The 81,378-nt window shown below is 70.0% G+C and carries 67 protein-coding genes, 1 pseudogene and 1 riboswitch; of the genes and pseudogenes, 36 read left to right on the forward strand and 32 right to left on the reverse strand.

What is annotated here, in order from left to right:
- Positions 1-371 (forward strand): annotated as a pseudogene (locus LX81_RS22545) (hypothetical protein); the annotation flags it as partial.
- 10 nt (positions 372-381) lie between these two features.
- Here the strand turns inward: LX81_RS22545 and LX81_RS15905 are convergent.
- Entirely contained in the window at positions 382-1,152 is a 771-nt protein-coding gene (locus LX81_RS15905) for a WecB/TagA/CpsF family glycosyltransferase (protein ID WP_234822645.1), read from the reverse strand.
- A gap of 105 nt (positions 1,153-1,257) precedes the next feature.
- Here LX81_RS15905 and LX81_RS15910 point away from each other — a divergent pair, with 105 nt between their 5' ends.
- The 4 genes from LX81_RS15910 to LX81_RS15925 are packed head-to-tail and all read left to right on the forward strand — an operon-like array spanning position 1,258 to position 5,994.
- Positions 1,258-2,430: a Gfo/Idh/MocA family protein gene (locus tag LX81_RS15910; protein ID WP_111538311.1), complete on the forward strand. Its 1,173-nt coding sequence runs from the start codon at positions 1,258-1,260 to the stop codon at positions 2,428-2,430.
- Positions 2,427-3,422 (forward strand): NAD-dependent epimerase/dehydratase family protein, encoded by a 996-nt coding sequence (locus LX81_RS15915; protein ID WP_111538369.1) that lies wholly within the window; start codon positions 2,427-2,429, stop codon positions 3,420-3,422. The genes LX81_RS15910 and LX81_RS15915 overlap by 4 nt, the downstream gene beginning before the upstream one ends.
- Complete coding sequence (locus LX81_RS15920) at positions 3,419-4,684, forward strand: glycosyltransferase family 4 protein (RefSeq protein ID WP_111538312.1); 1,266 nt, start codon at positions 3,419-3,421, stop codon at positions 4,682-4,684. Before LX81_RS15915 ends, LX81_RS15920 begins: the two co-directional genes overlap by 4 nt.
- Positions 4,681-5,994: a glycosyltransferase family 4 protein gene (locus LX81_RS15925; protein ID WP_111538313.1), complete on the forward strand. Its 1,314-nt coding sequence runs from the start codon at positions 4,681-4,683 to the stop codon at positions 5,992-5,994. The genes LX81_RS15920 and LX81_RS15925 overlap by 4 nt, the downstream gene beginning before the upstream one ends.
- 4 nt (positions 5,995-5,998) lie before the next feature.
- Here the strand turns inward: LX81_RS15925 and LX81_RS15930 are convergent, their stop codons facing one another.
- Positions 5,999-6,994 (reverse strand): glycosyltransferase family 2 protein, encoded by a 996-nt coding sequence (locus LX81_RS15930; RefSeq protein ID WP_111538314.1) that lies wholly within the window; start codon positions 6,992-6,994, stop codon positions 5,999-6,001.
- Positions 6,995-7,306: 312 nt separating this feature from the next.
- Here LX81_RS15930 and LX81_RS15935 point away from each other — a divergent pair, with 312 nt between their 5' ends.
- Genes LX81_RS15935 through LX81_RS15945 form a run of 3 tightly spaced genes read left to right on the forward strand, consistent with a single transcriptional unit; the run spans position 7,307 to position 10,193 of the window.
- Positions 7,307-8,299 carry a glycosyltransferase family 2 protein gene (locus LX81_RS15935; protein WP_234822646.1) on the forward strand — a complete coding sequence of 331 codons (993 nt, stop codon included), beginning with the start codon at positions 7,307-7,309 and terminating at the stop codon, positions 8,297-8,299.
- Complete coding sequence (locus LX81_RS15940; protein WP_111538315.1) at positions 8,296-9,156, forward strand: sulfotransferase family protein; 861 nt, start codon at positions 8,296-8,298, stop codon at positions 9,154-9,156. The genes LX81_RS15935 and LX81_RS15940 overlap by 4 nt, the downstream gene beginning before the upstream one ends.
- The gene (locus tag LX81_RS15945; protein WP_111538316.1) at positions 9,153-10,193 is read left to right on the forward strand and encodes a glycosyltransferase; all 1,041 of its coding nucleotides are present in this window, start codon (positions 9,153-9,155) and stop codon (positions 10,191-10,193) included. The genes LX81_RS15940 and LX81_RS15945 overlap by 4 nt, the downstream gene beginning before the upstream one ends.
- A 19-nt stretch (positions 10,194-10,212) precedes the next feature.
- Here the strand turns inward: LX81_RS15945 and LX81_RS15950 are convergent, their stop codons facing one another.
- Positions 10,213-11,691, reverse strand: a complete 1,479-nt coding sequence (locus tag LX81_RS15950) for an O-antigen ligase family protein (RefSeq protein WP_111538317.1) — start codon at positions 11,689-11,691, stop codon at positions 10,213-10,215.
- Positions 11,692-11,907: 216 nt separating this feature from the next.
- Here LX81_RS15950 and LX81_RS15955 point away from each other — a divergent pair, with 216 nt between their 5' ends.
- The 8 genes from LX81_RS15955 (at position 11,908) to LX81_RS15990 (ending at position 19,285) form a co-directional block, all read left to right on the forward strand.
- On the forward strand, positions 11,908-13,275 hold the full coding sequence (locus LX81_RS15955; RefSeq protein ID WP_170133978.1) for an oligosaccharide flippase family protein: 1,368 nt from the start codon (positions 11,908-11,910) through the stop codon (positions 13,273-13,275).
- Between the two features lie 184 nt (positions 13,276-13,459).
- The gene (locus LX81_RS15960) at positions 13,460-13,651 is read left to right on the forward strand and encodes a hypothetical protein (RefSeq protein ID WP_111538319.1); all 192 of its coding nucleotides are present in this window, start codon (positions 13,460-13,462) and stop codon (positions 13,649-13,651) included.
- Between the two features lie 342 nt (positions 13,652-13,993).
- Positions 13,994-14,114: riboswitch (guanidine-I (ykkC/yxkD leader) on the forward strand.
- A gap of 86 nt (positions 14,115-14,200) precedes the next feature.
- Positions 14,201-15,256 (forward strand): putative urea ABC transporter substrate-binding protein, encoded by a 1,056-nt coding sequence (locus LX81_RS15965; RefSeq protein WP_111538320.1) that lies wholly within the window; start codon positions 14,201-14,203, stop codon positions 15,254-15,256.
- A 6-nt stretch (positions 15,257-15,262) separates the two neighbouring features.
- Positions 15,263-16,075 carry an ABC transporter permease gene (locus LX81_RS15970; protein ID WP_111538321.1) on the forward strand — a complete coding sequence of 271 codons (813 nt, stop codon included), beginning with the start codon at positions 15,263-15,265 and terminating at the stop codon, positions 16,073-16,075.
- Positions 16,030-16,836, forward strand: a complete 807-nt coding sequence (locus LX81_RS15975; RefSeq protein WP_234822647.1) for an ABC transporter ATP-binding protein — start codon at positions 16,030-16,032, stop codon at positions 16,834-16,836. Before LX81_RS15970 ends, LX81_RS15975 begins: the two co-directional genes overlap by 46 nt.
- Positions 16,817-18,061, forward strand: coding sequence for an agmatinase family protein (locus LX81_RS15980; protein WP_111538322.1), 1,245 nt, complete (start codon positions 16,817-16,819; stop codon positions 18,059-18,061). Before LX81_RS15975 ends, LX81_RS15980 begins: the two co-directional genes overlap by 20 nt.
- A complete protein-coding gene (locus LX81_RS15985) occupies positions 18,051-18,506 on the forward strand; it encodes a hypothetical protein (RefSeq protein WP_111538323.1) in 456 nt (151 codons plus the stop codon). The genes LX81_RS15980 and LX81_RS15985 overlap by 11 nt, the downstream gene beginning before the upstream one ends.
- Positions 18,503-19,285: an MBL fold metallo-hydrolase gene (locus tag LX81_RS15990; protein ID WP_211322793.1), complete on the forward strand. Its 783-nt coding sequence runs from the start codon at positions 18,503-18,505 to the stop codon at positions 19,283-19,285. Before LX81_RS15985 ends, LX81_RS15990 begins: the two co-directional genes overlap by 4 nt.
- Here LX81_RS15990 and LX81_RS15995 read toward each other — a convergent pair.
- Genes LX81_RS15995 through LX81_RS16020 form a run of 6 tightly spaced genes read right to left on the reverse strand, consistent with a single transcriptional unit; the run spans position 19,261 to position 24,624 of the window.
- Complete coding sequence (locus LX81_RS15995; RefSeq protein ID WP_111538324.1) at positions 19,261-20,019, reverse strand: hypothetical protein; 759 nt, start codon at positions 20,017-20,019, stop codon at positions 19,261-19,263. The two genes, LX81_RS15990 and LX81_RS15995, sit on opposite strands and share 25 nt — an antisense overlap.
- Positions 20,016-20,636 carry a cysteine hydrolase family protein gene (locus tag LX81_RS16000; protein ID WP_111538325.1) on the reverse strand — a complete coding sequence of 207 codons (621 nt, stop codon included), beginning with the start codon at positions 20,634-20,636 and terminating at the stop codon, positions 20,016-20,018. Before LX81_RS16000 ends, LX81_RS15995 begins: the two co-directional genes overlap by 4 nt.
- A 22-nt stretch (positions 20,637-20,658) precedes the next feature.
- Positions 20,659-21,468 (reverse strand): ABC transporter permease, encoded by an 810-nt coding sequence (locus tag LX81_RS16005; protein ID WP_111538326.1) that lies wholly within the window; start codon positions 21,466-21,468, stop codon positions 20,659-20,661.
- A complete protein-coding gene (locus LX81_RS16010) occupies positions 21,465-22,436 on the reverse strand; it encodes an ABC transporter permease (protein ID WP_111538327.1) in 972 nt (323 codons plus the stop codon). The genes LX81_RS16005 and LX81_RS16010 overlap by 4 nt, the downstream gene beginning before the upstream one ends.
- Positions 22,433-23,509: an ABC transporter ATP-binding protein gene (locus LX81_RS16015; RefSeq protein ID WP_111538328.1), complete on the reverse strand. Its 1,077-nt coding sequence runs from the start codon at positions 23,507-23,509 to the stop codon at positions 22,433-22,435. The genes LX81_RS16010 and LX81_RS16015 overlap by 4 nt, the downstream gene beginning before the upstream one ends.
- A 5-nt stretch (positions 23,510-23,514) precedes the next feature.
- Positions 23,515-24,624 (reverse strand): extracellular solute-binding protein, encoded by a 1,110-nt coding sequence (locus tag LX81_RS16020; RefSeq protein WP_111538329.1) that lies wholly within the window; start codon positions 24,622-24,624, stop codon positions 23,515-23,517.
- A 265-nt stretch (positions 24,625-24,889) separates the two neighbouring features.
- Between LX81_RS16020 and LX81_RS21920 the strand changes: the two genes are divergently transcribed.
- The 3 genes from LX81_RS21920 to LX81_RS16040 all read left to right on the forward strand — a co-directional run bounded on the left by LX81_RS21920 (position 24,890) and on the right by LX81_RS16040 (position 28,578).
- Positions 24,890-25,966, forward strand: a complete 1,077-nt coding sequence (locus LX81_RS21920) for an isopenicillin N synthase family dioxygenase (protein WP_170133979.1) — start codon at positions 24,890-24,892, stop codon at positions 25,964-25,966.
- 114 nt (positions 25,967-26,080) lie between these two features.
- On the forward strand, positions 26,081-26,692 hold the full coding sequence (locus LX81_RS16035) for an exopolysaccharide biosynthesis protein (protein WP_170133980.1): 612 nt from the start codon (positions 26,081-26,083) through the stop codon (positions 26,690-26,692).
- Complete coding sequence (locus LX81_RS16040) at positions 26,689-28,578, forward strand: potassium transporter Kup (RefSeq protein ID WP_111538332.1); 1,890 nt, start codon at positions 26,689-26,691, stop codon at positions 28,576-28,578. The genes LX81_RS16035 and LX81_RS16040 overlap by 4 nt, the downstream gene beginning before the upstream one ends.
- A 7-nt stretch (positions 28,579-28,585) precedes the next feature.
- Here the strand turns inward: LX81_RS16040 and LX81_RS16045 are convergent, their stop codons facing one another.
- Both LX81_RS16045 and LX81_RS16050 read right to left on the reverse strand, forming a co-directional pair.
- Positions 28,586-30,364 (reverse strand): SLC13 family permease, encoded by a 1,779-nt coding sequence (locus tag LX81_RS16045; RefSeq protein ID WP_111538373.1) that lies wholly within the window; start codon positions 30,362-30,364, stop codon positions 28,586-28,588.
- 53 nt (positions 30,365-30,417) lie between these two features.
- Entirely contained in the window at positions 30,418-32,292 is a 1,875-nt protein-coding gene (locus tag LX81_RS16050; RefSeq protein WP_146259452.1) for a hypothetical protein, read from the reverse strand.
- Positions 32,293-32,501: 209 nt separating this feature from the next.
- Between LX81_RS16050 and LX81_RS16055 the strand changes: the two genes are divergently transcribed.
- Genes LX81_RS16055 through LX81_RS16065 form a run of 3 tightly spaced genes read left to right on the forward strand, consistent with a single transcriptional unit; the run spans position 32,502 to position 36,332 of the window.
- Positions 32,502-33,920, forward strand: coding sequence for a mannose-1-phosphate guanylyltransferase/mannose-6-phosphate isomerase (locus tag LX81_RS16055; protein WP_111538374.1), 1,419 nt, complete (start codon positions 32,502-32,504; stop codon positions 33,918-33,920).
- The gene (locus LX81_RS16060; protein WP_111538334.1) at positions 33,907-35,313 is read left to right on the forward strand and encodes a phosphohexomutase domain-containing protein; all 1,407 of its coding nucleotides are present in this window, start codon (positions 33,907-33,909) and stop codon (positions 35,311-35,313) included. The genes LX81_RS16055 and LX81_RS16060 overlap by 14 nt, the downstream gene beginning before the upstream one ends.
- The gene (locus LX81_RS16065; RefSeq protein ID WP_111538335.1) at positions 35,310-36,332 is read left to right on the forward strand and encodes an NAD-dependent epimerase/dehydratase family protein; all 1,023 of its coding nucleotides are present in this window, start codon (positions 35,310-35,312) and stop codon (positions 36,330-36,332) included. The genes LX81_RS16060 and LX81_RS16065 overlap by 4 nt, the downstream gene beginning before the upstream one ends.
- Before the next feature lie 54 nt (positions 36,333-36,386).
- Here LX81_RS16065 and LX81_RS16070 read toward each other — a convergent pair whose 3' ends face one another.
- From LX81_RS16070 to LX81_RS16080, 3 genes are all read right to left on the reverse strand, one after another.
- The gene (locus LX81_RS16070; protein ID WP_111538336.1) at positions 36,387-37,709 is read right to left on the reverse strand and encodes a UDP-glucose dehydrogenase family protein; all 1,323 of its coding nucleotides are present in this window, start codon (positions 37,707-37,709) and stop codon (positions 36,387-36,389) included.
- Between the two features lie 132 nt (positions 37,710-37,841).
- On the reverse strand, positions 37,842-39,641 hold the full coding sequence (locus tag LX81_RS16075; protein WP_111538337.1) for a M10 family metallopeptidase C-terminal domain-containing protein: 1,800 nt from the start codon (positions 39,639-39,641) through the stop codon (positions 37,842-37,844).
- A 192-nt stretch (positions 39,642-39,833) separates the two neighbouring features.
- A complete protein-coding gene (locus tag LX81_RS16080; protein ID WP_111538338.1) occupies positions 39,834-40,826 on the reverse strand; it encodes a replication initiator protein A in 993 nt (330 codons plus the stop codon).
- 409 nt (positions 40,827-41,235) lie between these two features.
- Between LX81_RS16080 and LX81_RS16085 the strand changes: the two genes are divergently transcribed.
- Positions 41,236-42,612 (forward strand): AAA family ATPase, encoded by a 1,377-nt coding sequence (locus tag LX81_RS16085; protein ID WP_111538339.1) that lies wholly within the window; start codon positions 41,236-41,238, stop codon positions 42,610-42,612.
- Between the two features lie 85 nt (positions 42,613-42,697).
- Positions 42,698-43,723 carry a ParB/RepB/Spo0J family partition protein gene (locus tag LX81_RS16090; RefSeq protein WP_111538340.1) on the forward strand — a complete coding sequence of 342 codons (1,026 nt, stop codon included), beginning with the start codon at positions 42,698-42,700 and terminating at the stop codon, positions 43,721-43,723.
- Positions 43,724-43,726: 3 nt separating this feature from the next.
- On the opposite strand, the gene rfbA is transcribed toward LX81_RS16090, so the two are convergent.
- The 4 genes from rfbA to rfbC are packed head-to-tail and all read right to left on the reverse strand — an operon-like array spanning position 43,727 to position 47,047.
- On the reverse strand, positions 43,727-44,602 hold the full coding sequence (rfbA, locus tag LX81_RS16095) for a glucose-1-phosphate thymidylyltransferase RfbA (RefSeq protein ID WP_111538341.1): 876 nt from the start codon (positions 44,600-44,602) through the stop codon (positions 43,727-43,729).
- Positions 44,599-45,501 carry a dTDP-4-dehydrorhamnose reductase gene (rfbD, locus tag LX81_RS16100; RefSeq protein WP_234822648.1) on the reverse strand — a complete coding sequence of 301 codons (903 nt, stop codon included), beginning with the start codon at positions 45,499-45,501 and terminating at the stop codon, positions 44,599-44,601. Before rfbD ends, rfbA begins: the two co-directional genes overlap by 4 nt.
- Positions 45,438-46,484 carry a dTDP-glucose 4,6-dehydratase gene (rfbB, locus tag LX81_RS16105; protein WP_111538342.1) on the reverse strand — a complete coding sequence of 349 codons (1,047 nt, stop codon included), beginning with the start codon at positions 46,482-46,484 and terminating at the stop codon, positions 45,438-45,440. The genes rfbD and rfbB overlap by 64 nt, the downstream gene beginning before the upstream one ends.
- A complete protein-coding gene (gene rfbC, locus LX81_RS16110; protein WP_111538343.1) occupies positions 46,481-47,047 on the reverse strand; it encodes a dTDP-4-dehydrorhamnose 3,5-epimerase in 567 nt (188 codons plus the stop codon). Before rfbC ends, rfbB begins: the two co-directional genes overlap by 4 nt.
- Positions 47,048-47,117: 70 nt before the next feature.
- On the opposite strand from rfbC, the gene LX81_RS16115 reads away from it, so the two are divergent.
- Positions 47,118-48,149, forward strand: coding sequence for a glycosyltransferase (locus LX81_RS16115; RefSeq protein WP_234822649.1), 1,032 nt, complete (start codon positions 47,118-47,120; stop codon positions 48,147-48,149).
- A 2-nt stretch (positions 48,150-48,151) separates the two neighbouring features.
- Here the strand turns inward: LX81_RS16115 and LX81_RS16120 are convergent, their stop codons facing one another.
- Positions 48,152-48,976 (reverse strand): ABC transporter permease, encoded by an 825-nt coding sequence (locus tag LX81_RS16120; protein WP_111538344.1) that lies wholly within the window; start codon positions 48,974-48,976, stop codon positions 48,152-48,154.
- A 92-nt stretch (positions 48,977-49,068) separates the two neighbouring features.
- On the opposite strand from LX81_RS16120, the gene LX81_RS16125 reads away from it, so the two are divergent.
- From LX81_RS16125 to LX81_RS16145, 5 genes are all read left to right on the forward strand, one after another.
- On the forward strand, positions 49,069-50,379 hold the full coding sequence (locus LX81_RS16125; RefSeq protein WP_111538345.1) for a KpsE/RkpR family capsule polysaccharide export protein: 1,311 nt from the start codon (positions 49,069-49,071) through the stop codon (positions 50,377-50,379).
- 250 nt (positions 50,380-50,629) lie between these two features.
- Positions 50,630-51,304, forward strand: coding sequence for an ABC transporter ATP-binding protein (locus LX81_RS16130; RefSeq protein WP_111538346.1), 675 nt, complete (start codon positions 50,630-50,632; stop codon positions 51,302-51,304).
- Between the two features lie 108 nt (positions 51,305-51,412).
- Complete coding sequence (locus LX81_RS16135; protein ID WP_111538347.1) at positions 51,413-52,162, forward strand: sulfotransferase; 750 nt, start codon at positions 51,413-51,415, stop codon at positions 52,160-52,162.
- Positions 52,163-52,306: 144 nt separating this feature from the next.
- Positions 52,307-53,380, forward strand: coding sequence for a sulfotransferase family protein (locus tag LX81_RS16140; protein ID WP_146259453.1), 1,074 nt, complete (start codon positions 52,307-52,309; stop codon positions 53,378-53,380).
- Positions 53,377-54,903: a glycosyltransferase gene (locus LX81_RS16145; RefSeq protein ID WP_111538349.1), complete on the forward strand. Its 1,527-nt coding sequence runs from the start codon at positions 53,377-53,379 to the stop codon at positions 54,901-54,903. Before LX81_RS16140 ends, LX81_RS16145 begins: the two co-directional genes overlap by 4 nt.
- On the opposite strand, the gene LX81_RS23185 is transcribed toward LX81_RS16145, so the two are convergent.
- Positions 54,900-60,827, reverse strand: coding sequence for a glycosyltransferase (locus LX81_RS23185; RefSeq protein ID WP_170133981.1), 5,928 nt, complete (start codon positions 60,825-60,827; stop codon positions 54,900-54,902). The two genes, LX81_RS16145 and LX81_RS23185, sit on opposite strands and share 4 nt — an antisense overlap.
- A 75-nt stretch (positions 60,828-60,902) precedes the next feature.
- Here LX81_RS23185 and LX81_RS16155 point away from each other — a divergent pair, with 75 nt between their 5' ends.
- On the forward strand, positions 60,903-61,604 hold the full coding sequence (locus LX81_RS16155) for a sulfotransferase (protein ID WP_170133982.1): 702 nt from the start codon (positions 60,903-60,905) through the stop codon (positions 61,602-61,604).
- Between the two features lie 67 nt (positions 61,605-61,671).
- On the forward strand, positions 61,672-62,406 hold the full coding sequence (locus LX81_RS16160) for a hypothetical protein (protein ID WP_111538352.1): 735 nt from the start codon (positions 61,672-61,674) through the stop codon (positions 62,404-62,406).
- A gap of 28 nt (positions 62,407-62,434) precedes the next feature.
- Here LX81_RS16160 and LX81_RS16165 read toward each other — a convergent pair whose 3' ends face one another.
- The 9 genes from LX81_RS16165 to LX81_RS16205 form a co-directional block, all read right to left on the reverse strand.
- Positions 62,435-63,580 (reverse strand): UDP-galactopyranose/dTDP-fucopyranose mutase family protein, encoded by a 1,146-nt coding sequence (locus LX81_RS16165; protein ID WP_111538353.1) that lies wholly within the window; start codon positions 63,578-63,580, stop codon positions 62,435-62,437.
- A gap of 63 nt (positions 63,581-63,643) precedes the next feature.
- On the reverse strand, positions 63,644-64,060 hold the full coding sequence (locus tag LX81_RS16170) for an acyl-CoA thioesterase (protein WP_373280289.1): 417 nt from the start codon (positions 64,058-64,060) through the stop codon (positions 63,644-63,646).
- Positions 64,061-64,148: 88 nt separating this feature from the next.
- Positions 64,149-64,895, reverse strand: coding sequence for a metallophosphoesterase (locus LX81_RS16175; RefSeq protein WP_111538354.1), 747 nt, complete (start codon positions 64,893-64,895; stop codon positions 64,149-64,151).
- Between the two features lie 99 nt (positions 64,896-64,994).
- A complete protein-coding gene (locus LX81_RS16180) occupies positions 64,995-65,201 on the reverse strand; it encodes a hypothetical protein (RefSeq protein ID WP_111538355.1) in 207 nt (68 codons plus the stop codon).
- A 71-nt stretch (positions 65,202-65,272) separates the two neighbouring features.
- Entirely contained in the window at positions 65,273-66,013 is a 741-nt protein-coding gene (locus LX81_RS16185; protein ID WP_111538356.1) for a rhomboid family intramembrane serine protease, read from the reverse strand.
- A 72-nt stretch (positions 66,014-66,085) separates the two neighbouring features.
- Entirely contained in the window at positions 66,086-67,420 is a 1,335-nt protein-coding gene (locus tag LX81_RS16190) for a TonB-dependent receptor (protein WP_111538357.1), read from the reverse strand.
- A 46-nt stretch (positions 67,421-67,466) separates the two neighbouring features.
- Entirely contained in the window at positions 67,467-68,102 is a 636-nt protein-coding gene (locus tag LX81_RS16195) for a polysaccharide biosynthesis/export family protein (RefSeq protein WP_234822650.1), read from the reverse strand.
- A gap of 255 nt (positions 68,103-68,357) precedes the next feature.
- Complete coding sequence (locus LX81_RS16200) at positions 68,358-70,847, reverse strand: tetratricopeptide repeat protein (protein WP_111538359.1); 2,490 nt, start codon at positions 70,845-70,847, stop codon at positions 68,358-68,360.
- Positions 70,848-70,989: 142 nt separating this feature from the next.
- Entirely contained in the window at positions 70,990-71,697 is a 708-nt protein-coding gene (locus LX81_RS16205; protein WP_111538360.1) for a sugar transferase, read from the reverse strand.
- 514 nt (positions 71,698-72,211) lie between these two features.
- On the opposite strand from LX81_RS16205, the gene LX81_RS16210 reads away from it, so the two are divergent.
- Genes LX81_RS16210 through LX81_RS16220 form a run of 3 tightly spaced genes read left to right on the forward strand, consistent with a single transcriptional unit; the run spans position 72,212 to position 75,590 of the window.
- Positions 72,212-73,114 (forward strand): ExeA family protein, encoded by a 903-nt coding sequence (locus LX81_RS16210; protein ID WP_111538361.1) that lies wholly within the window; start codon positions 72,212-72,214, stop codon positions 73,112-73,114.
- Complete coding sequence (locus tag LX81_RS16215; RefSeq protein WP_234822651.1) at positions 73,114-74,721, forward strand: GumC family protein; 1,608 nt, start codon at positions 73,114-73,116, stop codon at positions 74,719-74,721. Before LX81_RS16210 ends, LX81_RS16215 begins: the two co-directional genes overlap by 1 nt.
- A 23-nt stretch (positions 74,722-74,744) precedes the next feature.
- On the forward strand, positions 74,745-75,590 hold the full coding sequence (locus LX81_RS16220; RefSeq protein ID WP_111538363.1) for a CpsD/CapB family tyrosine-protein kinase: 846 nt from the start codon (positions 74,745-74,747) through the stop codon (positions 75,588-75,590).
- Between the two features lie 139 nt (positions 75,591-75,729).
- Here LX81_RS16220 and LX81_RS16225 read toward each other — a convergent pair whose 3' ends face one another.
- From LX81_RS16225 to xrtD, 3 genes are all read right to left on the reverse strand, one after another.
- Positions 75,730-76,281 carry a PEP-CTERM sorting domain-containing protein gene (locus LX81_RS16225; RefSeq protein WP_111538364.1) on the reverse strand — a complete coding sequence of 184 codons (552 nt, stop codon included), beginning with the start codon at positions 76,279-76,281 and terminating at the stop codon, positions 75,730-75,732.
- Positions 76,282-76,539: 258 nt separating this feature from the next.
- The gene (locus LX81_RS16230; protein WP_170133983.1) at positions 76,540-77,490 is read right to left on the reverse strand and encodes a sulfotransferase family protein; all 951 of its coding nucleotides are present in this window, start codon (positions 77,488-77,490) and stop codon (positions 76,540-76,542) included.
- Between the two features lie 25 nt (positions 77,491-77,515).
- Complete coding sequence (gene xrtD, locus LX81_RS16235; protein WP_111538366.1) at positions 77,516-79,114, reverse strand: VPLPA-CTERM-specific exosortase XrtD; 1,599 nt, start codon at positions 79,112-79,114, stop codon at positions 77,516-77,518.
- Positions 79,115-79,611: 497 nt separating this feature from the next.
- On the opposite strand from xrtD, the gene LX81_RS16240 reads away from it, so the two are divergent.
- Positions 79,612-81,378 (forward strand): hypothetical protein (locus tag LX81_RS16240; protein WP_111538367.1); only part of this gene is annotated, 1,767 nt, incomplete at its 3' end.

Here is an 81,378-nt window from a genome sequence, read left to right on the forward strand (position 1 = left end):
GGGACGGTGCGGAGGCCGGGTCGCAATACCTGCAGGGCGTCACCCGGCTCGGCGGACCGGCGGACGAGGTGATGGAGGGCACTCCGCAGGAGGATTACCTGATCGGGGGGGCGGGCGACGACCGCTTCGTGACCGTGGGAGGCCGCAACGGCCTCCATGGCGGGCCGGGCCGCGACCGGGTCGATTTCCCGCATGGGGCAGAGGCCTATAAGCTCCGCGTGGAGGGGAACGGCATCCGCGTCGACGGACCCGAGAGCAGCGACTTCCTCGTGAGCGTGGAGGATCTCTCCTTCGCGGGCGGCCCCGTGGTGGCGCTCGACACGCTCGAGCCCGACGCGGAGGGCCGCATCGTCCTGCCGTCCGAGGGCTGAGCGCGAAGGCTCAGCCGCGCCGCCGCTCGGTCCAGGCGATGCGGCCGAGCCGCGGCAGGATCGCGAGGCAGGCGAGGTAGCGCGCAGCGAGGCGGCGCGGATTGCCCGCCGCGCGCCAGAGCCATTCGGCGGCCATGGCCCGCACCCAGTCGGGCGCGCGCGTCTGCGTGCCGGCGATGAAATCGAGCCCCGCGCCGATCGAGACGAAGCCGCAACGGGGCAGGAGGGGGCCCGCGCGGGCGGCCAGGCGCTCCTGCTTCGGCGCGCCGAGCGCGAGGAGGCAGAGCCCCGCGCCGGAAGCGCCGACCGCCTCCAGGGCCTCCTTGGCGGCCGCGCCGTCCGGATCAAAGCCCTGCGCGGGCGCGATCCGGGCCACCACCTCGAGCCCCGGATGCGCGGCCGCGAGCCGGTCGGCCGCGGTCGCGAGCGTCTCCTCCGTGGAGCCCAGGAGCGCCACCTTCGTGTTCGTCCGCGCGGCGCGCTCGCAAAGCGGGTGGATCAGTTCCGATCCGGGGATCAGCTCCACCTCGCGGCCCGCGAGCCGCGAGAGCCACACGATCGGGTTGCCGTCGGCCACGACGTGGCTCTGGGCCAGATAGGCCGCGCGGAAGGCCGGATCGTGCGCGATCTTCACCACGTGGTCGAGATTGAGCGTGGCGATCGTGAAGCCTTGTCCCGCGCGCATCCGCGCCTCGATCTCGTCGAGGAAAGGGTCCCGGTCGGCATGGGTGACGCGGACGGTGCCAGGCGAGGTTCCGGAAAAGGAGACGAGGTCGGTCACGGCGGAAGGCTCCTCGGGAATTCCGCGATGCAGCTACCACTGTACAGGGCGCGAGAAAACACGCTACGAGCGATCCGATCCCAAACGAGGCCCGATCTCCGCGACATGACCGAGAGAACCCCCATCGCGATCCTGGGCTGCGGCTATGTGGCCAACATGTACCGCCTGACCCTCGCGGGTCATCCGGAGCTCGAGCTCGCGGGTGTCTGCGACCGGGAACGGTCGCGGGCGGAAACGATGGCGCGGCTCACCGGCGCGCGGGCCTATCCCGATCTCGACGCGCTCCTCGCCGACGCGCGGGTGAAGATCGTCCTCAACCTCACCAACCCGTCGGAGCATCACGCGACCACGAAAGCGCTCCTCGAGGCGGGCCGCCACGTCTATACCGAAAAGCCGCTCGCGATGCGGCTCGACCATGCCCGCGATCTGGCGGCGCTCGCCCGCGAGAAGGGCCTCCACCTCGTCTCCGCGCCCTGCACGCTCCTCAACCCCGTGGCCCAGACCCTCTGGAAGGCGGTGCGTGCCGAGGAGGTGGGCCGGATCCGCCTCGTCCACGCGGCGATGGAGGACGGGATGGTGCCGCGCGCACCCGTCCATCGCTGGGTCAACGAGGCGGGCATGGCCTGGCCCGCCATCGACGAGTACCGCACCGGCTGCACGGTGGAACATGCGGGCTACGTGCTCACCTGGCTCTGCGCGATGTTCGGTCCCGTCATCCGGCTCACCGCCCATGCCGAGGAGCTGATGCCCGACAAGATCGACGGCTTGGCGCTCGAGCCTGTCCCCGACCTCTCGGTGGCGACGCTCAGGTTCGAGAACGGCGTGGTGGCGCGGATGACGAACGGGATCTACGCGGCCCACGACCACGCGCTGACGCTTTTCGGCGACGCGGGCACGCTCACGGTCGAGGACCCCCGGAGCGACACGTCCGACATCCGCCGCCGCCGCTACCGCACCCTGCGCCGCCGCCGCTTCCTCGAGCCCTGGGGGCGCAAGCTGACCCGCCTCGGGGGACGGGAGACGATCGCCGCCTATCGCGGCTCGCAGACGCGCGATTTCTGCCGCGCCATCGCCGACATGGGCGCCGCGATCCGCGAGGGCCGGGCACCCGCGACGGGCGCCGATTTCGCCGCCCACATCACCGAGGTGACGCTCGCGTGCCATTTCGGCACCCATCCGTCGGGCCGCGACGCGGGGTTCGACGGCGGTCTCGAATCCATGCCCTACACGCCGGTGACCCGCTTCGCGCCGATCGAACCGCGGCCTTGGGCGGCATGAGCCGGATCGTCGTCACCGGGGCCGGGGGCTTTCTCGGCCAGGCGCTCGTCGCGGCCGCGCGGGAGGCTGGCCATGCCGTCACGGCGCTCTCGCGCGGGGAGGGGCCCCCGGCCTGGGCCGAGGATGCGGGCATCGCGGCACACCGCGCCGATCTCGCCGCCGGCTCCGACCTGAAGGAAAGCTTCGCGGGGGCGGACGCGGTGATCCACGCCGCCGCGGGGCGCGGCGACGACGCGGCCCATGCGCGCGACACGCGCGCGGCGACCGAAGCCGTGGTGGCCGCGATGCCCCCGGGCGCGCGGCTCGTCCTCGTCTCGTCGTTCTCCGTCTACGCGGCGGCGGGGCTGCCCGATTGGGCGACGCTCGACGAGACCTCGCCCACGGAGCCCGACGGGGCGGTGCGCGACGCCTATGCGCGGGCCAAGATCGCGCAGGAGAAGATCGCCGTGGCGGCGGCGCAGACAGCCGGGCTCGATCTCTGGATCCTCCGCGTGGGCACGCTCTACGGCCCCGGTCATCTCTGGACGGCGCGACTGGGCTGGGAGAAGGGGGGCCGGGTGGTCTCTCCGGGCGGCGACGCGCCCGTCCCCGCGATCCACGTAAATCACGCCGCAGCGGACCTCGTCGCGGCGGCCACGGCGGAGGAGCGGGGCTGGCCCGAGGATCTGCCCGTGCTCGAGGGGGCGGGCCACGTGCGGATCGTCAACCTCGTCGATCCCGACCCGCCGACGCAGGGCCAGTGGCTCGCGGCGATCGGACGGGGACGGGTCGTGAAGATCCCGCGCCGGCCGCTGATGAAGGCCGCGGGAATGCTCGATCTCGCGGGAAGCCTCGTGCCGGGGCTCGAGGCGCGCCTGCCCACGGGCCTGGGCGAGGCGGTCCTCGCCGCGCGGTTCAAGCCGCTGCGCTATTCCACGGCGCGCGCGGAGGACCGGCTCGGCCCCCGCCCCATGGCCCCCTTCGCGGGGCTGATCCACGCGGCGCGGCAATGAGCGGTTCCGCCATCTCCGGGCCCATCGCTTATCTGACGGGCGAATATCCCCGCGCCACCGACACGTTCATCCAGCGCGAGGTCGCGGCGCTTCGCGCCCTCGGGATCGAGGTGCTGACCCATTCGGTGCGGGCGACCGACGCCTCCCACCATGTGGGCCCCGAACAGCGCGCGGAGCATGCGGCGACCTTCCGGGTGCAGCCCGCGGCCAAGCGGCCCGCGACGCTCCTCAGATCGCATCTCTCGTGTCTCGGGCGCCGCTGGCTCGCCGCCGCGCGCCTCGCCTGGCGCACCCGGCCCGCGGGGCTCAAAGGCTCTCTCTGGCAGATCTTCTACTTCCTCGAGGCGGGCGTGCTTGCCGCGCGATTGAAGGAAAAGGGGGTGGTGCATCTGCACAACCATTTCGGCAACTCGTCGTGTTCGGTCGCGATGCTCGCATCGGAGATGTCGGGCGTGCCCTTCAGCTACACGATGCATGGCCCGATGGAATTCTTCGAGCCGCAGACCTGGCGCATCGACGCGAAGGTGGCGCGCGCGGCCTTCGTCGCCTGCATCAGCCATTACGCTCGTGCCCAGGGCATGATCTTCGCGGACCAGAGCCATTGGGAGCGGATGCGGATCGTCCATTGCGGGGTCGACCCGGCGCTCTACGACGGCGCGGAGCGGTCGGGGCCGGGCAAGACCATCCTCTTCGTGGGCCGGCTCGCCGCGATCAAGGGCGTGGCGCTGCTTCTCGACGCGGTGGCGGCCCTCGCGCCGGATCACCCCGACCTGCGCCTGACGCTCGTGGGCGACGGGCCCGACCGCGCGGGGCTCGAGGCGCGGGCGCGCGATCTCGGGATCGCGGAGGCCGTCACCTTCACCGGCTATCTCGGCCAAGCGGAGGTGGCCGAGCATCTCGCACGCGCCGACATCTTCGCGCTCCCGTCCTTCGCCGAAGGCGTGCCCGTGGTGCTGATGGAGGCGATGGCCGCGCGGCTGCCGGTGGTGGCCCCCCGCGTGGCGGGCGTCCCCGAACTCGTCGCCGACGGGGAGGCGGGCTTCGTGGTGCCGCCGGGCGACCCGGAGACGCTGAAGGTGCGCCTGGACACGCTCCTTTCCGATGCGGATCTCCGCGCCCGTATGGGGGAGGCGGGCCGCGCCCGCGTGGCGGCCGAGTACGACGCGAAGGCGGAGGCCGCCTGGCTCGCGCGGCTGATCGCGGGCAGCCTCGAAGGCCGCCTGCCCGACGGGCTCCGGCCCGAAGCGGAGGTGCCCGCATGAGCTCCGCCCCCGGCACGACGTCCCGCCCGCGCGTCCTCGTCATCGCCGAGGCCGCCAATCCCGAGATGGTGAGCGTGCCGCTCGTGGGCTACCAGCTCGCCGCGGCCCTGCGCGCGGTGGCCGACATCCATGTCGTCACGCAGGTGCGCAACCGCGCCGCCTTCCTCGCCGCGGGCTGGACCGAGGGGGAGGACTTCACCGCCATCGACAGCGAGGCGGTGGCCGCCCCCCTCCACCGGTTCGCGAATGCGGTGGTGGGCCAGGGGCGGGGCTGGACCGCGCGGCAGGCGATCAGCGCGCTCTCCTATGCCTGGTTCGAACGGCTGGTCTGGCGCCGCTTCGGCGACCGGATCCGCGCGCGCGAATGGGACATCGTGCACCGCGTGACCCCGCTCACCCCCACGAAGGCGAGCGCCGTCGCGCCGAAATGCGCGGCCGCCGGCGTGCCCTTCGTGCTGGGGCCGCTCAATGGCGGCGTGCCCTGGCCGGCAGGCTTCGACGCGGAGCGCCGGCGGGAGCGGGAATGGCTCTCCTATCTGCGCGGCGCCTACAAGGTGCTGCCGGGGCAAGGGGCCACGATGAAGGCCGCCGCCGCGATCCTGGTGGGGTCGCGCCACACGATGAGCGAGATCCCCGCGGCCCATCGCGCCCGCACGATCTACCTGCCCGAGAACGCGATCGACCCCGCGCGGTTCAACGCCCGTGCTGCGCCCGGAACCTCCGGCGGGCCGCTCCGGGGGGTCTTCGTCGGCCGCATGGTGCCCTACAAGGGACCCGACATGCTCCTCGAGGCGGCGCTGCCGCTCCTGAGGGACGGGCTCCTGACGCTCGAGATGATCGGCGACGGACCGATGCTCGAGGGTCTCAGGGCCCGGGCCGCGCGCGACGGGGTGGGGCGCGCGGTGACCTTCCACGGCTGGCTCGACCATCGCGACGTGCAGGGGGTGATGGCGGGCTGCGACCTCTTGACCTTCCCCTCGATCCGCGAATTCGGCGGGGGCGTGGTGCTCGAGGCGATGGCGCTCGGCATCCCGCCGCTGATCGTGGATTACGCCGGTCCGGGAGAGCTGGTGCGGCCCGACTGGGGCTACACGGTGCCGATCGGCCCGCGGGCGCGGATCGTGGCCGATTTCGCGGCCGAACTGGCGCGGCTGGCGGCCGATCCAACCGATCTCGCGGTGAAGGGCACAGCGGCGCGGGCCCGCGTGGACGCGGTCTTCACTTGGGAGCGCAAGGCCCGTCAGGTGGCCCGCGTCTACGAATGGGTGCTGGCGGGCGGTACTGCCCCCGCCCCCGCGCTTCTCGACTGACGCCTCAGCCCGCGGTGCGCGACTGCCAGAGCGCGGTGCGGCCCTCCACGATCTCCGCTGTGGCGCGCGCCTTGCCGACACGGAGCGCGCGGCGCTGATAGGCGCGCACGAAGGCCAGGAGCTCCGCGTCCTCGTGCTGCTCCGCGCCGCGGATCCAGGCCCGCACGTAGCCCCACCAGCTCGCCAGCCCGCCGATGACGAAAGGAGGATGCCCCATGCGGAAGAGGCACGAGGCGGTGAAGAAGGCGAAATCGGAGCCCATGTAGTACTGCCCGAAGCCGTGCCGCATCCGCCCCGTCAGCACGCCCGACTGCGACGAGCCCATCGGGCGCAGATGCTCGAAGCGAAGCTCCGGCGCGTCCCAGGAGCAGGCGATCCAGCCCATCTGGCGCGCCTTGTGGCAATCGATCGCGTCCCACATGACCTCGCGCACGAAGCCGCCGATCTCCTGGAAGCAGGCCACGCGGTAGAACTTGGTCATGCCCACCGACATCTCGTCGCCGCATTTCTCCGAGATCATGCCGGAGACGTCGATGAGACCGCCTTGCGTGCGTTGCTCGGGCCGCGCGCCCTGGCGGAAATAGGGCTTGCCCGATGAGGTGCCGATCCGGGGATCGTCCTCCATCCGGTCCATGAGCCCGGCGAAGTAGCCGTCGGGCAGGTCGAGATCGAGATCGAGCTTGCAGATGTAGTCGACGGCCGCGAGATCGACATGGTCGAGCCCCGCATAGAACGCCTCGATGACGCCGGGGCCCACCGCGCGATGGCCGCGATCGGGCTTCTGGACCACCTCGATCCAGTCGTGGCGGGCGGCGTAATCGGCGAGGATCGCGGGCGTGGCGTCGGTGGAGCCGTCGTCGACGATCACCCAATGGGCCGGCCGCTCGGTTTGGCCCGCGACGGAATCGAGGGTGCGGCGCATGTACTCGGCCTCGTTGCGGCAGGGCGTGACGAGGGCGTAGCGGCGGCCGCGGGGCGGCAGGTTGGTGGCGGAGGTCATGTGCGGGTGTTCCCTGGCGGCGGGTCGGGTTGGCCGCCGCCATAGACCAGGATCGGTTTCGCGTCCATGAATCGCGGAAGGCATCGTTAACCCTGCATGGCGAAACGGATGGTGCCGGCGCGGGCCGATCCCTAAAATCCCGCATAACCGGAATCGGTGCAGGCGGGGCCCGGACGCGGCGGCGCGGTTGCAAATCCCGGCGGCACGGCTAGTAAACAGACGGATTTCCGCGAGGACCCCTCCCATGACCCTCCCCTCCTTTTTCCGCGCCCCGGGCCGCTCGTCCGGCCGGGCCGGACTCTGACCGCGCCGATGGCGATGCCGTCCGATCCCGCCACGCCGCAGGAACTCGACCTCGTGGTCTCCGTCATCAACTACCGCACCGCGGAGATGACGCTCGCCTGCCTGCGTTCGGTGCTCGAGGATTTCGCGCAAAGCGGGATCCGCGGCCATGTGGTCGTGGTCGACAACGCCTCGGGCGACGGATCGGACGCGGTGATCGCGGAGTGGATCGCGGCCGAGCCCGAGGGCACGCCCGTCACGCTCGTCCGCTCGGCCACGAATACGGGCTTCTCGGGCGGTCACAACCAGGGGATCGGGGCGCTCCCGGCGCCGTTCTATCTCGTGCTGAACTCCGACGCGCTGCTTCGTCCGGGTTTCTGCGCGACGATCCTCGCGGCCGCGCAGAACGCCCCCCGGACCGGCCTCTTCGCGCCGCGCCTCGAGGATGAGGACGGCACGCAGCAGATCAGCTGCTTCCGCGTGCCCTCGCCCGCGAGCGAACTCATCCGCGGCGCGGCCACGGGACCCGTCACGAAGCTCCTCGGCCGCTGGGCCGTGCCGCTCGAGATGCCGCCCGCCCCGGGCGAGATCGGCTGGGCGAGCTTCGCCTGCATCCTCCTCCGCGGCGCGATGGTGGACGAGATCGGCCTCATGGACGAGGGCTATTTCCTCTATTTCGAGGATACCGAATATTGCCTGCGCGCGCGCCGCGCGGGCTGGGCCATCGCCCATGTCCCCGAGGCCCGGGCCGTGCACCTGCGCGGCGGCTCCGCGCCGGTGAAATCGCTCGCGAGCGCGCGCAAGAAGCTTCCCCGCTACTATTACGCCTCGCGCACGCGGCTCCTTTACCAGGCGCACGGGAAGACCGGGCTCTGGGCGGCCAACCTCGCCTGGCATCTCGGGCGGACGATCACCTGGACGCGCGGCCTTCTCGGGCGGCCCGGCAATCCCGGCACGGAGGCCGAGATCGTCGACATCTGGACCGGCGCGCGCGATCCGCTCGGGCCGTGGCAGAAGGGATGAGCGCGGGACGCGCCGAGCCACTGCCCGACTTCGTGATCGTCGGCGCGATGAAATGCGGCACCAGCACGCTCGCCGCGCAGCTGGGCGCGCAGCCGGGCGTCTTCATGACCGAGCCGAAGGAGCCCAACTTCTTCTCCGACGAGTCCGTTTTCGCGAAAGGAATGCCCTGGTACCAGGCGCTTTTCGCCGCCGCCGCCCCGGGCGACCTGAAGGGCGAGGCGAGCACGCATTACACCAAGCGGCCCATCCATCCCCATGCCCTGCCGCGGCTGGTCGAGGCTCTGCCGGACGCGCGGCTGATCTACCTCATCCGCGATCCCGTGGCCCGCACCGTCTCCCACTACGTCCACGAATGGAGCCAGGGGGTGGTGACGGGCGATCTCGAGACCGCCTTCGCGGACCATCCCGAACTCGTCGAATACGGCCGCTACGGCGCCCAGATCGCGCCCTTCGTGGAGCGGTTCGGGGCGGAGCGCATCCATGTCGACACGCTCGAGGCGATGCAGGCGGACCCGCAGGCGCTCTTGTCGCGCGTGGGGCGCTTCCTCGGCCGCGAGGGGCTCGCGTGGGTCCATGATCTCGAACGGGTCAACGCCTCCGCCGAGCGGTTGCGCCGCGGCCGGTTCGACCGGGTGCTTCTCCACAGCGCGCCGGCCACGTGGCTGCGCCGGGCGCTGGTGCCGCAATCGCTGCGCGACCGGGTGAAGGCCTCCCGCCGGATGGCCGAGAAGCCGGTCCTCGCCCCCGAACGCCGCCGCGCGCTCGAAGCGGTCTTCGCGGAGGACCGCAAGACGCTCCACGCGCTTTTTCCCGAAAGGCCCGATCTCGATGCGGCCTATCCCTTCGTGGCACAATGAGCGCGGCGGACGACCCTATTGCGCCCGGTACGGCGGGCGACCCTGTCGCGCCCGGTCCCGCGGGTGACATCGCCGCGGTCGTGATCGGCCGCAACGAGGGGGCGCGACTCGAGACCTGCCTGAGATCGCTCGCCGGCGCGACGCGGCCGCCCGACCGCATCGTCTACGTCGATTCGGGCTCCACCGACGGATCGGTCGAAACCGCACGGGCCCTGGGCGCGGAGGTGGTCGAACTCGACGCGGGGGCGCCCTTCACCGCCGCGCGCGGCCGCAATGCCGGGGTCGTGCGTCTGCGGGAGGCGGGCGCGCCCGATCTCGTGCAATTCGTCGACGGCGATTGCGAGGTCGATCCGAACTGGATCGCCACGGCCGCGTCCTTCCTCGAGGATCGTCCGGAGGCCGCCGTGGCCTGCGGGCGCCGCCGTGAGCGCCATCCCGAAGCCTCCGCCTACAACCGGCTCTGCGACGTGGAATGGGACACGCCCATCGGCCGGACGCGGTCCTGCGGCGGCGACGCGCTCATGCGGATGGCGGCCTTCGATGCGGTGGGCGGCTTCGATCCGACCCTCATCGCGGGCGAGGAGCCCGAGCTTTGCGTGCGGCTGCGTGCGGAAGGCTGGGAGATCTGGCGCCTCGACGCGGAGATGACGCTCCACGACGCGGACATGACGCGGTTCGCGCAGTTCTGGCGCCGCGCGCGGCGTGGCGGGCACGCCTATGCCGAGGGCGCGGCGATGCACGGGGCCCCGCCCGAGCGTCACGGCGTCGCGGGAACGCGGCGCGCGCTCCTCTGGGGGCTGGCGCTGCCCCTGGCGATCCTCGTGGCCGTGCTTCTCGCCGGACCCTGGGGGCTCCTCCTCGCCCTCGTCTATCCCGCGCAGATCGCCCGGCTGGCGCTCCGCGCGGGCGGCGGGCGCGCAGCCTGGGAGCGCGCGGGGCTCCTGACCCTGGGCAAATTCGCGGAAGCGCGCGGCGTCGTCGATTACCGCCTCGCCCGCCTGCGCGGCCGCCGCCTGGGCCTCATCGAGTACAAGTGAGCCCGCGAAGGCAGGCGGATCAGGTGCCGCGCCGCGCGGTGAGCGGCGGTCGCGCGCCGTCGCCGAACCGGGTGTGGCGCAACCGGCGCCGGCCGTCGGGTGGCGCCGCCGCCTCGGTCTCGGGATCCTCCTGCCGGGCCCGCTCGAACTGCACAAAGCCCGCGAGCGCGCCTGCCATCATCCAGCCCAGCGGGGTCAGCGTGGAATTCGGCACCATGTAGAGGAAGTTCGCGGCCATGACGATCGCGAGCGCCGCCGTCTCGAAGGGGACGGGTTGGCCCTTGAGACGGCCCGGCAGCAGGATCACCGGCAGTGCGAGAAGCCCGAAGAAGGCGATGTAGCCGAACCAGCCCGAGGTTCCGAGGACGATGACCCAGATGCCGTCGGTGACCGAGACGTCGATGCCGTCCTCGTTGTAGACCCGGTTGCGGCCCCACTTGCCCCAGCCCGTGACCGGGCGTTCGAGCGCCCGCTCGAGCAGCTGGTCCTCGTTGTTGAGCCGGAACTGGAACGATTGCGCCCGGTCCTCGGAGATCGCCCGCGTGATGGCGGTGATCCGCTCCGTCGGCACGAGCCCGGATTGCCGGACCGCGGGGTAGAGCACGAAGAGGAGCGCGACGAGTGCCGCGAGACGGATCTGCCACCGCCCGCCCAGAAAGAGGATGACCGGGGCGAAGAGGAACGCGAGCCCGGTGGCGCCGAGATTGCGGCTGATCATCAGCACGCCCATCATCCACAGGCCCGAAAGAAGGATGCGCAGGGCCTTCGGATCGCGCTTCGCACGCAGGTGGCGGTAGAGCCCGCCGCTCGCGAGCACGACGGAGAGCAGGAAGAAGCCCACCCAGAGCCCGTGCTGCAGGAACACCATCGGGCGGTAGCTGCCGCCACGGACATGCTGCGCAAAGGAATGCTGGTAGAATCCGTAGACCCAGCGGTTGAGCTGCGGGCTCAGCCGCACCTCGACGAGCACCAGGAGGGAATAGGCGAGCCCGGCCGCGAGGAGCGCGCGGAGCAGGATCCGGTGCGCCTCGGGCGTGGCGAGATACCGGCGGGCCATGAAATAGGGAACGAGCAGTGCCAGGTTCTCGGCGATCACGTTGCCGATATCCCAGGGCCTGAGGCCCGACAGGACCCGTCCGCCGCCCACCCCGACGGGATCGGAATTGGCGAGCACGGTCAGGACCGGCGAGAGCAGCAGGCATCCCATCAGCACCCGGAAGAGCAGGGTGACACCCTGGCCGCGGGAAGCCTGCCCCGCCGCGGACGCCGCACCCCGTCCCGGCGGGGTCTTGTCGTAGATGAGCACCGCCAGGATCAGCGTACAGGCGGGAATCGACCACTTGTCGAAGGCGGGGATGCCGGGAAAGTTGAAGGAGACGGTCTCGGGCAGGAAGAGATAGGCGAGCAGGATCGACCAGACCAGCGCCTCGCGCAGGGGCAGCCGCGCGAAGAGCAGAAGGGCCACGACGGGCCAGGCAATCAGTGCGATACTCGTCACGAACCGTTTCGTCCCAGTATGATCGACCCAGTGTGATTGACGCGGTTTCCCGCCTGCCTGTAGAGGGGCTTGCGGAGCCGGTACGCGTCTTCTACCCGAACTCCGTTTACGGGAAAAGAAGAACGGCAGTGTAAAGCGCTTCCCGGTACCAGGATACGGGTTTTCTCGATGCAGTTTTCCTTCGCGAAAGGGCGGTCGCGCGCCCCCGGAGCGGTCATGGCTATGATGGATCCCCTCAGGCGGCGGCTTTCGGGCAACGGATTGTCGGCGCGGGCGCTGCGCGGAACGGGCGCGGCGCTGCTTTCCGCGTTCAGCGAGAACGGCCTGCGGCTCGTGTCCAATCTCGTCCTGACGCGGCTTCTGTTTCCGGAAGCCTTCGGGGTCATGGCGCTGATCCAGGTGATCCTGCTGGGCCTGACGCTGTTCTCCAATATCGGCCTGCAGGCCTCGGTGATGCAGAACCCGCGCGGCGACGATCCGGATTTCCTCAACACCGCCTGGACGCTGCAGGCGATCCGCGGCGTCCTGCTTTGGCTGACGGTCTGCCTCTTCGCCGTCCCGGCCGCCCATTTCTACGACGAGCCAATCCTCGCCTACGCCCTGCCGGTGGCGGGCTTCAGCCTGGTGATCAAGGGCGTCTTCCCGACCAAGCTCCTGACCGCGCAGCGCCATCTGATGCTCGGCCGCGTGGCCTTCCTGACGATCGTGGCGCAGGTCGTGAACCTCGTCGCGCTCTCGCTCCTCGCCTGGCTCACGGGCTCGGTCTGGGCGCTGGTCTTTGGGCTCCTGATCTCGCCCACCGTGTCGCTGGCGCTCTACACGCGCTACATGCCCGGCATGCGCAACCACTTCCGGCTGGAGCGCCAGAGCGTGTCGGAGATGGTGAATTTCGGCAAGTACCTGTTCTTCAGCACGATCGCGACCTACGTGCTCAACCAGAGCGACCGGGCGGTGCTCGGCGCCCATATCCCGACCGACCTGCTCGGCATCTACGCGATCGGCTACACGCTCGCGACGCTGCCCTGGATGCTCGCGCAGAAGGTCGCGGGCATGGTGGTCTTCCCGCTCTACCGGATGCGTCATCCCTCCGAGAGCGCCGAGAACCGGGCCCGCATCTTCCGTAGCCGCCGGCTCGTGGTGGCAAGCGCGCTCGGCCTCGTCGCCACGATGACGTTCCTCGGACCCTGGATCGTCTCGCTGCTCTACGACGACCGCTACATCCTCGCCGGTCCGATCGCGGTGCTGCTCGCGGCCTGCTACGTGCCGCCCATCGTGCTGATCGGGCTGATGAACGCGGCCCTCGCGCAGGGCAACAGCCTGGCGCTCCTGGTGGTCAACGTCGCCACCGCAATCTGCCAGATCACCATCCTGCTCCTGGGCGTGCAGGCCTTCGGCATTCCCGGCGCGGCCATCGCGATCGGCGCGGCACCGCTCCTGACCTATCCGATCACGGTCCATTACATGCGCCGACACGGCAATTGGGACGCGGTAGGCGACGCGGCGCTCTTCGCGGCGGGCTTCGCGATCTCCGCGACGGCCATCTGGCTCCACTGGGACGGCATCGCGCGCCTCTTCACGCAATAGGCGCGGGGGGCTCGTCGCGCGCGCTCGTTACATAAGTTCGCCTATCGGGACGGCCTCGGTCGCCGCGGCCTTCGGGCTTGCCCGGCATGCGCCGCTGCCCCATCATCTGCCGAAAACCTTTCCCGATGGACCTCATCGCGGCGTTTCCGAAGGGTCGCGGCTTACCTCAGGCGGGCAGACCGAGATGTTCGACGGCTTCGAGACTTTCCGCATACCGGACGAACGGCCCGAGCCGGAGCGGCCGCGCAGGACGGTGCTGACGAAGCGACAGGAACGGACCTTCCTGCTCGTCATAGGCGTCAACCTTCTTTTGCTGTTCGTCGCGCCGATCGGGGGGGCGACCCTCTTCGCGGCGATCCGCGCCGCCTTCTTCTGAAAGGCCACGCGAGACCCGCCGGGCGCCTTCGACACCGAACCGGAGCCATCTTGCGGTCGAGCCGGGCGATCGCTCGGCTCGATCGGCAGATCGGACAGGCCACGCGGCCCTGGATCGTGAAGAGATCGGGGGGATGCGGCCAGCCGCATCCAGGCGGCCTCGGTACGCTCGCCGGCCACGGGCACGGCGGTGCCGATCTCGCCGCTTTTCCAGCCGCCCGCCCGGGCGGCACGAAACCCGCCTTTCGCTCAATTATTGGGCAGTCCCGGATTTCATGGCGAATAACCAGCGCGGCGGCACCGCAGCGCTTTCCCGTCTGGCCGAGATCTTCCCACACAGGAAGCGCAGGAAGCTTAGGGTTCCGCTCCCGCCGCCGATGCCGCGCGGGAGGCCTGGTCCGAGAAGCGTCACCGGCGGGGCAAATTCCCCGGACGGCACACGGCGGGCCAAAATCCCGGGAGAGCACTGCACCCCCTCGACCCGCGCCCCCCGACCGTTCCGCCCGCGGGCCGCGCGCCCCGCAAGGCGGAACCACGACGGAGAGACGCCATGCCGACCCGAAGCCTCGCCGCCACAGCGCTCGCGCTGGCCACCGCCCTCGCCGCCCCCGCCATGGCGCAGGAGAAGACCGAGTTCCGCGTCGCCTGGTCGATCTACGTGGGCTGGATGCCCTGGGGCTATATCGAGGAGAGCGGCCTCATGGACAAATGGGGCGAGAAATACGGCATCGACGTCGAGATCGTGCAGATCAACGACTACGTCGAATCGATCAACCAGTACACCGCGGGCGGCTTCGACGGGGTCGCGGCCACCAACATGGACACGCTCTCGATCCCGGCGGGCAGCGGCATCGACACCACCGCGCTCATCGTGGGAGACTATTCCGACGGTAACGACGCGGTGATCGTGAAGGGCGACGCGACGCTGGAAGGTCTCGCGGGCAAGCCCGTGAACCTCGTGGAGCTGTCGGTCTCCCACTACCTCCTCGCCCGCGCGCTCGACAGCGTGGGGCTCGCCGAGCGGGACCTCGCGGGCGTGATCAACACCTCGGACGCCGACATGGTCGCGGCCTTCCAGACCCCCGAAGTGGAGGCGGTGGTGACTTGGAACCCGCTCGTCTCCACCATCCTCGAGGATCCGCAGGCGACATCGGTCTTCGACAGCGCCGCGATCCCGGGCGAGATCCTCGATCTCATGGTGGTCAACACCGACACGCTCGCGGCCAACCCGGATTTCGGCCGCGCGCTCGCCGGCGCCTGGTACGAGGCGATGGCGCTGATGGCGGCGGGCGACGCGGACGCGCTTACCGCGATGGCCGAGGCCTCGGGCACCGATCTCGCGGGCTACGAGGCGCAGCTCGCGGCAACGCGGATGTTCTACGACCCCGCGGAGGCGGTGGCGCTCGCCGAGAGCCCGGACCTGCCGCAGACGATGGAGAACGTGGCGCAGTTCCTCTTCGACAAGGGCATCCTCGGCGTCGGCGCGCCGTCCGCGGACTTCATCGGCATCGAATATCCGGGCGGCACGACCACCGGGGACGCCGGCAACGTGCAGTTCCGCTTCGATCCGACCTACATGCAGATGGCCGCCGACGGCGCGCTCTGACGGGCGATGCGCCTCGTCAACCGTCACCCCTCGCGCCGTGCCGCGATCGTGCTGGCCGCGCTGCCCTTCGCGGCGCTGGCCTTGGCCTATGTCGTGGGATCCGAGATCCGGCTCGCCGCGAACCCGCAGGACAAGCTCCTGCCCGCGCCCGGCACGATCTGGGAGACGGCGGTGCGGCTCTTCACCGTCCCCGATCCGCGTTCAGGCGAGCTCCTCGTCTGGCAGGACACCTGGGCGAGCCTGAGGCGGCTCGCCATCGGTGTGGGCCTCGCGGCAGCGATCTCGCTCGTCCTCGGGATGGCGATCGGGCTCCTGCCCTACCTGCGCCGGACCTTCGCGGGTTTCGTGGCGGTGATCTCCATGGTGCCGCCCCTGGCGCTCCTGCCGGTGCTCTTCATCGTCTTCGGGCTCGGGGAAGTGTCGAAGATCGTGCTCATCACCATCGGCATCGCCCCCTTCCTCACCCGCGACCTGAGCCAGAGGGTGCTCGCGATCCCGCGCGAGCAGATGGTGAAGGCCCAGACGCTCGGCGCCTCGTCCCTCGTCATCGCGCTCCGCGTGGCGCTGCCGCAGACCCTGCCGCACCTGATCGGCGGCGTGCGGCTGTCGCTCGGCGCGGCCTGGCTGTTCCTGATCGCGGCCGAGGCCGTGGCCTCCGACGTGGGGCTCGGCTACCGCATCTTCCTCGTGCGCCGCTATCTCGCGATGGACATCATCCTGACCTACGTGATCTGGATCACGGTGCTCGCCTTCGCGATCGACTGGACGCTGCGATGGGTGTCGCGCCGCGCCTTCCCGTGGATGGGGGCGTCGTTGTGAGCTTCGTGCGCGTCCGCGGCCTCTGGCAGAGCTATGGCGGCCGGCCGATCCTCGAGCGGATCGACCTCGATGTAGCAAAGGGCGAATTCGTCTCCATCGTCGGCGCCTCGGGCTGCGGCAAGTCCACCTTCCTGCGGCTTCTCCTCGCGGAAGAGATGCCCTCGCGCGGCACGATCCGGATCGAGGACGGCCCCGTGGCCCGCGAACCCGGGCGCGAGCGCGGCGTGGTGTTCCAGCGCTATTCGGTCTTCCCGCATCTCACCGTACGCGCGAACGTCGTGGCCGCCGAGAGCTTCGCCACCCGCCGGGGCTGGCTCTCGCGCGCAGGGCGGCAGGCGGCCCGCGACCGCGCCGATGCCCTGCTCGAGCGGATCGGTCTCGCCCACGTGGCGGACGCCTATCCCGCGACGCTCTCGGGCGGCATGCAGCAGCGCCTCGCCATCGGCCAGGCGCTGACCGCGCGGCCGCGGATCCTGCTTCTCGACGAGCCCTTCGGCGCGCTCGATCCCGGCACGCGCCTTTCCATGCACGATTTCGTCTCCGAGCTTCGGGCGGAGACGGGGATGACGATCTTCATGGTCACCCACGACCTCGCCGAAGGCTTCAAGCTCGGCGACCGGGTGCTCGTCTTCGACAAGCCGCGCTGGGATCCGCACGAACCCGAGGCCTTCGGGGCCACCATCACCTACGATTTCGATGCCCGCCACGGCGGCATCCCCTACCAGATCAAGGAGGACGACCATGCCGCGATCCATGCGTGAGCGGAGCCGCTCGCACCACCCGGCCGATGCCCGCATCCCCGAGCGCCGGGCCCACCACCCCGACCTCACGAAGCTCGGCGGCTGGCGCGCGATGCAGGACGAGGCCTCGATCGGCGGCAAGCGCTGGGACGAGGAGCGGCGATGGGCGCTGCGCATGGGCCTCCACGGCGCGGAGTCGATCGAGGACAAGTCGATCCCCACCTTCGCGCGGGGGGAGCTGCCGCATTACGCGGGCATCAACACCTTCCTGAAGGCGCCTTACGCCGAGGACGTGCTCGAGGTCGGTCATTACGACGCGACGGTCCTGGGGATCCCCTTCGACGGCGGTACCACCTACCGCGCGGGCACGCGGTTCGGGCCGCAGGGGGTGAGGAAGATCTCCGCCCTCTACACGCCCTACAATTACGAGATGGCGATCGACCTGCGCGAGCAGATGACGCTCTGCGACGCGGGCGACGTCTTCACCATCCCCGCCAATATCGAGAAGAGCTTCGACCAGATCTCGCGCGCCGTCAGCCACGTCGCGTCCTCGGGCTCGCTGCCCGTGATGATCGGCGGCGACCATTCGATCGGCTATCCGTGCGTGAAGGGGATCGCGGACTGCACCTCGAAGAAGATCGGGATCGTGCATTTCGACCGCCACGCCGATATCCAGGAGAAGGATCTCGACGAGCGGATGCACACGACGCCCTGGTTCCACGCCACCAACATGCCGAACGTGCCCGCGAAGAACCTCGTGCAGATCGGCATCGGCGGCTGGCAGGTGCCGCGCGACGCGGTCAAGGTCGCCCGCGAGCGCGAGACCAACATCATCACCATGTCCGACATGGAGAAGATGGGCATCGACAAGACCATCGAGATGGCGCTCGAGATCGCCTGGGACGGGGTCGACATGGTCTACATGTCCTTCGACATCGACAGCATCGATTGCGGCTTCGTGCCCGGCACCGGCTGGCCCGAGCCGGGCGGCTTTTTGCCGCGCGAGGCGCTGGCGCTCGCCGCGGGCGTGGCGGCCGAGGGCATCTGCGGGATGGAGCTCGTCGAGGTGGCGCCGCCCTACGACCAGTCGGAGATCACCGCGCTCATGGGCACGCGGGTCATCGTCGACGTGCTGGGCTCGCTCGTCTCCTCGGGCAAGCTCGGCGCGCACAAGCGCCATATCGACAAGCCGGTGACGCTGCCCCACGGCGAGTTCGAGGGAAAGAGGTGGTCGAATGCCACATGATCACGGCCCCCACGGGCATCATCACCACGACCATGCCCCGCATGGTCCGGGCCACAACCACGCCGAGCCCGACCACCTGCATTCCCATCTCCACGCGGCCGACGAGGCGGCGGACCTGCAGGTGCTGGCGGCGCAATTCGTCGACGGCTTCCTCCATGCCGCCGACAAGACCGCCTATCTCAAGCTCGCGGGCGTGCCCTTCGAGCGGCCGGGCAAGGGCGGCGCGAAGGCGCTGAAGCTCGTGGATGTCGAGCTCAGGACCGAGTGGCAGGTCGGCACCGCCGCACCCTCCTTCGGCTCGCGGGAGCTGAGCTACCTGCCGTTTCCGGGCCCGATGGTGCGGGAACGGACGAACATGGCGCTCGTCTACGTCTCGATGGACGAGAAGTCGCTCCTCGACATCCGCGACTTCCTCCAGGGGCGCAAGCGCGAGATCGAGCGGTGAGCCCGTCCCTCCCCACAGCCGATCCCTGGTACGGGGTGGCGCGCCTCGACGACCGGGTCACCCGGATCACCGAGCCGCACGTCCATCCGGTCTTCTCCGCGAACATGCATCTCGTGGAGGGGCGGGACGCGGATCTGCTGATCGACAGCGGCATGGGCGTGGCGCCCCTCCGGCCGGTGGTCGACGCCGCGCGCCGCGACCCGGGAAAGCCGCTCACGCTCCTGACGACGCATGCCCATGTCGACCACGTGGGCGCCGCGCACGAGTTCGACGCGCATCTCGCCCACCCGATGGAGCGGGAGGCGCTGGCCCGGCCGCCCACGCAGAGCCTCCAGGCCGGGGATATTCCCGAAAACCTGCGGACGATGCTCGTCCAGGCGGGCTATCCGCCGCTCGAGGGTCTCCTCGTGGCCGCGGTGCCCGCGCCGCGCTACGATCCGGACGCCTGGACGCTCCGCCCCGCGCCGCTGACAGGCGAGGTCGTGGAGGGCGACACGATCAACCTCGGCGACTGGCGTGCGGAGATCCTCCACCTGCCCGGCCACGCACCGGGCCAGGTCGGGCTCTGGCATGCGGAGACGGGCACGCTCTTCGGGGCGGACGCGGTCTATGACGGGCCGCTCGTCGCGCCCGAGGCCGACCGCGCAGTCTATGCCGCGACGCTGCGACGGCTCCGCGCGCTCCCGGTCCGGGTGGTCCATGGCGGGCACGACGACCCGTTCGGCCCCGAAAGGCTTTCGGAGATCTGCGACGGCTACCTCGCGCTCTGGGAGGGCTGAGGCGTCCATTCCTCCACCAGCTCGTGACCGAGGAAGGTGCAGCGGCGGGTGACGAGGGGCGCGCCCGACGCCGGGTCCCCCTCGAGAAGGACCCGGCCCTCGAGGAACGGATCGGTGGCCTGCTCCACCCGGCCGCCTTCCGCGCCGAAGTTTCCCATCGCGTAGAGCGCGCGGAACTGCGCGGCGAGCGCGACCTCGTCCGTCCGCCCACCCGCGACGAGCGCGGCGCGGAGCACGGAGGCGCGCGGCTGATCCGCCCGTCCGATCCCGAGGAGGAAGAGCGTCCCCGCCCAGGCGAGATGCAGCCGCCAATCGCCCGAGGCCCAGACCCCGTGGAAGGGCACGGGGCCGGGGAGGCCGCGCCAATCCTCCACGTAATCGGCGTGGATCCCGGTCTCGATCAACCGCCCCTCTGCGTCGAACGCGATCCGGCCCTCGTCGGGACCGACGGGAAAACCCTGCCAGTTGATCGCGCGGTGCCAGGTGCAGACGTCGCCCGCGACCGCGATCTCGCCCGCGAAGCCCTCGGCCGAGAGCAGATGGGCCAGATCGTCCCGCCCGAGGTCGCAGAGCGCCTCGCATCCCGCGATGTCGGGCCGGCCCGGGGGCAGACGGAGATCGACGAAGCCCCCCGGCGCCTGCATCCACAGAACCCGCGTGGACGTGTCGAGACACCCGCCCGCGACGATCCGCTCGCGGTCCCAGAGCCCGTCGAGCCGCGCCCGGAGGTTCACGCGGCGCGCTCTTCGCGCTCCTCGAGGATCGCCACGATCTCGTCGGTCGACCGGCAAGCCCCGGTCTGGAGGTATTCCATCGCCGCGAGCGAGGCCGCATGCGCCGCGTCGGAGGTGCCACCCACGGAATCGGTGATCACGCGGCAATGGTAATCGTGCTGGTGGGCGTCGGCGAAGGTGTAGTGCACGCAGACATCGGTCATGCCGCCCACGAGGATCAGCGTCTCGGCCCTGAGCCCCTTCAGGAGGATCTCCAGATCGGTGCCGAAGAAGCCCGAATAGCGGCGCTTGCGAACGAAGTAATCCTCCCCCTCGCGGTAGCCCGTCTCTTCCACGGCGATGGGCGTGCCGGGATCGCCCGCACGGCAATGCACGCCCTCCGCCCCGTCGAGCTCGCGGCCGTAATCGACCATGTCGCGGCGGTGGTGCTCCTGGAGGAAGACGAGGGGCAGCCCGGCCGCGCGGGCCGCGTCGATCACCCGCCGCGCGCGATGCATGTTCTCGACATAGGCGGGCATCATCGGGATGCCGTTCTCCTCCGCACCGAGGAAGGCGCCCTTCTGGATGTCGATGACGATGAGGACGGCACGGCCGACGATGGGAGGGTTCACGGGCATTTCTCTATCCTTTCCGGGGGGATCAGTCGTGTTCGGGCTCCGCGCCCATCAACCGCGGCAGGTCGCCCCAGCGCGCGACGAGCGCGAAGGCCGTGATGGAGACCGAGACGAAGAGGATCGCGGCCACCGCCATCGTCGGCGTGAAGCCGTTCCGGAGCGAGTTGAAGATCTGCAGCGTCACGGTCGTGAAGGCGGAGGCGGAGACGAAGAACATCACGATGAACTCGTTGAAGCTCAACACCATGACGAAGAAGAGGCCCGAGACCGTGTAGGGGATCGTCTGCGGCCAGACGATGGTCCGAAGCATGACGCTCTCCGTCGCCCCCATCGTCGCGGCCGCGTCGAGATGGGCGCGGTCGATCGATTGCAGGCCCACGGAGATGGTGACGAGCGGCAGCGCGAGAAACAGCGCGGCATGGCTGAGGATCCCCGCCCAGAGCGTGCCGAGCCCGGCCGTGAAGGCCCAGAGGAACCCCAGCCCCACGCCGAAGACGATGGGCGGCAGCGCGAAGGGCATGGCGCCCGCGGCCGCCAGCGCCTTCGAAAGCCCGCTCCCGCCCTGCCAGACGAGATAGGCGATGGGCCAGGCGAGTGCAGTGGCGAGCACCGCGCTCGAAACCGCGATCAGGCCCGAGTTCCAGAGCGCGTCGCGCCAGACCGGATCGCCGGCGAAGAATTCGGCGAACCGCGCAAGCGTCGGGTCCTCGGGCGGGAAGAGCATGGTCCGCCCGCCATTGAGCGCCGCGGCCATGACGACGAGGATCGGCAGCGCGAGGACGAGGGCGCAGAGCCCCATGAAGAGCGCGGCCGCGGGATGGAGCCGGCGCCTCACGCGCCCCGTCCCCCGAGCCGTTGCCCGAACCAGAGGCAGAGCGCGGCCACGGCGAGGAGCACCACCGATTGCGCCGCGCCGAAGGGGGCGTCGAGCGTGGCGCCGCGCACCGCGTCGTAGATCGAGACCGCGAGCGTCTGCTGCGAGGGCGCGGCGAAGACCGAGACGGTGACGTAGACGCCGAGGAGATAGACGAAGAGGAACATCACCGCCCCGAGAAGCGGCAGCCGCAGCACGGGCAGCACCACCGTCCGGATCACGGTGGCGGGCCGCGCCCCCATCGTGCGCGCGGCCTCGGTCAGGGCCGGATCGAGCCGCGAGAGCGGCGGATAGAGCAGGATCACCGCATAGGGCCAGACGAGATAGGTCATGGTAAGCACCGTGGCCGTGGCGGAGGTCTTGAACTTCAGGTCGCGCGGATTGGCCAGCCCCCAGCCCCTCAGCGTGTCGAACCAGCCCACCGCCTTCAGCCAGTCCGTGAGGCCCGTCTCGCGCGCCACCATGGGCAGGCCCGAGCGGTTCGACAGCAGGATGTCCCAGCCCATGACCACGAAGACCTCGGAGACCGAGACGCTCGAGAGCAGGAAGACGAGCCAGATCGTCTGCGCGCGGCGCCCCGTGCGGGTCAGGAACCAGGTGAAGGGAAAGGCCGTCGCCACCGCGAGCACCGCGCCCAGCGTGGCGTAGAGGACGGAGTACCAGAGCCGCTGGAGATAGAGGCCGGAGAATTCCTCGGGCCAGAGCGCGCCGACGAAGACACGGGCGTAATTGCCGGGATCGACCGACCAGATCCAGGCGGCGCCCTGCACCTTCTCGCCGAAGGAGATCGCGACGATCAGCGCGAAAGGCGCGAGGCAGAGGAAGGCGAGGAGAACCGCGAGGCCCACTTGCAGGAGCGTCCCGCCGCCGATCCGCGCGCCCGGGCCCGGGGCGCCGGCCCGGGGCGCAGGGAGGCTCTCGTCGCTCATGCCACCTCCCGGGGCCGGGATTGGGCGGGATAGACCTGCAGCGCGCCGGGCGGCAGGTGGAGCGCCACCTCGCGGCCCGCCGCGATCCCGTCCCCGCCCTGGAGCCCCGATCCCTGGGCCACGACGAAGGGGCCCAGGGGCGTCTCCACGTGGACGTCGCGCTCCGATCCGATGGCGCGCACGAAGACCACGCGGGCGGGCAGGCGGTTGCCCTCGGGCAGGTCCTGCCCGAGACGGATCCGCTCCGGCCGGCAGGCGGCGCGGACCGGGGAGCCCGGACGGAAGGCGGGCCCCGGTTCGAGCGCGAGCCGGTATCCGTCCGCCTCGAGCCCGCCCGGAACGGCCACCGCGTCGAAGAAGTTGTTGCGGCCGATGAAGCCCGCGACGAAGGCGTTGTCGGGCCGGTCGTAGATCTCCTGCGGCGCGCCCACCTGCTCGGCGCGACCCTCCGACATGACGACGATCCGGTCGGCCATGCTCATCGCCTCGCGCTGGTCGTGGGTGACGACGATCGTGGTGATGCCGAGCCGCTGCTGCAAAAGCCGCAGCTCCACCTGCATCTCCTCGCGGAGCTTCGCGTCGAGCGCCGACATCGGCTCGTCGAGCAGGAACACCTCCGGATCCTGAGCGAGCGCGCGGGCGATCGCCACGCGCTGCTTCTGCCCGCCCGAGAGCGCCGAGATCGACCGATCGCCCAGATGGCCGAGCCGCACGAGGTCGAGAAGCTCGTCCGCGCGGGCGTGCCGCGCCGCCCGGCCCGTGCCCGAGATCGCCAGAGAATAGGCGACGTTGTCGCGCACGTTCAGGTGCGGGAAGAGCGCGAAGCTCTGGAACACCATGCCGAAGCGGCGCAGATGCGCGGGCATGGCGGTGATGTCGCGCCCCCCGAGGAGGATGCGGCCGCGCGAGGGCGGTTCGAGCCCGGCGATGATCCGCAGGAGCGTGGTCTTGCCGCAGCCCGAGGGGCCGAGGAGCGCGGTAAGCTCGCCCTCGCGGAAGGCGAGATCGACCCGGCCCACGGCGCGCGTGGCACCGTAATCGCGTCCCACCCCCTCGAGCGCGAGCCCGGCCATGCCGCTCAGGCCCCGGCCAGCATCTTGTCCCAGGTCTCCTTGATGAAGGTGTCCTCGTCGAGATAGGCCTCGTAGGCGGGCCGGATCGCGGGGCTGCCCGAGACCGCGTCGAACTCCTCCTGCGTCAGGTCCGTGGCCTCGCGCGGGACGAGCGGCGCGGTGCCGATCATCCGCGACATCAGCGCCTGCGTCTCGGGCTGCGAGGAGAAGTCGATGAATTCCGCGGCCTCCGCGCCCTTCTCCGACAGCGGCGAGAGGCACCAGGAGCCGTAATCCTGCACGTTGCCCTCCTTGGGGAAGATCGAGCGGATCGGGAAGCCGTCGGCGGCCATGAGCTGCGCCACGTCGTGGTAGTACTGCCCGCCGATCACGTCGAGATTCTTCATCGCCTGCTCCATCTGGCTCTCGGCCGAGTACCAGAGCGCGACGTTGGGCTTGATCTCGCCCGCCTTCTCGACGACCGCGACGATGCCCTCGCGCGAGCCCATCGTCTCGGCGCCGTCGAAGAAGGTGGCCGCGACGATGTCGAGGAACATGCTGTTGTAGAGCCGCGAGAGACCGAGGCTCGCCTCGAACCGCTCGGTGTCCCAGAACTCCGCCCAGCTCTGGGGCACTTCCACCGCGTCGGGATTGACCACCATGGAGACGAACCACGACATCGCGCCCACGCCCAGCGTGTCGCCGCCGTCCGAGAAGACGAAATAGGGATCGAGATTGTCCGCCGCCGGGATCGCGGACATGTCGAGGGGCGCGAGGAGCCCGCCGATCCGCGAGGCCCGGATCATCGTGTCGCGCGCGAAGAGCGAGAGGTCGGCGGGCACCGATCCCGCCGCCTGCGCCTGCTGCAGCGTCACGAGCCAGTCCGCCGAATTGGGCTGGGTCACGCTGTCGACGGCGATGCCCGTGGCCTCGGTGAAGGCCGGGTAGACGTGCTCCATGAAGCTGTTCTCGAAATAGCCGCCATAGGAGCCGATCGCGAGCCGCCGCTCCTGCGCGAGGAGCGGCATCGGATAGAGGCTCGCGGCGGTGCCCGCCCCCGCGAGCCCCGCGGCCCCGCGCAGAAGCGTCCTGCGGCTCACCGTGCGGTTCGTGGGGATGCGGCTCCTCTGGGACATGGTTCTCTCCTGGATCTGGCTGGAGGACCGCCCTGCCGGACGGACCGTTCCGGGCCATCACCGCGCGCGCGGGGCGCTCCTGTCACCGGGCGCGGCGGAATCAATCCCGGCCGCGCGTGTCTTGCCGCGTTTTTGGACGTTCCGCCGCGTCGATGACCGTTTTCGTGGCCCTGCGGGTCTTTCGCGCGACGGGGCCCGGCCCGGCCATTGGTTCCGGCCGGGGAAGGTCCGACCCTCGCCGCTCCCGAGTCCAGAGGAGAGCCCCATGACCCTGTCACCCGCCCCGGACCAGAGAGCCGCGACGATCGAGGATGCGACGCTGCCGGTGGTCGATCTCTCGGGCCTCGCCACGGGCGACGCGGAGGCGCGCCGCGCCGTCGCGGGCGCGCTCGGGGAGGCCGCGCGCGGCTCGGGTTTCTTCTACATCACCGGCCACGGCATCGCGCAGGAGCTCATCGACGCGGTGATGGCGGCCTCGCGCGATTTCCATTCCCGCTCGCGCCGCGAGAAGATGCGCTACTGGTCGGGCTTCACGACCCATCACCGCGGCTACGTGCCCTTCGAGGAGAACGGCGCCGACTTTCCGAAGAGCATCAACTTCAACGAGGCCTGGGATCTCTCTTTCGACGCGCCGGCCGACCATCCCGACTTCCTCGCCGGCTGGCGCATGACGGGCCCGAACGTCTGGCCCGACATCCCCGGCTGGCGCGAGACGGTCACGGCCTATTACGACGCGGTCTTCGCGCTGGGGCTGCAGCTTCTCGACACGCTGGCGCTCGAGCTCGGCGTCGATCCCGCGACGCTCCGCCGCCACATCACCGCGCCCACCTCGCAGATGCGGCTCCTGCGCTACGTGCCGAACGAGATGCCGGCGACGAAGGAACTCGTGGGCATCGGCGCGCATTCCGACTTCGAATGCTTCACCATCCTCTTGCAGGGCGGTCCGGGGCTGCAGGTGATGAACGCCGAGGACACGTGGATCGACGCGCCGCCCATCCCGGGCGCCTTCGTCGTCAATATCGGCGACATCTTCGAGACCTGGTCGGGCGGGCGGTTCAAGTCCACCCAGCACCGGGTCGCCAATATCGGCCGCGAGCGCTTTTCGATCCCGCTCTTCTTCGGGCTCGACTACCACGCCGTCGTGGAGCCGCTCGAGAAGTTCCGCACGCCCGAGGCGCTCGAGAAATATCCGCCCATGAAGGCGGGAGAGCACCTGATGCGAATGTCGATCTCGGCCTTCCGCTACATGGCCGATGCCCGCGCGAAGGGCGAGCTCGTGCCCGATTACGAGGTGCCCGAAGACAATCCCTTCAAGCGCGAGGCGCGCGAGCCCGCCCGCTGAGGCCAGGGGGGGAAATTCCCCGTGCGCGCGGGATTGATCGAAGCCGCGGAGGGCCCATCTCCATCACGTCTGGTCCCGCTCGGGGCGCAGGCGGCATATCCCGGACGCCTCCACTTGGACACCATTCTCGCCGCCCCCGCCGGCCCGCCGCGGCATCTCTCGACGCTCCTGCGCACGCTCGCGCCCGGCGGTCCGGGCCGCGTGTCGCTGGGCGAGATCATCGCGGCGATGGGCCGGCGCGGCTTCGCGCCGCTCCTTCTCCTCCTCGCCGCGCCGAACCTCGTCCTCTACGTCCCCGGCGCCTCCACGATCACCGGCATCCCGCTCCTTCTCGTCGCGGCACAGCTCCTGGCCGGACGGGACATGGCGTGGCTGCCGGGGATGCTCGCGCGCCGCTCGATGGAGCGGGACGCGCTGCGCCGCGTGATCGAGGCGGCATTGCCCTGGATCGAACGGGTGGAGCGGCTGGCGCGGCCGCGGCTCTGGCCGCGCGGGGCGGGACGGGCGGCGGGGATCGCCTGCCTCGTGATGGCGATCGTGCTGATCCTGCCCCTGCCCTTCGTCAACGTCCTGCCGGCCGCGGCCATCCTGCTCATGGCCCTCGGGATGGGTGAGCGCGACGGGCTCTGGCTCGCCGCGGGACTCCTCGTGGGGCTCGTCTGCCTCGCCCTCGCCGCCGCCATCCTCGGCGGTGCGGCCCTGGCGCTCGCCCAAACCCTCGCATGAGCGCGGGATCAGGCGCGGAGATCGCGGGGCCCGGCCGGCCCGGCCGGCTGGCCGCGCTCGCCCTGGGCGCGGTTGGCGTGGTCTACGGCGATATCGGCACGAGCCCGCTCTACGCCTTCCGCGAGGCCTTGCGCCCGGCCGCTGCCGACGGGCTCGCGGAGGCCGAGGTGCTGGGCGTCGTCTCGCTCCTGCTCTGGGCGATCGTGCTCGTGGTAACGCTCAAATACGTCCTCGTCCTTCTGCGCGCGGACAATCGCGGCGAGGGGGGCGTACTCTCGCTCGTGGCGCTGGTCCAGCGCGCCCGGCCCGGCTCCACGCTCGTCCTCGGGCTCGCCATCGCGGGCGCCGCGCTCTTCTTCGGGGACGCGATCATCACCCCCGCGATCTCGGTCCTGTCGGCCATCGAGGGGCTGGAACTCGTCACGCCGGCCTTCGATCCGTATGTCCTGCCGCTCTCCGCGGCGATCCTCGTGGGGCTTTTCCTGGTGCAGCGCCGCGGCACCGGGCCGCTCGCGCGCTGGTTCGGGCCCGTGACCGCGCTTTGGTTCTCGGCCATGGCCGCGACGGGGCTGATGGGCATCGCCGCGGGGCCGGAGATCCTCGCGGCCCTCGACCCGCGCCGGGCCGCGGGGTTTCTCGCCCAGCACGGGATCGTGGGCTTCACGGTGCTGGGCGCCGTCTTCCTCGCGGTGACGGGGGCCGAGGCGCTCTACGCCGATCTCGGCCATTTCGGGCGCCGGCCGATCCAGATCGCCTGGTTCGCGCTGGTCTTCCCGGCGCTCGGGCTGAACTACCTGGGCCAGGGGGCGCTGGTCCTCGCCGATCCGGCCGCGCTCGCCAATCCGTTCTACCTCCTCGTGCCCGGCTGGGCGCTGCCGGGCTATGTCGTGCTCGCCACGATGGCTACGGTGATCGCGAGCCAGGCGGTCATCACCGGGGCGTTCTCGCTCACCCACCAGGCGATGCAGCTGGGCCTCTTGCCGCGGCTCACGGTGCGTCACACCTCGGAGACCGAGACCGGGCAGATCTTCCTGCCCTTCGTCAATCTCGCGCTGCTCGCGGGCGTGCTCCTCCTCGTAGCCGCCTTCGGCAGTTCCGAGCGCCTCGCCGCGGCCTACGGGATCGCGGTGAGCGGCACGATGGCGGTCACGACGATCCTCTTCTGGCGCCTGCTCGTCGATGTCCGGGGCTGGGCGCGCGGGACGGCGGCGCTCGCCGTCGCGCCGATCCTCGCCGTCGAGGCGGCCTTCCTGGCCGCGAACCTCCTGAAACTGCCCGATGGCGGCGCGGTGCCGCTCGTCCTGGCGACGATCCTCGGCCTCGTGATGTGGACCTGGTGGCGCGGGACGCGGCAGGTCTCGGACCAGGTGCGCCGGCAGGCGACCGCGCTCGCGTCCTTCCTGCCGACGCTCGATCAAAGCTCCGCCTTCCGCGCGCCGGGCCTTGCGGTGTTCCTGACGAGCGATGCGGCGGCGACGCCGCCCGCGCTCCTGCACAATCTCAAGCACAACCACGTGCTCCACGAACACATCGTGGTCGTCACCGTGGAGACCGCCAACCGGCCGCGGGTCGAGGATGCCGATCGGGTGGCGATCGAGCGGCTGCACCCGCGGCTCGACCGGGTCAGGATGCGCTTCGGCTACATGGAGAGCCCGAACGTCAACCGCGCGCTGGGGCTCTGCCGGCGCGCGGGGATCGAGGTCACGGGCCTGCGCACGACCTTCTTTCTCGGCCGCCGCAAGCTCATGGCCAACCGCGAGATCGGCATGCCGCTCTGGCAGGACCGGCTCTACATCCTGCTCTCGCGTCTCGCCGCCGATCCGAGCGACGTCTACCACCTGCCCCGCGACCGCGTGGTCGAACTCGGCTCCCGGATCGCGATCTGAAGAGGCTTCAGAACGGGAAGAAGACCGGGATCGCCACCACCGCGGCGAGCCCCACGATGACGTTCATCGGGATGCCGACCTTCAGGAAGTCGGTGAAGCGGTAATTCCCGGCCCCGTAGACGAGCGTGTTGGTCTGGTAGCCGATGGGCGTGGCGAAGCTCGCGGAGGCCGCGAACATGACGGCGACCACGAAGGGACGGGGATCGGCGCCGATCTGGTCCGCGAGCCCGATGACGATCGGCGTGAAGATCACCGCCACGGCGTTGTTCGTCACCGTCTCGGTCAGCACCGATCCCACCAGATAGACGACGAGGAGGGTGACGATCGGCGGCAGGCCCGCCATCCAGGGCGCGAGCGCGGTCACGACGAGCTCCACCGCGCCGGTCGCCTCGAGCCCCGCGCCCACGATGAGCATCGCGAAGATCAGCACCAGGATCGATCCGTCGATGGAGCTCCAGGCCTCGTCGTTGTCGATGCAGCGGAAGATCAGGATCGCCGCCACGCCCACGAGCGCGAGGAGCCCGATCGGCATCACGTCGAGCGCGGCCAGGGCGACGATGGCCGCGAGCGTGGCGAGCGCCACCGGCGCCTGCCTGCGCCGGAAGGCGCGCCCGCCGGGCAGGCTCAGCGCCACCACGTCGCCGGTATCGGCGAGCGCGCCGAAACTCTCGGGGGCGCCTTCGAGCAGGAGCTTGTCGCCGGCCCTGAGCCGCACCTCGGAGAGTTCGGAGCCCGCGACGTGGCGCGGGCGCGCGGCGCCGAGCACGCGGATCCCCGCGCGCCGGCCGAGCGCCAGGTCGGCGATGCGGCGCCCGGCATTGTTCCGCGACGGCGTGAGGATCGCCTCCACCACCTGGCGCTCCGCATCCGCGTCGAGCGCGATGGAGCGGCGCAGGCCCACGAGGAGGCCCGGCTCGTCGGCGAGCGTCAGGAGCTCCGAGGTGGTCGCGCGGATCACCAGGGTGTCGCCGCGCCGGATCTGGTGCGCGCCCGGATCGCCGCGGTCGATCTGCCCGCCGCGTCGGATGCCCGCCACCTTGATGCCGGGGCGCTGCAGCGCGGAGATGTCGGCGATGCGCTCGCCGATCCGGGGATAGTCGGCGCGTACCGTGATTTCGGAGAGGAATTCGGTCTCGGGGGTCTCGATCCGGTCGGACCCGCGATCGGGCAGCAGGAAGCGTCCGAGGACCAGCATCGCCGTGCCGCCCACGACGGCCACGACGATCCCCACCGGCGCGATCTCGAAGATCGAGAACGGCTCGAGCCCGCCTTGCCGCGCGATGCCATCGACGAGGATGTTGGTCGAGGTGCCGATGAGCGTGCAGGTCCCGCCCAGGATCGCGGCGTAGGAGAGCGGGATCAGGAGCCGCGTCGGCGCGAGATCGAGGCTCGCGGCCAGCCGGATCACCACCGGGATGAGCACCAGCACGACGGGGGTGTTGTTCATGAAGGCCGACGCCGCGATCGTGGCGAAGACGAAGACCGCGACGGCGAGCACCGGGCGGTCGCGGGCATGCGCGATCAGGAGGTTCGCCATGGCGTCGAGCACGCCCGTGCGCACGAGCGCGCCCGAGACCACGAACATCGCCGCGATGGTGATCGGTGCGGAATTGGAGAACACCGCCATCACGTCGTCCTGCGGCACGAGGCCCAGCACGACGAAGAGCGCGGCCGCCCCCGTGGCCGTGACCTCGGGCGGATAGCGCTCGAGCACGAAGGCCGCGAAGAGAAGCGCCAGGAGGGCGAGCGCGATGTAGGCGTCGTAGGCGGCGATCAGGCTCGTCATGGGCGCGTCGTCCTCGGGGGGTCCGGGTTCCGGGCCGGGACCTCCGACCGTGATCACGTATCGAACACCGGCCGGGGGTCCGGGTTCCGTGGCGTGCGCGACCGCCAGAGAATGCGCGTTCCGGTTGCATCTCGCAGTTCCAGGCGGCCGCCGCCCGGCCGCGGATCGGGCGGCAGGGCGAGCCGGGCCTGGTCGCCGTCGAGCGCGAGCGCGAAAGCCGCCACCCCGTCGAGCCAGACGCCGAGCATCGCGGGCCCCGCGGGGGCCGTGACATGGAGCGTGCCCGCCTCGATCCGCGCGGAAAGTCCCGGTGCGGGCGGAAGCAGGTCCGCCCGCGCATCCCCGCGGCCGATCGCGAGGCGGCTCCGCGGGCCCAGGGGGCCGGTCTCGGCCACGAACCAGCGGCAGGGTCCCGCGTACCCGCCCGCGATCCGCCGCGGCCAGACGAGGTCGGGCTGCGCGGCGGGGGAGACGATGTGGGGTCCGGCCGCGCAGAGGCGCGCAGGGCTCTCCGGTCCGGCCCCGGAACATTCGAGGCGGAGCTCCGCACGCCGCGGCCGCGCCGCGCCGGGAATGCGGGCGAAGCCCGGCTGCCACTGGGCGATCCGCGCCGGGATCCCCCCGGCCCCTCCGATCTCGATGGCGATGCGGGGCGGCCCTTCGGGCGGCCCCTCCCCGCAGGGCGCGAGATGGAGGACGAGCGCGCCGCCCGGCGCGTCGGCGGCGAGCAGGGCGGCGAGCTCGAGATCGCCCGTCCCGCCCGGGAGTGTGAGGGGCGGGCCGAGCGGCACGGAGAGCGGCCCCGGCGCGCGGATCTCGAGCCGGGCGAGGGGCGGGCCCGCCTCCCCGTCGGGGCCGGGAGGCTCCACCTCAAGCGCATGGGTCTCCCCCCGGTGGGGGGCGAGGTCGAAGAGGCGCGGCGCGGCGCGGATGTCGGGCGCCTTGTCGAGGGGCACGAGCGGGCGCCGACGGAGGCCTGCGCGCAGGCGCACGCCCTGCCGGTCGAGATCGGGGGCGCCGCGGACGAGCACCCGTCCGGAGCCCACGCGGATCTCGGCGATGGCGCCGCGGAGCGCGGGCGCCGCGAGTTCCGCCGTCTCCGCCGCCGCGCCGAGCGGCCAGCGGCCCGTGGCGTGGCGCCGCGCCCGCTTGCGGGTCCTCACGAGCGCCTGCGACCAGAGCCGCCAAGCCGTCTCGGCGGGGTCGAGCTGCGCGAGGAACCAGGCCATCTGCGCCTCGGCCGCATTCTCCGAATAGCCGCGCGCGGGCGGGTGGGACACGGTCAGGCCGGTGTCGCAGAGCACCGCATGACCGCGGCTCCGCGCGATGGCGAAGGCCGTCCAGTCGATTCCCCAGCCGAGATCGTTGCCCGCGTAATCGAGCGCGGCGAGCCGGTCCAGGACGGGCCGGGAGAGCGCCCAGACCACGCCGTCGGTCTGCGCCGCGTCGTGGAGCGCACCCGACCGCCGACCCAGAAGCGCCGTCTGCAGGCGGTAGGGGCTCACATGCACCTCCGGCGCCCAGACGCCCAGATCGGGACAGGCGGCATGGGCGGCGCGCAGACGATCCACGAGGCCCGGCCAGTCCGGGGAGCCCGCATCGGCCTGGACCTGCAGCATCAGCGCCTCGCCCCGGTGGCGACGCAGGCTCTCGGCGAACTTGCGCCCGTAATACCAGTCCTGCGGCACGCCCACCCAGTCGCCCGCCCCGGTCTCCGGCACGCCTTCGTGATTGGAGTAGATCACCGTCAGCCGCTCCACCGCGGGGCCGAGCGCGGCGGCGATGGCCTGCGCCTCCGCGCCGCGGCCGGCCCAGCTGATCACCACCGCATGGATCGGGACGAGGGACCCTTCCGCGACCGGCCGGGCCATGTCCACGGGCGCTCCGCGCATGCGCCGCAAGGCCCGGCGCAGCCTGTCAGCAAACATCGCACGCCGCCTGGCGGGAACGAGGGAAGGGGCGCGGGGAGGAGCGGGCCATGCCCTTCCGCCTAGCCGATAATCCGGGCGGGGGCGAGACGGGCAAGCAGCGGCGAGACGGGCACACCTTCACCACGATGGGCGGCGGGCCTTGTTATATCTCGCGAATATGCGAAACCCTGCGGGCCACGCGCGCAATGCTTCGAAGGACCTTATCCATGATCACACCCATCATCCTGTGCGGCGGATCGGGGACCCGGCTCTGGCCGCTCTCGCGCAAGAGCTACCCGAAGCAATTCTCCCGCCTGATCGGGGACACGACGCTCTTCCAGGCCTCCGCGGGACGCCTCGCGGGGCCGGGCACCGCGCCGCCCGTCATCGTCACAACCGACAGCTTCCGCTTCATCGTGACCGAACAACTCGCCGAGATCGGCGTGACCCCGGGCGCGGTGCTGATCGAGCCCGAGGGGCGCGACACCGCCGCGGCCGTGCTCGCGGGCGTGATGCACGTGGCCGAGACCGATCCGGAGGCCACGGTCTTGGTGGCGCCCTCCGATCACCTGATCCCCGAGACGGACGCCTTCGCCCGCGCCGTCGAGAGCGCCGCGCGCGCGGCCGCGGAGGGTCGGATCGTCACCTTCGGCATCGCGCCCGACCGGCCCGAGACGGGCTACGGCTATCTCGCGTTGGGCCAGCAGCCCGATCCCGCCGATCCGCAGGCCCCGCTGCCGCTTGAGGGTTTCGTCGAGAAGCCCGACGCGGAACGGGCCGAGGCCCTCGTCGCGGACGGCCGGCATCTGTGGAACTCGGGCATCTTCGTGTTCCGCGTCGACACCATCCTGGCGGCCTTCGCCGAGCATGCGCCGGCGCTTCCCGAAGCGGTGGGCGCGGCGCTCGCGGGGGCCAAGCGCGATCTGGGCTTCACCCGGCTCGCGGCCGAGCCCTGGGCCGCGATCGAGCCGATCTCGATCGACTACGCGGTGATGGAGAAGGCCTCGAACCTCGCCGTCGTGCCCTTCGCCGGGCGCTGGTCGGACTTGGGCGACTGGACGGCCGTCTGGCGCGAGACGCAGGCGGACGGCGTCGCGACCTCGGGGGCGGCCACCGCCATCGACTGCACCGACACGCTCCTGAGATCGGAGAACCCGCGCCAGACGCTGGTGGGGATCGGGCTCGACGACATCGTCGCGGTGGCGATGCCCGACGCGGTGCTCGTCGCCCACAAGAGCCGCTCGCAGGACGTCAAGAAGGCCGTCTCCACGCTGAAGACCAAGGGCTCGGTGCAGGCGGAGACCTTCCCCGTCGATTACCGCCCCTGGGGCTGGTTCGAGAGCCTCGTCACGGGCCCCCGCTTCCAGGTCAAGCGCATCCTCGTCCATCCGGGCGCGAGCCTCAGCCTGCAGAGCCACCATCACCGCTCCGAGCACTGGATCGTGGTGGAGGGCACGGCGCGGGTGACCGTCGACGACGAGGTGAAACTCGTGACCGAGAACCAGTCCGTCTACATCCCCTTGGGCGCCGTCCACCGGATGGAGAATCCGGGCAAGGTGCCGATGGTGCTCATCGAGGTGCAGACCGGGGCTTACGTGGGCGAGGACGACATCGTGCGCTACGAGGACGTCTATGCCCGTAGCTGACACTCCTTCGGAACGGCCCAAATTCGGCACGAGCGGACTCAGGGGCCTCGTCACCCAGCTCACCGACGAGCTGGTGGCCGCCCATGTGCGCGCCTTCGCGGGGGCCTGCGCGACCGGCGGGCGGCTTTTCGTCGGGCGCGACCTGCGCGCCTCCTCGCCGCATATCGCGGCAGTGGTCGCGGCGGCGGGGCGGACCGCGGGGCTGACGGTCACCGATCTGGGCGCGCTGCCCACCCCGGCGCTGGCGCTCGCCGCGGCCAAGGGGGAGGGCGGCGCTGTGATGGTCACGGGCAGCCACATCCCCGACGACCGCAACGGGCTCAAGTTCTACACGCTCCTGGGCGAGATCACCAAGGCCGACGAGGCCGCGATCGCCGCGGCGGTGGCCGCCGCCGCCCCTGCCCCGCCCGCCGATCCGAACGAGGACACGAAGGGCGTGCCCGGAGACGGTGCCGCACCCTACCGCGACCGTTACGTGACGGCGTTCGGAACGCAGGCGCTCGCGGGGATGACTATCGGCCTCTACGAGCATTCGACCGTGGCCCGCGACCTGCTCGCGGAGATCCTCGAGGGCCTGGGCGCGGGCGTGGTCCGGCTCGGCCGGTCGGAGACCTTCCTCCCCGTCGATACCGAGGCCGTGAGCGCGGAGATGCGCGAAGAGCTTCGCGCCTGGGCCGCGGCGCACGACCTCGACGCGATCGTCTCGGCGGATGGCGACGGCGACCGGCCGCTTCTCGCGGATGCGGACGGAGAGGTCGTGCCGGGCGACGTGCTGGGGCTCCTGGCCGCGCGGGCGATCGGCGCGGAGGTGGTGGTCACGCCCGTTTCCTCCTCCACCGCGATCGAGGCGTCGGGCGCCTTCGGGCAGGTGGTCCGCACGAGGATCGGCTCTCCTCATGTCATCGAGGGCATCGTGGCGGCGGGCCCCGAGGCGCGCGTCGCAGGGTTCGAGGCCAATGGCGGGTTCCTTCTCGGCTTTTCCGCGGACCTGCCCGGCGGCCCGCTGACGCCGCTCCTGACCCGCGACGCGGCGCTGCCGCTCCTCGCGGCGCTGGTGGCGGCGCGGGAGGCGGGCGTCGCCGCCACGGTGGCCGCCCTGCCCGCCCGGCACCGCGCCGCCGACCGGCTGACGGGGATCGACATGGGAGCCGCCGCAGCGCTCCTCGCGCGGCTCGACGAGGACGGGGTGGCGCGCGAGGAGTTCCTCGGCACGGCGGTCACGGAGATCGACCGCACCGACGGGCTCAGGATGACGCTCGGCGACGGACGCATCGTGCATCTGCGCCCCTCGGGCAACGCGCCGGAGCTGCGCTGCTACGGCGAGGCGGAGAGCATGGCGGCGGCCGAGGCGCTGGTCGAGGGCACGCTCGCCCGGGTTTCGGACCGCCTGTGACGCGGCGCGCCCTCGTCACCGGCTCCGCGGGCTTCATCGGCTTCCATCTCTGCCGGCACCTCCTGGGCCAGGGCTGGCAGGTGGCGGGCTTCGACGGGATGACCGATTACTACGACGTGGCGCTGAAGCGGCGGCGCCACCAGATCCTCCTGCAAAGCGAGGGGTTCACCGCGACCGAGGCGCTCCTCGAGGAGGATGGCGCGGTGGCGCGGGCGGCCGAGGCGGCGGAGCCCGACGTGATCGTGCATCTCGCGGCCCAGGCGGGCGTGCGCTACTCGCTCGAGAACCCCCGCGCCTATCTCGACGCCAACGTGATCGGCACGTTCAACGTGATGGAGGCGGCAAAGGACCACGCCGTCGACCACCTCCTGATGGCCTCGACCTCGTCCGTCTACGGCGCCAATACCGAGATGCCCTATGCCGAGGCGCATGCGGCCGACCATCCGCTGACCATCTACGCGGCCACCAAGAAGGCGGACGAGGCGATGGGCCATGCTTGGGCGCATCTGCACGACCTGCCCACCACGATGTTCCGGTTCTTCACCGTCTACGGGCCCTGGGGGCGGCCCGACATGGCGCTCTTCAAGTTCACCCGCGGCATCCTTGAGGGCACGCCCATCGACATCTACAATCACGGCGAGATGCGGCGCGACTTCACCTACGTGGACGATCTCGTGGAGGGCATCGTCCGGCTGATCGACGCCGTGCCTCCCCTGCCCTCCGCCCGCGCGGACTGGACGCCCGCCCCGGGCGACACGCTCAGCCCCGCGGCGCCCTGGCGGGTGGTCAATATCGGTAATTCCGAGAGCGTGCGGCTGCTCGATTTCGTGGAGGCGATCGAGGCGGAGATCGGGCGGCCCGCGATCCGCAACATGATGGAGATGCAGGCGGGCGACGTGCCCGCCACCTGGGCCGATGCGCGGCTTCTCCATGCGCTGACGGGCCACCGCTCCGAGACCGGGTTCCGAGAGGGGGTCGCGCGGTTCGTCGCCTGGTACCGCGACTACTACCGGATCTGAGCGGGACGCCCCCGCCTCCCGAAGATGTTTCGCGCGCGAAACATCTCCCCGGCTTCAGGCGGCACCCATCGGTCGGCGGCCGACGCTGACATAGGCCTCGAACCCGCCCCGCTCGGCATCGTGCGCGGAATAGACGTTCCGCAGGTCGGCCATCCGCTTCACCCGCATGGACCCGGCGAGGCGCCCGAGATCGAGCGCGCGGAACTCGTTCCACTCGGTCAGGATCACCACTAGGTCGGCGTCCTTCGCGGCCGCGTAGGCATCGTCCTCCCAGGTCACGCCTGGCAAGAGCGCCTCGCCCTCGTGGCGGCCTTGGGGATCGACGACGCGCACCTTCGCACCGCCGCCCACGAGGGCGGGGACGAGGGTGAGCGACGGCGCGTCACGCATGTCGTCAGTATTGGGTTTGAAGGTGACGCCGAGCACGGCCACGATCTTGCCGTTGAAGCTGTCGTCGCAGAGGTCGCGCAGCTTGCCGAGCATCCGCCGCTTGGCTTCCTCGTTGACCTCGATCACCGTCTCCGTGATCCGCATGGGCGAGGCGTGCTCCTGGCCGATGCGCGCGAGCGCTTTGGTGTCCTTCGGGAAGCACGACCCGCCATAGCCGGGGCCCGCATGCAGGAACTTGTTGCCGATGCGGTTGTCGAGCCCCATCCCGCGGGAGACCTGCTTGATGTCGGCGCCGACCTTCTCGCAGAGCGCGGCGATCTCGTTGATGAAGGTGATCTTGGTCGCGAGGAAGGCGTTGGCCGCGTACTTGATCATCTCCGCGCTCTCGAGGTCGGTCACCATGATCGGGAATTCGCGAAGGAAGAGGGGGCGGTAGATCTCCGACATGACCGCGCCCGCGCGCTCGGTCTCGACGCCCACGACGACGCGGTCGGGACGCATGAAATCGTCGATCGCCGCCCCCTCGCGCAGGAATTCGGGGTTCGAGGCGACGTCGAAGTCGAGCTCCGGATTGGCGGCCGCCACCACCTCGCGGACGCGGGCATTGGTGCCCACCGGCACGGTCGACTTGGTGACGATGACGACGTAGTCCTTCGCGGCCTTCGCCACCTCCTCGGCCGCGGCCATCACGTAGGTCAGGTCCGCATGCCCGTCGCCCCGCCGCGTGGGCGTGCCCACGGCGATGAAGACGGCCTGCGCGCCGTCGATCGCGCGCGCGAGATCGCGGGTGAAACTGAGCCGTCCGGCCTCGACGTTGCGCACCAGGATCTCGTCGAGCCCGGGCTCGTAGATCGGCACCTCGCCCCTCTCGAGCCGGTCGATCTTGGCCGGGTCCTTGTCGACGCAGATCACGTCATGGCCGAAATCGGAGAAACACACCCCCGAGACCAGGCCCACATATCCCGTTCCAATCACCGCAATCCGCATAATCCGTCACCCTTTTCGCCTCGATCGCGCCGGGCCGGGACCACGACGGTTCAACCGGCTTTTGGGAAAGCCGCGGACATGGCGCAAGGGGAAAGATCCCCGCCCGTCCCGGCCCCGGTAAAGGCCCTGTCCTCAGAGGAAGTCGGTTTGCAGGGCAAGCCCGGCGATATCGGTGAAATCCTCCACGACCAGCACGCCGGCCGCCCCGAAATCGAGCACGATGTCGCCCGAGACGATCCTCGCCACATCGAGAACCAATGCGGCCGCGTCATCGAAACTGTCCTCCCCGAGCCCGGGAGCGAGGTGCAGCCGGTCGTCTTCGGCCCGGCTGAAATCGACGATCCGGTCACGCCCGCCGCCCGCGAAGACGAAAACATCCGCCCCGGCGCCGCCGACGAGGACGTCGCGTCCGCCGCCGCCCGAAAGCAGGTCGTTCCCGCCGCCACCGAAGATCCGGTCGTTCCCGCCCTGCCCCAGGAGCCGGTCGTTCCCTGCCGCGCCGAAAAGGGTGTCCGCCCCGCCGCCGCCGTAGATCCTGTCGGCGTCGCCGCCGCCCCCGAGCGCGTCCCGCCCGGCCCCGCCGTAGAGCGTGTCGCGCCCCCCGTCGCCATAGAGGCTGTCGTCGCCCGCCGCCCCGAAGAGTACGTCGTTCCCGCCGCCGCCATAGATCATGTCGGCCTCGCCGCCGCCCCCGAGCGCGTCCCGTCCGGACCCGCCATAGAGCGTGTCGCGGCCCCCGTCGCCGTAGAGGCTATCGTCGCCCGCCGCCCCGAAGAGCAGGTCGTCGCCATCGCGACCGTAGACCAGGTCGTTCCCGCCGCCGCCGCCCTGCGTATCGTCGCCGCCGCCGCCATAGAGCACGTCGCCCCCGGCCCCGCCGTAGAGCGCATCGTCACCGGCCCCGCCGCCGATCGTGTCTTGGCCGCCGCCGCCGCGGGCCAGATCGTGCCCCCCCCGGCCCCAGATCGCGTCGTTCCCGCCATTGCCGAAGAGCGCGTTCCGGGCGCCATTGCCGAAGATCGTGTCGCTGCCCGATCCGGCGCGGACCGCCTCGAGGATCGTGTCCCGCGTGATCGCGAGATTGCCCTCGCCGCCATAGATGTCCGAGAAGGTGCCCGGGGCGAGGTCGATGCGGTCGCCCGCGGTGCTGTTCGACAGGTCGAGCACGTCGCGCCCGCCGGCGTCGAAGATGGTGAGCGCCACGGTATCGCCTTCGTAGAGGCGCGGACGGTCGGCGCCGCCCAGGGCCGCGAAGACCGCGCCGAGCGTGCCGTCCGACCCGACCCCCCAGACCGTCGCGCCCCGCGTGACGGTGCTGGCGCCGTAAAGATCCTGGATGGCGACGATGTCGGCCTGCATCGGCGTGATGAGCTCGGCGCGCGGGACGCCGACATTGGGGTTCTCCTCCTGGGAGAAGTAGGACATCACCGAGAGCTGCCAGCTGTCGTTGGCGAAGGTGGCGTCGCTGAATTCGGCGCCGATATCGTAATCGCCCTGGTGTCCGAGCCCCAGCGCGTGACCGATCTCGTGGAGATAGGTGGAGAAGGCGTAGCTGTCGATCGTGGTGCCGTACCGCTGCAGCCATTCCGCGCCCACATTCACATCGGCGGAGAAGGTCTCGCCGGTCACGGGGTTGTACTGGACCCCGCCCTCGCCGCCGGCCCTGTCGTTCGTGAAGGTGATGTCGGCCCCGCCCGCGACCTCGCGGAACGAGATGTCGGCGACCCGTTCCCAGGCCTCGAACGCCCAGCGGGCGAGTTGCGTCCCGCCTGCGCCGAGCCCCGTCAGATCGACGGTGACGACATTGCTGTTCGACGGGACGAAAGCGTGCCGGACGGCGCCCCGATCCTCCCAGTAGCCGTCGGTCTGATAGCGCGCGAGCGTGTCGAGATCGGCAAGAGGGATGGAGCGGGCGGCGGTGGCGATGGGCATGGAAAGGGTCCTACGTGGGTCGATCTGACAGATACGGGCTCCGGAGCCGGGATCCAGCCTCCGCCCGACATCGCGGCCCGGGAGGCCGGCTTGGGCCGCCCCGCGCGCCCCGACGGCGCGCGGGCAGAAAAGCCTGACTTTCTTAAGGCCCGATGAACGGATTGGGATCGGCGGATGCCGGGGCGTGCCGTCTCAGCGCGACGCACGGCCCTTCACCCAGCCCAGGAAGGCGCGCGAGGGCACCGCAAGCCGCGGCCGGCCCGTGGCATCCCACCAGGCGCGCCATTCCGCCTCGAGCGCATGGACGTCCGCGCCCGGCGCGAGGACCCGCGCGGCGGCGAGCGTCTCCGCGTCGAGCGCCGCCAGCGCCGCCACGGGCACCCGCGCGCGGCGCTGGCTCACCCGGACCACGTCGCCCGGATCCTCCGCGAGGAGATAATCGGGCAGGCCGTTCTGCGCGATCATCCGGCGCAGTGCGGCGCGAAACACCCTGAGCGGCGCGGCGGATCCCGATTTCAGGTGCAGCGTGGCCATCCCCACCCGCCATTCCGGCTGGCGTCCGCAATGCTTGCGCGCGAGCTCGTAGACCCGCCGCTCGAGCGGCTTTCTGAGATGGAAGTAATCGCGGCTGAGCGTCAGGACCGATTTCGACAGGACCGCCCGCCAGAGCCATTCCGACAGCGTCACCCGGACCGAGACCATGCGCCCGCCCTTCGCCCGGCGCACGATCTCCCAGGCGTCGATCAGGCCGAAGCCACGCGTCGTCTCGACCCCGCCGGTGGCGATGTTGGTCGTGATCCGCGTGCCCGCGAGCCGCTCGAACGCCTCGCGCAGCCGGGCATAGCCGTCGCCCGACGTGTCGCGGTTGGTCGCCACGAGCAGGTCGTGCGCGCGCAGATGCAGATGACGCGACACCGCCCGGCCCGCATTGATCGCGGCCATGAGCTGGCTCACGCAATAGATCAGAATGTCCTTGTCGTGGATGGTCGCCCGTCCCCGGACGGACGGCGTCACCGACACCTCCATGCCGTTATGGACGTAGTCGAGGATGCGCCGGTCGGGCCGCGTGGCGAGCGAGAAGATCGGGTGCTCCATGGATCCGAGATCGCCCTTGGGGCTCGCCCCGAAGACGTCGCAGAGGAAGAAATCCGCCCCGCCCCCGGTGATGTCGCCGCTTCCGGCCATGTCCCGCCTCCATCCGGCCGGCCTCGTTCCACGTGCCGACTATCGGGGTTTCAGTGACACCCTAGGCTTATCCACAGATCCGGTCCAGCCAGCCCGTCGGGGGATCGGAGTCGTACCGACGTGGGATCGGAATCGCACGAACGTGGGATCGGATTCACTTACCATGCGAAAACCCGGATAAAAGTCTTTCGGCGCGGTAGTTTCTGATCAAATCGGAAAGCCGTAACACTAGACTAACTATCTTTAACCAGCAAAAATTTTCGTTCCTTCCGGTTTTCCCGGTTCTCACCCGTGCCGGAAGAAACCCAAATCCAAGAAAAAGCTTAGAAATTCTCTGAATGTCAGTATTCCTGTTTCATGTTCTGCGATTCTCGCTACACTGAGAGAAACGACGAACATCGAGGATGTCATGGTCTCGGAAACATCCCTGCCCCCGTATCTGCGGCTCGATCCGGACATGGCCCTGGCAGGTCTCGGCGCGCCTGCCAGTACCGACGATTTCGCCCGTATCGCGGCGGCCTGTACCCAGGGCCGCGACGATCTGGCGAACCGCGGTCTCGAGGATGGCGCCGCGCGAAAGCTGCGTCTCTTCTCCACGTGGGAGATCACCCGTTATCTGATCCCCGTGGCGCAGGGACATTTCCGGCGGGTCCTGAAACAGAACCCCGACCTGCCGCAGGGACGATCGGAGACTGAAGGTGGGGCCAAGTGGTTCACCCTCGACGAAGTCTCCACGCTCCGCGCGCATTTCGCCGCGGAAGGATCGAAGGCGAAGGGTTACCTGCCCTACCGGCCCGAAGGACAACCCGCCAAGATCGCCGCCGTGGCCAATTTCAAGGGCGGCGTCGGCAAGACCTCGACGGCCGCGCATCTTGCCATGTCGGCCGCGCTCGACGGCTACCGCGTCCTGATGATCGACCTCGACAGCCAAGGGTCCATGACGTCGGTCTTCGGAGGGCGGGTGGAGGACGAGTGGCGGACCGTGTTCCCTCTTCTCGCGCGTCACTACGCGAACTACCTGCGGGCCGAGAACCAGCGTCGCCTCGATCGCGGCGACGCGCCGGTCCCGCTCGACGACACGCTGAACGAGGCGCTCGGCATCGTGTCCGCCGACGTGATTCAGAAGACCCACTGGCCGAACATCGACCTCATCGGCGCGCAGCTGAACCTCTACTGGGCGGAGTTCCAGATGCCGGTCTGGCGCATGCAGGGGCGCGGCTGGAAGCTCTGGGACGCGCTCACCGACATCCTCGGCGCCGACGGGGTGCTCGACCGCTACGACGTGGTCTTCATCGATACGCCGCCCGCGCTCGGATATCTCACGATCAACGGGCTCGCCGCGGCCGACATCCTCCTCGTCCCGCTGGGCGCGTCTTTCCTCGAATTCGATTCGACGGGACGTTTCTTCGACATGCTGCACACGACGTTCCGCTCCATCGAGGATGGCGAGAACCTCGCCGCCCGCGCACTTGGACGCGACGAGACGCATTTCCAGTGGGATGCGGTGCGCGCCGTCGTCACCCGCTACGACGGGGCGCAGCAGGCCGAGCTCGCCGCGCTGATGCAGGCCTATCTCGGCCAGACCCTGTCGCCGCACCGTCAGGGCATGACCGCGCTCATCGGTCAGGCGGGCGAGCAGGTGCGCGGCATCTACGAGGCCGATTACCGCGACTTCAACCGTGAGACCTATGCCCGTGGCCGGGAGACCTTCGATGCGACCTACGCGGCCTTCAAGCAGCTCCTGATCGGGGCCTGGCGGCGCGACGTGCTCGCGGAGGCGGAATGACGAACCCGCCTGCCCCCGGCGGCGATGTTTCGCGCGCGAAACATTCCTGTCATGCATTCGACCACGTGCGAAGAGGAGAGAGGCGATGGCCAAGCGCAGGCGATTGAGCCCGGCCCGGACGGATCCGGTGACCGATTCCGCGTCCGGGAAGGCGACGCCCTTCTCCGCCCCTCCGATCGCGGGCCTTGCCGGCGATGCCGCGCAGAACGCCGCCGCGGCGGAACTCGCCGAGACGCTGACGCGGGCCCGTCTCGAGGGCCGGATGGTGCTGGAGCTGCCGCTCGACCGGATCGACGCGGGCTATCTCGTGCGCGACCGGATCGCCGCCGATGAGGACGAGATGACCGCGCTGATGACGAGCCTCGCCGCGCGCGGCCAGCAGACCCCGATCGAAGTCACCGATCTCGGGGATGGGCAATACGGCCTGATCTCCGGCTGGCGGCGTCTCGAGGCGCTGCGGCGTCTGGGTCCCGAAGGCGGACCGGATCGTATCCTCGCGCTGCTGCGCACTCCGCAGGAAGCCGGAGAGGCTTATCTTGCCATGGTCGAGGAAAACGAGATCCGGGTGGGTCTCGGCCATTACGAACGGGCCCGGATCGTCTGGAAGGCCGTGGAGCAGGAAGCCTATCCCGACGTGAGGGCCGCCCTGCAAGCCCTCTTCCACGCCGCCTCGCGGTCGAAGCGATCGAAGATCGGCAGCTTCCTCACGCTCGTCGAACATCTCGACGGCGTGCTCGCTTTTCCCGAGACGCTGGGGGAGCGCCTGGGCCTTTCCCTCGCCAAGGCGCTGGAGGAGGATCCGTCGCTTGCGGATCGGATCCGCGCGCGGCTCACGGAGACACCCCCGAAGGACGGCGCGGCGGAGCAGGCCGTGATCGCGGAGATCCTGAAGTCGCAATCCGTGAAAGGATCCCGTCCATCCCGCCCGGCTGTTTCGCAACGATCCGAGCCGGGTTCGGCGCGGCGCCTGAAAGTCACGCTGCGCGACGGCGTCGAGTTCGTGGAGCACATGGACGGCAGCGTCACCCTGCAGGGCGACGCCGTCGATGCCGCCTTCCGCGCCGATCTCGTGCGCTGGATCAGCGAGACCTGGCAGCCCGATCCGGAGTGAGGATCACTCCTTCAGGAGGCCGAGCAGGTATTTCCCGTAGGGGTTCTTCGCGAATTTCTCGCCCCGCGCCCTGAGGGCGTCGCGGTCGATCCAGCCCCGGGCGAAGGCGATCTCTTCCGGGCAGCCCACCTGCTGGCCCTGCCGCTCGCTCAGCGTCCGCACGAAATTCCCGGCATCGAGGAGGGAGCCGTGCGTCCCCGTGTCGAGCCAGGCGAAGCCCCGGCCCATCTGCGCGACGTCGAGGGACCCGTCGGCGAGGTACATCTCGAGGAGCGTCACGATCTCGAGCTCGCCGCGCGCCGAGGGCGTGACCTTCCTCGCCCGTTCGGAGGCAGTCCCGTCGAGGAAGTAGAGCCCCGTCACCGCGTAATTCGACGGCGGCACCTCCGGCTTCTCGATGATGGCGCGTACCGTGCCGTCGCCATCGAAATCCACCACGCCGTAGCGTTCGGGATCGGCCACCCGGTAGCCGAAGACCGTTCCCCCTGTTTCCCGCGCGGACGCCCGTTCGAGGTGCTGCGGCAGGTCGTGGCCGAAGAAGATGTTGTCGCCCAGAACCATGGCCGAGGCTGCGCCGTCGAGGAAATCCTCGGCCAGCAGATAGGCCTGCGCGAGCCCGTCCGGGCTCGGCTGGACGATATAGGTGAAGGCGAGGCCCCATTGCGACCCGTCGCCCAGCGTGCGCTCGAACTGGTCGCGATCCTCGGGCGTGGTGATGAGGGCGATCTCGCGGATCCCCGTCAGCATCAGCACGCTGATCGGGTAGTAGATCATCGGCTTGTCGTAGATCGGCAGGAGCTGTTTCGACACCCCGATCGTGATCGGATAGAGCCGCGTGCCGGAGCCTCCGGCGAGGATGATGCCCTTGCGCTTCGTCATGACGTCAACTCCTTCACGATGCGGACGAGCGCGGCGCGCCAATCGGCCGGCGGGATCCCGAAATCGGCCGTGAGCCCCGTGCAGTCGAGCCGGGAATTCAGCGGCCGCGCGGCCGGGGTCGGATATTCCGCCGTGGGGATCCCGGTCACGGCCACGTCCCGTCCCGCGGCGCGGAATGTTTCGCGCGCGAAACAGGCCCAGCTCGCGGCGGGCTGGCCCGCGTAATGATAGGTCCCGCCCCCCTGCCCGTCCGCCATCGCCCGGGCCATGACGACGAGCGCGTTCGCGATGCCGTCGGCCGGCGTCGGTCCCCCGACCTGGTCGTCGACGATGGAGAACGCGTCGCGGGTCTCCGAAAGCCGCAGCATGGTCTTCACGAAATTGCCGCCATGGGCGGAGAAGACCCAGGATGTCCGCAGGATCGCGTGCCGTCCCCCGGCCTCGCGCACGGCACGCTCCCCGGCGAGCTTCGTCCGCCCGTAGGCGTTGAGCGGTGCGCAGGCCGCGTCGGGGGCGCGGGGCGCATCGCCCGTCCCGTCGAAGACGTAGTCGGTCGAGACCTGCAGGAACGGCACGTCCAGATCCGCGGCCGCGCGCGCCATCGCGCCGGGGGCGTCGGCATTGATGCGCAGGGCCAGCGCCTCCTCCTCCTCGGCGCGGTCGACGGCGGTATAGGCGGCGGCGTTGATCACCGCATCGGGCCGCGCGGCACGGATCGCCGCCGCGCAGGCCTCGGGATCGGCGAGGTCCGCCCGGTCGCGTCCGAGCGCCGTGACGCCGGGATGCTCCTGCAGATGCGTGGCCACTTGGCCCGTCCGGCCAAAGACGAGGAGCTTCATGCCGACTTCCCCGTGCCGAGCCGTTGTCCCACGCCCTGGCGGTCCTGCAGGGCCCGCCACCAGGGCTCGTTGTCGAGATACCAGGCGACCGTCCGCTCGAGCCCCTCGTCGAGCGTCACCGAGGGCCGCCAGCCCAGCTCCTCGCGGATCCGCGACGGATCGATGGCATAGCGCAGGTCGTGTCCGGGCCGGTCGGCGACGAAGGTGATCAGATCGGCATGGGGGCCGTCCGCGGGCCTGAGCCGGTCGAGGATGGCACAGATCCGCCGTACGAGATCGAGGTTCGTGGCCTCGTTCTCGCCGCCCACGTTGTAGCTGCGCCCCACCTCTCCCTTCGCCAGCACCGTCAGGAGCGCATCGGCATGATCCTCGACATAGAGCCAGTCGCGCACGTTCGCGCCTTCGCCGTAGACCGGGATCGGCTCGCCCGCGAGGGCGCGCAGGATCACGACGGGCACCAGCTTCTCGGGAAAGTGGAAGGGCCCGTAATTGTTCGAGCAATTGGTGAGCAGCACCGGCAGCCCGTAGGTCTCCCCCCAGGCGCGCACCAGGTGGTCGGACGCGGCCTTCGAAGCCGAATAGGGGGAGTTCGGCGCGTAGGGGCTCTCCTCGGTGAAGAACCCCGTCGGTCCGAGTGAGCCGAACACCTCGTCGGTGGAGACATGGTGGAAGCGGAACCCCTCGGGCCGCCCCTCGGCCTCCCAGTACGCGCGGGCCGCCTGCAGGAGGTTGTAGGTGCCCGTCACGTTGGTCTCGACGAAGGCGCCGGGCCCGTCGATGGAGCGGTCCACGTGGCTCTCGGCCGCGAGGTGCAGCACCGCGTCGGGACGATGCGCCGCGAAGATGGGCCCGAGCGCGTCCGCGTCGCGCAGGTCGGCCTCGACGAAGGCATAGCCGGGCGCGTCCGCCACGGAGGCCACGTTGTCGAGGCAGGCGGCATAGGTCAGCGCGTCGAGATTGACCACCTCGTGCCCGCGCGCGATGGCGAGCCGCACGACGGCCGAACCGATGAACCCGGCCCCTCCGGTGACGAGCAACTTCATGCCGTGCCCTCCGGGAAGGGGGTGCCGATCTGCGACAGAAGCGGCGCCGCCGCGTCCTTGTCGGACAGGATCGCCGCGTCGGGGGAGAGGCCCCAGTCGATGCCGATCTCCGGATCGTCCCAGGCCACCGCGCCGTCGCAATCGGGCGCATAGAAATCCGAGCACTTGTAGATGATCTCGGTGTCGTCCGCCCGCGTGGCGAAGCCGTGCAGGAACCCCGCCGGGATCAGGAGCTGGCGGCCGTTCTCCGCCGTGAGCTCGACGCCCACCCATTGCCCGTAGGTCGGACTTCCCGCGCGGATGTCGACGGCCACGTCGAGAAGCGCGCCGCGCCCGCAGCGCACGAGCTTGGCCTGGGCGTGCGGGGGACGCTGGTAATGCAGGCCCCTGACCGTGCCCGCCTGGGCGGAGAGGGAATGGTTGTCCTGCACGAAATCGAGATCGATCCCGGCCTCGGCCATCCGCTCCCGGTTCCAGGTCTCCGCGAAGAAGCCGCGTGCGTCGCCGAACCGGCGGGGGGTGAGGATGAGGACGCCGTCGAGCGCCGTTCGGTCGACCTGCATGGGGCCTCGCATGGGGATGTCGGATCGCCGCCACGCTTTATCGTGCTGTACCCGTCCTTGTGAACCGCTAATGCGGGATCAGGATGAACGGGCGGAGGTGCGGATGCAGGGCGGAACGGATTTCGCGGCTGCGGGCGGGGCAGGGCGCCTCGTCGCCGTGGTCGTCACCTACGATCGTCTGGGCCCCCTGAAGGTCACGCTCGCCCGCCTTCTCGAGGCGGAGGCGGCGCATCTTGCCGCCGTGGTGGTGATCGACAACGCGAGCGGCGACGGCACCGCCGACTGGCTCGACGGCCAGGACGATCCGCGCCTGTTCGTGCATCGCTGCGAAACCAATCTCGGGGGCGCGGGGGGCTTCGCGCGCGGCATGCGCCTCGCCGTGGAGGAATGCGACGCGGATGTCCTCGTGGTGATGGACGACGACGCGCGGCCCGTCCCCGGTGCGCTCGCGGCCTTCCACGCAGCCCCCCGCGCGCCCGACCGCGCCGTCGCCGCCGCGGTGCGCTATCCGGGCGGCGGCATCTGCGAGATGAACCGCCCCGGCCTCAACCCCTTCGCGCGGCCCTCGGTGTTCCTGGGCGCCCTGGCGGGTCTTTTCCGCGGCCGGGCGCGGGCGGCCTGGCACGTGCCGGACGCGGATTTCGAGGGTACCGCCCCGCGGGAGATCGACATGGGCTCCTTCGTCGGCCTCTTCGTGCCGCGGGAGGCGATCGCCCGCTGCGGCTATCCCGATCCGGGGCTCTTTCTCTACGGCGACGACGTGATCTACTCGCTCGGCCTCAGGCGCGCCGGGATCGCGATCGACTTCGACCCCGCGCTGCATTTCGAGCACGATTGCGAGACCTACGCGGCGGGGCAGGGGACGCGGACCCAGGGCCCGCTCTGGAAGCTCTACTACCTGCAGCGCAACCGCCTCATCATGTACCGCCGCGCCGCGGGTCCGCTCTTCTGGCTCTTCGGCCCCCTCCTCGCGCTCGCCTGGGGAGGCCGGGCGCGGGGGCCGGGCGCGCGCCGGGTCTGGGCGCGGGCGGCGCTCGACGGCCTCGCGCGGCGCACGGACCGCCCGCACGACGAGATCCTGCGCCTCGCCCGCGCGCCCTGAGCTCAGGCGTTCAGGATGGTGCGGTGGTAGCGGCCCATCAGGATCAGCCCCATGACGAGGCAGATGAGGGCGATCGCGGCCACATAGGCGAGCGAGACGTAATCGGCGGCATAGCTTGGATAGATCCCGCTGCGCATCTCTCCGGTGATGTGGATGAGCGGAACCCAGTAGAGGATCGCCTGCACGTTCGCGGGCATGTCCTCGTAGAGGAAGAACACCCCGGAGACGATGAAGAGCGGCCGCATCGCGATCGACCAGACGGTCTCCCAGACCGGAAAGAGGCCCATCAGCGCGCAGTTGAGCATTCCCACGCCGAGCCCGAGGATCATGGACATGCCGATCGCCGCGATGACCGGTCCCATATCGACCGTGACCCGCGTATCGGCGGCGGCGAGGATCGCGAAGAGCAGCACGTAGGTGACGAGGATCCCCGTCAGCGCGTTCAGCACGAACCGCGCCAGCACCGCGTCGAGCCAGGTGACGGCCGGATAGTAGAGCAGCGCGCGGGAGAAGCCGATCGAGCGCGCGATCTTGTTCGACAGGTCCTGGTAGAGCGTGAAGGGCAGGTAGCCCGAGGCGTAGAAGAGCAGGAAGCTGTTGCCGAGCGACGGGGTCCGCAGGAGAAGCGAGAAGCCGAAAGAGAGGATCAGGATGCCGCCCAGGGGCTCGAGCAGCGCCCAGGCATAGCCCCCCGGGGAGCGGCCGTAGCGGGTCGACATCTCGCGCAGGATCAGCGCCAGGATCGCGCGGAAGGCGGGCAGGGAGCGGTTGACCCGGCGCAGCCGGCCAGGCTGTGGGGTCCGGGTTTCGGGCATGGCGGGAGGCATGGGCGCGGGCGATCCCGGACTGGCAATTGCGCTCGCTAATATGATAGAGCGGGATCGAAAAGACAAACCGCTATCGGCGTGACGGACAGCCCATGAACAAGCCCCCCGACGGAGCCGCCGCGCGCGGGGCACCGGCCGCGTCCGGCCCGGACGGAACCGCCGCGCGCCGCGCCGCGCCGGCCAACAAGCCCGCCGGTGCGAAGAACCTGCAGGCCGTGCCGCCCGCCGCGCCCGCGTCTCCCGGCCCGGAGACGGAAGCGGCGGCACGTCCGATCGCGCGGCGCGCCGGCATGAAGTCGCGCCACTGGGGTCTCCTGGCGGGGTTCGTCGCCCTCGTCGCGCTCCCGCTTCTGGCCACGATCGTCTATCTCTGGGGGTTCGCGGAGGACCAGTACGCCTCGAGCGCGGGTTTCACCGTGCGCCAGGAAGAGGGCGGCGGCGCCTCCGAGCTTCTGGGCGGTCTGGCGCAGCTCGCAGGTACCGGCACCGGCTCGGACGGCGACATCCTCTACGAGTTCATCCAGAGCCAGGAGATGGTCCGCGAGGTCGATGCCGAGCTGGGGCTCCGGACGCATTACGCCGCGCCCTTCCCCGGCGATCCGGTCTTCGCGCTCTGGCCCGGCGCGACGATCGAGGATCTGCAGGATTACTGGCAGCGCATGGTGCGGATCTCCTTCGACCAGGCCTCGGGCCTCATCGAGGTGCAGGCGCTCGCCTTCACGCCCGACATGGCGCAGGACATCGCGGCGGCGATCGTGGCGCGCAGCCAGGACATGATCAACGATCTGAACCTGCAGGCCCGCGAGGACGCGATGCGCTACGCGCGCGAGGATCTCGACGAGGCGCTCGTCCGGCTCAAGACCGCGCGCGAGGCGCTGACCTCGTTCCGCACCCGTACCCAGATCGTCGATCCGGAGGCCGACATCCAGGGCCGCATGGGAGTGATGGCCAGCCTCCAGCAGCAGCTCGCCCAGGCGCTGATCGAGTACGACCTCTCCGCGCAGACCGCCAATCCGGGCGATCCGCGCCTCAGCCAGTCGCGCCAGCGCATCGAGGTGATCCGCAACCGCATCGCCGAGGAACGCCAGAGCTTCGCCTCCGACGATACCCAGATGGGCGGGGTCGGGGAGGATTACCCCTCGCTCATCGCCGAGTACGAGGGCCTGAGCGTCGACCGGGAATTCGCGGAGGAGACCTACCGCGCGGCGCTCGCGGCCGTCGATCTCGCCCGCGCCAAGGCGCAGCGGCAGAGCCGTTACCTCGCCACCTACATCGCGCCCACCGCGCCGGAGATGGCCGAATATCCGCGCCGCGTCATCCTGACGGCCCTCACCGCGCTGTTCCTGACGCTGGTCTGGTCGATCCTCGCCCTCGTCTACTACTCCATCCGCGACCGTGGGTGAGCGGCGTCCCGAAAAGGCTCCAGTGGAGCCTTTTAGCCGCGAACGGGCGATAGCCCCGGCCCGGAGGGAGCGGCGTCCCGAAAAGGGTGAGGCCCGCGAGGCCCGCCTCCGGTGGAGGCGGGCCGGGCCGAACGGGGAGTTTTCCAACTGCGAACGCGCGATGGCCCCGGCCGCGAAATCCGGGTTCCGGCGGGGACCGCGCGTCCGGCCCGCTGCGAAACCCGCCATCCGTGTCACGCCCTGAGCCCCGATGATCGTCTTCGAGCACCTGACGAAGAGCTTCAACCTGCGCGGCATCCGCAAGGTGGTGATCGACGATCTCGACATGGTGCTGCCCACCGGCGCCTCGCTGGCGCTCCTGGGGAGGAACGGCGCGGGCAAGTCGACGCTCCTGCAGATGATCGCGGGCACGCTCCGGCCCGATCACGGGCGGATCGTGTCGGACGGCTCGATCTCCTGGCCGGTGGGCTTCGGCGGCTCGTTCCACCGCGATCTGACCGGCGCGCAGAACGTGCGGTTCCTGGCGCGCGTCTACGGCGTCGACACCGAGGAGCTCGAGGATTTCGTCGCCGATTTCGCCGAGCTCGGGCGGCATTTCCACATGCCGGTCCGCTCCTATTCGAGCGGCATGCGCTCGCGGCTGACCTTCGGCACCTCGATGGGAATCCCCTTCGACACCTATCTCGTCGACGAGGTGACGGCGGTGGGCGACAAGGCGTTCCGCCGCAAGAGCCAGACGCTCTTTCGCGACCGGATGCGGCAATCCTCCGCGATCCTCGTCAGCCACAACACCGAGGATCTGCGGCAATTCTGCGATGCGGGGCTGGTGCTCGAGGCGGGCCGTCTGGAATATTTCTCCGATCTCGAGGCGGCGATCGCGCGCCACGAGGAGGTGATGGCCGCCCCCCGTCCAAGCCTCGCCTGAACGCCCGCCCCCGCCCCGCGAGCCCCCCGCCCGCCATCGCGCCTTGAACGCCGGGCGCATCTGCTTCATAGCGGCGACGCTCCGAGAGACAGCGATTGAGGCTGCGTCATGAGTTCGGCCCTTTCCATGCCCGATCCCGGGCGCAGATTCGTCATCATGGGCCTGCCGCGCAGCGGAACGACCTACCTGATGACGCTTCTGAACGCGCATCACGCGGTGTTCTGCTCGGGCGAGCAGTTCAATCCTCGTGCGATCGTGGGCATCGGCAAGAAGAACGACGACCGCAGTACGGTCTTCGACCGCGACAGCGACCCGGTCGCGTTCATGGACCGCTTCTTCGAGACCCAGGCGACGGATCGCGCGGCGCGGACGGGCTTCAAGTTCATGATCGGCCACAACGTCAGGGTGCTCGACGCGATCGCGGCGCGTCCGGATCTGACGCTCATCTACGTCCACCGCATCAACAAGCTCGCGCAGGTCTCCTCGCTCATCAAGGCCAGGAAGGCACGCAGATGGGCCCAGAGCCGGGCCGATAGGCATATCGAAGACAAGATCGTGGCCGGGCCACTGCAGATCAGCCAACTCTGGCACGAATTCGAGACCTACGATCGTCTGTTCAGCCCTTGGTTCGAGGCGCTGCCTCATCGCCGGATGGCGGTCGAGTATTGTGAGATGTTCGTACCGGACTTCAATGCACGGCTTTGCGACTTCCTCGGGATTGCGCCCGATCCGAAGATGAAGAGCCCGCTTCTCAAGCAAAGTGCCAATCGCCCCCTCGAGCGCTTCGAAAAGCCTGAGCCGATCCGCCGCTACTTCACCAGGATCGGCCGCGCGGACTGGCTGGACGCGGAGTTGTGAACGAGGTCCGATGGCTCGGATCATCAGACGCCCCGACGCCGCCCGGCTTCTCCTGAACGCCCCGCCCGCCATCGCGCCTTGAACGCCGAGGCCATCTGCTTCATGACGCAGGCGCCCTGCGCCCAAGTCCGAGACCCCGCCATCATGTTGAATCGCGCCGCCCGCAAGACGCTCTATATCCATATAGGGCATTTCAAGACCGGCACGACGGCGCTGCAGACCTTCTTCGACACCAACCGGGCCGTCCTGAAGCGTGCGGGCCTCGACTATTCAAGCCTTCATCTCAATTTCAGCAAGCACTCGCGGCTGGCCTTCTCGATCTACCGCAAGGCGGGCATCCGGACGCTGATGCATGGCTACGACATCCCCAAGGATCCGGCGGATCTCTGGGCTGGGCTCCGCGACTACGTCCGCGCCAGCTCCGCCTCGAAGGTGCTCGTCAGTTCGGAGGAATTCGCGCGCCTCGGCGGCTTTCCGGAGGCCGCGGCGATGCTGCCGGGGCTCGTGCGCGACTTCCGCGGCATCGACATCCGCATCGTCGTCTACCTGCGCTCGCCGGGATCGCATCTGCCGTCGTGGTACAACCAGCTCGTGAAGATGGGCCAGCCCGTTCCCGATTATACCAGCGCGATCCTCGAGACGATCGAGCCCGTGCATTACGATTACGGCCTGGCGCTCGCGCCCTGGATCGACACGTTCGGACCCGAGGCGGTGATCGTGCGCCCCTATTCCACGGCGACGCGCTCGGATCACGGGCTCGTCTTCGACATGCTCTCGACCCTGGGGGTGGAGATCGACCCCGCGGCCCTCGATCTGGGGCAGGGCGATCCCAATCCGCGTCTCGACCCGGCGAGCTTCGCGGTCGCGCAGATGGTGGCGGAGACCGGCCTGCCGGAGCGGATGAAGCGCAACATCCTCTCCCGCTCGCAGGCCTTCTACCGCGACCGGACGCTGCGCGACGCGCTCGCCCCCGACATGGAGCCCGTCCACCACCGGATCCGGCAGGGGCTCGGAACACTGGAGAAGCTGCCCCATAACGGGGTGGATTGCGCCGGCTACGCCCAGGATCTGCCGGGCCCCGACGACATCGCGGAGATCGATCCCGGAGAGCTCGTCCCGTTCCTCTTCTCGGAGCTCTTCCTCACCCGCCAGGCTCTCAACCAGGCGGTGGCGCGGATCACCGCGCTCGAGAAGGCCGCGGCGGATTCGAAGGCGTGAGGATCCTCTACTACAACTGGGTCGATTATCTCGACGACGAGGCGCGCGGCGGTGGCGTGTCGGTCTACCAGAAGAACGTGATGGCGGGCCTTGCCGGGCGCGAGGGGGTGGAGACGGGGTTCCTCGCCGCGGGCCTGACCTACGACCTGCCGCCCGGCCGCGCGCCGCGCTGGGAACGGATGCGTCATGGGCCCAAGGAAGACCGCGATCGCCGTTACGACCTCGTCAATTCCGGCACGCTCGCCCCCGCGCATCATTCCTTCGGCGACCCTTCGCAGATCTCCCATCCCGCGACGGAGGCCGCCTTCTGCGACATGGTGGCGGCGACCGGCCCCTGGGACGTGGTGCATTTCAACAATCTCGAAGGGGTGCCCGCGAACGTGATGGCCGCGCTCAAGGCGCGGTTTCCCGAAACCCGGATCGTCGTGGCGCTGCACAATTACTATCCGGTCTGCCCGCAGGTGAACCTCTGGCAGCGCGAGAGCCGTCATTGCGACGACTTCCTCGGCGGCGCGGCCTGCACCGGGTGCCTGCTGCACCAGCCCTCCGCCCGGCTCGTGCGCGCTGCCCACGGCGTCGCCTACCGCCTGAAGCGGGTAGGCGTCCGCCCCGGCACGCGGGCTTTCGACCTTCTCTTCACGAACGCCATGCGCGCGGGCCAGCGCGCCTCCCGCCTCGTGGGCGCGCTCCGCCGCCGCCTGCGCCGCGCGGCGCCCCCGCCGCGGATAGAGGGGCCGTCGGAGCGGGTCGAAGCGGTGCCTCGGGAGGCCGCGGCCGAGGGGCCGGGCAATGCCTTCGCGGCGCGACGGGCCGAGATGGTGGCGCTTCTCAATACCCATGCCGACCGGGTGCTCGGCGTCTCGGAGCGGGTCTCGCGGATCGCCGCGGATCACGGCGTCGACCCGGCCCGGATCCGCACCTCCTATATCGGTACGCGGGAGGCGGCGAAGTTCGCGGCGACCGCCCCCCGCGGGCCCCTGCCGCCCGAGGGGCGTCCGCTGCATCTCGCCTATCTGGGCTACATGCGGCGCGACAAGGGGTTCTTCTTCCTCCTCGACGCGCTCGACGCGATGGATGCGGACCTCGCGCGGCGGCTGCACCTGACCGTCGCCGCGCGCACCGGTCCCGCGGAGGCGATGGCCCGGATGCGGGCCACGGGGGCGCGGCTCGGCGGCCTCACGCATCACGACGGCTATACCCATGCCGGGCTCGACACGCTCCTCGCGGACGTGGATGCGGGCCTCGTCCCGGTCCTCTGGGAGGACAACCTGCCGCAGGTCGCGATCGAGATGCATGCCCGCCACATCCCGCTCCTGACGAGCGACCGCGGCGGCGCGCGGGAGCTCGCGAACTGTCCCGACATGGTGTTCCGCGCGGGCGATGCAGAGAGCTTCGCCGAACGGATCGCGGCGCTTCTCGAGGGCCGGATCGACATGGATGCCTATTGGGCCGGCGCGCGGGCGCCCACCTCCATGGAGGCCCATCTCGACCAGCTCCTGGAGATCTACGCGGGCCGCGACTAGCCCCGCCCCAGCCGCGCGCGGACGAAGGCGCTGTCGGTCCACCGGACCGAGAGGGCGGGGTCGTGGATCCGGTCGCGCCCCTCCGAGGCGAGGGCGAGATAGCGGCGGTATTCCTCCGCGTCGTTGAAGTGCTGGCGCCGCGCGACCTCCTCCTGCGCCTTGCGGCGGAAATCGGCATTGTACTTGAAATGCGCGAAGAGAAGCTCGCGCCGCGCGATCCGTGCGCCGGAGACGTAATGCAGCCCGTCCGAGAGCCGCATCCACGGCGCGGGCCGCAGGAGCGCGTATTTCTGCGCCACGAAGAGCGTCGGCCGCGATCCCGGAATGAGCCGGTGGCGCAGCGCGCTCGTCCAGGTCTCCCCGGTCGAGAACGGCCCGCGCAGCGGCGTGCATCTCAGGAACGGTCGCGCCTCGGTGAAGCCCGCCTCCGCGAAGGGATCCGCCTCGAACTGCGCCTCCGCGAGCGAGCCTTCGGGATACATGTCGAGCATGAAGACCCGCGCCGCGTCGGCTTTCGCGAAATCCGGCCCCGAGAGCAGATCCGCGAGCCCCTCGGCCTGCGGCCATTCCCAGACGAGAAGCTCGTCGGCATCGGCCACCAGCGTCCAGGCGCCGGGGCGAAGCCCCATCAGCGCGTTTTGCCAGGCCACGCCGTAATGCGACACCGCGTACGCGGTATCGACGGAGAAGGCGGCCACGTCGGGCTCTTCCGCGAGCCGCTCGAGCGTGCCGTCGTCGGAGCCGTTATCGGCCACCGCGAAGGCCGTGACGCCCATGCGGCGGTAATGGTCGAGGAAATGCGGCAGCATGAACGCCTCGTTCCTCATCACCGCCACGACCGCGACGGGGGCCTGCCGGAAGGCCGCGACGCGGCGGTCGGGGCTCACGAGCTCGAGCGCGCCGGAATTGCGGCCGAGCCGGATCTCCTCGTGGGCCGGCCAGAGCTTCTTCGGGGTGAGGGCGGGAGAGGAGAGCCGCGCCCGCGCCGCCGTCTGCGCCTCGGGGGCGTCGAGATGGACGAGCCGGACCGGCGCCGCGCGCGACGCGTCGAAGCCGTTCACCCAGGCGGGCACCGCGACCCCGCCGGGCCGCGCCCTGCGGCGCACGGTGACCCGGTGGCCCGTCGGATCGACGGCGATCCCCGAGAGCGACAAAAGATCGCCCACGAGCTTGTCCTCCATGAAGGAGGCGGCCGCGAGGCGCTGGCCCAGGGGGGTCGCGGCGGCCCGCGCCAGCGCCTCCATCGCGGTCCGCGAGAGCGCGTAGCCCGAGCCGCCATCGGCGTAGGAGGAGGGCTCCGGCGAGCGGTCGAGCTCGAACCGGCCCCGCTCGGTCCGCGACTTTCCGTTGTGCCAGGCCCGGTCGAGCTGCCCCGGCACGCGGGTGAGGGCCCGCCCGTGATAATCGGACCGCGCGTAATCCTGCGCGGCGAGGAACCCGTCCACGTCGAGGAAGCAATCGTCGTCGATCTTGATCATGTAGGCGTGGCCGGTATGGCGCCGGACCCACTCGACGGCGGCCAGGACCTTGAAGGGCAGCCCCTCGTAATCGTCGGGCGCGTCGAGATGGACCACGCGCCCCTCCCGCCGTCCGTCCCCGCCGCCCACCGCGACGATCCAGGGGACGCCCCAGGCCTCGAGCCCGTCCGCCCAGGCCGCCGCGAGCGGAGGGATCCGCGTCTCCAGATGCGCGCGGCAGGAGATCACGACGACCACCGTGTCGAGACGGCCCGCAGGCGCGGTGCCGGACGGCGCGGGCGGGGGCAGGGGGGTGTCCGCGAAGAGGGCGCGGGCGGCCCGCGCGGAAGCCGTGTCGCGCCGCGAAATCCCCCAGAGCGCCTGGACGACCGCCGGGGCCGCGACCGCCCCGTCCTCCTCCGCGCGCCAGCCCGCGAGCCGGTCGAGGAGCGCCCGGGCCACCGGCGTCTCCGCCGCGACATCGCCCAGGGCGCCCGCCGCGCGCAGGGCCAGCGCGATCCCCAGATGGTCCGCCTCCGCCCCCGCGATCCGGCCCATCGCGGCCCATTCCGGCTCTTCTCCGGTCCAGGCGGCGGGATCGGCCCGGGCGAGCCAGGTCACGAGCCGCGCCGTCAGCGCCGGCTCGTGCGGCTCCGGCACGTCCGGATAGAGCTCGGGCAGGGCGGCGGTGGCCCGCGCCGCGAGGCCGTCCTCCATCGCCTCCGCGCCGGGCATCGCCATGTGGCGCAGGAGGGCCGTGCCGGGCGTCCCGGGGCCGACCGGGCCGCCTGCAGGTCCGAGCAGGTCGCGCGCCGCCCAGGTCGCGGCGGGCGCGGGGGCGAGGGTGTCGAGCGCCCGGGCGAGGCGCGCGCGGATCTCCGGCGAGAGCGGCCCCGCCGCCGCCGCGTCCCGCGCCGCGTGCACCGCCTCGAAGGCGTCCCTTGCGGGAGCGAGGCCCGCGCGCATGTCCCGCGGCAGGTCCGCTTCGTCCACCGCGTCCCAGAAGGACGGCGAGAGCGCGTGGACCGAGAGCGCCACGTCGCGTGCGCGGGCGGCAAGCTCCGGCGCCATCCCCTCCGCGCCGAGAAGCGCCACCGTCGCGCGCACGAGGAGCCGGCAGGGCGTGCGCGCCCAGTAATCGCCCGCCCGCGCCGCGAGGAAATCGAGGAAGGCGGTGGCGAGCCCCATGCGGACCTCCTCCGGAAGGTCCTGGCGCCCGAGCGCGCGCGCGATCGTCCAGCCCAGGGGCGCGGTCGCGATCCATTCCCCGCTCTCGGGCACGAGCGAGGCCATCGCGGCGAGAAGGTCGTCGAACCGCTCCTGCTCCAGCAGGAAGGGCAGCATCGCGGCATTGCTCCAGAGATGCCAGCCGGGGACGAAATCCGCATGGCCCTCCGCCGCGGCGTGGGCCACGAGCCCGGGCAGGTCGGCGTCGTGGAGCGCGAAGACCTCGGAGAGGTTGAGAAAGAGCTTGCGCCGCGGCACCGCTTGCAGTGCGAGGTCGTCCACGAGGTCGAGGAGCGGAAGCTCCGGCGCGACCGCCTGCACCTCGGCGAGCCGGGTGAGGCAGGCATCGATGACGGGCTGGTCGGGGTCGGCGGGGGGCAGGAACGGATCGGGCCGGCCGTCCTTCGGGCCCTCCGCGGGACCGTCCGCGGCGAGATAGGTCTCGAGCCCATAGTGCCGCGCGAGCCGGGCGAGGCCATCGCGCGCGCGAGAGGATAGCCGGGGCGCGAGCCCGGCGAAGCGGACATGCTCGATCGCGAGCATCGCCGCTTCCGGATCGCCGGGCAGCGTCGGATCGGTGAGCATCGCTTGGATCCGGGCGGCGAGGTCCGCGCGGGTGAGGACCAGCGGCGCCGCGCCCGCGAGCCGCAGCGTGAGCGCCGCGCCCTCTTCCACGCCGCGCCAGACCCGGCCGGGCAGGGGGCCGCGGAGCCCGAGCCCGCCCGCCACGCGGCTCGCGAAGAGCGGCGGCGGGGTCCCGCCGTCCATCTCGATCGCGGGGATCTCCGGCCCCGGTACATGCGCCGAGAGCATCAGCCGCGCGTCGAGCGCGAGGGCGCCCCGCGCTCCGGGGGCGAGGTCGGCGGGGTTGATCTCGACCCCGGCGGGAGCGAAACCGCCCTGCAGGTCGAGCCAGGCGATCCGGTGGAGATCCGTGAAATCCCTCTCCGCGAGGTCGCCCGCGCCGAGCCGGGCCACGCGCACCCCGTCGATCCGGAGGTCGAGCCGCGGCGCGTCGAGCGCGATCTCCACCTCCGCCTCCGGGCCATCGAACGCCACCGGAAAGATCCGCTCCTCCCCCCAGTCGTCGCCGTGCCGATCGTTCAGCACGACCCGGCCCTGGTCGGGCTGGAGCGAGAGATGGAGCAGGATGCGGCGGCGCGTAGCGTCGAAGAGCGCGAGATTGGCGAAGCGCGCGTCGCGAAACCCCGCCCGGGCACGAAGCGTCGCGCGGGGCCCGAGCCGGGCGGCGCGAAGCGGCACGTGAAAGGGCACGATGGGCGGCACGGGCGCGGGCGCGGGCCCCGAAAGCGCGGCGATCCGCGCCCGGAACGCGGCCCGCCCGCCCCGGATCAGGCCGCGCGGATCCATGAGCGGCGCGAGGCGGGGGTCGAGATCGAAGGCGATCTCCGGATCCCAGCCCGCCGCGGGCGCGCCCACCCCTCCGAGCCGGCGCCACGCCACGGCCCAGGCCGCGCCGCGCAGAAAGCGTGCCTGCGCCTCGGGAGCGCGCGGTCGGTCGATCTCCGCGGCGAGCGCACGGGCGAAAAGCCGCCGCTCCCAGCCCCGGGGCAGGCGGTCGCGCGCAGGCCGGGGCAGCGCGCGGAGCATCGCGTCGTGGCTGCGGGCGAGGTCGCGCGCCGTCCCGCCCGGGCCGGCGGGGCGCGCGGGCGCCATTCCGGGCCAGGCCAGATAGGCCGCGCGCTCTGCGAGGAGACCCGCGCCCAGGATCGTGGCCCAGCCGCCGCGGGGGCCATGGCCGGGCGCGAGGCCGTGCTCCGCGAGGAAGGCACGGTCGAAGATCCGCGCCGGGAGTTCGGGGGCGAGGGCCAGCGCGTCCTCGGGGGCGAGGGCGAACGTCCCGGTCACGGGCGGGGCCGGGTCGCGTTCGGGCGGGGCGAGGAATCCCGAATGGATGCCCCCCTCCGGCAGCCGGAATTGCGACACGCCGAGCTGCGCGCCGGTTTGAAGCATCGTGTCGACCCAGGCCCCGAGCGCGCCGAGCACGGGGATGTCGCCGGGCGCGAGAAAGACGACGAACCGCCCCTGCGCCGCCGCGAGCGCCGCGCCCCGTCCGCCCGTCACGCGGCGCAGCGCCGGGGGATCGGCGGGGCCGGACCTCTCTGCGCCGGGCGGGACACAGAGAAGGATCTCGTGGCCGGGCAGGGACGGATCGGCCAGGGCGTCGAGCGTTGCCGCGAGCGGCGCCGGATCCGGCGGCGTCTCTCCGTCGTCGAGGATGACCGTGAGCGGCAGCTCGCCCGCCATCTCGAGCGCCCAGGACCGCGCGAGCCCCGGATCCCAGCCGGGTGCATAGGCGAGCCCGCGACCTGCGAGATACCGCCCCGCTTCGGCTGCGAAGCGGGTGCGCCGGGCTGGGTCGCGCAGCGCGCTCGAACGTTCGAAGACGAGGCGGGAGGCGATCCGCTCGAGCGCCTCCTCCCCGTGCGACTTGCCCCCCGCCGCGATCACGCCCGCGATGTCGTCGATGACGCCGAATTGCTGGGAGACGCGGTCGTCGTCGGCCGCGGTGATCTGTCCCGGCCGTCCGCGGGTCTGCAGGTAGAGCGTCTGCGGCAGGTGCAGGATATGGTCGGTGCGTGCCGCCGCGCGCCAGTAGAAGCCGTGATCCTCGAACCAGGTGCCCTCGGGAAAGCGCAAGTCCTCGACGAGCTCGCGACGGTAGAGCTTGTTCCAGGCCGACGGGAAGTGCCGCGCCACCTCCCGCCAATCGTCGAGCGCGTAGCGCCGCGCCGCGGGATGACGGGCGAGATCGGCCGCGCCGTGGATCGCCGAATGGGTGGAGCCGTGGCCCGGCACGCCGGGATCGGTGCCCACGAACCGGATCGCGCAGGCGACCCAGGAGGCGCCGTCCTCCTCGAGCGCGCGCGCCATCTGCGGGTACATGTCGGGCATCACCCGGTCGTCGCCGTCGACGAAGCCCAGGAGATCACCCGTGGCGAGCGCCATCCCGGCATTCCGCGCCGCCGAGAGCCCGCGATTGTCCTGCGAGATCAGGCGGAAGCGCGGATCGTCCCCGATCGCCTCCTCCGCGCGCGCGCGGCTGGCATCGGTGGAGCCGTCATCTATCACGATCACCTCGAGATCGACGCCCACCTGCGCGCGGAGGCTTGCGAGGCAGGCCCCCACATGGTCCTCGACGTCGAAGACCGGCACGACGACGGAGATCCGCGGGCGGCGGTCGGCGTCGTCCGGGGCGGTCGGCTCTTTCTCCTTCATGGGGGTGTTTTTCTTCACCGAAGGATCGGGGTAAAGGACAATCCGGTGCAAGCGAGGCTTTCCAAAGGACGTGCCATGGTTCCCCATCCGCACCTGAACGCGCCCGCGGGGGGGTATGTCTTCGTCGTGACCTACGGCCGGTCCGGCTCGACGGTCCTGCAGATGCTGCTGAACGCCATCCCGGGCTATTGCATCCGCGGCGAGAACGGCAACACGCTCTATCATCTCTTCCGCGCCTGGCACGTCCTCGAGACGACGGATTCGATCCGTCGCCTACGCCGGAACGGCAAGCGGACCGCCCCCCATCAGCCCTGGTACGGCATCGAGGACGCGGCCGCGGCGGATTACGCGCGCGACCTCGCGGACGCCTTCGTGCGCGACGTGCTGCGGCTGCCCCAGGGCACGCGGGTCGGCGGGTTCAAGGAGATCCGCTTCCACCAGGCCGGGGCCCATCTCGGGGCCTATCTCGACTTCATGGCGATGGCCTTTCCCGGCGCGCGCTTCGTGATCAACACCCGCAATCTCGCGTCGGTGGCCCGGTCGAGCTGGTGGGCCCGGCAGCCGCCCGACAAGGTGGCCGAGATGCTGCGCCCGGCCGAGCAGGCCTTCGCGGCCTTCGCACAGCGCCATCCCGCGCGGACGATCGCGCTCCGCTACGAGGATTACGCCGCGGCGCCGGAGGCGCTGGCGCCGCTCTATGCCTTCCTGGGCGAGCGGTTCGACGGCGAGGCGGTCGCCCGGCTCATGGAGCGCCGGCTCGATCATTCGACGGGCTGACACGCTGGCAAAGGGCGTGCGGCGGGGCTAGAACCGGCCGCGTGCCGCATCGTTCGAGGATCTTTCCATGCTCCTGAGCTTCGAGCGCCGCTTCCTCTTCGTGGCCAACACCAAGACCGCCTCGACCTCGATCGAGAGCGTGCTCAGGCCCCATGCCGAGATCGTCCGGGCGGGCAGCCCGGCCCTGAAGCACACGCCGCTCGCGCGCGCGCTCGACGAGCACCAGGAGGATTTCGCCCGGGCCGGGCGGAGCCCCGCGGATCTGCTGAAATTCGGGGTGATGCGCGATCCGGTGGACTGGATCCTCTCCTGGTACCGCTACCGCCGCGGCAACGACGTGGAAAGCCCGCTGCCGGCCGACATGGATTTTCCCGCCTTCTGGGCACGGGCCGACTGGAATATCCGCCGGGCCGATGGATCGCGCTACCTGCAGCGCGACCTCTTCTGCGCGCCCGACGGCCGGCTCCTCGCCGATCTGGTTATCCCCTTCGACCGGATCGAGCCCGTCTTCGGGGCGGTCCGCGCGGGCCTCGGCCTGCCCCCGGCTGAGGCGCTGCCGCGGGAGAACCGCTCTAGGCTCGGGGCGACCGATCCGCTGCCGCCCGCGCTTCTGGAGGAGATGCGCGCCTTCTATGCCGAGGATTACGCGCTCTGGGACCGGCTCGGGGAGATCAATGCACCCGCCCTTGCGCGGCTCGAGGCGGGCGCGTGGCGGCCCTCCGGCCTCCGCCGCGCCCTGTCGCCTTTCCTGGAGGGGGCGAAGCGGGCCTGGAGCAGGGGCCGCCCGGCGCGCCGCCCCTAGACCGCCCGTACGCCCGGCGCGGTGCGCCTCAGAGCGGAGGGTGCGGGAAGACCGGGGCGGGCGCGCCCGCTTCGAAGGCGGAGACGAGCGTTTCGGACGCATCCAGCGCCTCGCGGATCGTCACGTCCATGTCGAGATAGCGGTAGGTGCCGAGCCGGCCGAGGAAGGTCACGCCGCGCGTCCCTTCGGCGAGCGCCACGTAATCCGACAGCATCGACTTCTCCTCGACAAGGCGGATCGGGTAATAGGGCGTGTCGCCGGGTTCGCAGGCGCGCGAGGTCTCGCGGTAGCAGACCGTGCCCGCATGCACCTCCCACGGCGCGAAATGCTTGTGCTCGGTGATCCGGGTCTGGGGCACCTCCCGGTCGCCGTAATTCATCACCGCGCAGCCCTGCCAGTCTCCGCGCGCGGTGAACCGCTCGAAATCGAGCGTGCGGTAGCCGAGCCGTCCGAGGCGATGGTCGAAATAGGCGTCGAGCGGCCCGGTCCAGATCACGTGGTCGGCGCGGGCCGCGTGATCTTCGGTGAAGGGCGTCGCGAGATGCACGTCGATGCCCGGATGGTCGAGGATCGCCGCGACCATCGCGGTGTAGCCCGCTTCCGGCATCGCTTGGAACCGGTGGGCGAAGTAATCGTCGTCGTAGTTGAACCGCAGGGGCAGCCGTTTCAGGATCGCGGCCGGCAGGTCGCGCGGCGAGCAGCCCCATTGCTTCTCGGTATAGCCCTTGAAGAAGGCCTCGTAGAGCTCGGGCCCGACGAAGCGCAGCGCCTGCTCCTCGAAGCTCTGCGGATCGGCGATCGTGGTGTCGGCCTTCTCCTCGATGAAGGCGCGGGCCTCGTCGGGGCGCATGGTGCGGCCGAAGAACTGGTTGATCGTGTGCAGGTTCACGGGCAGCGAATAGACGGCGCCGCCGACAGTCGTCTTCACCCGGTTCTTGTAGGGGCGGAAGGCCGCGAAACGGGTGACGTAGTCCCAGACGCCCGGATCGTCGGTATGGAAGATGTGCGGCCCGTAGACATGGACCATCACGCCGGTCTCGGGATCGCGTTCGGTATGGCAATTGCCCGCGACGTGGTCTCTCGCCTCGATCACCGTGACCCGGTGGCCGGCCTCCGCGAGCGCGCGGCCCGTCACCGCGCCCGAGAGCCCCGCGCCTACGCAAAGGATGTCCATCCGCCCGTCTCCCGTCGCTTGCATCCGGGGCCGTCTAGAAGGTTTCGCGGAGATCTTGAAGGCTCAGGGCGCGATCGGCCGCGCGCGCCCGTCTTCGTCGAGCGCCACGAAGGTAAAGGTCGCCTCCGTCACCTTCTCCGTCTCGTGGCTGTCGCGCGACCGCCGCCAGGCGCCCACGCGGATCTGCATGGAACTGCGCCCCGTGCCCAGGAGCGTGGCGTGGAGCGAGACCTCGTCGCCCACCTTCACGGGGCGCAGGAACTTCATCCCCTCGACCGCGATCGTGGCCGCGCGGCCACGGGCGGTGAGCGCGGCGAGGTTGCCCGCGGCGAGATCCATCTGGCTCATCAGCCAGCCGCCGAAGATGTCGCCCGCAGGGTTGGTATCGGCGGGCATGGCGATGGTGCGGATCGCGGGCGCGCCCGCAGGCGGGGTGTCGGTCCTGCCCGTATCGTCCGTTCCGGGATCTTCCGTCATCATTGCCCGCGCTCCTTTTTCGTCCGGCCGGGAAGGCGCGGGATCAGGTGAATTCCGTGCCGTCCGCAACGGTCCCCTCCCGGCGCGGCCCTCATATCCGCGCCTCGAGGAACTTGAGCCCGTCGGCATCGAGCCAGGCCGCGCTCAGCACACCGGTCTCCCAGGCGCCGGTATCGACGCCGATCCGGCCGGGAGCGACCTGCGGCGCGTCATGCGCCACATGGCCGTGGACCACCCAGAGCCCGTCGCGCCGCCGCCGTCCGAAATCCGGATGCCCCCAGAGGAGCGCGTCCTCGGACTGGCTCGACATCGGCAGGCGTGGATCGGCGGCGGCATGGACGGCCGCGATCCCCTCGCCGATCCAGAATTGCGGCAGCCGCGCGAGCCAGGGCTGCAGCCCCTCGGGCAGGGCGCGGCGCAACGCATCGGCGGCCAGGACCGGATCCTCGATTCCGCCCTCCACGCCGAAGGAGGCGAGTGTCGCCCGCCCGCCCCGCTCGAGCCAGGCGGCATGGGCGTCGGGAGCGGTCAGGAAGTCGAGCAGCATTCGCTCGTGGTTGCCCATGAGGCAGATCACCCGCTCGGGATCGGCGGCGTGCAGGGCGCGCAGCTCGCGCAGCACCCCCGCGGAGGCCGGTCCGCGGTCGATCATGTCACCGAGAATCACCAATCGGGCACGTCCCGCCGCGGGCTCGGCCGCGATGCGCACGAGCATGGCCCTCAGAAGGTCGTGGCGTCCGTGGATGTCGCCCACGAGACAGACCGGCCGCTCCGGCCGCGGCGCCCGCGCCGCGGCGCGCCGGCCGCGGGCGAGGCGGCGGAGATGTCTCAGGATCATGCGGTCCGGGCCTCGCATCCTTTGAGGGACGGACCTGGATCTAGAGAGGTTTGTCGGGAGTGGAAACGCAAAAAGCCGTGGCGGGACGGCCTGTCGCCGTCAGTCGCGCCCTTCGGCGGCCACGAAGGCGGGACGGACCGGCACGGCGGGGCAGAGCATGAGGATGCCGGCCGTGCAGAGCAGGCCCGCCATGCCGCCGACCGGATAGGCCAGAAGGGAGGCGAGGATCCCCATATCGGCGAGGAAAGCGGTGATCATGCTGGCCAGACCGGTCAGGATTCCAACGAGGACGAGTACGAGAGCCATGATCCACCTCCGCTTCCACAAGGGGCTTGCGCCACCGTGATCGACCATAGGGATGGAACATGAACGAGGACTTAACCCGGTCCCGTGGCAGCGGTCTCCCGGTCATTCCTCCCGTATTTCCACATCCAGACGGCGGTCCCTGTCATCCCTACCAGATACCCGCCTGCATGGGTTTGCCATGCCAGGATGCCGTCCTGTATGACATACATCCCAAAGTTGAGCAACATGAGGATAGCGCTCACGAGAAGGATTCGGATCCACTGCCGGTCCTCGAAATGGCGCAGCACGACCAGCGCGCCCACGAGGCCGAAGAGCCCGCCCGAGGCGCCTACCATCGGATCGTGGGAGGTCGAGAGAAGGCCGAAGGCCGCAGCCCCGCCCAGCACCGAGATCGTCCAGACGAAGGCGAAGCCCCTTTGGCCCATGCGGGCAGTCACTTGCGGGGCGAGCCAGACGAGCACCACCATGTTGCCCAGGAGATGCGACGGCCCCGCATGGAGCAGCGAGTAGGTGAAGAACATCAGCACCCGCTGGCCGGGATAGTTCGGCTGCCAATCGCCGAGGATACCCGCCCAGAAGGCACCATAGCCGAGCGCGGTGAGCCGCCAGCGCGGCGACCCGATCCAGCCCTGATCCGACAACCACAAGACGAGTTCGATTGCGCTGCTGACCCCGATCAGGATCAGGAGCAGCACGCCGAGCCCCGTGCCGCCGACCGGGACGGGCCCCGTGGCGCGCGCGGGGTCCGCGACGGTGGGGCCGTCTGGATCAGGGCGCGATCGCGATGCGCCGCCGCGGAGAGGCTCAGACATTCTCTTTCTCACCGATGAACGGGGCACGTGCCGTCCGCCCGTCCGCGATCCGTTGCCCGGGATAGGGACCGGTCAGGGCCGGAACGTCACCTGCCGGCGCAGGTCGAACGAGATCCTGTTGTCGTGGGCGCGGTCCGCGAAGCCGTTATCCTCGATCCGGTGCGCGAGGCTCACGGAAAGGCTCCAATCCTCCGACAGGGTCCGGTTCAGTTCGATCGCGGCGCGGCCGAAGCTCTCGGTCTCGTCGTTATCGCCCGTCGCGTCGCTGCGCAGATAGGAGAGGTCGAGCCCCATGGAGGTGAGCGGGGTCAGCGGCCGGGAATAATCGAGCGAGAGGCCCGTGACCCGCCGCTCCTCGTCGTCGCTGCCCGAGCGCACTTCGCGGGTGAGGTCGAGCGAGAGCGCGCCCTGCCTCAGGTCGCGGGAGGCCGAGAGGCGGCCGGTCGGCAGTACGTCGCCGCCCTCGGTCCGGGTCGCGCCGATCTGCCCCGTGAGGGTCCAGAGCGGCAGGTCGAGGCTGCGCTCGAGTCCCAGCGTGAACCTCTCGCCATCCTCGGTGGAGACGGCCTCCGTCACGAGGCCGATCGAGCCCGCCTGCGTGGCCCGGTTCAGGTCGAGCGACAGGACGAACGTGTCGCGCCGACCCTCGTCGTCGTTGTCCTGTTCGTAGCTGCTGTAGTCGAGATCCAGTCGGGCCTGCGTGACCGGATTGAGATCGAAGCGCAGGCCGATCCCGGCCCGGTGACGGTTCTCGTCCTCGAGCCCGCCCGTCGACGAATCGTCGTAGCGCAGCCCGCTCAGCCCGGCCGACAGGATAATGCCGAAGGGCGCGGTGCGGCGCAGTTCGAGCGTGGTGTCGAGGCCGAAGCTCAGCCGCGTGCCGCGCTGCGTCGCCACGTCGAGATCGTCGAGCACGAGCGGATCGTCGAGATTGGGCACCCCGTCCCCGTCGGGATCGAGCAGGTCCACGATGTCGAGCGGCTCGATGAGGGCCACCTCCCGGCGGGACAGGAAGCCGTTGACGCCGAACCGCGCGTCGCGCGATTCCCGGTTGTAGCGGAGCCTCAGATCGGCGGAACTGAGCCCGTCGGAGACCGCGTCCTCGTCGGGTCCGTTCGAGGACCGCAGCTGGAAATCGCCCGAGAGCGCGAAGGATTGCCCGATATTGGCAAGCAGGAGCGCGAAATCGAAACCCGCCGTCGCGCTTGTCGTGGAGCCCTCGCTGTCGGAGTCGAGATTGAGGTTGTCGTTCGCCTGGACCCCCAGGGACGTGCCGATGTTCAGTTCCCGGCCGGCCTCCTGGGCTTGCGCGCCATGCACGAGGAGGCCCGCGCAGACCCCGCTCAGCGCCAGCGCGGCGAGGCCGGGGGGCCGGCGGCCGGCCCGAAGGCGGGGAAGTCGCGTCACGATTCGTCTCCTCGCGCCGGAATGCCGGTCCTCGATCTCGCGCGGATCACTCGAAGAGGCGGCGCGTCGGCACCAGGATCACGTCGCCATCCTGCATCGCGATCGATCCGTTGCCGCTGCGCCCCTGGGAAATCGCCTCGTAGTTCAGCGGATAGACCGTCTCGCGCCCGGTGGCGGGATCGCGGCGGCGCAACTGCACCCGCTTCGTGGCGGCGAAGTTCGAGAAGCCGCCCATCTGCGCGAAGGCCTGCAGGAGCGTCGTGCCGGGTTCGAGCTCCAGCCGGCCGGGGGTGGCCACCTCGCCCATCACGTAGACGGCGATCGTCGGCGGCACGACCTCCTGTGGCTCGTCCTCTGCGGCCAGCTGTTCGAGCGAGACGAACACCGTGGGCGGGTTGCTGAAATTGGGCGAGAGCTGGGAGATCAGGTCAGATTGCACCGATTCCACCGACCGTCCCGCCGCCCGGATCGTGCCGGCGAGCGGGAAAGAGACCAGCCCGTCGGGCCGGACCAGGATGTTGCGGTTGAGCGAGGGATCCTCGAGGACCTCGACGGAGAGCACGTCGCCGGGGCCGAGCGCGTAGCTGTTTTGTGCAGCGGCACCGCCCGGCAGTCCGGCAGCAGCAGCGCAGATGACGGCAAAGACGGCCAGAAGCCACCGGGTAAATGATATGCAACGCAACATCCGGTCCTCTCATCAAGATCAGGTCGTGCCGGCGGCGGGCACGGGATCGTGGTCCCGTTGATGCCACCCGGCCCGGCGCGGCGCAACATCCCCTGCACGGCCCCCCCTCCCGCGGCGGGCGGGGGACCGCTTGTGTGGCGTGGAAGCCTCGTTCGGGACGGGCGGTACCGGCGGCGCCCGGAACGGGCGGCCCGCATGGGGCCCGCGACGGGCGGAATGCGTGCCCCGCCCCGCCACGGGCGGGGCGCGCGCCTATTCGGAGGCCGGTGCGGCGGCGGGGTCCGGCGCCGCCTCCTGATCCGGAGCGGCAGGCGCGAGCCCGTCCAGCGTGTCGCGCGCGGTTTCCATCTGCGGCAGCGGCCGGTCGCCGGCGAGATCGAGCGCCTCGGTCAGCCGCTCTCGCGCCTCCGCCGGACGGTCGAGCTCGGCGTAGGTCATGCCGAGATGGTACTGCACCAGCGCATCCTCGGGCAGTCCGTTCGCCGCGGCCTCCAGATAGCCGAGCGCCTCCTCGGTATTGCCCTGCCGGTAGGCGATCCAGCCATAGGTGTCCTGGAAGGCGGGGATCTCCGTGCCGCGGAGCCGGCGGGCGACGGCCGCCGCCCGATCGAGCGTCGCTTCGTCCTCGGAATGGCTCGACAGGAGGCTCGCGAGGTTGTTGGCGATCACCACGTTCGACGTGTTCTCGGCATAGAGCGCCTCGTAGAGCGCGATGGCGCCGTCGATATTGCCCTCCCGCTCCAGTTCTCCGGCCTTCAGGATCTTCAGGTCGCGGGAGTCGGGCATCGCCTCCATCGCGGCGTCGAGCACCCGCGTGGCCTCGTCCCGGCGGTCGCCCGAGGACAGCAGGGTGTAGAGCTGGCGCACCGGCGCCAGGGCCTGCGGCTCGTCGGCGATCAGGTCGCGCAGGATGCGTTCGGTCCGCTCCGGATCACCTTCCATGGTGGCGAGGCCGGCATCGATCTGGCGCAGCGCCGGATCGTCGGGGGATTGCTCGAGGGCCGTGTCGAGATAGGCCCGGGCATCGCCGATACGCCCCGCCATCAACTGGGTGCGGACGACCGCGAGCACCGCCGCGGCGGCATCGTCCTGCTGGGCCGCGCGATCCTCGAGAAGGGCGAGACCGTCGTCGAACCGGCCCTGACGCAGCAGGATGCCCGTCTGGAGCGATTGCGCCGCGTCCGCGGCCCGCGGATCGTCCTCGATCAGTTCCAGATCGCGGATGATGCCGCGCACGAGGCCGAGCGAGTCGTCCTCGAGCGCGAGGCGGGCGGATTGCAGGAGGATGTCGATATTGCCGGGATTGGCCGCACGGGCCTCGGCCAGGACCGAGCGGGCGGACGCGGCGCGTCCCTCGCCCAGGAGATAGGCGGCGTAGCGCAGCGATTCCGCGGGGGCCGCGTTGGAGATGTCGACGGCCAGCGCCAGCCGTTCGCCCTGCAGCTCGGGGCTGCCGTCGCGCTCATGCGCATCGGCGAGCAGCAGGATCGTCTCGGTGTCGCGCGGGCTTTGGTCGAGCGCGCGGCGCAGGTCGATGATCGCCTGGCCCGGCTCGTCGCTGTCGATCAGCATCTGGCCGCGCAGCTTCAGCGCCGTCACGTTCGACGTGTCGGTCTCGAGGATCTCCTCGACGAGGGCGCGCGCGCCGGTCCGGTTGCCGGTCGCCACGAGCATCTGCGCCAGCGCGCCCTTCAGGCGCTGCGTCTGGGCGGTGTCGGCCGGGGCGTCGGCGATGATGCGCTGCATCTGCGCGATCGCCGCGTCCCGTTCGCCGTCCTGGAAATCGTAGCTCGCCTGCATCGAGCGATAGAGCGCCGCGTTCTCGGGATTGTCGGCATTGGCTTCGACCAGACGGTCGATCTCGGCCCGGGCCGCGTCGCGGTCGCGCGCCTCCTCGAGGAAGCGGATGACCGTGACATGACCCTCGACCGGGCCGGTATCGGCGCCCGCGAGGCCGCGCAGGAAATCCTCGGCCGCGTCGTAATCGTCCTGCTGGATGTACCACGAGATCAGCGACCGTTGGACAGTCTCGTCCTCGGGGAAGCGTTCGTACATCTCCCGCAGATGCGCGCCGATCGCATCGGTCTCTCCAAGCGTGCCCAGTACGCGCAGCTTCAGCGTGCTGTATTCGATATTGTCCGGTGCCGTGGCGATCGCGCGGTCGATGTCGGCGAGCGCGTCGGTGAAGCGCTCCGTGGCCAGCTCCTCGCTGATCACCACGCGGCGCGCGATCAGGTTGTCCGGGTCCTCCTCCAGGATCGCGCGGGCCGCCGTCTCGCCCTCGGTGCGGGCCGCCTGGTCCTCGTCGATCGCGGCCTGGCGGTAATCGAGCGCGGTGCGGATCGCGCGGGCCTCGAGCGGTTCGGAATCGAGCTCGATTGCGGCGCGACCGTGGCGCTCGGCCTCTTCCCAGTTCTGTTCGGCGATCGCGATCGTGGCGAGACGGCGGCGGACCTCCGCATCCTCGGGATATTGCTCGGCCAGACGCAGGTATTGTCCATAGCCGCCGCGGGTATCGCCATCCTCCATCAGGATCTCGGCCAGGCGCAGCCGGGCGTCGCGATGCGCGCCGTCGTAGCGGAAGACGTTGCGGAATTCGACGGCGGCCCGGTCGGCGTCGCCGGCCTCGAGGAGGGCCAGGCCGGAGCGATAGAACTCGTCGGCGCGTTCCTCGGAATTCTGGCAAGCCGACAGAAGCAGGGTCGCGCCGAGAAGTGCGGCGGTAAGGGGGCGAAGGATCATGGCTTGCTCACTACAGGAAAAGGTCTGCACGAGTTACGAAGCCGACGTGGAAAAAGCATGATCCTCTCGAAATTGTCATCGAGAGGATCGGCTGAAGTCGGTCGTCGAGCGGTCGCCCAGAGGCGAAACGGACCTTCTCGGTTCAGTATCCGGTGCCGCGCAGTACCACGCGGACGGTCGAGGTCAGGATCTGCAGATCCTTCGAGAAGGACAGGCTGGCATTGTATCCTGCGTCGTAGCCGGCGCGATCGACGAAATCGGTGTGGTTGCGATCGGAGATCTGCCACGGGCCGGTGATGCCGGGGCGCAGGTCGTAATAATCCTCTCCGGGATAGAGGTCCTTCTGGCAGACCATCATCGGGCGCGGTCCGACGAGGCTCATGTCGCCGGTCAGGACGTTCCAGAGCTGCGGCAGCTCGTCGAGCGAGCACTTGCGCAGGACGCGGCCGAGCGGCGTGATGCGCGGATCGTCGAGAAGCTTCTGCTTGGTGTTCCATTCCTCGCGCAGGGTGGGATCCTCGCTCAGATGCGTCTCGAGGCAGGCATCGGCATCGGTCACCATCGTGCGCAGCTTCCACATCCGGTAGACGCGGCCGGCGCGGCCGATCCGGTCCTGGAAGTAGAAGGGATTGCCGCCGTCGCGGGCGACGAGCAGGATGAGCACGCCCAGAATCGGCAGTACGATGGGCGCGGCGAGCAGGACCAAGGCGGAATCGAAGATCCGCTTGAGCCCTGCGCGGTAGGCGCCGCCCCCGGATCGGGAGCGGGGTTGGGCATCGTCGACCTTCTGGGGGGAGCTAGGCTCGACCGGCCCGTAGAAGGCAGCAAGATGAGTGTCCTGAGCGGTCATTCGGCTATCCAATCAGTAAGTCGCCACTCGGACAGGCATCCGGCATGGCGTGGAGGACGCACTGCGAGCACAAGCAGCACCTCCAGGTTACGGCGTCGAACGCTTCGGCGTCCGGCTATCTCTATCTGGGTATTGGAATAAAATTGTATCGTTCGCCAGTCCAGCGTCACTTTCGTGACATAGTCTGATCAACCTGAGGTAGATCCATGTAAGGCATTGAAAAGCGGAGAATTTATCGGTTCACCATCTCGGGTGCAGGCCGATAACGCGATTGGGATTGTTTCGCATTTGCGCGATATCGAGGCGGGTGGGTTGCGATTGCGGAAAAAGCGGCCTGATTTCCAACGCAAAAATGCCTGCCTTCATTCTACTCACGTTCACGATTCTCCGTAACTTGTCGTCTTGGTACCTTCCGGTTAACAAAGTCCCGTTAAATGGTGTGGTTCCGCCGCCGCCTCGAGGATACCCCCACAGGCCTCGGGACATCCTCCCGTCACGGAACGGAACGGAGACCATGAACAGCACGATCGACATCTATACGGACCATTTCCAGCTGACGGAACGGCCGTTCTCGCTGGTGCCCGATCCCGATTTCCTGTTCTGGGGGCCGGTCCATACGCGCGCCTACGCGATCCTCGAATACGGCATCGTCACCCGGGCGCCGATCACGCTCATCACTGGCGAGGTGGGGGCGGGCAAGACCACGCTCCTGCATCACCTCCTGCGCCAGATCGAGGACGACGTCACGATCGGCCTGATCGCCAACGCCCACGGCTCGCATGCCGACGCGTCCGATCGCGGCTCGCTGCTGCGCTGGGTGTTGCGCGCGCTCGACCAGCCGGTCTCCGCGTCGGACGCCTATGTCGATCTCTTCGACCGGTTCCAGGCCTATCTAATCGACGAATACGCGAACGGGCGGCGAGTGATCCTGATCTTCGACGAGGCGCAGAATCTCGTGCGCTCGACGCTCGAGGAGCTGCGCATGCTCACCAACATCAATTCCGGCAAGGACGAGCTCCTGCAGCTCGTCCTCGTGGGCCAGCCGGAACTGCGCGACACGATCCTGCAACCCGACCTGAAGCAGTTCGCGCAGCGTGTCTCCGCGAGCTTCCACCTCTCGGCCATGAGCGTCGACACGATCCGCGACTATATCGCCCATCGCCTGGCCGTCGCGGGCGGGCCGGCGGACGTCTTCAGCGACGAGGCCTGCCAGGAAATCCACGCCCAGACCGGCGGCGTGCCGCGGCTGGTCAATCAGATTTGTGATCTGGCCATGGTTTATGCGTTTACCAACAACGAATATCATGTGTCGTCCAAGACCGTCCGGCAAATTATTGCCGACGGCGTGTTCTTCGCCGGGGGGATGCGCAACGATCCCGTCCGCCTCGTCAATTCCGTCGCCTCGAAGGCCCAGTGATGCCCGATATCCGCTTCTATCTTTCCCTGTTCTTCCGGCGGCTGCATTATTTCCTGATTCTCGTCGCGCTCGGTGCGTCGGCGGGGATCACCCTCGCCGTCATCCTGCCGCCGCAATACGTGGCGCAGGCGCGTCTCGTGGTCGAATCCGAGCAAATCCCCGATGAGCTCGCGGCCTCGACCGTGCGGACCGCGGCGACCGAGCAGCTGCAGATCATCCAGCAGCGGATCCTGACCCGCGACATCCTGCTCGACATGGCCAACTCGCTCGGCGTCTACCGCGATGCCGCCCAGCAGCCCGGCGAGCAGTTGCAGCCCGACGAGATCGTCTCCGACATGCGTAACCGGATCAACATCCGCACCACCGGGGGCGGATCGCGGCGGGACGCGCCCGAGGCCACGCTCGTCACCGTGAGCTTCTCCGCCGACCGTGCAGACCTCGCCGCGCAGGTGACGAACCGGGTCGTGTCGCTGATCCTCGAGGAAAACGTCCGGGTGCGGACCGGCACGTCCGGCCAGACCCTCGAATTCTTCCAGCAGGAGGTCGCACGGCTCGACCAGGAACTCTCCGATCGCGGCGCGCGGATCATCGCCTTCCAGGAGGAGAACCGCGGCGCCCTGCCCGACAGCCTTGATTTCCGCCGCAGCCGGCTCGCCGCGGCGCAGGAGCGCCTCTTGCAGCTGCAGCGCGACGAGGCCGCCCTGAACGATCGCCGTGCGAGCCTCGTCGATCTCTACGAGCGGACCGGCCAGGTCGGGATGCAGGGGGGCACGCAGAGCTCCGAGCAGGCGCAGCTGAACCGGCTGCGCGAGCAATACACCACGTCGCTTGCGGTCATGTCGCCCGAGAACCCGCGCATCCGGGTGATGCGCGCGCAGATCGACGCGCTCGAGCGGACCGTGGCCGAGCAGGCCGCCGAGGCCGGCGGTACCGCGGGCCAGCGCAACGCGGACGGCTCGCCGCTCACCACCTACGAGATGCAGCTCGCCGATCTCGACAACCAGCTCGAGTTCCTCTCCGACCGTCGGGAGGAGATCGACGCGGAGATGGAAGCCTTGTCGACCTCGATCGACCAGACGCCGTCGAACTCCGTGACCCTGCAGACGCTCCAGCGCGACTACGACAATCTCCGCCTGCAATACGATCAGGCGATCGCCAACCGCGCCCGGGCCGAGACTGGCGACATGATCGAGGCGATGTCGAAGGGCCAGCGGATCTCGGTGATCGAACAGGCCGTGGCCCCCCGCGAGCCGAACTCCCCCAATCGTCCGAAGATCGCCGCGGCCGGTGTCGGCGGCGGGATCGCGGCCGGGCTCGGGCTGATCCTGCTCTTGGAATTCCTCAACACCTCGATCCGCCGGCCGGTCGACATCGTCAAGAAGCTCGACCTGATGCCTTTCGCGACCCTGTCCTTCATCCGGACCGAGCGCGAGATCCGGCGGCGCCGGGCGCTTATCACCGCCGCCTTCGCGCTCGTCCTCGCGGGATTGCCGATCGGCTTGTGGGCCGTCAATGCCTACGTGATGCCGCTCGACCTGCTGATGGACGAGGTAATGCAGAGATTGCCGATCGCCATCCGCCGGTCGGTGCTGCCGATTACGGCCTGAGCCGAAGAGGACACGTCCGCCCCATGGAAAAGATACAATCGGCCATCGCCAAGGCGCGCGCCTCCCGGGCGAACCGCGATCCCGGGGAAACACCCGGCCGGATGGCGGGCGGGACAGGTCGTACCGCCCGCACCGAGGCCCCGGCGCCCTCGCGCGTCGCGGCGGCCTGGGACGCGCTCCCGGATTTCGAGGCAGATCCGTCCCGACTCCGCGACAACCGCATCGTCACGGCGCTGCGCGGCCCGGCGGGCACCGAGTTCGACAAGCTCAGGACCCGGATGCTGCAGCAGATGCAGGCGAACGGCTGGCGGCGGGTGGCGATCACCTCGCCGGGCCCGTCGAGCGGCAAGTCGACGATTTCTCTGAACCTGGGCTATTCGCTGTCGCGCCAGGCCTCGCTCCGGACCATCATCTGCGAGATCGACCTGCGGCGCCCCGCGCTTGGGCGGATCCTCGGCCTGCCCGAGAAGAAGGACTTCTCGAAGGTGCTGGAGGGGAGCGCGCCCTTCGCCGATCACGCGGTGCGGCTTCGTCCGAACCTCGCCGTGGGCATCGCCAACGGGTTCGTCCAGCAATCGGCCGAGCTTCTGCAGGGGCCGGCGATCGGCCAGGCGCTCGATCAGATCCAGCAGGAATACGACCCGAGCGTGCTGCTCTTCGACATGCCGCCCTTCGAGGTCAGCGACGACGCCATCGCCTTTGCCGACAAGGTCGATTGCGTTCTCATCGTGGCCGCCGCCGAGACGACGAGCGTGGCGCAGATCGATCTTTGCGAACGGGAATTCGCCGGGCGGACGAACGTCCTCGGGGTGGTGCTGAACAAGTGCCGCTACGTGGGCGCGGACCAATCCTACGATTATCACGCCTGAGAGGCGCATCGCGGCCACGTGCCATCGGGGCGGCGTGCGATACGCCGATCGCAGGGAAGTGCGATGACGCAAAAGAAGAAGGGCAGCCCTCGGGCTGCCCTTCTCCGTTAGACGATCGGTCGTGATCGAGAGTTCTCGATCAGTCGGCCTTCTTGCGGCGGGCAGCGAAGCCACCGGCCAGAAGAGCCGTCAGCAGCAGGCCGCCAGCGGCGGGAACCGGAACCGGCGTGGGCGCGGCAACGGGGGTGAAGCTCGCCTGAACGCCGACATTGCTCGACGTGGTCGAGCCGTCTTCGACCCGGAAGAGGATCGAGAACGTGTCGCCCGACTGGAACGACATGCCGGAAAGGAAGGCGCCACCGAAGGTGACGCGGCCCGCGCCGGCATCGGTGTCGGTGTTCTCGGCTGCGTCGAGCATCACGCTGTCGCCATCGCCGGGGATCAGGCTCGCCATGATCTTCTCGATGTCGGTGCCGTTGTTGAAGCCAACGGCCGACAGGGCGAATTCACGGACGAACAGATCTTCGGAAACCTGGTAGTCGTACTGGAACGACGTACCGCTTCCGGCCGTGACGACACCGCCGACACTGAGGACTTCGTCGTTCGCGTTCACCGTCGTCACCGCGGAGGCCATGCCCGCGCTGAGCGAGAGGGCGACCGCCGTGGCTGCGATCTTAGTAAAATGCTTCATTGCGTACTCCTGACAAACACATCCACAGACATTGCGGCTGTCTTTGGTTAAATATGCCCCATCTGACAGACCGCGCGCAAGGTTCTGGACAGGGTAGGGAAAAATTTACATCGATTTAATTTCAATCATAGGGCGATATTCGGTGATTTCCAAGCAACAATTTCCGTTTCTTGGGCAGATTGGCAAAAGTACCCCGGGATCGGGAGGGGAACGGGGGGCTGCTCGGGATCGCCGCGCCGCAGCGACGATTCGACATGGTTACTTCAGGTGCTGTGCCTGAATGACGTTCAGACGCTGCCGCAGACCGGCATGTACCCGCGCCGCGCCGGCCCGGCGGGCGACCTTCTCGCCGAAATAGAGCGCGTAGCCGTAGCGGCGACCGTTGAACCGCCAGACCGACGCCCGGTGGTGGAAGGCGAGCCAGAGTGCTTCCGCCCGGCTCGGGGCGCGGGCGAGATCGGTGGGCGGATAGCCCCGCGCCCGCATCAGATTGGCGGCCTTGCCCTCGGCCAGGGCGACTTCCCGGGGCGTGCATTTCCGCCGCCATTGCGCGATCAGCGAGCGGTCGGGCGGCGCGTAGGTGGAGGTTTCCGAATATTCGAGCATCCACGGGTTCCATTCGACGCCGAAGAACGCGCAGACCGCGCCGAGCGAGCCTTCCGTGTCGGTGAAGAGATCCTCGTAACGCAGCGTCAGGACCTGGTCGGGCGCGAGTCGGCTGGCCACCGCCTCCCAGGCGGTCTCGGTTCCGATCCAGTGGCCGATGCCGTAATAGAGCGATCCGGCCCAGCCCATGCCGATGCAGGAGCGTGCCACGTCGCGGGGATCGCGCAGCATATGGATGATGCGGATGTCGGGCATGATCTCGACGAGCCGCTCCACCCCGCGATGCAGGTTCAGCGACAGGATCGCGCCCGGATGGCGCAGCCGGAACTGGTCGAGGAAATGAACGAGCAGATCGAGCCCGTCTCGGCCCTCGGGGATGGTCAGGTTCTTCGAAAGGAAGATCCGGTTCAGCCGCAGCGCCTTCAGGTCGTAGCGCCATCCGGTCGGATGGTCCGGCGCCGGATGGAGATGGTCGAAGAGGAAATCCACCTCTCCGGGATTGGCGATGCGCGGATGCGCGTCGAGCATGAGCCGGAACACCGTCGTACCGGAGCGCAGGGCACCGTAGACAATGATCAGGTCGTCCGAGGGCAATGTCGTCATCATCTCTCCGGGCTATGCCGGAGCGTTACAACCCCGGCACAAAACGCGGCAGGACCGCATGGGTTTCGAGGAACACATCCTGCAGCCGTGCTTCCGCGTCAACCTGACTTTCGCCACGTCCGATCGGCGTGATGAGGCGTACGAGCGCGCCATCGGTCCGCCCGATCGTGATTCCATCCCATAAGAGCCAGAGTTTTGCAGCAAAATCCCAGGCGACATGGCGTCCGTGCTGCTCGAACCAGTAATAGGCGAGCATCCGCGCTTCGCCCTTCTGGATGACTGCACGGTTGATGTTGTAGGGCTCGTCGAGGCCGATCTCGGGGGCGATGTCGACTCGCTCGAGCCAGGCGATCTCCCATCCCGATCCGGGCAGGCAGACCTCCGGCGAGTGCGTCCCGCCCTGGGTCTGGTCCTCGTACCAGGCCATGAAGAGGCCGACGGAGGGTGCCCCGGTCCCGGACATGAGCTCGATCGAGACGTAATCGTCGGCGCCGAGCGCGGCCTCGACATCGGCAGTGAGCGGCAGCTGTCCCGAGGAGGTCCAGTCGCCCATCTGCCGCGGGAAGAGCACGAAGGGATCGCGATCGACGTTCTGCGCGGCGACCTCGGGACGCGCCTCCCAGGCCAGGGCGCCGGCCCAGAGCAGCACCGCCGAGGAGATCAGCGCCACCGAGGGGCGCACGAAGCGCAGCCGCGCGGCCTGTACCGGCAGGCCCGACATGTCGACGTCGAGCGCCTCCGACAGTTTCGGCCGGTCGGAGCGGGTGAAGAGCAGGAGCCAGGCCAGGATGAAGAGCAGGATCACGCAGATCATGAAGATCACCCAGCCCTCGAAGAAATGGGTGAACCCCTCGAGATGGCCGATCCCCCAGACATTGGCGATCCAGCCCGCTACCGCGATCCGGACGGAGTTCATCACCACGGTGATCGGCACCGCGGCCAGGAGCAGCACCGCCTTGTGCCACATCGGCCCGCGATAGAGCACCGCGAAGATGTAGGAGAAGGACAGGATCGGGAAGAGATAGCGCAGCCCCGAGCAGGCCTCGGCCACGTGCAGCTTCAGCACGCCCAGATCGATGATGTTGCCCTCGAGATAGACCGGCACGTCGAGGAGCTGGAGAAGCCACACGCCGAATTCCGAGGAGATCATCTGCAGCGTCGTGGAGAGCTTGTAGTAGAGTACCGCGGGCAGCGGCAGCATGTAGACGAGATGCAGCACCGGCGGCCAGAAGTACTTGCCCGTCCGCCACCCGAACGAGATCAGGAGCATCGCGCCCGACCACAGGATGAGCGCGTAGGCCACCACGTCGTCGATGCCCGAGAGCTTGCCGAGCGCGCCGAAGACCAGCGCCACGACGAGCACCGCGACGCCCGGCCAGCGGTCGGGCACGGGTCCGTCATGGACCGGGAAATCCTTCAGCTGGCGCAGGAACAGGATCGCCGAGAGCACCGGGATCAGCGGCCCGTGGCTGTATTCGGGCAGCTGCCACGCCTCCAGAAGCGCCTCGAACCCCTCGCGGAAGAAGAGGAGCGCGCCGACGATGGAGATCGCCAGCCACAGAAGGCCGGGGCTCAGGAAGTCGGAGACCTGGATACGGGAACGGGAAGGGCTGAGGGAGGACATGGCGGCCTGTTGGATCGGAAATCGGTTCCGGCCCGGGCCGGAGCGAACGCTGCATTCTGCCGCCCCGGCGGGCGGCCATCGTGGTCAAGTCATCGCGCGGCGCGATCATAGAGGGGTTTCACCCCTGTGGACAGACCGCAATCCCGTCCCCGCCCGCGCGGCCATCAACATCCCGTCAGGATGCCGTGCGGAACGGCTCCGGGCACGGTTTGCAAGGGGCCGGGAGGGGCGAATCGGGACGGCGGGCCGGTCGGACGCCCCGATCATGACCGCCGTTTCGTGAACGGAGAGTTGCGACGAACGCGATTGTCGCGAAACCGGGGAGAGGAGGTCGCTCGTGACCGGTCTCTCACGGGTCGCGTCCCGCCTCGGTGTCCCCTGCCGTCTCACGACAGGTTGAGGCGCGACCGGCGGACAGGTGATTGATCGCCGCGCGCGGCTGTCGGATGGAGGAGCCGATGCGCTCCGCTTCCTCATTTCCCCAGAAGGAGACCCCCATGCACCGAGAGCCGATCCGACGCCATCCGGTCCGGCGGCAAGCGGGATGGCGCTGCGGTCTCGCGGCCCTCGCCGCCACCGCGATCCTCTGCGCCCCCGCCACGGCCGCGCCCGCCCTCGGACTCGACAACCCGACGCTCGCCTTCAACCTCTCGGGGGTCAAGGATTACCGGCCGGGGCTGCAGTTCCTCGACGTGATGCGGCTCGCCCGTCCCTGGACGGCCTATCCGTCGGGGCAGGGCGAGAACATGGACATGGGCGGCCTGCGCAAGGGCGGCCATCTCGACGAGAACGGCTGGCCCACCGGCTTTCCCGAAGGCTACGGCCGCATCTCCACGCTGTGGCAGTGGAAATCCGTGCCGATGGAGAAGGCGCGTCAGACGGGTACGTACCTGCTGCGCTACGAGGGGGAGGGAGAGATCGAGATGCGCGGGGTCCGCGTCATCGGCCGCGCGCCGGGGCGGATCGCCTTCGAGAACACCGGCGACAACATGTATCTCGACATCCTGTCGACCGATCCCTTCGGCACGGGCGAGCACATCCGCGACATCACCATCGTCAAGCGCGAATACCAGGACCTCCTCGACGTGGGCGCGGTGTTCAATCCCGACTGGCTGCGGCTGATCGAGGATGCGCGCCAGATCCGGTTCATGGACTGGAACGGGACCAACAATTCCAGCCTGCGAAGCTGGGAGGACCGCGTCCGTCCCGAGAACCCCTTCGGCGTCTCGCTCGAGTACATGGTCCAGCTCGCCAACGAGCTTGGCACCGATGCCTGGTTCACCATGCCGCACATGGCCGATGCCGACTACATCCGCCGCTTCGCGACCTATGTGCGCGACCATCTCGACCCGGCGCTGACCGTGCGGGTCGAGTATTCCAACGAGACCTGGAACTGGATGTTCGAGCAGGCGCAATGGCTGCTCAGGCAATCGCAGGAACATTGGGGCGAGGACGCGCATACCGATTACCAGGCCAAGAAGGCCGTGGAGGCGGCGCTGATCTGGAACGAGGTCTTCGCGGACGCGCCGGACCGGATCGTCCACGTGATAGGCACCCAAGCCACCCAGCCCGGCGTGACGGAGCGGCTCCTGCGCGCGAAGAAATGGCAGGCGAACGAGCCCGACGCCTTCGTGCCGCCCACGGAGGTCTTCGACGAGGTCGCCATCACCCATTATTTCGGCGGCTGGGCGCTCAGGGACGACGGCGCGGCCTGGAAGGAGCTCGCCCGCGCGGTCGAGGATCCCGACATCGACGCGACCGCCTATCTCGCCGAAAGCCTCGCCGATCCGGACTACCGCTTCTCGATCCCCGACCTGGCGGAGACCTGGCGCGAGCAGGCGCGCATCGCGCACGAGAACGGCCTCGGCCTCGTCGCCTACGAGGGCGGCCAGCACGAGCATCATGCCGGCACGGCCAAGGGCAAGGATGAGGCGACGCTCGACCGGGTGCGCGCCTTCGAGCTCGACTTCGCGCGCAGCGAGGCGATGGGCGATCTCTACGACCTGCTCTGGGAGACCTGGATGGAGATCGGCGACGGGCCCTTCATGCAGTTCGGCGACATGACGAAGCCGTCCAAGTTCGGCACCTGGGGGCTCTGGGAATCGCTCGACGGCACCACGCCCCGGGCCGAGCGGCTCATGGCGCTCAACCGCGAGACCGCGCCCTGGTGGGACGGTGCGGAGGCCGGGTCGCAATACCTGCAGGGCGTCACCCGGCTCGGCGGACCGGCGGACGAGGTGATGGAGGGCACTCCGCAGGAGGAT

This window comes from Palleronia aestuarii (genome assembly GCF_003253995.1).
Classification (GTDB): domain Bacteria; phylum Pseudomonadota; class Alphaproteobacteria; order Rhodobacterales; family Rhodobacteraceae; genus Palleronia; species Palleronia aestuarii.

What these genes read in the sequence shown, in the direction of transcription:
- LX81_RS15910 (WP_111538311.1), top strand. Translation starts at nt 1,258, where the DNA reads ATGACCGAGAGAACCCCCATCGCGATCCTGGGCTGCGGCTATGTGGCC.
- LX81_RS15915 (WP_111538369.1), top strand. Translation starts at nt 2,427, where the DNA reads ATGAGCCGGATCGTCGTCACCGGGGCCGGGGGCTTTCTCGGCCAGGCG.
- LX81_RS15920 (WP_111538312.1), top strand. Translation starts at nt 3,419, where the DNA reads ATGAGCGGTTCCGCCATCTCCGGGCCCATCGCTTATCTGACGGGCGAA.
- LX81_RS15925 (WP_111538313.1), top strand. Translation starts at nt 4,681, where the DNA reads ATGAGCTCCGCCCCCGGCACGACGTCCCGCCCGCGCGTCCTCGTCATC.
- LX81_RS15930 (WP_111538314.1), bottom strand. Translation starts at nt 6,994, where the DNA reads ATGACCTCCGCCACCAACCTGCCGCCCCGCGGCCGCCGCTACGCCCTC.
- LX81_RS15935 (WP_234822646.1), top strand. Translation starts at nt 7,307, where the DNA reads ATGGCGATGCCGTCCGATCCCGCCACGCCGCAGGAACTCGACCTCGTG.
- LX81_RS15940 (WP_111538315.1), top strand. Translation starts at nt 8,296, where the DNA reads ATGAGCGCGGGACGCGCCGAGCCACTGCCCGACTTCGTGATCGTCGGC.
- LX81_RS15945 (WP_111538316.1), top strand. Translation starts at nt 9,153, where the DNA reads ATGAGCGCGGCGGACGACCCTATTGCGCCCGGTACGGCGGGCGACCCT.
- LX81_RS15955 (WP_170133978.1), top strand. Translation starts at nt 11,908, where the DNA reads ATGGCTATGATGGATCCCCTCAGGCGGCGGCTTTCGGGCAACGGATTG.
- LX81_RS15960 (WP_111538319.1), top strand. Translation starts at nt 13,460, where the DNA reads ATGTTCGACGGCTTCGAGACTTTCCGCATACCGGACGAACGGCCCGAG.
- LX81_RS15965 (WP_111538320.1), top strand. Translation starts at nt 14,201, where the DNA reads ATGCCGACCCGAAGCCTCGCCGCCACAGCGCTCGCGCTGGCCACCGCC.
- LX81_RS15970 (WP_111538321.1), top strand. Translation starts at nt 15,263, where the DNA reads ATGCGCCTCGTCAACCGTCACCCCTCGCGCCGTGCCGCGATCGTGCTG.
- LX81_RS15975 (WP_234822647.1), top strand. Translation starts at nt 16,030, where the DNA reads ATGGGTGTCGCGCCGCGCCTTCCCGTGGATGGGGGCGTCGTTGTGAGC.
- LX81_RS15980 (WP_111538322.1), top strand. Translation starts at nt 16,817, where the DNA reads ATGCCGCGATCCATGCGTGAGCGGAGCCGCTCGCACCACCCGGCCGAT.
- LX81_RS15985 (WP_111538323.1), top strand. Translation starts at nt 18,051, where the DNA reads ATGCCACATGATCACGGCCCCCACGGGCATCATCACCACGACCATGCC.
- LX81_RS16000 (WP_111538325.1), bottom strand. Translation starts at nt 20,636, where the DNA reads ATGCCCGTGAACCCTCCCATCGTCGGCCGTGCCGTCCTCATCGTCATC.
- LX81_RS16010 (WP_111538327.1), bottom strand. Translation starts at nt 22,436, where the DNA reads ATGAGCGACGAGAGCCTCCCTGCGCCCCGGGCCGGCGCCCCGGGCCCG.
- LX81_RS16015 (WP_111538328.1), bottom strand. Translation starts at nt 23,509, where the DNA reads ATGGCCGGGCTCGCGCTCGAGGGGGTGGGACGCGATTACGGTGCCACG.
- LX81_RS16020 (WP_111538329.1), bottom strand. Translation starts at nt 24,624, where the DNA reads ATGTCCCAGAGGAGCCGCATCCCCACGAACCGCACGGTGAGCCGCAGG.
- LX81_RS21920 (WP_170133979.1), top strand. Translation starts at nt 24,890, where the DNA reads ATGACCCTGTCACCCGCCCCGGACCAGAGAGCCGCGACGATCGAGGAT.
- LX81_RS16040 (WP_111538332.1), top strand. Translation starts at nt 26,689, where the DNA reads ATGAGCGCGGGATCAGGCGCGGAGATCGCGGGGCCCGGCCGGCCCGGC.
- LX81_RS16045 (WP_111538373.1), bottom strand. Translation starts at nt 30,364, where the DNA reads ATGACGAGCCTGATCGCCGCCTACGACGCCTACATCGCGCTCGCCCTC.
- LX81_RS16050 (WP_146259452.1), bottom strand. Translation starts at nt 32,292, where the DNA reads ATGTTTGCTGACAGGCTGCGCCGGGCCTTGCGGCGCATGCGCGGAGCG.
- LX81_RS16055 (WP_111538374.1), top strand. Translation starts at nt 32,502, where the DNA reads ATGATCACACCCATCATCCTGTGCGGCGGATCGGGGACCCGGCTCTGG.
- LX81_RS16060 (WP_111538334.1), top strand. Translation starts at nt 33,907, where the DNA reads ATGCCCGTAGCTGACACTCCTTCGGAACGGCCCAAATTCGGCACGAGC.
- LX81_RS16070 (WP_111538336.1), bottom strand. Translation starts at nt 37,709, where the DNA reads ATGCGGATTGCGGTGATTGGAACGGGATATGTGGGCCTGGTCTCGGGG.
- LX81_RS16075 (WP_111538337.1), bottom strand. Translation starts at nt 39,641, where the DNA reads ATGCCCATCGCCACCGCCGCCCGCTCCATCCCTCTTGCCGATCTCGAC.
- LX81_RS16080 (WP_111538338.1), bottom strand. Translation starts at nt 40,826, where the DNA reads ATGGCCGGAAGCGGCGACATCACCGGGGGCGGGGCGGATTTCTTCCTC.
- LX81_RS16085 (WP_111538339.1), top strand. Translation starts at nt 41,236, where the DNA reads ATGGTCTCGGAAACATCCCTGCCCCCGTATCTGCGGCTCGATCCGGAC.
- LX81_RS16090 (WP_111538340.1), top strand. Translation starts at nt 42,698, where the DNA reads ATGGCCAAGCGCAGGCGATTGAGCCCGGCCCGGACGGATCCGGTGACC.
- rfbA (WP_111538341.1), bottom strand. Translation starts at nt 44,602, where the DNA reads ATGACGAAGCGCAAGGGCATCATCCTCGCCGGAGGCTCCGGCACGCGG.
- rfbB (WP_111538342.1), bottom strand. Translation starts at nt 46,484, where the DNA reads ATGAAGTTGCTCGTCACCGGAGGGGCCGGGTTCATCGGTTCGGCCGTC.
- rfbC (WP_111538343.1), bottom strand. Translation starts at nt 47,047, where the DNA reads ATGCAGGTCGACCGAACGGCGCTCGACGGCGTCCTCATCCTCACCCCC.
- LX81_RS16115 (WP_234822649.1), top strand. Translation starts at nt 47,118, where the DNA reads ATGCGGGATCAGGATGAACGGGCGGAGGTGCGGATGCAGGGCGGAACG.
- LX81_RS16120 (WP_111538344.1), bottom strand. Translation starts at nt 48,976, where the DNA reads ATGCCTCCCGCCATGCCCGAAACCCGGACCCCACAGCCTGGCCGGCTG.
- LX81_RS16125 (WP_111538345.1), top strand. Translation starts at nt 49,069, where the DNA reads ATGAACAAGCCCCCCGACGGAGCCGCCGCGCGCGGGGCACCGGCCGCG.
- LX81_RS16130 (WP_111538346.1), top strand. Translation starts at nt 50,630, where the DNA reads ATGATCGTCTTCGAGCACCTGACGAAGAGCTTCAACCTGCGCGGCATC.
- LX81_RS16135 (WP_111538347.1), top strand. Translation starts at nt 51,413, where the DNA reads ATGAGTTCGGCCCTTTCCATGCCCGATCCCGGGCGCAGATTCGTCATC.
- LX81_RS16140 (WP_146259453.1), top strand. Translation starts at nt 52,307, where the DNA reads ATGTTGAATCGCGCCGCCCGCAAGACGCTCTATATCCATATAGGGCAT.
- LX81_RS23185 (WP_170133981.1), bottom strand. Translation starts at nt 60,827, where the DNA reads ATGAAGGAGAAAGAGCCGACCGCCCCGGACGACGCCGACCGCCGCCCG.
- LX81_RS16155 (WP_170133982.1), top strand. Translation starts at nt 60,903, where the DNA reads ATGGTTCCCCATCCGCACCTGAACGCGCCCGCGGGGGGGTATGTCTTC.
- LX81_RS16160 (WP_111538352.1), top strand. Translation starts at nt 61,672, where the DNA reads ATGCTCCTGAGCTTCGAGCGCCGCTTCCTCTTCGTGGCCAACACCAAG.
- LX81_RS16165 (WP_111538353.1), bottom strand. Translation starts at nt 63,580, where the DNA reads ATGGACATCCTTTGCGTAGGCGCGGGGCTCTCGGGCGCGGTGACGGGC.
- LX81_RS16170 (WP_373280289.1), bottom strand. Translation starts at nt 64,060, where the DNA reads ATGATGACGGAAGATCCCGGAACGGACGATACGGGCAGGACCGACACC.
- LX81_RS16175 (WP_111538354.1), bottom strand. Translation starts at nt 64,895, where the DNA reads ATGATCCTGAGACATCTCCGCCGCCTCGCCCGCGGCCGGCGCGCCGCG.
- LX81_RS16180 (WP_111538355.1), bottom strand. Translation starts at nt 65,201, where the DNA reads ATGGCTCTCGTACTCGTCCTCGTTGGAATCCTGACCGGTCTGGCCAGC.
- LX81_RS16185 (WP_111538356.1), bottom strand. Translation starts at nt 66,013, where the DNA reads ATGTCTGAGCCTCTCCGCGGCGGCGCATCGCGATCGCGCCCTGATCCA.
- LX81_RS16200 (WP_111538359.1), bottom strand. Translation starts at nt 70,847, where the DNA reads ATGATCCTTCGCCCCCTTACCGCCGCACTTCTCGGCGCGACCCTGCTT.
- LX81_RS16205 (WP_111538360.1), bottom strand. Translation starts at nt 71,697, where the DNA reads ATGACCGCTCAGGACACTCATCTTGCTGCCTTCTACGGGCCGGTCGAG.
- LX81_RS16210 (WP_111538361.1), top strand. Translation starts at nt 72,212, where the DNA reads ATGAACAGCACGATCGACATCTATACGGACCATTTCCAGCTGACGGAA.
- LX81_RS16215 (WP_234822651.1), top strand. Translation starts at nt 73,114, where the DNA reads ATGCCCGATATCCGCTTCTATCTTTCCCTGTTCTTCCGGCGGCTGCAT.
- LX81_RS16220 (WP_111538363.1), top strand. Translation starts at nt 74,745, where the DNA reads ATGGAAAAGATACAATCGGCCATCGCCAAGGCGCGCGCCTCCCGGGCG.
- LX81_RS16225 (WP_111538364.1), bottom strand. Translation starts at nt 76,281, where the DNA reads ATGAAGCATTTTACTAAGATCGCAGCCACGGCGGTCGCCCTCTCGCTC.
- LX81_RS16230 (WP_170133983.1), bottom strand. Translation starts at nt 77,490, where the DNA reads ATGACGACATTGCCCTCGGACGACCTGATCATTGTCTACGGTGCCCTG.
- xrtD (WP_111538366.1), bottom strand. Translation starts at nt 79,114, where the DNA reads ATGTCCTCCCTCAGCCCTTCCCGTTCCCGTATCCAGGTCTCCGACTTC.